Raw genomic sequence first — 110,329 nt, 5'->3', positions numbered from 1 at the left:
GGCAGCTTGGCGATGCGTTCGGCGAACTCGGCCAGATCGAAGTCGCCGGCATAGATATTCGCCTCGCGATAGGCCTTGCGGACCAGGCTGTCGCCGTAGAAGCCGTAGGTGATGCCCGAGGTGTGCGTCATGAGATCGTGCACGGTCATCGCCCGCTTCGGCGGCACCAGCTCGAGCGACTTCGTACCGTCCTCGGCCTTCTTCTCGACGCCGACCTTCACATTGGCGAAGGAGGGAATGTATTTCGAGACGGGATCGTCCAGCTTGATCTTGCCGTCCTCGACCAATTGCATCGCGACCACCGCCGTGATCGCCTTGGTCATCGAGAACAGGCGGAAGATGGTCTTGTCCGTGATCGGGGCCTTGCTGATTACGTCCTGAACGCCGAAGACTTCGTGATAGACCGGCTTGCCATGCTGCTGGATCAGCACGTTTGCACCGGCGATCTTGCCGGTCGCGACCTCGTTCTTGAAGAACTCGGTGATTTTGGCGAGCTTGTCCTGGTTGAAATGCGCGCCGGCCGGAATCTCGTAGGTGCCCTCCGCGCGCGCCAGCGACATCGCGGCAAGCGACATCAATGCTCCGCAGGCGAGCACACGCAGTCCAAATCGTGAAATCATATCCCCTCCCCGAACATGGCGCGCTGGAGTGTACCGACCGGCTCAATCGGCACAAGGGCCGCCGTGTCGCGCGAGCGCCTCGGCATGGAGCCTGGCGCTCGGCTCGGAGAAGCAGCAGAACACGACGCGAGCGACGGTTGGCGCCAAAGCCAGCCCTTCGACCGTCGTGCGCACGGCGATATCGGCCGCCCGGTCGGCAGGAAAGCGATAGATGCCGGTCGAAATCGCGGGAAATGCCACCGAGATCAGCTTGTGCTTCCCGCAAAGCTCCATAGACCGCCGATAGCAGGAGGCGAGCAGATCGTCCTCGCCGAGCGTGCCGCCATTCCAAACCGGACCGACGGTGTGGATCACATGCGCGGCCTTGAGCCGATAGCCCCTGGTGATCTTCGCATCGCCCGTCTTGCAACCGTGGAGCATGCGGCATTCGGCGACGAGCTCGGGCCCGGCTGCCCGGTGGATCGCGCCATCCACGCCGCCCCCGCCAAGGAGCGACGTGTTCGCGGCGTTGACGATGGCGTCAACGCCGAGCGTGGTGATATCGGCGACGATGACCTCGAGCTCCGCGCCGCCAATCCGGCGCGTCAGCCCGGTCACGTGTCAGGCCGCGACGACGACGCCCTTCTCGGAGAAGAGCTGCTGCAATTCGCCCGCCTGGAACATCTCACGGACGATGTCGCAGCCGCCGATGAACTCGCCCTTCACGTAGAGCTGCGGGATGGTCGGCCAGTTCGAATATTCCTTGATGCCGTTGCGCAGCTCGGCGGATTCGAGAACGTTGAGGCCCTTATAGCCGACACCGATATGGTCGAGGATCTGGACCACCTGACCGGAGAAACCGCACTGCGGAAATTGCGGCGTCCCCTTCATGAACAGAACCACGTCGTTCGACTTCACTTCATTGTCGATGAATTCCGCGATGCTCATATCCGTGTCCTTCTGGGGCAGAGCCCTCACCAATTGCTTCGGGCCGGCTCAGCCGATTTAACCCGATACCTACCCATATATGTAGCCCAAACCGTTGTGCATCCAAAGTAAAATGGCGGCGACAGGCCCCTGGCGGCCGTGCCGAGCCCAGCGGGTCCATAGGCTGATGACATCAATATCATCGCCGCAGAGGACTTTCATACCGTAACGGAGCCCCTATCTAGGACGAACCCTGTCCATGGAACCGGGTCATGCGAACAACGTTCTCTTGTCCTGTCTGGAGAAAAACGTGACGAAACAAGCCTCAGCCACGGCCGCCTCCCAGCTTTCGTCACCGTCCTCCCACCAGGACGACCTCGCCCAGCGGCTGGAAGCGGCGTTTCTCAGCGTTCGCAACGAAACCGAACGCCGGGCCGCGCCGCTGTCGCCCGAGGACCAGCAGATCCAGTCGATGCCCGATGCCAGCCCGACCAAATGGCACCGAGCCCATACGACCTGGTTCTGGGAGCAATTCCTGCTCGGCGAGCACGCCCCCGGCTACCGGCCCTTCCACCCCGATTTCGCGTTCCTGTTCAATTCCTACTATGTCAGCGCCGGCCCGCGACATGCCCGCAATCATCGCGGCGACATCACCCGTCCCAGCGCTGACGAGGTCGGCGCCTATCGCAAATACGTCGATGCGGCCGTTAGCAAATTCTTCCGCGAGGCCGGCGCGGACAAGCTCCGCGCAATCGCGCCGCTGGTCGAGGTCGGGCTCAATCACGAGCAGCAGCATCAGGAGCTGATGTTCACCGACATCCTGCATGCCTTTGCGCAGAACCCGATCTATCCGGCGTATGACCCGGACTGGCGCTTCCCGGCCGCATCGCGCGGCGGCGATGACTGGATCACACTGAACGAAGGCATTCACACCGTCGGCCATGTCGACGACGGCTTTCATTTCGACAACGAGAAGCCGGCACACCGCGCCCTGGTCGGTCCGGTCAAGGTCGCCGGCAATCTGGTCACCAATGCCGAGTGGCTCGCCTTCATACAGGATGGCGGCTACCGGACCGCAACCCTGTGGCTGATGGACGGCTTTGCCGCGGCCAGCCAGGAAGATTGGCAAGCCCCCGGCTACTGGCGCGAGGTCGACGGCGCATGGCAGGTCATGACGCTGGCCGGCCTCAGGCCGGTCGATCCGGACGCGCCGGTCTGCCACGTCAGCTATTACGAGGCGGACGCTTTCGCGCGCTGGTCCGGCAAACACCTGCCGACCGAGATGGAATGGGAGGTCGCAGCGCGGACCGGCCAGCTCAACGACGCCTTCGGCATCGTCTGGCAGTGGACCCGCAGCTCCTACGCGCCCTACCCCGGCTATCGCGCGGTCGAGGGCGCGCTCGGCGAGTACAACGGCAAGTTCATGGTCAACCAGCTGGTGCTGCGCGGCTCCTCGCTTGCAACTCCGCAAGGCCACAGCCGTATCACCTATCGCAACTTCTTCTATCCGCACCACCGCTGGCAATTCACCGGACTGCGGCTGGCCGATTACGACTAGACATTCCGACGACAGATGCGCGCCGGACAGCGCGTTCAGGAGAGTATCATGAATGTGCACGCCAGCGCTTTGGCCGAGGCCCATCTTCCCGACGAGCAGACCACCGCTTTCGCCCGCGAGGCCATCGAGGACCTCTCGCGGCAGCCGAAAAAGCTGTCGCCGAAATATTTCTATGACGCGACCGGATCGGAGCTGTTCGAGGCGATCACGAAGCTGCCGGAATATTATCCGACGCGCACCGAGCTGGCGATCCTGAAGGAGCGCGGCAGCGAGATCGCAAAGATCATCCCGGAGCATGCCGCGCTGGTCGAGTTCGGCGCCGGCGCAACCACGAAGGTGCGCCTGCTGCTCGATCATTGCAAATTCGCGGCCTATGTGCCCGTCGACATTTCCGGCGACTTCCTGAAGGCACAGGCGAGCGGCCTGAAGCGGGATTTCCCGACGCTCGGCATCTATCCGGTGGCCGCCGATTTCACCACGCCGTTCGAGCTGCCGAAAGCGGTCGCCTCCATGCCGAAGGTCGGTTTCTTCCCCGGCTCGACCATCGGCAATTTCGAGCCGCAGGAAGCGCAGGCCTTCCTGAGAAGCGCGCGCAAAATCCTCGGCAAAGGCGCGCAGATGATCATCGGCGCCGACCTCGAGAAGGACGAGCGGATCCTCTTCGACGCCTATAACGATGCGGCCGGCGTCACCGCGCGCTTCAACCTCAATGTGCTGGTGCGCATCAACCGCGAGCTCGGCGGCAATTTTGATCTCTCCGCCTTCACCCATCGCGCGATCTACAATCGCGAGCGGCACCGCATCGAGATGCACCTGATCAGCAAGAAGAGCCAGACCGTGCGCCTGCTCGGCACCAGCTTCTCGTTCCGCCCGGGCGAGAGCATCCACACCGAGAACAGCTACAAATACAGCATCGAGCGCTTTGCCGCGCTGGCCCGGGGCGCGGGCTGGCGCGTGCGCGAGAGCTGGACGGATGCGGCGAAGATGTTCTCGGTGCATGCGCTGGAGGTCGCGGGGTAAGAGCCGGGCGTCAATGCTCCTCGGCTTCCTCGGGTGTCGACCCCAGCGATACCGACTCCCACACCGCCACCACGATCAAGATGGCGCTCGTCGCCATTGACAGCCACAGCGGCGGCAGATCGGCTGCGAACCACCACAGCGCCAATAGCAGGATGATGCCCACGCCGTGCGAAAGCTGGAGGAAGCCGCGGACCGAGTGCTTGAATAGGATAGTGCCGAACAAAAACACCAGCGGGCCGCCGATCGTGCTCAGAACCGTGCGGACATCGGAATGGCCGGTCGGATGCTTCAACACCAATTCGTCCGACACCGCCGTCAGGATGATGCCGGCAACGATCGGCAGGTGCAGATAAGTATAGGCGAGCCTGGCCAGGCGCCCGGATTCGGTGGACTTCGAGATCCACTCGGACCCGGCTTCCGCGCCCTTGTGGAAATAGACCCACCACATCGCGATGGCACCGACCAGTGCCGAGACGAAGGCCAGGATGTTGGCCGCGGTCCATTCCAGCGCGGCGAAGGTCGCGCCATTGACGACGACGGCCTCGCCGAGCGCAATGATGACGAAGAGAGCGCAGCGCTCGGCCATGTGGCCGCCTTCGACGGCCCAGGCTTCGACAGAGGAGAAGCCGAGCTTCGGGACCCAGAAGCGGGCCGCGGGCGAGATGTATTCGATCGTCAGGGCGGCGATCCAGAACCACAGCCGTGCCTCGTCATGGGCGAGGCCGCCGAGGATCCAAAAGATGGCGGAGACTGAGAGCCAGACCAGGATGCGGATCGCGTTGTGCCGGACCAGGGTCCTGTGCGCCGGCGTCGCGAACAGCCAGAACGCGGTCCGTCCGACCTGCATGGCCGCGTAGGCAAGGGCGAACCACAGGCCACGCCCCTCGAAGGCGGTCGGGATCGTGGTCGACAGCACGAGGCCGCCCAGCATCATCGAAAACAGCAGCAGGCGGACCGGCGTCAGCTCGGGATTGAGCCAGTTGGTGACCCAGGCGGTGAAGACCCACACCCACCACACCGCGAGAAACAGCACCGCGACATGCACCGCGCCGAGCGGCGTGAAATGGTGCAACAGCGTGTGCGAGACCTGGGTGACGGCAAAGACGAAGACGAGGTCGAAGAACAGCTCGGCATTGGTGACGCGGCTGTGCTGGTTCGGCCTGATGACGCGGAACATCGCGCCGCGCGGATTGTCCGCAGCCATCATCGTCCCCTGTGGCGCTGGTCAGGTCAGGTGCAGCTTCGTCAGGTACCTGGTACGCCGGTCTGCAGCGCCAGCGCGTGCAGCACGCCCCCCATCTGGCCGCGCAGGGACTGGTAGACGATCTGGTGCTGCTGGACGCGCGACTTGCCGCGGAAGGATTCCGAGATCACGGTCGCGGCATAGTGGTCGCCGTCGCCGGCGAGGTCACGGATGGTCACCTCGGCATCGGGGATCGCTGCCTTGATCATCGCCTCGATATCGTGGGCGTCCATGGGCATTCGGGTCTTGCTCCTGTCTCATCATCGAATCGCTGCCGGGGGTCCCCTCCCCGGCAAGGTCAAACTTAGCGTGAACGGCCTTCTACGTCACGCTTTCCGGCACTATATCCCTGATCCCATCAGGACAAAGGCACGACAAAGTGCCGCGCGCGGCAGATTGATCGAAAAGGCGTGAAATCATGAAGCTTCCAGGGCCCGACCACCCGATCACCATCACCCGAAATCCCCGGCGCGTCCGCGTCACGGCGGGCGACATCGTGATCGCCGAGACCAGCAAGGCGCTGACCTTGAAGGAGGCCAGATATCCGGCGGTGCAATATGTCCCACGAGAGGACGCCAACATGGCCCTGTTGGAGCGCACCGAGCGTGTCACTCACTGCCCCTACAAGGGGGACGCGAACTATTACAGCGTCAAGGCGGACGGCAAGACGCTGGACAACGCGATCTGGACCTACGAGACGCCCTTCCCCGCGATGGCCGAGATTTCGGGCCACCTGGCGTTCTATCCGGACAAGGTGAAGATCGAGGAGGTGGGGTAGTTTTGAAAACTGTCATTCCGGGGCGCGTCGCAGACGCGAACTATGGTGCGCGAGTGCGCACCGGAGTTCGATGCTTCGCATCGCCCCGGAAGGACCAGCGGAGCTACGTCCTGAAGATCGTCAGTCCCAATATCAGCAGCACCAGGAAGATCACGACGAAGACGTAGAACAGGAAGCGGGCGATGTCGGCCGACGCGGCCGAGATGCCGGTGAAGCCGAGCACGCCGGCCACGATCGAGACAAGGAGGAAGATCAGCGCCCATTTCAGGATCGTCATCGCCAGCTCCGAACTGCCGCGTCTCACGGCCTATGCTGTTTTTCGGCGAACGCTAACATCGCTGCGAGGAACTGGTTCCTAAAGGTAATCGGGGGCGACCTACCAAACAAACTGCCCTTGCTGAATCGAGTTCCCGGCGGCAGAGTCCAGCCGAGACCAGGATCGGGGCGGCCGCGATGACGATGTCACATTCAGCGACGATCGGCGCAGAGGTGCATGCCGCGCCGCAGAGCAAGGTGCGCAACTTGGCGATTGATCGCGCCCGCACCTTTCTGACCCTGGTGGTGCTGCTGCATCACGCGGTGATCCCCTATACTTATTTCGGTCATACCGATCCGACCTATTTCTTCGGCTTCGACATGATCGTTCTCGCCACCGACAGTTTCTTCATGGCGATGTTCTTCTTCCTGTCGGGGCTGTTCGCCTGGTCTGGCATCGCCCGGAAGGGAGTCCGGGGCTATTTGGCAGATCGCCTGCTCCGGCTTGGCTTACCCTTCGCGATCTGCGCCCTGACGGTCATTCCGCTCGCCTACTACGCGATCTCCCTGCGGCAGCATCCCGAGATCGGCTTTGCGGAATTCTGGTGGAATATGGTCACGAAGGGCCCCTGGCCGAGCGGGCCGATCTGGTTCCTGTGGGTCTTGTTCGCCTTCGACCTGGTGGCCTGCCTGCTGTACCGGCTGTCACCCAATCTGCTCGATCCGATCAATCGCCTCTCGTTGCATGGTCGGCGTCGGCCCGCCGTGTTCTTCGCGGTCATGCTGGCGGTCACCGCCGCATTCTACATTCCCGGGCTGGTCCACTATGGACACAGCAGTTGGTTCGAGTTCGGGCCGTTCTCGGTCCAGCACGGGCGCGTGATGCTGTACGCGACCTATTTCTTTTTCGGTGCCGGCATCGGCGTTGCGCAAATGGATCGCGGGCTGCTCTCTGTCGACGGCCGCATGGCAAAGGTCAGCTGGGACTGGATGGTCCTGGCGATCGTTCCGTATTGCCTCTTGTGGGGGCTGATCTTCATCAAGCGCGAAATACTGGGCAACCCGTCGCCTTTGCCGGACTGGTACGAAGCGCTTTATGCCGTCTGCTTCACTGTCTTCAGCGTGGCCATCATGTTTCTGATCCTGGCCATTTTCCAGAGATTCAAGCAATCAGGCTCAGCCAGGCTGCTCGATCCAATGCAGGGCGACGCGTTCGGCATGTTCCTGGTGCACTATCCGATCGCACTGTGGCTGCAATACTGGCTGTTCGACTACGACCTGCCGGCGATCGTCAAGGCCACGATCGGGTTCGTACTGACTGTCGCGGCGAGCTGGGCGCTGACGCGAGCGTTGCGTCAGATCCCGGGCGCGTCGAAGGTGTTGTGAGGCTCTCTCCACTCGTCATTGCGAGCGCAGCGAAGCAATCCAGAATCCCTCCGCGGAGGTAGTCTGGATTGCTTCGTCGCTTCGCCCCTCGCAATGACGGAGTGTTTGGCAGCGCCTTACGCCGCCTTGCCGCTCATATAGTCCGGCAGCCAGCGCTCAAACGAGGCCCGCAGCGTGTCGATCGTAACCGGCGCCTCGCCCGCGATCGCGATCGCATCGCCGCCGGTGGTGCCGATCCGCACGCAGGGCACCTCGCAGCCGCGCATCTTGGCGAGCACGCGGCCGGCTTCGGTTTCCGGCACGGTGACGAGATAGCGCGCCTGGTCCTCGCCGAACCAATAGGCGTGCGGCACCAGCGCGGTCGGCGCCGCCAGCAGCTTGGCGCCGATGTTGCCCGCCATCGCCATCTCGGCCAGCGCGATCAGGAGGCCGCCGTCGGAAAGGTCATGCACGGCGGTTGCGGTGCCCGCATGGATCATGCCGCGCACGCAATCGCCATTGCGCTTCTCGGCGGCGAGATCGACCGGCGGCGGCGCACCCTCCTCGCGGCCGCAGATGTCGCGCAGATAGACGGACTGGCCGAGCCAACCATGGGTCTCGCCGATCAGCAGGATCGCCTCGCCCTCGGCCTTGAAGGCGAGCGACGCCGACTTGGTGAAATCGTCGAGCAGGCCGACGCCACCGATCGAGGGCGTGGGCAGAATCGCGCGGCCGTTGGTCTCGTTGTAGAGCGAGACGTTGCCGGACACGACCGGGAAGTCCAGCGTGCGGCAGGCTTCCGAGATGCCCTTCAGGCAGCCGACGAACTGGCCCATGATCTCGGGCCTTTCAGGATTGCCGAAGTTGAGATTGTCGGTGATCGCGAGCGGCTTGCCGCCGACCGCGGTGATGTTGCGCCAGGCTTCGGCGACCGCCTGCTTGCCACCCTCAAACGGATCGGCCTCGCAATAGCGCGGCGTGACGTCGACGGTGAGCGCGAGGCCCTTCGGCCCGTCCTGCACGCGCACCACGGCGGCGTCGCCCCCGGGACGCTGCATGGTGTTGCCGAGGATGACGTGATCGTACTGCTCCCAGACCCAGCGCTTAGAGCACATGTCCGGCGTGCCGATCAGCTTCTCCAGCGCAGCACCGAGCCCCATCGGCGCCGGCACGTCGCGGGCATGCACGATTGGCAGCGCAGCCGGGGGGACGTGCGGGCGGTCATAGACCGGCGCCTCGTCGCCGAGCTCCTTGATCGGCAAATCGGCCATGACATCGCCGCCATGCTTGACCACGAAACGCTTGCTCGGCGTGGTGTAGCCGACGACGGCGAAGTCGAGGCCCCACTTCTTGAAGATCGCCTCGGCTTCCTTCTCCTTCTCGGGCTTGAGCACCATGAGCATGCGCTCCTGGCTCTCCGAGAGCATCATCTCGTAGGCGCTCATGCCGGTCTCGCGGGTCGGTACCGCGTCGAGGTCGAGGTCGACGCCGAGGTCGCCCTTGGCGCCCATCTCGACCGCCGAGCAGGTCAGGCCCGCCGCGCCCATGTCCTGGATCGCGATGACGCAGCCCTTCTCCATGATCTCAAGGCAGGCTTCGAGCAGCAGCTTCTCGGCGAAGGGATCGCCGACCTGCACGGTCGGGCGCTTCTCCTCGGACTTGTCGTCGAACTCGGCCGAGGCCATCGAGGCGCCGTGGATGCCGTCGCGGCCGGTCTTGGAGCCGAGATAGACGATTGGCATATTCACGCCGGAGGCCGCCGCATAGAAGATCTTGTCGGCATCGGCGAGACCCACCGCCATGGCATTGACGAGGATGTTGCCGTCGTAGCGGGTGTGGAAGCGCACCTGGCCGCCCACCGTGGGCACGCCGAAGGAATTGCCGTAGCCGCCGACGCCCGCAACGACGCCGGAGACGAGATGCCGCGTCTTCGGGTGCTCGGGCGCGCCGAAGCTCAGCGCATTGAGGCAGGCGATCGGGCGCGCGCCCATGGTGAAGACGTCGCGCAAAATGCCGCCGACGCCGGTGGTCGCGCCCTGATACGGCTCGATATAGCTCGGATGGTTGTGGCTCTCCATCTTGAAGACCACAGCCTGGCCGTCGCCGATGTCGATCACGCCGGCATTCTCGCCGGGGCCCTGGATCACCCAGGGCGCCTTGGTCGGCAGGCCGCGCAGATGGATGCGCGAGGACTTGTACGAACAATGCTCGTTCCACATCGCCGAAAAGATGCCGAGCTCGGTAAAGGTCGGCTCCCGCCCGATCAGCTTCAGGATGCGCTCGTACTCGTCGGGCTTGAGCCCGTGGGCGGCAACCAGTTCGGGGGTGATCTTGGGTTCATTCTTCATGGATTCGAGGCTTTCGGCGGCGGTTTGGCCGTTCTTAGGAACATCGGACGGCTTCGAAAAGCCCTTTATGGCGCATTTTCCCGCTGTCCCACGTTTTGCGCCCGGGGCGCCCGCGGGAACGGGAATTGCACGGCGCGGTCGGATCGGATTTAAGGTCTAAAGACCCGCAATTGAAGGCCTATTTCCTTGCACGAATTGACCAAAGCGCCCCCGCCGCGCCGCCCCGACCTCCATGTCGCGACAGAGGGGGAATTTGTGGGCTGGCGGACCTGGATTCGCGACAGTTTTGAGTCCCATGTCGGCCCGTTCTGGCACCGGATCGAGGCGGACGGCAGCGTCCGCAGCGCCTTTCGCGTCGAGAAGAAGCACCTCAACGGCTCCGGCAACGTCCATGGAGGCTGCTACATGGCTTTCGCCGACTATTCGCTGTTTGCAATCGCGACCCATGTCCTGGACAGCCGGGCGGTGACGACCAATTTCGCCTGTGAATTCCTCGACGCGGCACGCGAGGGCGAGCTGATCGAATGCACCGGCGAGGTCACCCGCGCCGGCGGCTCGCTGATCTTCCTGCGCGGCAAGATGATGTCCGGCGAGCGGCTGCTGCTGACCTTTTCCGGCACGATCAAGCGGATGAAGCGGAAGGCGCTGCCGCAGCCAAACGCATAGCTCGACGCCTTCCCTTTTCGCGCGCCCTCGCCCAGACTTCCCCGCAACCGCTTTGGCGCGGGGGAGCAGAACAAGGTGCCGCAGAGCACATCCGAGGCGGGTCGCGCGACGGCGGCCGCATCAACGCCGTTGCCGTCCATGGCCGCCAAAGGTGCGCGCAGCTGGCGCGATTATGCACTGCTGCTCGCGCTCGCCTGCTGCTGGAGCTCGACCTATCCGCTGGCCAAGCTGGCGCTGGATACCATCCCACCCATCACCTTCATCTCGGCGCGCTCGTTGATCGCGGCCGCCTTCCTGTTCGCGATCTTGTGGATGCGCGGCACCAGGATCCCAACCGACTCGAAAGCCTGGAAGCTGTTCGCGACCCAGCAATTGATCAACTCGACCTTCCCGTTCCTGATCATCACCTGGTCGCAGCAATATGTACCGGCCTCGAACACGGTCGTGCTGGCCTCAACCACCCCGATCTTCGCCTTCCTGATCACCTCGCTGATCACGCGGCACGAGCCGGCGACGCTGCTGAAGCTCACCGGTGCGATCCTCGGCCTTGCCGGGACCGTCGCCATCGTCGGCCTCGATGCGCTGCGCGGCTTCGGCAGCGAGATCGTGGCCGAGATGGCAATCCTGCTCGCCACCATCTCCTTTGCCTGCGACGATCTTCGGCCTCCGCCTGTCCGAATACGACCCGATGGTGGTGGCAGCCGGCTCGCTGCTGTTCGGCGGCCTCGTGCTGCTGCCGCCCTCGCTGCTCATCGACCAGCCCTGGACGCTTCAGCCGACGCCCACTGCGATCATGGCCACCATCGTCATGGGCATCGTGTCGAGCGCGTTAGGCCTGATGCTGTTCTACGTCTGCCTCGGCCGGCTCGGCACGCTGACGACCAACGCCCAAGGCTATTTGCGCATCCCGATCGGCGTCGGGCTCTCCGTGCTGCTGCTCGGCGAGAGCGTGCCGTCGAACCTGGCGCTTGGCCTGCTGCTGGTGATGGCGGGCGTCGCAGCGATGACAGTGCCGGCGGAAAGGTTGAAGCTGCGGTAGGTACAATGAAACTTGGTTGAATCGATGCGAGCCGAGCGCTCGGTTCACCTCTCCCGCTTGCGGGAGAGGTCGGACCGCATCGAAGATGCGATCCGGGTGAGGGTTTTCTCCTCGTGGGGAATCCCTCCGCGGAGACACCCTCTCCCCGGCCTCTCCCGCAAGCGGGAGAGGGAGCCGAGTCCCGCCGCCCGCTCACGTCGACAACTGCTTCTCCGCCATCGACAGCCACTCGGCTTGCGCCTTGCGCAGATATTTCGGCGCGCGGCGCATCTGGATCAGCAGCTCGTTGAAGACGATGCGTGCTTCAGCGGTGCGGCCGACCGTTTGCAACAGCATGCCGTAGCGCACCCGCGCCTCGGCGCCCGGGAAATAACCGGCGAGCGCGTGATATTCCTCGAGCGCCTCGTCGAGACGTCCGATCTCGGCGAGCGCGCGGGCATAGAGCAGATGCGCGTCGGCGGAATCGAAATCCGGCCATTGCTTCTGCAGATCGTCGAGCGTCGCGAGCGCATTGGCCGGGCGGCTGGCGCCAAATTGCGCCTGCGCCTTGCGCAGCGCATAGGCGGGATCATGGCCCATGGGCAGCTTCAGGATGTGATCGTAGTGCGTTTCCGCTTCGGCAAACCGGCCGATATTCGCGCACTCTTCCGCCAGCGCCGCGCGGTTGGCGATGGTGTCGGTGCCGGCCAGCCGGTCCGACAGCTCGCGATAGCGCTTCTCGGGATCGAGGCGATCGGCGACACGCTGGCGCGCCTGCCGCGCACCGGGGCTCGAAAACCATTCGGGGATGAGCTCGACCGCGATATAGGCGATCGCGCCCATCATCGGCACCAGCAGGATGATGAAGGCCCAGGGCCGCAACCGCCCGGTTCGCGAGGCGTGATAGATCAGCGTGATATCGAGCAGCAGAACGACCAAAGCAACGGGCATGTGACATCCGGAAAGCACAACGACGGCGCCGGCCTCCTGATATCGCAATCGAACCGATGAAACAACTTTGAGTTGCCTCAAGCGGCAAAAATCAGCGAACTCGGATCTGCGCCACGACGGTGACCAAGAGTCAGTCGGCGCAAAACCTATGCAGGTTCACGCGCCTCGCGCAGCAATCCACTCGCCAGCGCTCGAAACGCGTCAACGGCCTTGTTCAGCACGCTCTTGGGATCGTCGGCTGCCGCGACCCACAACGCGGCGCTGAGCGCAGCCCCGTTCAGCAACCGTCCCGCCGCTTCGACGTCGACCGGCTTCACGATTCCCTCCTCGATCAGCGCGCGGATCGTCCGCATGGTGATGTCGAGACAGGCGTTCTCGCCGGGCCATTTGGAGGGATCGCCGAGGACGGCCGGTCCATCCAGAAGCATGATGCGCTGGATCTCGGGTTCGAGCGCCATTTCGATATAGGCGCTTCCCTCCGCCAGCAGCCCCAGCCACAGGCTGGGCGCTTGCTCCCGGACGATGCGGAGCCGCTCCGCCATTTCACCGTCGATCTGCTCGACGACGGCCCAGAGCAGCCCCTTCTTGTCTTCGAAATTGTGATACAGCGCGCCCCGCGTCAGACCGACGGCGGCCGTGAGCTCGTCCATTGACGCGTCTGCATAACCCTGCGTGGCAAATGCCGTGCGCGCGGCGCGGATGAGCTTGGCCCGATTTTCCGCCATGGCCGCGGCGCGCTTTCCCTTTGCCATGCCTGGCCCCTCTTGACATACGCCTCGTATGTGAGTGATATCTCACATACGAAACGTATCTGAAATCGTCGTGAGGCGCCACCCGCGGAGCCCCCACGTTCGCCCAGCCCGACCATCGATTGAAAGGTCCTGCCATGCCCCAGCGAGAGGCAATCTTCCCCGCAAACCGCCACGCGCTCTATCAAGTGCACCGGTACTCCGCGGCGATCCGCTCCGGCGACCTGCTGTTCGTGTCGGGGCAGGTCGGCAGCCGCGACGACGGCTCGCCCGAGCCGGTGTTCGAGGACCAGGTGCGGCGCGCATTCGCCAATTTGCGTGCCGTGCTCGCCGCTGGTGGATGCACGTTGGACGATGTCGTCGACGTCACCACGTTCCACACCGATCCGGCGAGCCAGATCGAGACGGTGATGGCCGTTCGCACCGAGGAGATCGGCGGTCCCCCCTATCCGAACTGGACGGCCGTCGGGGTGAATTGGCTTGCCGGCTTCGACTTCGAGATCAAGGTCATCGCCCGTATTCCGGCGCTTTAGCAAGCTTCCTCGGCGGCGTAGCGCGGGCCCCGAGCAAGCGACGCGGCAATTACTTGGGCGTTGTCCGCGAGCATCTTCCAGTATTTCTCGACGTCGAGCATCGTGAGCTGCTGCAACAGCGCGGCGCATCGACTCATCAACCAGCGCTTCAAGCCGATACAAGATAGCCCAGCTGGATGGCGAGCACGTCGTGAAGCCCCGTCTGCACGATCTGGGCTGTTTGAAAGCTGCCGTTGCCGTTTCCATAGAGCACACCGGCAGAACCGCCATTGTCGAGCGCGGCAATATCGAGGCGGCCGTCGCCGTTGATGTCACCGACCGCTATCGAAATCGTAGTTTGATCGCCGTTCGGTGAAGCACCGTTGGACCATTTGGACGCCGACTGGAACGTTCCGTCACCGTTGCCCAGCATGGTGAAGACGCTGCTATTCACGTCGTGCGTCGCGCCGATGATGTCGAGCTTGCCATCGCCATTCAGGTCGGCCAGGATCAGGTCGGTGGTTTCCTCCGACTGATAGGCAATTGAATTCAACGGAATACCGCTGGAGAGCGATATAGCCGTTTGTAAAGTGCCATCGCCGTTGCCCAGCAGCACGCTCATGGAGTGGGGTGTCTTGCCCGGCGCGAAGTTGTTGTCGTCAAATCCCCCGGTGACGACATCGAGCCTGCCGTCACCGTTGACGTCGCCAACTGCAACCGCTTCGGTCATTTCGTGCTCGACGAGGATGTTTCCCGTCGAATAGATCGTGGCCTTCCCAAAACTGCCGTCGCCGTTCCCGAGCAGCATGCTGACGCTCTCGGTCGCGTTGTTGTCCGTCGACGACCCTGCCGCGCCGACGGTCACGATGTCGAGCTTGCCGTCTCCATTGAAATCGCCACTCGCCAGCGCGTAGGTGATCTGCGACCGCGAGGCGTAGACGGTCCCGGTGCTATAGGGCTTGCCGTCCTGGAAGGTGCCGTCGCCGTTTCCAAGGAGCACGCCCAGGCTGCCGTCGGACGATTCAAGGCCCACCCCTGCGGTGGCGATGTCGAGCACACCGTCTCCGTTGAAGTCGGCGATATCGAGCGCGAACGTGTATTCGTGGTTGGGCCCCCATGATGTGCCATCATGATAAGCGGATCCCGAGCCAAAGGTCCCGCCCCCTCGCCCGAGCAGCACCCCGACGCTGGCGCTCGAGTTGGTGCCGAGGCCGGCAAGGCCGGTGGTCACAATTCGGACAAGCCGTCACCATTGAGGTCGGCGATTTCGATCGCGGTCGTGTATTCGAGCGTGCCGTTATAATAGCTCGTCCCGTTGTGATAGAGGGCCGGAGCCTGGAATCCGCCGGCCTCGTCATGAAGCACAACGGCAAGGGAGCCCGGGTCCGCCACGATGTCCGTGAACTCCGCCCCCACCACGAGATCGAGGTGCCTCGGTTCGTCGGCGCCATGGATGGTCACATCGATGACTTGATGCGCAGTGCCGTCCGCGGAGCTGACCGTCAGTTGGTCGTGCCTGACTTCATTGGCGGTCAATGCCTGGACATTGGCCGTGCCGTTGTCGAGCGTATAGCCCCAGACGCCGGTCGTTGGGTCGAACGTGAAGGTCCCATAAGTGCCTGCCAGGGAAGCAGGCACCTGGAACTGACTCTGTCCGTGATCGGGGTCGGTGACGGTCAGCGCGCCATGTGCGGTCTGCACAGCGCTGTCCTCTGTCACCGTTCCGGTCGACGTGCCACTGATCGTGGCGGCATCGTTGACGCCGTCGATATGTACGTGGACATGAGCCTCACTCAACCTGCCGTATCCCAACCGGATCGCGTACACGAAATCGTCGTCGATGACGTCCCCGGCCGCCATGGAGTTGAAATCGGTCGCCCCGAGCGCGGACAGCGAATGGCCGAGATCGAGTTCGATCTGGCCGTGATTGATGCGAATCAGATTGCCGGTATCGGTGGTTTCCCAGGGCGAGGTCTCGTCGGGACCGACGTCCTTTGCCAAAAGCGCCCAATCGAACCGCCAGCCGCCACCGTCGTCGATCGAATAGAGTCTTGCGGCGTGGCTCGCGCGATCATTTGCGAGGACGTCCAGCGACAGGATACCAGTTGTGCCCTGCTCGGCTTGCGCCTGATCCTCGGTCAGTCCGAAAACGTCATTGACGGCGTGATGATCGACGGCGTGAGGGAACTTCCAACGCCAGGCAGAGCCGAAGTGCATGAGGATGTTTCCATGTTGTCGAGTGGTTCACCTCCTCAGCCGCCCTGAATGTACACACAGATTGCGACCACTTTTGTGCACGGCCGCATCCGACAACCCTGATCGACCGGAATTTTTGGTCAGACGCCATCAGTGCGCCGCGGCAGCCGCGGCCTATGAAAAATCAATGATTATGGACGGAAGGAGCGCCGCTACTTGTTGACGTCGTCTGCCAGCATCTTGCGGTACTTCTCGACGTCGCGCGTCACGAGCTTTTGCAGCACTTCGGGCGCGTGCTCGTCGGCATCAGGCGCCACGGTCGAGAGGTCGGCAAAGCGCTTCTTCACCGCCTCGGTCTCCACGGCCGTGCGCGCGGCTGCGTTCAGCTTGGCGATGACGGCCGGCGGCGTGCCCTTGGGCGCGAACAGGCCGTTCCAGCCCTGCGCCTCGAATTCGGGCAGGCCCGCTTCCGCCGAGGTCGGCAGATCCGGCAGCGTGGCGAGCCGAACGGTCGAGCCGACCACGAGGCCCTTCACCAGCTTGTCGTTGATCGCTTGCGAAACCGAGGCGGCCGCATCGCAGACGCCGTCGATCTGGCCGCCGATCGCGTCGGTCAGTGCCGGCGCGGCGCCGCGATAGCCGACCAGCGTCGCATCGATCCCGGCTGATGTGACGAAGCTCTTGCAGATCAGGTAGTTCGAGGAGCCGACGCCGGCATGGCCGAGATTGATCTTGCCCGGATTGGCCTTGGCATAGGCGATGAACTCTTTCAGGTCCTTCGCCGGAAAGTCCTTGCGCAAGGCGATGATGCCGAACGTCTTCGCCACCATGGCGATCGGCACGAAGGAATCAGGGGTGAACGGCAGTTTTGGATAGATCGTGTAGGTCGCGGCATTGGTGCCGGCATTGCCGATCGCAATCGTATAACCATCGGGCTCGGCGCGGGAGGCCCGCGCCAGCGCGGTCGAGCCGCCGGCGCCGGCAACGTTCTCGATCACGATGGTCTGGCCGAGAGCAATCCCCATCTGCTCGGCCACCGCGCGTGCGATCACGTCCGAGGTGCCCCCGGCCGCGAACGGCACGATCATGGTGATCGGACGCTTGGGATAATCCTGCGCGGATGCGTAAGTCGCGACCGAAAATGGGGCGAACGCCAGCGCCGCGACGAGAGCACGCTTTATCACAAACGAGATCACGCGGCTTTTTCCAGATGCTGGGCAAGACCGGCGAACAGGCCGCGGCCATCGGTGCAGCCCATGATGTCTTCGACGTGGTTTTCCGGATGCGGCATCATGCCGAGCACGTTGCCCGCGTCGTTGACGATGCCGGCGATCGAATGCGCCGCACCGTTGATGTTGGCGGCCTCGTCGACCACGCCGTCGGCGGAGCAGTAGCGATAGAGCACCCGCCCCTCGCCTTCGAGCCGCTTGATGGTTTCTTCGTCAGCCTCGTAATTGCCCTCGCCATGAGCGACCGGCACACGGATCACCTGGCCGGCATTGTAGCCGCGCGTGAACGGCGTGTCGGAGCGCTCGACGCGCAGATGCACGTCGCGGCAGATGAATTTCAGCCGCGCATTGCGCATCAGCACGCCCGGCAAGAGGCCGGACTCGCAGAGGATCTGAAAGCCGTTGCAGACGCCGAGCACGAGGCCGCCCTTGGCCGCATAGTCGCGAACCGCATCCATCACCGGTGCGCGCGCCGCAATCGCGCCGCAACGCAGGTAATCGCCGTAGGAGAAGCCGCCGGGCACGACGACGAGATCGGTGCCTGATGGCAGCGAGGTCTCGGCGTGCCAGACCATCGCGGGCTCGCTGCCGGAGATCAGCCTCAACGCGCGCGCCATGTCGCGCTCGCGGTTGATTCCGGGAAAGACGAGGATGGCGGCTTTCATGGCAGGGGTTCCGACGCGGCTGGGAATCGAGGCTGGCCAACGGGGCCAATTCGCGAACAGACATAACCATTTGACGGGGATTTTACCAGTGCTAGCGTGGCGGAGCGCCCTTGTACACAGGCCATAGCCACGCGCCTTTGGTCGCTCGATTTGCCCGGGATTGAAGCCATGAACGTCCCGTCGCTGCCCGCATCCCTCTCCGAACCGGTGTCCGCCGAGGGCGTCGTCGCCGCCGGGGCTTATGTCGACGGCCGCAGAGTGGCCAATATCGCCATCAGCGAGGCCTCGAGCTGGCGGGCCAAGCCCGGCCATGTCGTATGGATCGGACTGCACGAGCCCGACATGGCGCTGCTCGGCGCGGTGCAGAAGCAGTTCGACCTGCACGACCTCGCCATCGAGGACGCCAACCACGCCCATCAGCGGCCCAAGATCGAGCAATATGGCGAGGCCCTGTTCATCGTCGCGCGCACCGCGCAATTGATCGAGGGCCGCATCGCCTTCGGCGAGACCCACATCTTCGTCGGCGAAGGCTATCTGGTCTCGGTGCGCCACGGCGCTTCGACCTCCTACACACCGGTGCGCGAACGCTGCGAGAGCTGCCCGCGGGCGCTCGCGCGCGGCGAGGACTACATCCTCTATGCCATCCTCGATTTCATCGTCGACAATTATTCGCCCGTGCTGGAGAGCATCCACGACGAGATCGAGAGCATCGAGGACGACGTGCTCTCCAAGCCGATCAGCAAGGCGCAGATCGAGCGGCTCTACATGCTGCGCCGCGACCTGTTGCGGCTCAGGACCGCGATCGGCCCGCTGGTGGAGGTCTGCCGCCGGCTGGAGCATGACGAGCTGTCGATGGTGCGGCAGACCATGCAGCCGCTGTTCCGCGACGTCACCGACCACGTCCGCAACATCCAGGAGCGTATCGATTCCATGCGCGAGGTGCTGGCCTTCGCCTTCGAGGCGAGCCTTTTGGTCGGCCAGGCGCAAGAGACGGCGGTTTCCAAGAAGCTCGCATCCTGGCTGGCCATCATCGCCATCCCGACCGCGCTCGCCGGCATCTACGGCATGAACTTCAAGCACATGCCGGAGCTGGAATGGGAGTACGGCTATTTCATGCTGCTCGGCGTCATGCTGACGGCCTGCGGCGCGCTGTACTGGCGCTTTCGGCGTGTCGGGTGGCTGTGAGCCGCACGCTCAGACGAGTTACATACCTGATCTGCCAGCCCACGTGCTCCGCGCCACCTGAAAGTCGTGCAGCATAAGAAGCTGCTCTTCTCGACTGGCGCTCAGCTCAGATCTGATTTCGTCGATCTTGTATTCGACACGACCGAGCGTTTGCTCGATCTGCTTCAGCAGCTCGAAAATCAGCTCTTTGCCGATATCCGCCACTCTGCTCAGGCCTTCATCTCGATCGCATAATTCTCGATTACGGTGTTCGCCAGCAGCTTGTCCGCGGCTTCCTTCAGCGCCGCTTCCGCCTTGGCCTTGTCGGCCCCGGCGAGCTCGATGTCGAACACCTTGCCTTGGCGGACGCTGGCGACGCCGTCGACGCCGAGCGACTTCAGCGCGCCTTCGATGGCCTTGCCTTGCGGATCGAGGATGCCCGTCTTCAGGGTAACGGTGACACGTGCCTTCACGTCGATGATCCTCTTCAGCTCTTCACCAGCACCGGGCCGGTGCCCTGGGGACGCTCGTTTTCCATGAGGATGCCGAGACGCTTTGCAACTTCGGTGTAGGCCTCGAGCAGACCACCGAGATCCCTGCGGAAACGATCCTTGTCGAGCTTCTCGTTCGACTTGATGTCCCACAGCCGGCAGCTGTCCGGCGAGATCTCGTCGGCGACGATGATGCGCATCATCTCGTTCTCGAACAGGCGCCCGCACTCCATCTTGAAGTCAACGAGGCGGATGCCGATGCCGAGGAAGAGGCCGGTGAGGAAGTCGTTGACGCGGATGGCGAGCGCCATGATGTCGTCGATCTCCTGCGGCGTCGCCCAACCGAAAGCGGTGATGTGCTCTTCCGACACCATGGGGTCGTTGAGCTGGTCGTTCTTGTAGTAGAACTCGATGATCGAGCGGGGCAGCTGCGTGCCCTCCTCGATGCCGAGGCGCTGCGACAGCGAGCCGGCGGCGACGTTCCGCACCACCACCTCCAGCGGCACGATCTCGACCTCGCGAATCAACTGCTCGCGCATGTTGAGGCGGCGGATGAAATGGGTCGGCACCCCGATGTCGTTGAGGTGCTGAAACAGGTACTCCGAGATCCGGTTGTTGAGGACACCCTTGCCCTCGATCACCTGATGCTTTTTCGCATTGAACGCGGTGGCGTCGTCCTTGAAGTGCTGGATCAGGGTACCGGGCTCGGGGCCTTCGTAAAGAACCTTTGCCTTGCCTTCATAAATGCGACGCCGACGGCTCATGGGGATGTACCGTGTTTTGTTGAAATCCATGAATTTGGTGTGCTCCGATTGACTAGGATTACGACCCACAGCGGAGCTGCCGTGAACGGCCAGGAACCCATCTAATAACCCGTTGGAAACAGAACGGGAACCAAGCCTCAGGCAACCTATCCGATTGGCTGTCCGAGCACAATCGATCCGGCCGTCCGGCGCCAACTTATACCGTCTTGCCTGCGGCTTAACGGCCCGTTGTTTTGCCGATTCGTGCTATCTATGTAGGCATGCAGCCGGGTCGCCGCAACGGAAGGCTCCCGCGCCATTCAGCTGGAGATTTGGAACAGGCATGAGCGAGTTCGATAAACGCCAGGAAGGCTTCGAGAAGAAGTTCGCCCTCGACGAGGAGCAGAAGTTCAAGGCGGAGGCCCGCCGCAACCGGCTGCTCGGCCTGTGGGCGGCCGAAAAGCTCGGCATCACCGGTGACGCCGCCACCGCTTATGCCAAGGAAGTGGTCGCAGCCGATTTCGAGGAGGCCGGCGACGCCGACGTCCTGCGCAAGCTGACGGCCGATTTCGCCGCCAAGAACGTTGACGTCACCGAACAGGCGATTCGCGCCAAGATGAGCGAGTTGCTGGCGGTGGCCGCGGCCGAGGTGAAGGCGGGGAAGTGAGCCCCGCCCCTTCCGGCACTATTTCAGTGTAATCTGAAAGCTCATAGAGCCGTTGATATGGAAGCCCTCCGCTTGTTGCGGTCCGAATTGCCGGTTGATGTTGGTGTTGACCGACTCCATCCGGCAATCGCGGGCGAGCACCTCGCGCAGGAGATCACATTCGCGCGCCGCCATTTCATAGACCGAGCGGCGCGCGCGTTCGCGCAGCTTCTGCGCCTCGTCGCTGTCCCCGCTCGGACCGGCGACAAAGAAGTTGATCGAGGTCTGCACACGCACCGATCCTTCCTGCCGCAGAGCCGCACCGCCTTGCTCGAAGACACGCTGCGACTGGGCCATCCCGGGGGTGGTCACGACCAACAAACCAATGCATGCCGAGATGAGACGCGGACGGAATTTCATGATGTTACCTGTGGTTGAAGTGGCGCCTCGTTAGTAACTTCCAGAGGTTGCGAACAGGGAAATCCCGGATCGCAAACAACGAGCCACCGCTTCACCACCGGTTAACCGCTTCTCACTCCTCCTTGAAGCCGTACTCCGGCACGTTGCCGCTGGCGCCGTAATATTTGTACGGCAGGAACTTGCCGCTCATGGTGATCTTGACGCGGTCGCCCTTGGGGTTGGCGACACGTTCGAGTGCCATGTCGAAGTCGATCGCCGACATGATGCCGTCGCCGAACTCCTCCTCGATCAGCGCCTTCCAGGCCGGACCGTTCACCATCACCATCTCGTAGAAGCGGTAGATCAGCGGGTCGGTCGGCGGCATCGGCGTGCCGGTGCCGCGCATCGGCACCTCGTTGAGCATCGCAACTTCCGCCTTCGACAGGCCGAACAGCTCGCCGGCATTGGCGGCCTGCGGTTTTGTCAGTTTCATCTGGCCCATAATCGCACCGACGATCAGCACTTCGGAATAGCCGCCGATCTTTTCGCAGATGTGTTTCCAGCTCCAGCCCTTCTCGCGCTTGATGTCGAGCAGCTTCTCGGTGAGGTCTTCGCGCTTCATGTCGGGGTCTCCTTGCTAGGCGCTCAATCCGGGATTTGTCCCCGGCATCCAGGTCTGTCGCGGCTCTTCGCCGGTCGATGCGATCGAAAGGCCGGGCTTGCCGATCTGCACCACCGGCACGTTGCGTGGATCGTGGTTCGGCGCTTCCGCGGCAAAGGTCTTGCTCCGCGTCACCAGGAAATCGATGATGTGGTTGCGCAGCGCGTAGTAGAGCGGATGGCGGTGCAGATCGGTGCGGCCGCGGTCCCGCGGCAGCGGGTTCTCGACCACCTCCGCCAGCACCGCGCCGGGACCGTTGGTCATCAGAAAGATCTTGTCGGCGAGATAGATCGCCTCGTCGACGTCATGGGTGATCATGAATGCGGTCTGCCCGGTCTCCAGGCAAATGCGCCGCACCTCGTCCTGCAGCGTGCCGCGCGTCAGCGCGTCCAGCGCCGAGAACGGCTCGTCCATCAGCATCATCTTCGGCGTGATCGACAGCGCCCGCGCGATGCCGACGCGCTGCTTCATGCCGCCCGACAGCTCCGATGGGCGCTTGTGCTCAGAGCCGGACAGGCCGACGAGATCGATGAATGCCTGCGCATGCGCTCTCACCTTGGCGCGGTCCCAGCTGCGCCATTTCGAGCTGACGGCATAGGCGACGTTGCCGAGCACCGTGCGCCAGGGCAGCAGCGCATGGCTCTGGAAGATCACAGCGCGGTCGAGGCTGGTGCCCGAGATCGCCTGACCGTCGACGATGACCGCGCCCTCGCTCGGCGCGTCGAGCCCGGCGAGGATGTTGAGCACCGTGGTCTTGCCGCAGCCGGAATGGCCGATCACGCAAGCGAACTCGCCCCGCGCCATCGAGAGCCAGAGGTTCTCGAAGATGGTGGTCGTGACGCCGCCCGCGCCGGGATAGCGCTTGGCAATGCCTTCGATCGAGATGAACTTGTCGGTCATCGCCTCTACTCCGGAAACGTGACCATGCGCGTGAAGCGCGCGAGGATCTGGTCGAGCAGCATGCCGACGATCCCGATCAAGAGGATCGCGATGATGACGTTGGTGATCGACAAATTATTCCACTCGTTCCAGACGAAGTAGCCGATGCCGGTGCCGCCAACGAGCATCTCGGCGGCGACGATCACGAGCCAGGCGATGCCGATCGAGATGCGCATGCCGGTCAGGATGGTCGGGGCCGCTGCGGGCAAGATCACCGTGAAGGCGCGCCTGACGGTGCCGACCTCGAGCGTTCGCGCGACATTGATCCATTCCTTGCGCACGGTCGCGACGCCAAACACCGTGTTGAGCAGCATCGGCCAGATCGAGCAGATGAAGATGACGAAGATGGCGGAGACCGAGGAATCCTTGATGGTGTAGAGCGCCAGCGGCATCCAGGCCAATGGCGAGATCGGCTTCAACACCTGGATGAACGGATCGAGCGCCTTGCTCAGCAGCGGCGACATGCCGATCAGGAAGCCGAGCGGGATCGCGACCAGCACGGCCAGCAGATAGCCGGTGCCGACGCGCGCGATCGAATAGGCGAGCTGGATGCCGAGCCCCTTGTCGTTCGGCCCGTTGTCGTAGAACGGCCGCTTCAGATGCTCCCAGAGTTTGGCGCCGACATCGAGCGGCCCGGGCATCGCCGATTTGCCCTGCGTCGCCGTGAGGCCCATCAGCTTGGCGTATTCCGGGCTCATCGTCGTCACCGGCGCGGTGGAGCGCGTGGCGAGATGCCAGATGCCGAGAAAGGCGGCGAGCAGCACGATGGAGACGAGGCCCGCGCGAAGGCGGAGCGAGGATGTCATATTGCCCCCTCTCGTGTCCCGGGCGCGCCGCAGCACGAAGTGACGCGCCGCAGAACCGGGACCCATGGGGCCTGACTGGGCCCCGGCTCAGCGAAGCAGCACTGCGTGCTGCATCGCGTCCGGGACACGAAAGCGGCGGCAGCGCCCATCACGACGCCTTCCGGATCTTGAAGCTCGCGATGTAGTCCTCCGGCTTCGCCGGATCGAAATTCTTGCCCATCACCGCGAACGACTTGTAGGCACTCGCGGGCGGCGTGAGGCCCATCTCGGTCATCAGCTTCTTGGTATCGGTCGCCAGATACACCTGCTCGGCCACCGCCTTGTAGTCGACGTCGCCCTTGATCTGGCCCCAGCGCTTCATCTGCGTCAGCATCCACACCGCGAAGGACTGCCAGGGGAACGGATCGAAATCGACGCGCTTGGGATCGGTCTTCACCCCGCCGAGGCCGTCGGCATAGGTGCCGGTCAGGACCTGCTCCAGCACGGTGACCGGCGCGTTGATGTAGTTGGCAGGCGCGATGGCCTCGGCGATCTGCTTGCGGTTCTCCGCCTTCGACGCATAGGCGGTAGCGTCGACGATCGCCCGCGTCAGCGCCGCAAAACTGTTCGGCGCTGATGTGATGAATTCTTTGCTTGCAGCAAAGCTGCAGCAGGGATGGCCGTCCCAGATCTCCTTGGAGAGCAGGTGCATGAAGCCGACGCCGTCATAGATCGCGCGCTGGCAGATGTTGTCGGGCGCGAGGAAGCCGTCGATGTTGTCGGCACGCAGATTCGCGACCATCTCCGGCGGCGGCACCGAGCGCAGCTGCACGTCGGTGTCGGGATCGAGACCGTGCTCGGCCAGGTAATAGCGCAAGAGGTAATTGTGCATGGAATAGTCGAAGGGGATGGCGAATTTCAGCCCCTTCCAGTCCTTCGGATCGCGCTTGTCCTTGTGCTTGGTCGCCAGCACGATGCCTTGCCCGTTGATGTTCTCGATTGCAGGCACGGCAAAGGGAATGGCGTTGGCGCCAAGGCCGAGCGAGATCGCGATCGGCATCGGCGCCAGCATGTGCGCGGCGTCGTATTCCTTGTTGATGGTCTTGTCGCGGATCACGGCCCAGCCGGCGGTCTTCACCACTTCAACGTTGAGGCCGTGCTTGGCATAGAAGCCCATCGGCGCCGCCATGATGATCGGGGTGGCGCAGGTGATCGGGATGAAGCCGACCTTGAGGTCCTTCTTCTCGGGCGCGCCGGCTTGCGCGAACACCTCGGTCGCCGTCTTCAGCGGGAAGAATTGCGACAGCACGGCGAGCGCCGTCGAGGCGCCGACCGACTTCAGGAAGGCGCGCCGCGCCACGTCCTGCGGAAACATCGCGCGCATCACGGCGGAGGCGACCACGCCCTCGTAACGCTTCTCTTCGCTTGCGACCGGTTCGCAATGCAGCGCCGTCGCCTGCTCGTGCTCTGCCGCGGAACGATGCTGGCCGCAAACACAGCCGGCTCGAAGGTTGCGATCGGGATCAAACGGATTGTCGAACGTGGACATCGGCCCTCCTGCGCGTCAATGCGAAGAGCAATTACGCAAGGAGCATGCCACCGACGAATAAGCGGGCATTGCCTTGATAACGCAGCGTTTTCACCCGCGCTTGGCCGCTACGAAAACTCGTGATAAACGAGATTTCGTAGTTCAATTACGAGATTTCGCAATGGCAACGGCGCCAATGCCCGTCCACGACGACGTGGCCCCCGTCATCGACCCGCGAGTTGCGGCCTTCGAATCCGCGGTCGAGGCGATGCTGCTGGTCGATCCCTATGGCGACCAGATCGTCGATGCCAATCCCGCCGCCTGCACCCTGCTCGGCTACGACCGCGCTTTGCTGCGGCAGACCAGAGCCAGCACGCTCCACGCCGGCGAGCTTGCCGCCCTCACCGTCTTCACCCAGGCCGTGCTGCACAAGGGCGCCTACTGGACCACGGCGCTCAATCCCCGCCACGCGACCGGGCAAGATCTCAAGCTCGAATATGCCGGCTGCCTGCTGCCGCATGACGGCCGCACGCTGCTGCTGCTGACGCTGACCGATCTCGAAGCCCGCCGCCGGCGCAATGTCGATGCCGCCGCCGAAGACCATATGCGCGGCGGCATCGCCACCTGGCAGCGGGTCGAGCGCGTGTTCCAGGACATCGAGCGCGAGAACCAGCTGATCCTGCGCGCCGCCGGCGAAGGCATCTATGGCGTCAACGCCGAAGGCAAGACCACCTTCGTCAATCCCGCGGCCGAGCGCATGCTGGGCTGGACCGCCGAGGAGCTGGTCGGCAAGGAGATCCACCCGATCGTCCACCACACCCATCACGACGGCCGCCACTATCACAATCACGACTGCCCGATCTATGCGGCGTTCCGCGACGGCGCCGTGCACCAGGTCGACGGCGAGGTGTTTTGGCGCAAGGACGGCTCGCCCGCCTGGGTCGAGTACACCTCGACACCGATCCGCGACGGCGGCGTCGTGGTCGGCGCCGTCGTGGTGTTTCGCGACGTCAGCCAGCGCCGCGAGGCCGACGAGAAGCTGCACGCGGCTCTTGCCGAGGTCGACCGCCTGCGCGAGCGGCTCGAGCTGGAGAACGCCTATCTCCAGGAAGAAATCCGCATCGAGACCAATCCGCGCGGCATCATCGGGGGAAGCGAGGCGATCCAGAAGACGCTGCGCCAGGTCAAGCTGGTGGCGCCGACCACCGCGGCGGTGATGATCACCGGCGAATCCGGCACCGGCAAGGAGCTGATCGCGCGCGCCATCCACGAGGATTCCACCCGCAGCGACCGGCCGCTGATCCGCGTCAACTGCGCCGCCATCCCGCGCGAATTGTTCGAGAGCGAGTTCTTCGGCCATGTCCGCGGCGCCTTCACCGGCGCAACGCGCGACCGCATCGGCCGCTTCGAGCTCGCCGACGGCGGCACGCTGTTCCTGGACGAGGTCGGCGAGATTCCGCTCGAGCTGCAAGGCAAGCTGCTGCGCGTGCTGCAGGAAGGCCATTTCGAACGCGTCGGCGAGGCGCGCACCCGCGCGGTCGACGTTCGCGTCATCGCTGCGACCAATCGCGATCTCAAGCAGGAGGTCCAGCGCGGTCGCTTTCGCGAGGACCTCTATTTCCGCCTCAACGTGTTTCCGATCGAGACGGTCCCCTTGCGCGAGCGGCGCGAGGACATCCCCCTGCTCGCCCAGCATTTTCTCACGCGCGAGGGCAAGGCGCTCAAATCGAACTTGCGCCTCTCCGAGGGTGACGCACGGCGGCTCGCCCGCTACGACTGGCCCGGCAATGTCCGCGAGCTGCAGAACGTGATCGAGCGCGCTGCGATCCTGTCGCAGAACGGCCGCCTGCGCATCGATCTGCCTGACGCCTCCGGCGCGCTGGCTCTGGCCGGGGCCGCCCGTCAGAAGGCCGACGCGCGGCCTGCGATCATGACGTCATCCGAAATGCGCGACCACGAGCGCGCCAATATCCTGGCCGCGCTCGAGGCCTGCGCCGGAAAGGTCTTCGGTCCCGGCGGCGCCGCCGAGATGCTCGACATCAAGCCGACCACGCTGGCCTCGCGAATCAAGGCGCTGGGGATCGCGCCTCGTCCGCGGGCGGGCGTGAACGGCTAGAGTATGGCGGGATCAGGTTCGATGCGGGCCACGGGCTCACTTCACCTCTCCCGCTTGCGGGGGAGGTCGGCGCGAAGCGCCGGGTGGGGGCTCTCTCCACACCGGGAACCCCACTGAGGAGATACCCTCTCCCCAACCCTCCCCCGCAAGCGGGGGAGGGAGTGCACTTCCTTCTTGGCAACAAGGCTCGATCTAGTCAGGCTGGATCAAAGCGCGCTCACGCCGCCTTTGTTGTGACGCCCGTCGCAACCGGCAGGCCCTGCTCGATTGGCAGAGAGGGATCGCGCGACCATTCGTTCCAGGAGCCGAAATACATCCGCACGTCCTTCACGCCAGCGTTCTTCAGCGCCAGGAACGTGTTCGAGGCGCGCGCGCCCTTGAAGCAGTAGAGATAGACCGGCGTGGTCTGCGAGATGCCGACGGTGGCGCATTCGGCCAGAATCTCGTCCTTGGACTTGAAGCGCGGGCCTTCGGCGGTCGGCTTCATCATCCGATACCATTCCAGCCACACGGCGCCCGGAATGCGGCCCTTGCGCGGGCAGAAATCCTTGCCGTACGGCGAGGAGCTGTCGCCGATCCATTCGTCGACGTCGCGGACGTCGAGGATCGCGATGCCGGGCTTGCCGACAGCGGCGAGCATGGTCTTGGCATCGATCAGGATCTCACCGGCTTCCGGCACGATCGGGAACGAAGCCGCAGCCGGGGTCGGCACCTCCTTGGTCACCGGCAAGCCCGCGGCCGACCAGGCGTCGAAGCCGCCATGCAGCACCTTCACCTTGGGATAGCCGAGCATGGTGAGCAGGTAATAGCCGCGGCAGGACTGGCCGAAGCCGGAATTCATCGACTGCTCGTAGACCACCGCGGTCTCCTTGCCCGAAAGGCCGGCAGCGCCAAACGCATCAGCGAATTTGGTCTTGAGTTCGGCCATGCCTTCCGGCGTCGAGGTTGCCAGGAACGTAAAGATCTCGTGCACGTTCACGGCGCCCGGCAGGTGCCCGGCCGCGTAAGCATCGGGATTGCGGGTGTCGATCACGACACACGGCTCTAGCTTCAAGAGATCGGCGAGTTCGACGGCAGTGATCAGAACGTCAGTCATGGCAGCCTCTCCGTTGAGGTTGGTGGTCTTCTGGGGTGGACTCGTGAACTCAAGAACTTGGAACTCAGAAATCGGCGAGCATCTTGCGCAGCTGCTTGGTGGCCGGCGTGACGATCGCGACGAAATAGGCCTCGCGCAGGCGCCGCTGCGCGCGGTGGCTTTTGAGGTACCCGCGCGCGCCACAATGCAGCATCGCCGCATGCGCCGCCGCGACGCTGGCCTCGCCCGCGCGAAGCCGCAGCGCGATCACCTTGCGCCAGTAGGTCTCCTCCTCGTTGTAGGGATCGCGTGCCAGCGCCATGGTCTCGGCCTCGAGCTCGGCGGCGAGCTCGCGAAAGTGCACCGGCTGCTGCGGCAGATGGCGGTTGATATGGCCGAGGGGATTGTCGACCTCGTCCATGATGTTGATGCAATCCTTGATCACCCCGAGCGCCATGCCGGCCTGGAGCAGGATGAAGCCGGCGCGGATCTTCTTGACGAAGGGCGCGGCGGGATCGGCGAGGATCAGCTCGTCCGGCACGAAGGCGTCGCGGAACTGCACGCCATAAGTGCCGGTGCCGTCCATCGCGAGGAACGGCTTGCAGGGCGTCAGCGTGATCGCGGGGTCGGAGCAATCGGCCAGGAACATCACGGTGCCGGGCTCGCCGCCTGCGGTGCCCTGCTCGTCCTCGCGCGCGAAGATCGTGCCGAAATAATGGTCGGGGCCGAGATTGGAGACCCAGGGCAACGCACCGCGCACGATGTAGCCGCCTTCGACCTTGCGGCCCTTCAGCTTGAGCTTCTCGATGCCGAAAAAGCTCTTCATGGGATTGGAGAGCCCGGTGCCGCCGAGCACGCGACCGGTCGAGAACGCGTCGCCAAAACGCTTTGCGAGCTTCACATTGGTGGAATTCGCCGCGTACCAGACCAGTGTGTTCTGGCACCACGCCATGAACGCCGTCGCCCCGCAGATCTCGCCGATCGCCGCCATCGCCTGGATCGCGCAGCGCAGATCGGCGGAGCCTTCGTGCGGCACGTGGCTGCCCCACGCCCCGACCGCGCCGAACTTGCGCAGCACCTCGGCCGGATAGACCGAACCGTCGTCGATGCCGGCGGCGAGCGGCGCAAGCTCTTGCCGCGCGATCCGCGCCACCTCGTCCGCAATGGACGGTGCGGGCTGATCCAGAACGTCGGCCCGCGATAAAGCCAGTGAACCCATGATCGTCTCCCCGCACCCTGTCCTGATTGCCGTCTGCTAGATGCCGACCTCGAGATTGACCGGCCGGGTGAAGGTGTTGGCGACCGGCGACCATTTCTTCACATGGGCGACCAGCGCGTTGATCTCGTCCGGCGAGATGCCCTCGCATTCCATGTCGACCTTGACGCGGACGTCGGTGAAGCCGACCGGCTTGTCGGAGGTGTCGCCGGTGCCCCAGACCGCGGTGATGTTGAGATCGCCTTCGAGCTCGAGCTCGAGCTTGTTGACGATCCAGCCGCGGTGCACCGCGTTGGCATGAAGGCCGACGGCAAGGCACGAACCGAGCGCGGCGAGCGAGGCCTCCGACGGATTGGGCGCGGTGTCGTCACCCAGAAGACCCGGCGGCTCATCGACGATGTAGGGCGGCAGGTTGCGGATATAATTGGCGTGGCGGAATTTGCCCTCCGCGACCGTCTTGCACTTCAAGGTCTTGATGACCTTCGGATTTGCCTTGCCGTTGGCAATCAGTTGCTCGAGCCCGTTCTTGTCGATGGGCGCGAGGCACCCCGTCAGCACTGTCTTCTGAACGACGGCAGTCATCAGTCTTCTCCCTGGCAGAAGTGGAAATCGGCAGGATACCGAACGGTCTGTTTCCTTGCATGGAGCGTGCCAGAGATCGCAAAAAACAAAACGCGAGGCTTTGGAGCCGCTTAAGCCTCGATGCCTACGGATTGATCGGCCGGTCCTTGCTCAAACGCGATGCAGACCTGCCAGGCTTTGCGAATCTTTTCAGCGCCAAACAGATGCGGCTTGCTGATGCGGCACGGCTGCGGGTAAGTTCGAGTCCATGGCAAAGACGTCATCGAAGAAGAATTCGCCCCACGCCGCTGCCGGCGAGGACGAATCCGCACGCGGTCGCCTTCTCAACGCGGCGACGCATCTGTTCTGCAAGAACGGCATCAACGCCACGGGCATCGATGCGATCATCGAAGAGGCCGGCACCGCCAAGACCACGCTCTACAAATTGTTCGGCTCCAAGACCAACCTCGTCAACGCCGTGCTGGAGAGCGAAGGCAAGCAATGGCGCGAATGGTTCATCGGCGCCATGGAGCAAGGCGGGGGCGATGCGCAGGCGAAACTCACGCGCATCTTCCCCGCGCTGAAGAGTTGGTTCGCCGAAGAGCGATTCTACGGCTGCCCCTTTATCAACGCCGTCGGCGAGCACGACAAGGACGCCAAGCAGTTCCGCAACATCGCGCTAAAGCACAAGAAGATCGTGCTCGGCCATATCGAGAAGCTCGCCAGCGAGCTCGGCTCAGCCGAGCCCGCAGTGCTGGCGCACCAGCTCGGCCTCATCATCGACGGCGCCATCGTCGCCGCGATGATCTCGCGCGACCCGGGCGTGGCCGATACGGCGGCCCTCACCGCAGGCCCCCTGCTCGGCCAGGCCAAGGCGAAGAAGAAGCGCGCGGCGGAGCAGCTGGAGACGGTCTGATCTCGCCGCGATCTCGCAGTCTCGTAGGGTGGGCAAAGGCGCAAAGCGCCGTGGCCACCATTCGCTCTCAGCTGCGTTGATCGGCATGGTGGGCACGCTCCGCTTTGCCCACCCTACGAGGCTGTCTCAACATTGCCGATCAACATCGGCGGGCACGCTTTGCTGTGCCTGACAAAAGTCAGCGGCTCGCTCGCAACGCGACAAGCTCGACGTCGGCGGCTTGTTTCTCGATAAAGGTCTTCGGGCAATCAGCTGCCGCCAAGTCCAACAGCCTCAACGCCTCTTCCTTGGAGCCGCCCTGCAGTGCGTGCTCAGCAATATAGAAATTCGCCTCGCATACCTGCGCCTTCTTCTTCGTGGGGTCGGCATCGTGCGCCGCGCTGAGCACTTGCTCCGGCGTCATGGTGCCAAGAAAGAGATTGACGATCGGCGCGGGCCATTTCGCCGTGTCCAGCTGCTTTGCAGCCTCGTTCAGCCGGCTCGGTTGGTCACTGCGTTTTGCAACAATTTCGCGCCATACGACCGGATAGGCATCCCTTGGATTGAGCTGGATCGACTGATCGAGGTCGGCCAACGATTTGGTGAATGAAGCACTCTGCCAATAGAGCCTAGCGCGATGAAAGTAGGCGCGCGCATCCTTGGCATCGAGTTGCACGAGTTGATCGTAGTCCGCGATCGCGCGGTCGAAGTCCCCCTTGGTTCTGTACGCATGGCCGCGAGACGATATTGCGTCCTTGTCCTTGGGATTGAGGCGGATCGCCTCATCATAGTCTGCGATAGCGCGGTCAAAATCTCCTTTCGCGTAGTAGGCCACTCCCCGCGCGCGGAGCACTGGACCATCCCCTGAAGAGAGTACAATTGATTCACCAGCGACGAACGCGGAAATGGAGCCATCGTCCTGACCTTGAATCTGAGGCTGTCTGTCGCCGGGGTTTACTTGATCCTGATGTGCCAGCCGGATCGCCTGGTTGTAATCGGCAATGGCCCGGTCATAGTCGCCTTTTCGAGCATAAGCGACGCCGCGGCAGGCGTAGACAGATCGGCTTCGTGGGTTCAGCTCGATGATCCGGTCATAGTCGGCGATAGCGCGGTCGAGTTCGCCGAGCTGAGAAAAGGATTCGGCTCGGAAATAGTGGAAATACTCGTTCCTTGGCTTGATCAGCATTGTTTGATCGAGTTCGGCCAATGCACGCTGTCTGTTGCCCTTGGCGAAGTAGACCCGGCCGCGGCACAATTGGCCTCCGCCGGTTTGCGGGCTTATCTCGACCGCTCGATCACAGTCGGCCATGGCCCGATCCGGATCCCCCTTGCGGACGTAAGCGAGGCCCCGTTCGACGTGCGCTATGACATTGTCCGGATGGATCAGGAGGACCTGATCATAGTCGGCGATGGCGCGGACGAAGTCGCGCCTCGCCGAAAAGACGTGAGCACGTCCTATATATGCATAGGTGTTCTTCGGATCGAGCTCGATCACTTTGGCATAGTCTGACAGCGCGGCCTCGGGCTCTCGCTTTTGGAGAAACGCAGAAGCTCTAGCGAGGCGCGCGTTCAGATTGTCCGGATTGCGTTCGATGATCTGGTCGTAGTCCGCAAGCGCAAGATCGACCTCACCCTTCTGGCGGTAGAACATGGCCCGGCGGAAGCGCGCCATGATCACGCCTTGCGACATGGTCGGCGCCGCCTCGATCATCGCGGTGCAGCCCGCGATGCGGTCATCAACGCTGAAATTCCCGACCGCGTTGCACTTGGCGGTCAAGGGCATTTCCGCGCGGGCGCCTGATATTTCGAGCAAGGCCGTCAGCGCCAAAACACCGAAGCTTGCTGCCGCACAAATGAGTGCGCGGACGATCATTCCAAACATACGGTCCCCAACCCAATTCCGGAGGACCGTCATAGCAACCAAATACGCCTCTGCACAGCCCTCGGTTGCGGCGTGCGCAACAACGGTCCCGCCAGCGCTATGCCGATTCCGCCATCATCCCCTGCAGCCTTGCCAGCTCCGCCTCAAGATCGCGCTCCACATCCACTGCCCGAATGTCGAGCACCCGATAATCCCGCGCCTCGAGCCAGCTCCGCCGCCCCGCGCGGTCCGCCGCGATCGCCTCGCCCTCGCCCGGGTTGACCAGCTCGATTGCGATCCGGTGCGGGAACGAGACGAAGTCCGGGATGTGGCGGCCGACCGGCGTCTGCCGCTTGAATTGGCCGGCGAAGCGGCGGTCACGCGTCAGCGCCTGCCAGAGCAGGCGTTCGGCGTCGGTCGGGTTGCGGCGGAGCAGGCGGGCAAGGCCCCGCACGGTCGAGCCGCTGTCGGAGACGCCGCCGCCCTGTCCGTGCTCGGCCAGCAGCGCGCGCAGGCGCGTTGCTTGCTCGCCGTCGAGCACGCCGCCCTTGGCCGGACCCTTGCGCCCCTCGGCGATCGCCATGATCACGCCGTGCAGGGTGTGCATGTCCTGCTTGGTCGGCTCCATCCGCGTGAAGATGTTGCGCAGGTTCACCAGCATGGTGTCGCGCTTCTCGGCCGGGCGCAGGAACTCGACCTTGTCGAGCTCGCGCACGAGGTTGTCGAAGAACGCCTGCATCTGGTGCTGCGAGGCGCGCTCGGAGCGCTCCGGCATGGCGTGCGGCAATTCGCCTGACGTTGCACGCTTGAACCATTCATAGCCGACCAGCAGCACGGCCTGGGCGAGGTTGAGCGAGGCAAAGCCCGGATTGACCGGGAAGGTGATGATGCGGTTGGAGAGCCCGACTTCCTCGTTGGTCAGCCCCCAGCGCTCGCGGCCGAACAGGATGCCGGCCCGGCCGCCGGTCGCGACGTGACCTGCGATCTCCCTGGCTGCGGCCTCCGGCCCCACCACGGGTTTGGCCTGGTCGTGGGGGCGTGCGGTGGTGGCGAACAAGAGGTCGAGGTCGGCGACCGCCTCTGCCACCGTGCCGAACAATTCGACCTTTTCCAGGATGTGGTCGGCGCCGGCCGCGGCCCGCTGCGCCGCGATATTGGGCCAGCCGTCCCTGGGATTGACGATGCGCAACCGGTCGAGGGCGAAATTGCCCATGGCGCGCGCGGCCATGCCGATGTTCTCGCCGAGCTGCGGCTCGACCAGGATCACGATGGGACCGTCGAGGGAAAGGCCGGCCTTGCTCTTGTCAGTCCCCGACATCTCGCTTCGCTTTCACTCTTCGTCTTCGAGGCCTTGGCAAGGCCGATTCAGGAATTGATTCAAGCGGCGCCCCGGTCCGGGCCCGCCCTCGCGGTCTGTCGTTTGCCTGTCCTGAAAAAATTCTCAAGGGAAATAACGGCTTGGATTCGACTTTTAACTCTCTTCTGAATCCGCAGATCCGGCCCTGCAGCGGGGTGGCTCCCCGCTGCCCGCCTGCGGAAGCTGGATGAGCTAAAAGTGCATAATCCCTTGGCTTTCGCCCGCCGCGTCTGGGTGCTAAGAGGCGGCGGATATTCCCGTGGCGCGCCGAATGCGCCGTTCCCAAGAGGCTTCCCCGATCATGGCAAAAATCAAGGTATCCAATCCCGTCGTCGAGCTCGATGGCGACGAGATGACCCGGATCATCTGGCAGTACATCAAGGACAAGCTGATCAACCCGTTCCTGGATGTGGAGCTGCTCTATTTCGACCTGGGCATGGAATACCGCGACCACACCAACGATCAGGTCACGATCGATGCCGCCGAGGCGATCAAGAAGGTCGGCGTCGGCGTCAAGTGCGCCACCATCACCCCCGATGAAGCCCGGGTGAAGGAGTTCAATCTCAAGCAGATGTGGAAGTCGCCGAACGGCACCATCCGCAACATCCTCGGCGGCGTCATCTTCCGCGAGCCGATCATCTGCAAGAACGTGCCGCGCCTGGTTCCGGGTTGGACCAAGCCGATCATCATCGGCCGCCACGCCTATGGCGACCAGTACCGCGCCACCGACATCAAGTTCCCCGGCAAGGGCACCCTCTCGCTGAAGTTCGTCGGCGAGGACGGCACCGTGATCGAGAAGGAAGTGTTCAAGGCGCCCGGCGCCGGCGTCGCGATGGAGATGTACAATCTCGACGATTCCATCATCGACTTCGCCCGCGCCTCCTTCAATTATGGCCTGCTCCGTAATTACCCGGTGTACCTGTCGACCAAGAACACGATCCTCAAGGTCTATGACGGGCGCTTCAAGGACATCTTCCAGGACATCTTCGACCGCGAGTTCAAGAAGGAATTCGACGCCAAGGGCCTGACCTACGAGCACCGCCTGATCGACGACATGGTCGCCTCGGCGCTGAAATGGTCCGGCGGCTATGTCTGGGCCTGCAAGAACTACGACGGCGACGTACAGTCCGACACGGTCGCGCAGGGCTACGGCTCGCTCGGCCTGATGACCTCGGTGCTGCTCACCCCCGACGGCAAGACCGTCGAGGCCGAAGCGGCCCACGGCACGGTGACCCGCCATTACCGCGAGCACCAGAAGGGCAAGGAGACCTCGACCAACTCGATCGCCTCGATCTTCGCCTGGACCCGTGGCCTCGCCCACCGCGCCAAGCTCGACAACAACCCCGAGCTCGCCAAGTTCGCGAGCACGCTGGAGAAGGTCTGCGTCGACACCGTCGAGGCGGGCTACATGACCAAGGACCTCGCGCTGCTGGTCGGCGCCGACCAGCGCTGGCTCTCGACCACCGGCTTCCTCGACAAGGTCGCCGAGAATCTGACCAAGGAGCTGGCGGCGTAAGCCGCCAACCACGCGTCATTGCGAGCGCAGCGAAGCAATCCAGAAATCCCTCTGCGGGTAAAATCTGGATTGCTTCGTCGCAAGGGCTCCTCGCAATGACGAGGCCCCGCTTTCGGAGGACGTCGACCGCTCAGCGGTCGGTGCCTTCCTTCTCCGCCTGCGCCAGCTCTGCCGCCGCGAGATCGCCGGCATCGGCGAGACGCGCCTTGGCGGTTTCGTGGACGTGATCCGCGAGCGTCGGCATGCGCGCGATCAGGGCGTGGAAATCCTGGGCATCGAGCACGAGCAGCCGCGTCTTGCGCGTCGCTGTCACCGTGCCGCTGCGCTTGGTCTTATGCAGCAGCGCGATCTCGCCGAAGAAGGTGCCGTCGGCAAGGCGCACATGCTGGTTCGGCAACGCGATCTCGACCTCGCCGGCGGTGATGAAATACATCGACGAGGCGACATCGCCCCGCCGCACCAGGATCTCGCCCTGCTCGATGGTGCGCGCCCTGAGCAGGCGCATGATGTCGGCGATCTCCGCGGCGGAGAGGTGCGAGAACAGCGGCACCCGCGCCAGCATGCCCCAGGTGACGACGAAATCGCGCCGCCTCACCTCCTCGGCAAAGGCGCTCGAGATGATCGCGACCGGCAGCGCGATCATGGCAAACCCTGAGATGATGGCGAAGGTCGAGACGAACTTGCCGAGCGGCGTCACCGGCACGACGTCGCCATAGCCGACCGTGCCGAGCGTCACGATCGCCCACCACATCGCCTGCGGAATGGTGCCGAGCTTGTCGGGCTGCACGTCGCGCTCGATGGCGTAGAGCAGCGAGGCGAAGGTCAGGACCGCGCCGATCAGGATGACGATGCAGCCGATCAGCGCGCGCCGCTCGGCATGCACGGCCGCGAGCAGCGAGCGCAACGCCGGCGAATAGCGGATCAGCTTGAAGAACGGCAGCACGCCAAGCGCGGCCAGCGTCGCGTGCCGGCCGGTCGCGAGCACGATAGCGGCAGGCAGGAAGGCCATGAGATCGATGATCCCGAGCGCCGAGAAGGCATAGCCCAGCCGGTCGGACAGCGCCGATCCCTTGCGCTGGGTATGCCCCGCCACGGTCCACAGCCGCGCCGCATATTCCAGCGCGAACACGATCACGCACAGGGCGGCGATGCCGGAGAACAGCATGTCGAACCGCGCGTCGAGCTCCGGCACCGAGGCGAGGACCATCGCAGCGACGTTGAGCACGATGACGGCGATGATGACCTGGATGAAGCGCGACCCGACCGAATAGGCCAAGGGGTCGTGCTCCAGCAAATCGTAGAGGCGATCCCGTAAGTCCGGATCGCGAAGCCCACGTCCTCGCGGAACGAGGCGCATGGCGATTTACGCGCCCGCCATCGCTTTTTCGATCGCGCTCAGGGCCTCGGAGGCCTTGGCGCCATCGGGACCGCCGGCCTGGGCCATATCGGGCCGGCCGCCGCCGCCCTTGCCGCCGAGCGCCTCGGAGCCGATGCGCACCAGGTTGACGGCGTTGAAGCGCGCGGTGAGGTCCGGCGTGACGCCGACCACGATTCCGGCCTTGCCGTCCTCGGTGACGCCGACGATGGCGACGACGCCCGAGCCGAGCTGCTTCTTGCCGTCGTCGGCGAGACTCTTGAGATCCTTCATCTCGATGCCTTCGACCGCACGCGCCATCAGCTTGACGCCGCCAGCCTCGCGCACGCTAGAGGCTGCGCCGTTGCCGGCGGTGCCGCCGCCGCCCATCGCCAGCTTCTTGCGGGTATCGGAGAGCTCGCGCTCGAGCTTCTTGCGCTCCTCCATCAGCGCGGCGATGCGCGCCGGCACGTCGTCGAGCGAGGTGCGCAGCTCGTTCGCCGCGATCTTCGCCAGCGCCATGGTGTCGTTTGCATGCTTTCGCGCGTAGTTGCCCGTCAGCGCCTCGATGCGGCGCACGCCGGAGGCGACCGCGCTTTCGCTCGTGACCGTGATCAGGCCGATATCGCCGGTGCGCTTCACATGGGTGCCGCCGCAGAGCTCGACCGACCAGCCGAGCGCGTTGGCGCCGCGCTCGCGCGCGGTCCTGCCCATCGAGACGACACGGACCTCGTCGCCGTATTTCTCGCCGAACAGCGCGCGCGCCCCGGCCTCGCGGGCTTCATCCACGCCCATGATGCGCGTGGTGACCTCGTCGTTCTCCAGCACCACATCGTTGGCAATGTCCTCGACCCGGGCAAGCTCCTCGGCCGTGATCGGCTTCGGATGCACGAAGTCGAAGCGCAACCGATCCGGCGCGACCATCGAGCCGCGCTGGGCGATGTGATCGCCGAGCACCTGGCGCAGTGCCTCGTGGATGATGTGGGTCGCCGAGTGATGGGCGCGGATGGTCGAGCGGCGTGCGTGATCGACTTCGAGCTGCAACGCCGTGCCGAGCTTCACTTCGCCACTCTCGACCGTGCCGATGTGGACGAAGAGATCGCCGAGCTTCTTCTGCGTATCGGTGACGCGAACCTTGATGCCGCCCTCGCCCGACAGCACGCCGGTGTCGCCGACCTGGCCACCGGACTCCGCATAGAACGGGGTCTGGTTCAGCAGAAGCGCGCCCGTCTCGCCGGCCTTGAGGCTCGTGAACTCGGCTCCGTCCTTGACCAGCGCCGAGACCACGCCCTCGGCGCTCTCGGTCTCGTAGCCCAGGAATTCGGTCGCCCCGAGCTTCTCGCGCAGCGGGAACCAGATCGCCTCGGAGGCCTCCTCGCCCGAGCCCTTCCAGGACTCGCGCGCCTTGGCCTTCTGCCGCTCCATCGCGTCGGTGAACGCCGCCTGGTCGACGCCGATGCCGCGCGACTTCAGCGCGTCCTGCGTCAGGTCGAGCGGGAAGCCGTAGGTGTCGTACAGCGTGAAGGCGACGTCGCCGTCGAACATGTCGCCCCTCTTCAGACCGGCGCTCTTCTCGTCGAGGATGGCAAGGCCGCGCGACAGCGTTTTGCGGAAGCGGGTCTCCTCCAGCCGCAGCGTCTCCTCGATCAGCTTTTCCGCGCGCATCAATTCCGGATAGGCCTGGCCCATCTCGCGCACCAGCGCCCAGACCAGCCGATGCATCAAGGGCTCCTTGGCGCCGAGGAGCTGCGCATGACGCATCGCGCGGCGCATGATCCGGCGCAGCACATAGCCGCGGCCCTCGTTCGAGGGCAGCACGCCGTCGGAGACCAGGAACGCCGAGGATCGGAGATGGTCGGCGATGACGCGGAACGAGGCCGCATTCTGCTCGGTCGGGCCGCTGCCGAGCGCGGACGCGGTGGCGTCGATGAGGTTGCGGAACAGGTCGGTCTCGAACACGCTTTCGACGCCCTGGAGGATGCAGGCCATGCGCTCCAGGCCCATGCCGGTGTCGATCGACGGACGCGGCAGACCGACGCGCTCCTCCTTCGTCACCTGCTCGTATTGCATGAACACGAGATTCCAGAATTCGAGGAAGCGGTCGCCGTCCTCTTCCGGCGAGCCGGGAGGACCGCCCCAGATGTGCTCGCCGCGGTCGATGAAGATCTCCGAGCACGGGCCGCACGGCCCGGTGTCGCCCATCGCCCAGAAATTGTCCGAGGTCGGGATGCGGATGATGCGGTCCTCGGAGAAGCCGGCGATCTTCTTCCACAGACCCGCCGCCTCGTCGTCGGTGTGATAGACCGTGACGAGCAGCTTGTCCTTCTTCAGCCCGAACTCGCTCGTGATCAGCTTCCAGGCGAGCTCGATCGCGCGCTCCTTGAAGTAATCGCCGAACGAGAAATTGCCGAGCATCTCGAAGAAGGTGAGATGGCGCGCCGTGTAGCCGACATTGTCGAGGTCGTTGTGCTTGCCGCCCGCGCGCACGCATTTCTGCGAGGTGGTGGCGCGCTGATAGGGCCGCTTCTCGACGCCGGTGAAGACGTTCTTGAACTGCACCATGCCGGCATTGGTGAACATCAACGTCGGGTCGTTGCGCGGCACGAGCGGCGAGGACGGCACGATCTCGTGGCCGTTCTCGGCAAAGTAGTTCAGAAAGGTCGACCTGATCTCGTTGACGCCGCTCATGTTCATCCAATCGGGTGTGCTTGGGCCCGCTTTTCGCCGTCCAAACCGAAAGATTAAGGCTGATATCTGCGGGCCAAAGCGCTTTTAGACAAGGCCAGCTTCGCTGTCCAGAAACTGTGCAAGGAGATCAGAGGGTTGCCGCAGGCGCGCAATCCCGTTGGATAGGGCGCGCGGACGCGTTGACAGGCTTGGCTCCCCTGTGGTCTCTACCCATCTGTATCGTACGGCCACGTCGGGAGAGACCGGCACCTGGTAGCCGGCGCCGAAGGAGCAACCGCCCCGGAAACTCTCAGGCAAAAGGACCGCGTGGCTTTGACAGCATCTGGAAAGAGGCGCCGACGGGCTTAAGACCCGGACAGCGTCCGCCGACGGGATAATACTCTCAGGCACAGCGACAGATGGGGCTTCGACTGGTGTCCATCGGGGAATCCTCCCCGGGGAACCGCCGAGGGCCCCCTAAGATGCTAGCGCACGACCAAAACTCCCTGAAACGTACCCCCCTCTACGACCTCCATGTGTCCCTGGGCGGCAAGATGGTGCCGTTCGCGGGCTATGACATGCCCGTGCAGTACCCCGCGGGCGTGCTGAAAGAGCACCTCCATACCCGCGCCAAAGCGGGCCTGTTCGACGTTTCCCATATGGGCCAGCTCGCGCTTCGGCCGAAGTCGGGCAAGGTCGAGGACGCCGCCCGCGCGCTGGAGCGGCTGGTGCCGCAGGATATCGTGGCGATCGCCGCGGGGCGGCAGCGCTATGCCCAGTTCACCAACGACGATGGCGGCATTCTCGACGACCTCATGGTCGCCAATTTCGGCGATCACCTGTTCCTGGTCGTCAACGCCGCCTGCAAGGACGCGGACGAGGCGCATCTGCGCGCGAACCTGTCCGACGACTGCGTGATCGAGCAGCTTGCCGACCGCGCGCTAATCGCGCTGCAGGGCCCGAAGGCCGAAGCGGCGCTGGCGAAATTCTGTGCAGAGGCGCCCGGCTTGACATTCATGGACGCCGGCCCGCATGAGGTCGCCGGCATCAACTGCTTCGTCTCGCGCTCTGGCTACACCGGCGAGGACGGCTTCGAGATCTCGGTTCCATCAGGCGATGCCGAACGTCTCGCCAGGATGCTGCTGGAAAATCCCGACGTGCTGCCGATTGGCCTCGGGGCCCGCGACAGCCTGCGGCTGGAAGCCGGGCTGTGCCTCTACGGCCACGACATCGACACCACCACCACGCCGGTCGAAGCCGCCCTGGGATGGTCGGTGCAGAAAAGCCGCCGTACCGGCGGGACGCGCGCCGGGGGCTTTCCCGGCGCTGCGAAGATCCTCGCTCATTTCGACGGCGGCGCATCCCGCCGCCGCGTCGGCCTGCTCGCCCTGGGACGCGCGCCGGTGCGCGAGGGCGCGTTGCTGTTTGCCAATGACGCGGGCGGCGAGCCGATCGGACAAGTCACCTCGGGCGGCTTCGGCCCGAGCCTGAATGCGCCAGTTGCGATGGGCTACGTGCCCACCGCCTCGAGCGCGCTTGGCACAAAACTCTTCGCCGAGGTGCGCGGCCAGCGACTGCCCTTGCAGGTCGCCGCCATGCCCTTCGTGAAAAACACCTACAAACGCTGAGGACGAGACATGACCACGACGCTGTACACTTCCGACCATGAATGGCTCGCCATCGACGGCGATGTCGCCACGGTCGGCATCACCGATTACGCGCAGCAGCAGCTCGGCGACGTCGTGTTCGTCGAATTGCCCAAGGTCGGCCGCGCGCTGAAGAAGGCCGAAGCCGCCGCCGTCGTCGAATCCGTCAAGGCCGCCTCCGACGTCTACGCGCCGATCTCCGGCGAAGTGCTCGAGACCAATGCCGAGCTCGTCGCCGAGCCGGCGCTGGTGAACTCGGATGCGCAAGGCAAGGCCTGGTTCTTCAAGATCAAGATTGCCGACAGAAGCGAGCTCGGCGGCCTCATGGATGAAGCCGCCTACAAGGCGCATACGGCTTAACGACGATGGAGCAAGCGATGACCGCGCACCGCAAGACCAACGGCGACACCGCCAGTTTCGTACGCCGCCACATCGGCCCCTCGGCGCGCGACGTCACCGCTATGCTCGAAACAGTCGGCGCCAAAAGCGTCGATGCACTGATGGCGGAGACGCTGCCGGCCTCGATCCGGCAGGCCGCCCCGCTCGATCTCGGCAGGCCGCTCAGCGAAAGCGAGGCGATCGCGCATATGGCCGAGCTCGCAGGCCAGAACCAGGTCTTCACCTCGCTGATCGGCCAAGGCTATTCCGGCACCATTCTGCCCGCGGTGATCCAGCGCAACATCCTGGAGAATCCGGCCTGGTACACGGCCTATACGCCCTACCAGCCGGAGATCAGCCAGGGCCGGCTGGAAGCGCTGTTCAACTTCCAGACCATGATCTGCGACCTCACCGGGCTCGACGTCGCCAACGCCTCGCTGCTGGATGAGGCGACCGCGGCGGCCGAAGCCATGGCGCTCGCCGAGCGTCACTCGCAGGTCAAGGCCAAGGCCTTCTTCGTCGACAAGGACGTGCATCCGCAGACGCTGGCGGTGATGCGCACCCGCGCCGAGCCGCTGGGGTGGACTCTGGTCGTCGGCGATCCCCTCACCGATCTCGACAAATCGGACGTGCTCGGCGCGCTGCTGCAATATCCGGGCTCTTCCGGCGCGTTGCGCGACCTCAGGCCCGCCATTGCGGCGCTGAAGGCCAAGGGCGCACTCGCGATTCTAGCCGCCGACCTCCTGGCGCTGACGCTGCTCGCCTCGCCCGGCGAGTTAGGGGCCGACATCGCCATCGGCTCGGCGCAGCGCTTCGGCGTGCCGATGGGCTATGGCGGACCGCACGCGGCCTATATGGCGGTGCGCGATGCGCTGAAGCGCTCGCTGCCCGGCCGCATCGTCGGCCTTTCCGTGGATTCGCGCGGGGCGCCGGCCTATCGCCTCGCGCTGCAGACCCGCGAGCAGCACATCCGCCGCGAGAAGGCGACCTCCAACATCTGCACCGCGCAGGTGCTGCTCGCCGTGATCGCCTCGATGTACGCGGTCTATCACGGCCCCGAGGGCCTGGCACAGATCGCGCGCAACGTGCATCGCCGCGCCGCCGTGCTCGCGACCGGCCTCCGCAAGCTCGGCTTTGCGCCTCAAGCCGAGAACTTCTTCGACACGCTCAGCGTCGATGCCGGCGGCAAGCGCGAGGAGATCGTCGCGCGCGCCCTCGCCGAGAAGATCAATCTCGGCCTCAGTGATGCCGCGCTTCGCATCGCGCTCGACGAGACCACGACGCCTGCGACGGTCGAAGCGGTCTGGCGCGCCTTCGGCGGCAAGCTTGCCTATGCCGAGATCGACGCCGAGACGCGCGAGGCGCTGCCGGACGAATTGAAGCGCGGCACGGCCTTCCTGACCCATCCGGTCTTCCACGCGCATCGCTCGGAGACCGAGATGCTGCGCTACATGCGCAAGCTCAGCGATCGCGACCTCGCGCTCGACCGCGCCATGATCCCGCTGGGATCCTGCACCATGAAGCTGAACGCGACCACCGAGATGATGCCGCTGACCTGGCCGGAATTCGGCTCGCTGCATCCGTTCGCCCCGCGCGAGCAGGCGAAGGGATATCACGCGCTGTTCGCGCGGCTGGAGAAGTGGCTGTGCGACATCACCGGCTATGACGCGATCTCGCTGCAGCCGAATTCGGGCGCGCAGGGCGAATATGCCGGGCTGCTCGCGATCCGCGGCTATCATGCATCGCGTGGGCAAAGCCATCGCAAGATCTGCCTGATCCCCTCCTCCGCCCACGGCACCAATCCGGCCTCGGCCGCGATGGTCGGCATGGACGTGGTGGTGGTGTCCTGCGAGAAGAACGGCGACGTCGACGTGAATGATCTTCGCGCCAAGGCGGAGAAGCATGCGAACGACCTCGCCGCTGTCATGATCACCTATCCCTCGACCCACGGCGTGTTCGAGGAGCACATAAGCGAGATCTGCGACATCGTGCATGGCCATGGCGGCCAGGTGTATCTGGACGGCGCCAACCTCAATGCGCAGGTCGGCCTCAGCAGGCCCGGCGATTACGGCGCCGACGTCAGCCATCTCAACCTGCACAAGACCTTCTGCATCCCGCATGGCGGCGGCGGTCCCGGCATGGGCCCGATCGGCGTCAAGGCGCATTTGGCCCCGTTCCTGCCGGGTCATCCGGCCACGAATGCTGACGCTCCGGTCGGCCCCGTCTCGGCCGCGCCGTTCGGCTCGGCCTCGATCCTCACCATCTCCTACATCTACATCCTGATGATGGGCGGCGAAGGATTGAAGCGCGCCACCGAGATCGCGATCCTCAACGCCAATTACATCGCAGCGCGCCTCGATCCCCACTTCCCGGTGCTTTACAAGAACGAGAAGGGCCGCGTCGCGCATGAGTGCATCGTCGATCCGCGTCCGCTGAAGACGACCAGCGGCGTCACCGTCGACGACATCGCCAAGCGCCTGATCGATTACGGCTTCCACGCCCCGACCATGAGCTTCCCGGTGCCGGGCACGCTGATGATCGAGCCGACCGAGTCGGAATCCAAGGCCGAGCTGGATCGTTTTTGCGACGCCATGATCGCGATCCGGAAGGAGATCGCCGAGGTCGAGGCCGGCCGTTTCAAGATCGAAGCCTCGCCCCTGCGCCACGCCCCGCACACCGTGCACGACATCGCCGACGACGATTGGAAGCGCGCCTATACCCGCAGCGAGGGGTGTTTCCCCGACGGCGTCTCGCGCACCGACAAATATTGGTGCCCCGTCGGCCGCGTCGACAACGTCTACGGCGACCGCAATCTGGTGTGCTCCTGCCCGCCGGTCAGCGATTACGCGGAGGCCGCGGAGTAGGATTTGTAGGGTGGGTTAGCCGCGCGGCTGCGCAAAGCGCAGTCCGCGAGGCGTAACCCACCACTTCTGCGTCCGCTGAACCGAATGGTGGTGGATTACGCCTTCGGCTAATCCACCCTACGGCACTGCATGCGCCGCTAAGGCGCAATCAACGACCGGCCTTCGCGATCCCACCGCCACAGCCGTTCGCTGGTGAGCAGCGTGCCGCCCCACCAGCGCTTGATCGGGTTGTGACGGCGAAAATCTTCCCCGCCCGCCAGGACCGCTTCGCCAAACGCCGTCAGCGACAGCCGGCTGCGGCGAAAGGCAGCATCGCGACTTCTCGCGTTGTCAGGATCGAGTGTCGCCAGCTTGCCGTCCAAACCCGCGATCGCTGGCGCCGGGCCGAATGCGAGTCCTTCGAGCAGCGCGCCGAGCTCCCACTGATCGAACACGCGTGTTCCCAGCGCGCCCGGCCGAAACAGCTGATCGTTACGATCGTGTCCGCCTGCAATCCGTTCGAGAAGCCGCGTCTCGGTCGCTCCCAGTCCCGTCGCCAGCGACGGCAGTTCTACAAGCAGCTCTTCCATGGCCCGCTTCAGGAAAGACAGCTTGCCCAGCGGCCTGCCGAGCAGCCCGGCGCAAAGCTCAGGCGTCGGCGCGCGGTAAGCTTCCCAGGCCATGCTGGCGATCTCAAAATCGCTTTCCGCGACATCGAACTGCCGCACGTCACGGCGACGAAGCTCTGCGGGATCTGCTCCGCGCAGATCGAAATCGACGCGTCGTAGTCTCAGTTTCTCCATGATGGATGGTTCGGAACGCAAATAATCGAGGATCCAGATCAGCTGCAACTGACTGTTTGGTTCAGGATCGAACCAAAGCTCGATGACATCGATCCCGTAAGTTTGGCAGACCCAGAGCAACCCACCCGCCCGATCCTGGCGCCTGAGAAGGGGCGATTGATCGACCCTGACGCAATCCGACCAGTGCATCTCGTTTAACGGCCACCTGGCGCCGAGATAATCGATGAGGTGGTCAGGCGTGGGAAGCGGCCCCGAAACGAAGCGATAGATGAACGGGATGACCAAGTCGGCGCGATCGGCGAGGGCAAGACCGACGCCCGCCGAGCTGGTCAGGATCACACGCTTCATCGCCGCCGCACCCCTCACGCAAAACGAAACGGGCACCGAAGACGTCGGCAACTCAACGTCCTCAGTGCCCGCTCCTCGCGAAAAACTACTCGCGTTAAGGCTTACTCGTCCGCCGGCTCCTCGCCGTCGGCGTCGCGCTCCGGCGTGCCGGCCAAAATCTGCTCTGCGATCAGGCCGGAGTTCTGGCGGATCGCGGTCTCGATCTTGGCGGTGATGTCGGGGTTGCCCTTCAGGAACGCCTTGGCGTTCTCGCGGCCCTGGCCGAGGCGCTGGCTGTCATAGGAGAACCAGGCGCCGGACTTCTCGACGATGCCGGCCTTGACGCCGAGATCGAGGATCTCGCCCATCTTGGAGACGCCCTCGCCGTACATGATGTCGAACTCGACCTGCTTGAAGGGCGGGGCCAGCTTGTTCTTGACCACCTTGACGCGCGTGGTGTTGCCGACCACCTCGTCGCGCTCCTTGATCGCGCCGATGCGGCGGATGTCGAGGCGGACGGAGGCGTAGAATTTCAGCGCATTGCCGCCGGTGGTGGTTTCCGGCGAGCCGTACATAACGCCGATCTTCATGCGGATCTGGTTGATGAAGATCACCATCGTGTTGGACTTGTTGATGGAGGCCGTGAGCTTGCGCAGCGCCTGGCTCATCAACCGCGCCTGAAGGCCCGGCAGCGCATCGCCCATCTCGCCTTCGAGCTCGGCTTTCGGCACCAGCGCCGCGACCGAATCGACCACCAGAACGTCGACGGCGCCCGAACGCACCAGGGTGTCGCAAATCTCCAGCGCCTGCTCGCCGGTGTCAGGCTGCGAGATCAGGAGCTCGTCGATGTTGACGCCGAGCTTGCGGGCATAGACCGGATCGAGCGCGTGCTCGGCGTCGATGAATGCGCAGATGCCGCCCTTCTTCTGCGCTTCCGCCACCGTATGCAGCGCCAGCGTGGTCTTGCCGGAGGATTCCGGCCCGTAGATCTCGACGATGCGTCCCTTGGGCAAGCCGCCGATGCCGAGCGCGATATCGAGCCCGAGCGAGCCGGAGGACACCGCCTCGATGTCCATGGAGCGGTCGTTCTTGCCGAGTTTCATTACCGAGCCCTTGCCGAACTGCCGCTCGATCTGGGAGAGCGCGGCGGCCAGAGCTTTACTCTTGTCCATGGAAGATCCTTCGACGATACGCAGGGCAGTTGCGGACATTGGGTCGTGCTCCTTATGGCGAGGATTCGCGTGAGGGACAAACGGTTGCGAGGCAGCTCGGCGACAAAAGCAATGTACCCCATTTGTTCTAGGTTCGCAATATGTTCTTTTGCGGGTTTAGTGCTGCCCGTATTTACCCCCTAGTGCCCTAAGTTGATTTTTTGGAGTGTCCTAATCGGCCAGAGCAAGATTCTGACGGTCCTAATTCCCCTCCGCGGGTATCGGAATCGAAAGGGCTACCTCGCGGTAGCCCCTGCCGATCGCAATAATTGTTTGGGATGAAATACCAGCCTCGGCTTGCCAAGTTTTCCCGAGATATCGAGTTCCGGCCATATCGAAAGTGAATCAATTGTCCTAATTCCAAGTCGCGGGCGTCCTAATTAGGACAGTACCCGGATCTGTCTTCCCGGCTTTGCACACGAACCTACGGAGCTGGTCGAGCCGGCTTCATGAACCATAGCGGGGCGTCCGCGTTGCCCGGGCATGCATCGCCTCTGGTATTTCGTGGCCTTCCTCGCCGTCACCGCAACCTCATTCGGTGCCTTGGTGGCTTTTGACAAGTTCCTGGGATGACCGGAAGCCGCCTCGATTGGCGGCCTCTTTGGTTGAAGTCGACCTCTGGAGTCTGCCAAACCAGCCATGCTGGACCGTCGCGCTGTCCGCTTTTCACTGAGTGCACAACTGTACAGACGCGGATCCATTTCCGGATCCTAATGCATCATCACCGCGCGGACCCTGGCCACTATCGGTGATGAGAACGCTCACCTCGCGCTCCCGCCTCCTCGCACGGAAAGAGCGCCATGTTCAAGCGGCGACGTTTCAAGCAGCAACTGACCCTTCAAGACCGGCTGTCGGCATGGGTGAAGCAGGTCCGCGAGCAGGCGTCCAAGCTTCCGCCCGGGCCGGAGCGGGACGCGCTGCTCAAGAAGGCCCGTCAGGCCGACGTTGCCAATCATCTGAACGATTGGGTCAAATCGCCGGGGCTGCAGCCGCCGAAATAGCTGAGCCTCCGCCGGGTTCCGCGAAGCGAACATGACCGACATCAACGACGCGCGGCCGGCGCGCCGTCATGTTTCCGTAATTCTACGGCACCGAACCTTTTCGCGGTCTCGGGCCTTCTGTGGGGATGGGACCGCAACTTTTGGGGACCTCAAGTCATGACGGATAACAACACGCACCACGACACACTCCGGCGAAAGCCGCTGCTGCAGGCGGCGCACGAGGAGATGGTGAAGTTCGAGCGCAAGGAAAACGAGTTCCGCAAGAAGGACCGTGAAGAGCGCGCCGCCGAGCTCCATCTGCCGCTGAACGAGATCAAGGTCCACTAGGCACTGCCAGGACCGGCGTCCGGAGCGGGGTCGAGGCCCGACCCGCGACGGGGCGCCAGCCGGGGTTTGGGCGGGATCCCCGATCGGCATCGCCGGTCGGGCCGCTGCGACCGCGGATTGCGGACGCACAAGGTATCCAAATACTACCTGCAACCCGTTGATATAACAATGAAATTGCCAGCGTTCCTACTGTGCATGGGGTTGTTTTTCCAGTTTTGAAAGGCAAGGTGCGCCGGCCGTCGATCGGACGGCCCGGCAGCCAGTTCCGTCTGCAGCAGCGCCTGCTACAGCACCGCCAGCAGAACCAGGCCTATCACCAGCACGACGAAGCCAGCCGCCGTCGCGGCGGCGAATGACCGCTCTACGTTGTCCATGATGCCACCCCGTTTCCGGCGCGCCACGTTTCCCCCATGGCTGCGCCGAACGGATAAAATCTTGCCGACGGGTGTGTCCGCAGTGGTGCGGACGGATGTCGAAATTGGGACCGGTACGGGGCCAGTCTGCGGCCTTTCGATCGCGCGCCTGCCGGCGTCCCCCTGTCAGGCTGTCGTAAGCTCAGCCGGCTACGGTCGCCCGGCTATGGTGTTGCAGCCCAGCACCCAGCCTCCAACAACTCTCGGCCCCGCCTGGCTCTGCCCAGGCGGGGCTTTTTCATGCCTGCCGGCCGGCGCGGGGCTCCCGCTCCTCCCGGGTCAGGCGCAGCGAGAAGGCGCGGATCGCGGGCGCCGCCAGGAGCACGACCGGCAGCATCGCGGCCCATGCGATCAGCCAGGACACCATCCAGTGCCGAACGAAGAGCACCGGGCTGCCGGCGGGAAAGCTGGCTACTCCCGATGCGATCAGCGAGGTCAGCCCGGACTGGATGATGCCGAAGACGAAATGCGAGTAGCGGCGGGGAATGCCGAGCATGAGGCGCCCATGGTTGCTTGCCCGCGATCGGTCAAGCAAGGCACATGCCGTTGGTCTCCAGGCGTGGAACCACGCTGCGGGCCGGCCTTGGCCGGAGCCCAGGAACTTTGTTCATGGTCGGAGAACCACGGAGGCTCAGCGCGCCATAGGCCGCGTCAGTCGGCGCTGGGCAGCCGCCGCATGGTGAACTCGATATCCCCGCCGGGCAATTCGCGCCAGGTCTCGACCTCGCTCATATAGCCGGCCTTGGGGTAGCGGGCGAAGAAGGCCTGCGCCCGCTCCCGCGCCGCCGCCCGCGGCAGCGTGAAGGTCTCGCGCAGAAAGCCGTCGCCGGCGGACTGGCCGGGCTTACCGGCCGCCTTGCGCCGGCGCGCCATCCGCTCGGCAAGATCCCGCGGACGATCGGCCATGTCCTGCCTTCCTTGACGCACTACACTCCGGACAATGTAGGACGCGGGCCGGATGAAGAGGAGTCCTCCCGAGGAGCGTTATGCCTCCCCGGAACGGGGTCAGTTGGCGGCCGTACCGCTCTTGGTCTTCTTCGGCGCACTGGTTGCGGCCGACGCCTTCGGCGTCCCCGGCTGCTTCGGCTGTTCGGCGCGCATGCCGCCCCAGGGATCGCTGGACGCCTTGGAATCCGGAATCTTCTTCAACGTTTCCTTGTAGGCCTTCTCACGCTCGGCCTCGACGGCCTTCTCCTCCGGGGACTTGCTCGGGGCATCCTGCATCAAATTGATGTTGGGCATTTGCGCGTAGGCAGGTCCCGCCAGCACGGCCAGCACCGCGGCCAAACGGAAAAGCTTCATCATCCACTCCTTAGATCATCCATGAGACGCGGATCGCCCCGCGCCGGGTCATCCTCGTCAGCCCGGTCACGACCCGGTGGCCGCTAGAGCCGATCCGATCTGCATGATTTGGGCGCATGCAGCCAATCGTCCCAGATCGGGCCGCATTTGGTGCACCCGCTCAGCGCGAGACCGAGCAGGCCCATGCAAACGACGAGGACACAGCGACGCAACATCATCCACCCCTACCCAAGCGAGGCATCATATCGGGCCAAGTCAGGCATTTTCAAGCCGAGGCGGCCGGCGCGAGACCGGATGACTTTGCCTTGCCGATCCGCGCACAATGCGATGAAACATCCGGCAACACAGGAGAGCGCGACAGAATGCAAACGCAGCCAGAAGCCGAGTTCGGCCCCGCCGACGCCAGGCGTATCCTCGGCGAGGTCTTTGCCCCCTGGGTTCAGGATCTCAACCTCGCGGTCGAGCGCATCGAGCATGTACAGCCCGCGGACGACCCGGATTGGCAGCCGGGCGCGCTGCTGCGCATGCCGTTTTCGGAGCGACTGTGCCGCAACGGGGGCGTGGTCTGCGGCCAGGCCCTGATGGCGCTCGCCGACACCGCGATGGTGATCGCGATCCTCGCGGCCAATCGCGGCTACCGTCCCATGACCACGGTCGATCAGACCACGCATTTCATGCGTGCGATCTCCGCGTCCGACGTGCTGGCGGATGCACGCGTGGTGCGGCTCGGGCGCACCATGAGCTTTGGCCGCGTCACGCTGCTCTCGGCCGCCGACGGCAAGCCGGCCGCGATGGTGTCGAGCGCGTTCGCGATGCTGCCGGGGTGAGCGCGCCTGGAGAGCCGCGGTCGTTGGAGCGGTTCGCCGCCCCAACGTCGTAAACAAAATATGAGACGCCGTGCAAGTAGCGCCAGTATTGAGTTTAGTTCAACGTAATTTCTATGCACTATTTCATACTCATCGGCAGGACTGACGCGGATGATTGAGAAGCGCACATCGCAACGTCATCGTGTTTTCAAGGGTGGAAAGATCACCTTTGAAAACAGCGGCATTCCTTGCACGGTGCGAAACATGTCGGCGGGCGGCGCGGCGATCGACCTCGACACTCCCGTCATGTTGCCGCAATCGGTCACGCTCTCGATCGCATGCGACCATTTCGTAAGGCATTGTCGCACAGTTTGGCGCAGCGACAAGCGCGTCGGCCTCGCTTTCGTGCAATAGCGGTCGCGATGTGAACGAAGGTTCGCATCACGCGCACAACAAGGTCATGATCGTTTGAAATGGCGACGGCGGGGCAAGCTCGCGATCGAATGCGCTCGAGCGCAACGGTCTCCTCGACCTTGGGCGCTGTTGCCCGCCGGGCTTGGCGCCGTCGTTGCTGGCGCCGGTCCTGCTAGCGTCGAGGCGGCGTCGGCGCCGGCGATGACCAAGACCATCGTCACAGCAATCCCCCGCCTATGGGATATAAACCAGCCCGCAATCGCGGAATAGCAATGTCCCGGTTTTCCCGACTTCAGCAAATCTTGATCGGCCGGGACTTCGTCGGATCGCAATCGTGCCTATCTGTTGGCCCGCAGGGGACCTTCACGGATGTTGCGGATCATTGCTCATGCGGCGCTGCTCATTGGCGCGCTTGCGCTCGGTGCCTGCGGCTTTGCCGACAGCCGCGCACCGGTGCCGGAGTTTATGCGCATGAAGGAGGCCGAGCAGCCGCCGCCGGAAGCGCCGCCCGACGTCAAGCGCGTGGTGCGCGAGCAGATCGACGTCGTCTTTCTCGCAACGTCCTATCCGCGCGAGGTTCACGTCGCCCCGCCGCATCGTGAGGTGCGAGGACCGGGCTGGACCGCGTGCGTCCGCGCGCAGCTCACCTCGGCGACCGGCACGTCGCTCGGCGCCCAGACCTACATCGTGACGATCAACGGCGGCAAGGTCGTGGACCGCCGGCGCGCCGACGCCGACGACATCTGCGGGACGGAGACCTACGAGCCGATCTTGGGGATCCGCCACGACAAGGTTCCGGGAAAAACCTGTAGATCAGCCGGGAACGATCACCGGCTCCCCTTCTTGTTACCGCCGAGGGCAGTTTCGAGGAGGACATGATGAGGACGTTGACTATTGCGCTGTTGGCTGGCGTGGGTGCTTTGGCCGCCGCCTCGGGGGCGAAGGCTTCCGATATCTATACGAGCAGCGAATACACTAATCCGGATCTCGTGCAGCAGGTGCGACTTGTCTGCGACGATTCCGGCCGCTGCTATCGTACGCGCGGCGGTTCGCGCGTGATCGTGCGCGATTCCTACAATTACATGCCGCGCGAGCGCTATTACGAGCGCCGGACCTATCATCGCGATTGGGATGACGGCCCGCGCGCCGGCGTCGGCATTCGCGCGCCCGGCGTCAGCGTGGGCGTCGGGGTCGACGACCGCTGGTGAGCGATGAAGGCTTGATGGTCGGGACCGGACGAGACCGTTCGCCCGGTCCCGTGACCTCAGGTTTCCAGCGGATCGGCCGGCGTGACGAAGCGCGTCGATGACGGCAGGTGAGCGATGAAGCGGGCGAGCACCATGCCGGCGCACATCGCTATGACGAAGATGACGGCGGAGAGCGAGCCGAATCCGAGCGCGGTCAGCGCCGGCCCGGGGCAGAAGCCCACCAATCCCCAGCCGACACCGAAGATCGCGGGACCTGCGATGATCCTTGGATCGATGTCGCGCCGCGTCGGCAGATAGAATCGATCGGCGAAGAACGGACGCGCGAGCTTCAGGACGCGGCTGAAGCGGACGAAGGTCACCGCCACCGCGCCCGCCATCACCAAGGCGAGGCTCGCATCCCATGTCCCCGCCGCAATGCCGCCGATGTCGAGGAAGTTCAGCACCTTGGCCGGGTTCGACATGCCGGAGAGAATGAGGCCGAGGCCGAAGATCAGCCCGATCGCGAATTGAACGAGAATTGCCATGGCAATCAGCTCCAGTGCCGCATCACGAAGACGGTGGCCATGCCGGCGGCCATGAAGGTCATTGTCGCGACCAGCGAGCGCACCGACAGCCGCGACAAGCCGCAAACGCCGTGGCCGGAGGTGCAGCCGCTGCCCCACACCGAACCGAAACCCGTCAGCAATCCGCCGACGATCAGGACGGCCGGCCCCGCCGCGATCGTCTGCTCCGGCAGACCTCCGGTGACGAGCCGCACCAGCACGGGCGCGGCGGCGAGACCGGCGACGAAGGCGAGGCGCCCGGCGAATTCGCGGTCCTCAAAGGGCGGAAACAGCCGCGCGGCGATGCCGCTGACGCCGGCAATCCGCCCCGTTGCCCACATCAGCAGAACGGCGGCAAGCCCGATCATCGCGCCGCCAACGAGCGAAGCGATCGGTGTAAAAGACGTCGTGACCATGAGCCTCTCCTGAGCGAGAGCGCCCTTGCGCAGGGCGCAAAATACCATGGCCGCGCTATCCCAGCATCTCGGAAAGATGCGCGCATTGAGCCTCGTCAAACCGAAGCGGGACGGCCAAACGATATACTACAGCATCGCGAGCCCGAAAGTCCGCGCAGTGCTGGAGACTCTGTACCGTCTCTTCTGCGCCGGCAAGTCGGACTCTCGCCTGCGCAACACGCGGGGAGCACGGGATGACCGAGGACACCTTCATCGAGGGACCTCTCTACGAAAAACGGAAGAAGGTCTATCCGCAGTCGGTCCATGGCCCCTTCCGCCGCATCAAATGGGTGATCCTCTGCGTCACGCTCGGGATTTATTATCTGCTGCCGTTCGTGCGCTGGAATCGCGGACCCGGCCTGCCCGACCAGGCCGTGCTGATCGACTTCCCGCACCGGCGCTTCTACTTCTTCTTCATCGAGCTATGGCCGCAGGAGGTCTATTATTTCACCGGTCTCCTCATCATCGCGGCGATGATTCTGTTCCTGATGAACGCGGTCGCGGGACGGCTGTGGTGCGGCTACATGTGCCCGCAGACGGTGTGGACCGACCTGTTCTACGCGGTCGAGCGTTGGGTACGAGGGCGACCGGCGCGAGCGCATGCAGGGCGACAAGCGCTACTGGACGTTCGATCACCTTCGCAACGTCGCGCTCAAGCACTTTCTCTGGATCATGATCGCCTGGTGGACCGGCGGCGCCTGGGTGCTCTACTTTTCCGACGCGCCGACGCTGGTGAAGGAGCTCGCGACCTTCCAGGCACCGTTCATCGCCTATCTCTGGATCGGCATGCTCACCGCCACGACCTATGTCTTTGCCGGTCATGCCCGCGAGCAAATGTGCATCTACATGTGCCCGTGGCCACGGATCCAGGCGGCGCTGACCGATGAATGGGCGCTGAACGTCACCTATCGACGCGACCGCGGCGAGCCGCGCATGTCGGTGAAGAAGGCGGATGCCGCGCGCGCCCAGGGCGAACCCGCCGGCGACTGCGTCGACTGCCATCAGTGCATCAATGTCTGCCCGACCGGCGTCGACATCCGGCACGGCATCCAGCTCGGCTGCATCCAGTGCGGCCCTGTGCATCGACACCTGCGACAACGTCATGCGCGAGATCGGCCGGCCCCAGGGCCTGATCGGCTACGACACCGACATCAACATGCAGCGCCGGCGCGAGGCAACGTGCTGCATGAGCGCAACCCCCCTTTTCGTCCAGCTATCGGACGGCGGCGTGCGCAACGACTACACCGTGCGCATCCTCAACAAGGGCGCACAGCGATCGTTTGCGCTCGAGGTCTCCGGTCTGCCGGGCGCGACCATCCGCGTCGCCGGCATCGAGGCGGACCCCGGCGGCAAGCCCATCATCGAGGTCGGGCAGGATCAGACCCGCGAGGTCAGGCTGTCGGTCTAGGTCGGGCCCAGCGACCTGCCGAAGACCTCCCGCGACGTCGAGATCACCATCACCGATACCGCAACGGCGGCCGCGCGAGCGCCCGCGATCATTTCGTGCCGGGCGACTAGTCACCGTTCGGCAGAACAGCTGCGACTGGATGCTGAATGAAACGTTAACGCTACCGCTCGAATTGCAGCGGCGTGCCAACGGTATTTTCCAATCTTTGCGCTAAGCATGACCGGTAGCACGGGCTCAGCTCGCGTGAACGGGGACGACGGGACGTGGTCGACATCACACATCAGGCTGCGATCAATCCGGCATCGGCAAGGGATGTCGCGATGGCGCGCGCGCCTGTGCCGCTTGCCGCCGTCGACGCCGGCCAATGGCGCGCACTGGCGCAGCGGGCGATCGAGCCGAACGGATATTACCTGCCCGCCTGGGAGCTCGCCGTCAGCGCAAGCGCACGCGGTCGCACGGATGCCTCGGCGCTGACCGCATTTGACGATTCTTCGGTCCGGCTGATCGGCCTGATGCCGGTGGTCTCACTCTGGCGCGCCCTGAAGATTCCCGGGCCCGCCCTGGTGAGCGCGCATCCCTATGGCACGCTGTGCAGTCCGCTGCTCGACCGCGACGCTCCGCTCGAGGCCGCCGCGCGTCTGCTGCAGCAGGCGCGCGAGGCCGGCGCGCATGCGCTCGTGCTCACCGACGTCGCGCTCGACGGCGCGGCCATGGCATCGCTCGAGCAGGTGTTGAAGCGCGATGGCCTGAAGCCGAGAATCCTCAGCTCCTACATCCGTGCCAGCCTCGATGCGACGCAGGATGGAGAGACGCTGTTGCGCGAGGCGCTCGGCGCCAAGAAGCTCAAGGAGCTGCGGCGCCAGCGTCATCGTCTCGAGGAGCACGGCCCCGTCGCGTTCGAGATTGCGCGCAGCTCCGACGAGATCGGACGTGCGCTCGAAAGCTTCCTGCAGCTCGAATCCAGCGGCTGGAAGGGCAAGCGCGGCACCGCGCTGGTTCAGCACGCGGGCGATGCGACCTTCATCCGCCGCGCAGTTCCCGCGCTGGCAGAGACCGCGCAGTGCGAGATCGTCACCCTTCGTGCCGGCGCGACACCGATCGCCGCCGGCATCGTGCTGCGCCATGGGGATCGCGCCTTTTTCTTCAAGCTCGGCATCGACGAGCGCTTTGCAAGATATTCGCCGGGCGTGCAGCTCACGCTGGATCTCACCCGCCATCTCTGCGCCGATCCCACCATCGCCAGCGCGGACTCGACGGCGAATGCCGATCACCCCATGATCAACCCGATCTGGCGCGGACGCTTCGCGATTGGCGACGTGCTGATCCCGCTGCGGCGGAACGATCCGGTCGTGGGACTGATCCATGCGGCGCTGACCACGCTTCGCCTCGCCCACGATACGGCGCGGAAGGTGGTTCACATGATTCGGCGAACGCGCCGAATAGCCTAGCCGGCCAGAGTCCACCCCTCGACGGCTTCGCAAATGTTTTGAAACAACTCCTCGATGCTATCTCCCTGAGTTGCGCAGCCCGGCAAAGCAGGAGCCTCGGCCCAATAGCCGCCCTCCTCTGCTTCGTGCACGAATATCTCTATCTCCAAGCGCCTACTCCGCCGCCTGCGCGTTGATCTCCGCCGAGACCTGGCGGATGGCGCGGGCGAGCAGGTTCGGATCCTGCGCGCCGGAGACGGCGTATTTCTGCGCAAAGACATAGGTCGGCACGCCGGAGATGCCCTTGTCGGCGGCTTCCTGCGCATCTGCCGAGACGCGCGCGACGTCCTCATCGGTGGCGAGGCGCTTGCGTACCTCGTCGGCGTCGAGGCCGATGTCGGCGGCCGCCTGCACCAGCACGTTCACATCGGTGAGATCGCCGCCATCGCGGAAGTACAGCTCCATCAGACGCTGCTTCATCTCGGGCGCCTTGCCGATCGCTTCCGCCCAGAGAATCAGGCGGTGGCAGTCGGTCGTGTTGGGCTGGCGCGCCACGAACTCCGGCTTGTAGACGAGGCCCTCCTCGCTCGCGGCCGCGACGACGCGTCCCGCAATGCTCTTATAGGCTTCGACCGAGCCGAACTTCTGGGTGAGATAGGCCTCGCGGCTGATGCCCTCGCGCGGCACCCAGGGATTGAGGAAGAAGGGACGGAAATTGAGCTTGACCGGAACGTCGGGCACCAGCGCCAGCGCGCTCTCGATGCGATGCTTGCCGATATAGCACCAGGGGCAGACCACGTCGGAGACGACGTCGATCTGGAGCGGTTTCAGCGTGCTCATGTCAGGCGCCTCCTTCGGGCACTTCGAGGGTCCGCCCGAACATAAGCCGAACCGGGGGCGGCGCAAGGCGCCCGTCCTGCATGGCTCACGACTTCACCTCTGCGGTTATTGTGACCGGTTCTTCCTGCCCCGATACTTGCGGCCACGATCAAGCCCCTAGGAGAGTGCGATGAGGGCCATTTTCAAGCCGGAAGGCGATCTGTTCCGGGCCACCGAGCATGCCGGCGGTCCGTGGTCGCCGGAGATGTTGCAGGGAAGCGCCACCACCGCGCTGATGACCCGCGAGGTCGAGCGCCTCGCCGCCAAATCCGGCTTTGCGGTGCGGCGCCTGACCTTCGATCTCTGGCGCCCGGCGGGCCTGCGCCTGTTCAGAACGGCCAGCGAGTTGCTGCGCGACGGCCGCAAGGCCAAGACGTTGCAGGTGCGGTTGATGGACGGCGAGACCGAGATCGGCCGCTGCACGGCGCTCTTGACGGCGCCGAGCGGCGAGTCGCCCATCGATCCATTCGCGAGGCCCACCGCCGTTGACAAGGGGCCGGAGGCCGGCAGCCCGCCGCCTGCCTTCGCGCAGAAATGGAGCCGCTATTTCCAGAACGTGTCGGTGCGCCTCATCGAGGGTGCGCTGGAAAAGCCGGGCCCGGCGGCCGCCTGGATGCGGCTCGATGCGCCGCTGGTCGAGCGCGAGCCGAACACGCCGCTGCTCCAGGCAGTGCAGGCCGCCGACTTCTCCAGCGGCGTCGCGCAGATCGTTGACATGCGCCAATGGACCTTCATCAACCCGGAGATCAGCCTCTATTTCTTCCGCCCGCCGGAGGGCGAATGGATCCTGATCCGCGCCGCGACGCGCGTCGGCGCTAATGGCGCGGGCCTCACCACGGCGACACTGAGCGATCGCAACGGTCCGTTCGCGGAGGTGATGCAGGCCATGAGCTTCGAGCGGCGCGAGGCCGCGCAGGCTCAAGCCTCCTGAGCTGCAAGCGCGATCAGGGCGGCCTCGGAGGCCGCATCAACAGGCATGACATCTCGACGCGAAGCTCCTGCAGCGTCACGTCCTGCGGAGTGCCGAGGGTCAGCACGGCACCGATCAGACCAATGCCGATGTCGCCCTTGCGCAGGCGCACCTCGCAGAGTGGCCCTGGAACGAAATTGTCCTCGGTCGCCGCAGGAAGCTGCGGCAGCCGCATCAATTCGCGCCAGGTCGATTGCAGGGCCTCGTCAAGCGGCGCGGCCATGGCCTCATGCCGTGCCCGCACCAGCAGCGCGGCTGCAACCATCGGCCAATTCTCGACGAACGGCTTGAGCTCGTCGGGAGCGAGGAACATGCGCATGTGGTTGAGCGGCCGCTGCATGCGCGCAGGGCCAAGCAGCATGGTCATCAGGCGCGAGGCGGCGCGATTGGCCTGCACCACCTTCCAGCGCCGGTCGGTGACGATCGCCGGGAACGGCTCGTGGCGGCTGAGCAGAAGATCGATGGCACGCCGCGCCTCGGCAAGCTCCGGCGCCGACAGATCGCGCTCGCCATATTGCCGCGCGAAGCCGCCGGCCTCGAGCAGCGCATTGCGATCGCGCAACGTCAGATCGAGCGCGGACGCGAGTTGCAGCAGGATGTCCCGGCTGGCCGCCGCCTTCCCGGTCTCGACATAGCTCAGATGCTTGACCGAGATGCCGGCCTCGAACGCGAGCTCCGCCTGGCTCAATGCACGGCGGGTGCGCCAGCCGCGCAGGAGATCACCGACGGGATTGGCCGGCCGCAATCGCCGGAATGCGCGCGTATCCATCCGCCGATTATGCGAGCGCTGCCCGGTCCTGTAAACGGCGCTAGCGCGGGCGGGCCGCCATCTGCTTCAACCGCTCGGCGGTACGCTCGTCCGCCGGAAAGAACGTCTCCAGCGCCAACTCCGACAGGGTGATGTCGACCGGCGTGCCGAACACCATGGTGGTGGAGAAGAAGCTCAGGACCTCACCACCCAGCCGCAGCTTGAAGGGGATCGCGACGTTGTCCCTCGACAGCGGGGCCGAACGCGCAGGAATCGGATAGCTCTTCAAATCATTGTAGAGCTTGATCAGCTCCGGATCGGCCGTCGCCTCGCACTGCCGGTGCAGCCGCTCCAGGAGATGTCCGCACCATTCGGCGAGATTGACGGTGCGCGGCGCCAGCGCCTCGGGATGGAAGGCGAGCCGCAGCACGTTGACGGGCTGGCCGAGCAGATGCTGCGGGATGCCATCGAGCAGCGGCGCCACCATGCGATTGGCGGAGACCAGGTTCCAGTGCCGGTCCACCGCGAGCGCCGGATTGGGCTCATGCGCTTTCAAGACGAGGTCGATCGCCTGACGGGCTGACTTCAAGGCGGGATCCTCCAGCGGGCGCTGCGGAAAGGCCGGCGCGAAACCGGCGGCGACCAGCAGCACGTTGCGTTCGCGCAAGGGCACGTCGAGCCGCTCGGCGAGCCTGAGCACCATGTCGCGCGACGGCGCGGCACGGCCGGTCTCGACGAAGCTCAAATGCCGCGCCGAGATCTCGGCCTCGCCGGCGAGATCGAGCTGGCTCATGCGGCGGCGCTGCCGCCATTCGCGCAAATGGTCGCCAATATGGACCGGCTGGCTGCGTTCGGTGCGTGCGGTGGATGCATGTGCGTTCATGGTCAAAAACTAGCACGCGGATTTAGGCGCTTCCATTACCACCGAGGTAATCGAATTGGGGGACGAGCGCGCGCATCTTGGGTCGCAACAGGAGATAACCATGATCGCATTGCTGCTCTACCGGACCGTCGCAGACCACGTCTTGCCCTGGGCCATGGCGTTCGCAACGCGGATGCTGGCGCGCAGCCTCAACATGCCGGAGCCCCTGGTGCATTCGGCCGGCGGCTATGTCGTCGCGCAAGTCATCGCCTTCGAGCACGGCGTCGGCAGAAGCCTCTGTCCGCTCCGTCTCGCCCGCCTGCTCCGCGCCTGGTGGCGCGGTCGGCGTTGAGTTCCACCCAGCCCAACCAAGGAGACCTGAGATGATCGATGCATCGACCTTTCTGCGCCGCGCCCTTTTCGCCGACGCCATCTTCAGCGGCGTCGCCGCGCTCGGCTTCACCTTCGGCGCGAGCGCATTCGCTGCGCTGTTCAACCTGCCCGAAGCGCTGCTGCGCGAGACCGGCCTGTTCCTGATCGCCTATACCGCCCTGGTCGGCTGGCTCGCCTCGCGGCCCACGGTAGCGAGATCGCTCGTGCTGCTGGTCGTGATCGGCAATGCGGCCTGGACCGTCGGCAGCATCGCGCTGCTGCTCTCGGGCGCGGTGTCGCCGAATCTCGCCGGCGAGCTCATGGTCGTCGCGCAAGCCATCGCCACCGGCGTGTTCGCCGAGCTGCAATATGTGGGATTGAAGAAGAGCGGGCACGCCGTGACGGCGTGATCCTTTCGTGCCAGCTCCGCGGCGCAGACCGGGGAACGCGAAGGCTTCGTCATATCGGATCTTACCCGGATGCATGCATAACCTCGCGTTCTCGCGGCGGATTTCGCCCGAGCTTTGCTTCGTTGCTTGCGCCCTTCGGTTGCCGGAGGGCGCAGGGAAGGCCGGGCGCCGGCGGCACCCGAGTCCGTGCGCAACAGGAATGCACACGGTGTGGACTACAGGTGATGCCGGTCGCCCGGCCTTCCCTGCGCGGATGGTTTTAACGGTGTCCTTCGTGCTCTCCTCGGGGAGCGTTGCACTATTGCCCCCGTCGCCTCGCGGCTGATCGATGCGCGTACCCGGTCGGGCCGCCGCATCACCGCAAGCCTTGACGCCAGAACCCCGGGCGTCGGGACCACACGACTTCTCCGTCCGCGGACGGCCTTGCCTCAGCATCGAGGGCCCGATGTGCGCGCCCCCGGAGCATCAACAAGACCGCTGTGACCGCGCCGTGTCGTATGCGCATCGCCTGAGACTCACGGTTGCCCGCCCTGCCCTCAAGCAAATCGCGCCGGCGCTACCGCGTCCACCGCACCCCGGCCCGCATCTCGTGACGATCGCGAAGCGCCCCTCTGGCAGGACCAGGATGGCGGACGTATGCCATAAATCCGAAATTCGGAAAAGTGATATATTTCTGCCGGGAGGGGTTGACGGGTTTTGGGGTGTTTTGCCCGACGCCTCGCCGTTCCGTTATTGGGAGGAGCCCCGTGACCAAACAACGACCGGGTAGCGGCAGAACACCAATCCTCATGGGAGCCATCACTCCTCTCTCATGACCGGTATCATCGCAACTTCGTCCGAAGAGGCAGTTGCTTCTACCGTCACTAAGACCCTACCGAGCAGCTTACACGCCCTCGGCAAAAGGACGCAGCTTGTTTCATATGGTAGAAACTTCAAACCTTTCGTGCCATGGTTGTTAGTGGGAGGTAACCACCATGACCGACAGATACGAGTCGCTCGCGCGACGGCGGATGCATCCGAAGCTTCGTGTCTTGGCTAACAGCGATGCGCGAGTGAACGCCGCCAAAGCTGAAATACAGGGCTGCCTCAAGGTGACCTCCACCCTCGCCGCACAGGCTCCGAGCCTCGGAGCCGCAGTTGCACCCGGGCAGATTTCCAAAGGTAAAACCGCGGTCAAAGACCTGAATACCGCCGACCGGCGCGAAAATGTCGAAGTGAATGTTTTCGTCCGGTCGACCGAGCCGGTGAGGCTAGGACCGCATGATCGCGCTCAAGGCCGGCTCGCCGCGATGCGGCTCGGGCTTGAAGAGGTCGAGAACCTCGCCGGCGACGCCAATATCGTCATCATCGAGCCGGCCGAGACTTTAAAGCCGCCGCGGCCGCTCAAGGGCAGCGCGACGACCAGTACCCCGACGGCTCGCGTGGTCGCCAACGAACGCAAGAAGCATGGTGACGGTGCCGGCGTCATCATCGGGGTCATCGACGTCGAGGGATTCGATTGGGCCCATCCCGATTTCCTGGACCAGGCCGGCAAATCGAGATTCGTCAGCATCTGGGATCAGGGCGCGAAAGACGGCACGCCACCGACTGGGTTCGATTACGGCCGCGTCATTACTTCCGCCGACATGGCTCAGGCGGTTACCGAGGCCAAGCAGGTGCATGTGTCACCGCATGATCTCGAGCCGCAGTCGCAGATGGTCGTCGGCTCGCACGGGACGCATGTGGCCAGCATTGCGGCCGGCAATAGCGGCGTTTGCAGCAAGGCCGACATCGCAGCAGTCCTAATTTCGCTTCCGGCCGAAGACCTCGAGCGCAGAACCTCATTCTACGATTCGACGCGGCTGCTCGATGCCGTGATCTACCTGCTTGATCTCGCCGCCGGCCGACCGATCTCGATCAATATCAGCCTCGGAACTAACGGACATGCGCATGACGGCTCAAGCGCACTCGATCGATGGCTCGATGTCCTGCTCGCCGAACCCGGTCGATCGATCTGCATTGCGGCCGGCAATGCGGGCCAGGAACGACCCGAAGCTCCGGACGATCTCGGATACATGCTGGGCCGCATTCACGCCGGCTCGCGCATCGCGGCGCAGGGGCTCGATCACGACCTTGAATGGGAAGTGGTCGGAGACCGTATCAAGGACGCTTCCGAAAACGAGATGGAGCTTTGGTACGAACCGCAAGACCGCTTCGCGATCAGCATCCGTCCGCCGGATGGGCAATGGATCGGACCGATTGCGCCGGGCGAATTTCTGGAGAACTTCCAGCTCGCCGACCGCACCATGCTGAGCATTTACAACGAGCTGCATCATCCCGCGAACGGCGCCAACTACATCGCAGTCTACTTGACGCCCTTCATGGGCGACGTCGTGGTCGGCGTGAAGGCAGGAACCTGGCTCGTGAAGCTCCACGGTCTTGTCGTCCGCGACGGCCGCTTCCACGCCTGGATCGAACGCGACGATCCGGTCGATATCGGCGACGGCGCGCACTACTGGCCGTCGTTCTTCTCGCCGCGATCGAACGTCGATGCCTCCTCGGTGAGCGCGCTTGCTTGCGGCCAGCGCGTCGTCTCGGTGGCGAATCTCCACGAGGCGCGCCGCAGCGCGCATATCACATCGAGCCAGGGGCCGACCCGCGACGGCCGGCCCAAGCCCGACATCGTGGCACCCGGCACAGACATCGTCGCCGCGAACGGTTTCGGCGATCCGGCTGAGCCGTGGATACCCATGACTGGCACCAGCATGGCGAGCCCGTATGTAGCGGGCGTGATCGGATTGATGCTCGCAGTCGAGAAGACCCTCACGGCGGCGCAGATCCTCGGCATCCTGAAAGCGACCGCGCAACCGTTGCCGGGCGGCACGTTCGAATGGGTGAACGATTGCGGCTTCGGGGTGATCATGCCGGAGGCCTGCCTCAGGGAGGCGGGACACGTCACGGCCCGGCTCGACGCGAAGGATCGTTTCAAGGGGCGCGTGTCATGAAGATCACGTTGCTGCCCTCGGAGAAGGGCGATTGCTTGCTGATCGAATCCGGCGACGTCGCGATCCTTGCGGATGGCGGCATGCCCGGCTCTTACGCGGCCGAGGTACGGCCCTTTCTCGGACGCTTCGCTGCGGCCGGTGGCGAGCTCGATCTCGTGTACGTCTCGCATGTCGACCAGGATCACATCGCCGGCGTCCTGCAGCTCCTCGAAGACATGGTCCAGTGGCGCGTGCACAAGCACAAGGTCGCGAACAATCGGCCCTCGACCAAGCCCAAGTTTGACGAGCCGCCGGTTGTCAAGCGCATCTGGCACAATTCCTTCAAGGCGCTGGTTCCGGAGAACGCAGGCGAAATCGGCACCATGCTGGCGGCGCGGGCCAACACTCTGTCGAGTTCAGGCAATCCCGCCGCGATCAAGCTCGCGGCCGCCTACAGCAACATCGCCAACTCCATTCCGGAGGCGATCAAGGTTTCGCGGCGCATTGCGGCCGATCAGCTCGACATCCCCTTGAACGGCGAGTTCAACCACCTGCTAGCCATGGTGCGCGGCAAGAACGCCATCAAGCTCAAACCTGGAAGCAAGCTGTCGATCCGCGTCATCGGGCCATTCGAGAAGGATTTGGAGATACTCCGGGATTATTGGAATGCATGGCTCAAGGACGTGAAAAACGCCAATGCGGTAAGAAGCCTGAAGGAGTGGCTTGAAACTAACCGCGCGGGTCTTCCCGCCGGGACGATCGGCCTGTCAATCGACGACGAGATTGGCCGGCGCGCGAAGGTCACGGAGCCGAATCTCGCCTCGCTCATGTTGCTGCTGGAGGAAACAAAAGCCGGCGGCGGCGTCACGCGCGCCATCATGACCGGCGACGGTCACCACGAGGACATCCTAGCCGGGCTGAAGCATCACGGCCTCCTCCCAGACGGCAAGGGACTTCATGTGGACCTGCTCAAGATCCAGCATCACGGCTCGGAGCACAACTTGGACCGGGATTTCGTCAAGCGTATCACTGCCGATCACTACGTTTTCTGCGCCAACGGCGAGCACGAGAATCCCGATCTGCGGATCATCGAGGTGCTGTTGAAGTCACGCCTCGGAGAGGACGACGAGCTCTCGCCCAATCCCGAGGCCGACCAGTCCTTTACGGTGTGGCTCAATTGCTCGAGCCAATATCTCAAGAAGCAGATCGAAGCCAAGGAGAAAGCTGGCAAGTCGACCACGAAGCTGGAGAAATCGCTCGAGCATTTTCTGCTGGTCGAGGAGGCGCTGGCAGAAGCGAAGGCCGAGAGCGGCGGCAAGCTCAAGGTAAAAACGCTGAAGGCCAATCCGCTTGTGCTGGAGATCTGATCGCTTCGCCGCCGAGCCGATTCCGTCGCGTCACCATACAGTCCATTGCAGGCGCTGCGATTTGGCGGCCGAAGTCTCAGCGAAGGCGTAAGCCACCCGGCGTTCCTCCGCGGCAGGATTCTGGATGCTTCCGCCTTCGCCAAGGCTTCGGCGGACAAGTCGCTTTCGCTCGCAATGACGGAGAGGAGGCGAGACCGTCGTTCTCGGGCTGAGGACGCGGCGAGAGCAGGCCCTTGGCCTTGCGCGAAGCATGTCAGCTCGCGCGGCAGAAGGGCGCGCGACGACCGATGCGAGGCTACGCCCTCGCCCGGCCGACCTTGCCGGCGAAGTGCTTGCCGTTCAGCTTCTTCTTTTTCGCCGTGCTTTTCGCGCCCGCCTTCTTGGCCTTGGCTTCCGCCCGCGCCTTCACCTTGGCGGCTTCCGCCCTCGCCTCGGCACGCAGCTTCTTGCGCTTCTTCTCACAGGAATCGCACTTGCAGCCGATCGGCTTCAGATACGCCTTGAAATAGTCGGTGCCGTAATCGTAGTTGATCTCGTCGCCCGGCTCGATGTTCTTGATGGCGCGGATATAGACCTTGCGCTCGCGCGGCCGGACGTCGGATTCCGCATTGGGGCGACAGGAATGGTTGATATAGCGCGCGAGGTTCTTGCGCACCGATCCATCGATGGTCCAGCGCCCGTTGAGCTCGAACAGATATTTGTTCTCGATCTCGTCATGCTCGGGAATCCGCGAGTCCAGGATCGGTCCGAAATAGCGGATGATCCGGGTTCCCTTCTTGATCGGCTTGGTGGCGAAGAGGCCGAGCCCGGTCTTGGAGCGGCCGACGCGATAAGGTTTGTTCGAGGTGGCTGGCATGATCGAGAAAATGAGAACGCGAACGAGGCAGGAGGAGCCCAAGCGAAGCCGCTCTTGTAGAACGATTCCGTGCTGCTGTCAGGTATATCCCAACGCTGTTTGAACCTTGCCCACAATCAAGACGTCTGATGGGAGGAAGTTCCCAGTCTATAAAAGCCTCTCATGAATCGTCTCACCATTATGGGCTTCGCCATCCTGACGACTTGCATAGGCCTGAGCAGCGCCGCCGCCCAATCCGTGAGCAGCAGCTACACCTCGACAGCTGCGAAGGATTGCCGGCAGATCGGCAAGCCCAGCGCGCTCGACGGCGGCAGCATGCGGGTTTGTCCGGGCAAGGACGGCCTGAGCGTGCTGATCGCCGAGGACGATCTTCGCGAGATCGTCTCGGTCGGGCGCAGCCGCAAGGCGGCAAGCCAGGAACCCGCGGCAAACGTCTGGTTCGCGCCGTTCAATTCATCCGAGACAACCATCGAATGGCGCGCGGCCGGTGCAAAGCCGTTTGCGATCATCCAGCGCTGGCATATCGCCGACAATTCCGATCCCGACAAGCAGGGGCGGCCGAACACAAAGGCCATGCTGGTCGTGACCCGGCTGCCGCCGGGTCCGGTCTGCCACGTCGCCTATGTCGATGCGATCGCCAACCCGAACGCCAACGAGCTCGCGCGCAAGGCCGCCGACGATCTCGCCCGCGGCTTTGCTTGCGGCAAGGACGAGGTCAAGATCATCGGCACACGCGGCCGCGCCGTCGAGCTCGCCACGATGCGCTAGCCTTCGCGGTTCAACAGCTTGGAAGCTTCGGCGTCACTGGCGCCGTCAGCATGGCCTCGAGCAGCCGCTCGGCGGTTGTCCCCTCCGGCAGCCGTGCGAGGATGTCCTTCAGCCGTCCGTCGAGCAGCAGCATGGTGAAGCCGTGCACCAGGGACCAAGCGCGCGCGATCGCGGCGCCCTGGTTCAGCGTCAGCGCATCGCCGCTGATCTGCTCCTGCCGCATCATGCCGACCGCATTGGCAAGTCCGGCGAAAGACGCCTCGGCGGCCTCGTGCAGCGACGGCCTTGAATAATCCAGTCGCTCGGTGCGGAACATGATGCCGTACATGCCGGGATGGGCCTGCGCATAGGCGACGTAGGCTTTCGGCCGCGCCAGCGCGGCTTCGAGCGGCGTGGTGGCGGCATCGCACGATGCGGCCATTGCCACGTTGAACTGGCGGAAGCCGACCGCCGCAAGCTCGCTGAGGAGGCCGGTCAGGTCGCCGAAATGATGGGTCGGTGCGGCATGCGAGACGCCGGCCTCGCGGGCCACCGCGCGCAACGTCAGGCCGGCGAGCCCGTCGCGCTCCAGCACCCGTTCGGCGGCCTGGAGCAGCGCCTCGCGGAGCGCGCCGTGATGATACGGCGTCTCGGTCTTGGCGCTTCTCGCGCCGCGCGGGGTGCGCGATGCCGCCGTCGAGGTGGTTTTTCTCGGGGCACGCGGGCTTCGCGCCGCGTCGCCCTTGGTGTCGGTCTTGGCCATTTGCAAGCTATATGACGCAATATTGACAGTGTAAAGATTTCGCTTGACGAAAGCTGCGATCGGGCCTATTTGATCTTTACGATGTAAAGATAGGGGAGGATTCGCCGTGCAGCATGACGCCATCGCCGAGCGCCGCAACAATATCGCGCCGATCCCGTTCGAGGCCGACGCCCCCTTCCTGAAGATCGTCGGCGAATTGCCGCGCGAGCTGAACGGCACGCTCTATCGCAACGGTCCCAATCCGCAGTTCGATTCGCCCGGCGCGCACTGGTTCGTCGGCGACGGGATGCTGCACGCCTTTCATCTCGAGAACGGCCGCGCCAGCTACCGCAACCGCTGGGTCCGCACGCCGAAATGGCTCGCCGAGCACGATGCCGGCCGCGCGCTGTTCGGCGGCTTCGGCCGCAAGCTGCCGGATGCGCCGGCAAACCTCACCGATGGCGGCGTCGCCAACACCAACATCATCTTCCACGCCGGCAAGCTGCTGGCGCTGGAAGAAGCGCATCTGCCGACGGAGATCGAGCCGGGCACGCTGGCGACGCGCGGCTATCACAACTACCAGGGCCGCGTCGCCGGCAGTTTCACCGCGCATCCCAAGATCGATCCCGTCACCGGCGAGCTGGTGTTCTTCGGCTACAACGCGGCGGGCCCGCTGACGCCTGCCCTCTCCTACGGATCGATCGACGCAACGGGCAAGGCGACGCGCTTCGAGCGGTTCGAGGCGCCCTATGCCAGCATGGTGCACGATTTCATCGTCACCGCGAACCATGTGCTGTTCCCGATCCTGCCGATCACCGGCAGCATGGAACGCGCGATGAGCGGACGGCCGCCCTATGCCTGGGAGCCGGACAAGGGCGCCTATGTCGGGGTGATGAAGCGCAGCGGCATGGCCAAGGACATCGTCTGGTTTCGTGCCGAAGCCTGCTACGTCTTCCATGTCATGAATGCGTGGGAAGACGAGAGCCGCATCGTCGCCGACGTCATGCAGTTCGAGGAAGCGCCGCTGTTTCCGCATCCGGACGGCCGCCCCACCGATCCCGATAAAGCGCGCGCCCGCCATTGCCGCTGGACCTTCGATCTCGCTGGCAATACCGACCGCTTCCAGCAGACGTACCTGGACGATCTCACCGGGGAATTCCCGCGCATCGACGATCGCCGCGCCGGGCTGAAGAGCCGTCACGGCTGGTACGCCTGCGCCAATCCGAAGCTGCCGATGTTCGGCGCGCTCGCAGGCATCGTCCACGTCGACGGCAACGGCAGGCGGCTCGGCCAATACCTGCTGCCGGCCGGCGACACCATCTCCGAGCCTGTTTTCGTCGAGCGATCCAGGGATGCCGCCGAAGGCGACGGCTGGCTGCTCGCGGTGGTCTGGCGCGCGCGGGAAAATCGCAGCGATCTCGCCGTGTTCAATGCCACCGATATCGAGGCCGGCCCTGCCGCCTTGGTGCAGCTCGGCCACCGCGTCCCCGACGGCTTCCATGGAAATTGGGTCGGCGCGGCGTAGTCCCCTCGTCATTCCGCGGGCGCGACTTGGCGCGAACCCGGGCGGACGAAAAGGAGTTTTCCATGTTCATGCCCTCGATCACCGCAGGCGCTGTTGTCCTCCTCGCCCTGACCGGCACCGCACTCGCGTTCCAGATGATCCGGCTGCGGCGAAGCCGCCATACCGTTTTCAACGGCGGCATCCTGCTCTGCCTCGCTCTGTTGGCTGCCGCTGTACTGCCGCTCCTGCCTTGGACCGAATTGGCGGAGGAGGCATTGGACCAAGCTGTTGCTGCGCTTCGCGTGTTGGAGGTCACCTACGTCATTTTGACATTGTAAAGATTTTGCTTGACCCGGCATCGCCGGCGCACTACTTATCTTTACATTGTAAAGATTGATCCGACCGAGGCGGCCCATGGCGATTTTCCTGATCCTCGCGCCCTACGGCGTCTTCGCCTTCCTGATGCTGGTGACGTCGGCCGTGCTCAGCGTGTTTGCGGCCTCGGTGATCTGCCTCGCCACCATCGCGATCGACGTCGCGCGCGGGCGCTCGGTGAAGATCCTGGCCGCGGGCTCCGCGCTCGTGTTCGCCGCAATCGGCCTTTACCTCGCGCTGATCGACCCCGCGCTCGGCACCCTCGGGGTCAAGCTGTCGGTCGATGTCGGAATCTTCGTCATCTCGCTCGGCTCCATGCTGCTCCGCCATCCCTTCACGTTGCAATATGCGCTTGAAGCGGTGCCGGCCGAGACCGCGGCGATGCCTGGCTTCCTCCGCGCCAATTACATCATCACGGGTGCCTGGACCGCGGCCGCGCTGTTGATGGCGGCCGCCAATCTCGTGCTGCTCTACGTCCCCGGCCTGCCGCTCTGGACCAGCCTCGCGGTCGCCTTTGCCGCCCGCAACAGTGCGCTCTACTTCACAAAGTGGTATCCCGAGTATCGCCAGATCAAGTACGGTACGCCCGCCCGCGCCCTCCCAGACGCCCGCTGAACAGGATCGACGATGAAGGACGTATTCGCCCGCCTCGCCTCCGACTTCCTCTCCGCCATCATCTTCCTGGCCATCTACCTCATCACCGACAACATCATCCTGGCGACATCGGTGGCGATCGCCGCTGCAATCGCGCAGGTGATCTACGCCCGCCTCAAGGGGCAGGCGCTCAACTACATGACCTATGCGAGCCTCGCGCTCGTCGTCGGGCTGGGCGCGATCACGCTCCTGACCCACGATCCGCGCTTCATGCTGGCCAAACCCTCGATCGCGCATTTCGCGATCGGCCTCATCATGCTCAAGCGCGGCTGGATGCTGCGCTACATGCCGCCGCTCGTCGTGGAAACCGTTCCGGAATATGTGACGGCCGCGGGCTATGCCTGGGCGGCGCTGATGTTCGTGATCGGCGGCGGGATGATCGTGGTCGCCTCCACCGGCGACCTGAAGCTGTGGGCGTTCTACATCACGGTGGTCGCCGGCGGCGCCAAGATCCTGGCCTTTGCCGTGCAGTATGTGGTTCTCAGGCTCATCGTCACCAGCCGCAAGCGCGCCGCCGCCCGCGCCTGATTGCCACATCGCAGGGTTAGGCAGGACCTGCGAGTTGCGCTATAGGCTCGCTCGGGACGGCCGCGGATCGTCGCGGACCGCCGGGATTTGTTCGGGAGACGGGAATGGCCGTAGACGGCAACTGGAATCTGACCATGACGACGCCGATGGGTGAACAGCAGGCCACGCTGAACCTGAAGGCTGCGGGCGGCACGCTCACGGGTACGCTCGGCGCGCAAGGTAATACCACCGAGATTTTCGACGGCACCGCCTCCGGCGACAACGTCTCCTGGAAGGCCTCGATCGACAAGCCGATGCCGCTCACGCTCGAATTCACCGGCACGGTCTCCGGCGACAGCATCAGCGGCGAGATGGGCATCGGCCCGATGGGCAGCTTCCCGTTCACAGGCGCGCGGGCGTAACGCACGCTGCGCCGATGCGTGCGCTCCGGCTCATCGCGGCGATCGTCCTGTCTGTTGCAGCACAGGCCGCGCGCGCGGATGACAGCGAACCGGCGTGGCGCGCAAGCGCGCTCGCTTTGGTGCCGGCAGGTTATGTTGCCGGCACCGCTTATCGAACCGAAGGGTCGACCGGTTATCTCGCGATCTATCCCGCACTGTCCAACGATCCGAAGTCACCGGCAAGCGTCTTTGCGGCGCGCCAGGCTCTGGTCGTCACGCTGACGGCGGATGCGACGCGGGCGACGTCAGCCGAGCTGAAGCCGCGCACCGGGCCGGATGTCGACAACGACGACAATGATTTCGCCAAGCTGCACGCCGAGCTCGCCGCCAAGCGCTCGACGCTGCCTGCTGGCACCGAGCCCTGCGATCTCGGCGCCTGGTCGATCGACAAGGATCCTCATGGCCTCAACGTGCGTGCCGAACCTTCAGTGAAGGCGCGCGTGCTCGGCACGCTACCGCCGCCCTATCGGCTGAAGCTCGGCGGCGCCGAGAACACGCCCGAGGGCGGCTGGCTCACCGAATTCCGCATCATCGGCTTCAGGGACGGCTGGTTCCTGATCGAAGGCGCAAAGCCGCCGGGCAAGGACTATGAGGACGAGAAGCGATACCCGCGTAGCGCGCCAAAGCCCTATGCCGGGCGCGGCTGGGTCGCCTCGAACAAGGTCGGCGTGGCCTATGCCAATGGCGGCACGCGCATGGGCGGGCTGTTCCAGGCGCCCTTCGTCGATGCCAAATGGATGCCGGCCCAGCGCGAGCTCGGCGGTACGCTCGACACCGACGGCAGCCCGAAGCGGCTTCTTGCCTGCAGCGGTTATTGGGGCCTCGTCGAGAGCCACGACAGCGTGCGCGGCTGGTGGCGCGCGCTGTGCTCCAACCAGGTCACGAATTGCAGCTGACACGCATCGAGACTTCGCCGCCAGCTCAAATCGTCATACGCGGGCTTGACCCGCGTATGCATCTTCTTCGAAGCGCGATGGATGGCCGGGTCAAGCCCAGCCATGACGGTCTCAGCCCAAATTCAACTCCTTGAAGAAGTCGTTACCCTTGTCGTCGATGATGATGAACGCCGGGAAATCGACAACCTCGATGCGCCAGATCGCTTCCATGCCGAGCTCGGGATATTCGAGCACCTCGACCTTCTTGATGCAGTGCTCGGCGAGGTTCGCCGCGGCGCCGCCGATCGAGCCGAGATAGAAGCCGCCGTACTTCTTGCAGGCCTCGCGCACGGCCGGCGCGCGGTTGCCCTTGGCCACCATCACCATCGAGCCGCCGGCGGCCTGGAACTGGTCGACGAAGGAATCCATGCGGCCCGCAGTGGTTGGACCGAACGCGCCGGAGGCGTAGCCTTCGGGCGTCTTGGCGGGACCGGCGTAGTAGACCGGATGATTCTTGAAGTAGTCCGGCAGCGGCTCGCCCTTCTCCAGCCGCTCGCGCAGCTTGGCATGCGCGCTGTCGCGCGCGACGATCATGGTGCCGGTCATCGAGACCCGCGTCTTGATCGGGTATTTCGAGAACGTCGCCAGAATGTCCTTCATCGGCTGGTTGAGATCGATCTTGACGACCTCGCCGCCGAGCGACTCTTCGACTTGAGGCAGGTACTGCGCAGGATTGTGCTCGAGCTCCTCGAGATAGACGCCGTCCTTCGTGATCTTGCCCAGCACCTGGCGGTCGGCCGAGCAGGACACGCCAAGCCCGATCGGGAGCGAGGCGCCGTGGCGCGGCATGCGGATCACGCGGACGTCGTGGCAGAAATATTTCCCGCCGAACTGCGCGCCGACGCCGAGCGATTGCGTCATCTTGTGGATTTCCTTCTCCATCTCGAGGTCGCGGAAGGCGTTGCCGTCAGGCGAGCCGTGCGTCGGCAACGCATCGAGATAGCGGGCGGAGGCAAGCTTCACCGTCTTCATGCACAGCTCGGCCGAGGTGCCGCCGATCACGATGGCGAGGTGATAGGGCGGGCACGCGGCGGTGCCGAGCGTCAGGATCTTCTCCTTGAGGAACGCGAGCAGCCGGTCCTTGGTCAGCACCGAGGGCGTGGCCTGGAACAGAAAGCTCTTGTTGGCGGAGCCGCCGCCCTTGGCCATGAACATGAACTTGTAGGCGTCATCACCCTCGGCGTAGATCTCGCACTGCGCCGGCATGTTGTTGGCGGTGTTCTTCTCCTCGTACATCGAGAGCGGCGCGACCTGCGAGTAGCGCAGATTGCGGCGCAGATACGCATCGCGCGCGCCTTCGGACAGCGCCGCTTCGTCGTCGCCGTCGGTGATGACGTTGCAGCCCTTCTTGCCCATGATGATCGCGGTGCCGGTGTCCTGGCACATCGGCAGCACGCCGCCCGCCGCGATATTGGCGTTCTTCAAGAAATCCAGCGCGACGAACTTGTCGTTCGGGCTGGCCTCGCTGTCCTCCAGGATCGAGCGGAGCTGCTTCAGATGGCCGGGGCGCAGATAATGGTTGATGTCGCCAAAGGCTGCCTCCGACAGCGCCCGCAGCGCCTCGCGCGACACCACCAGCATGTCCTTGCCGAGCACCTTCTCGACCCTGACGCCCTCGGACGAAATCTTCTTGTAGGGCGTCTCGTCCTTGCCCAGCGGGAACAGCGGGGTGTGCTTGTAGGGCGGAACGGGCTTGGACTGGTCGGGAAAGGCGGTGGGAGCGTTCATGGGGCAAATCTCGGGGTTTTGGGGCCCTGGCGGGCCTCTCAGCATAGAAGCGTTCTAAGCCGATTTTGGGCGGAAAGGGAAGGGAACGGCGCGCATGGGAGGGGCCGCCCGGGCCTTGGGAAGGCACTGACGCAGCACGTGGAAAGGCCGCCCCCCACCCTTGCGATTCGCGTCGGCCGACGCTTGAATGCGCGCCCTAAGGGGCTTTTCATCATGACATTGAACTTGAACGTCCGCGGCGCGATCCTGGTCGCCGCCGCCATCACCGGCCTTGTGGCTCTCGCTTCGCCTGCCCGCGCCGATCGCTGCGACGACAGCGCCAAGGAGCTGGCGAACCAGATCGATCGCCTCAAGGTGAATTTCCGCGCCGCCAACACAGTCTACCTCACGCATCCGGCGGCCAAGGAGCTGTCCGTGGGCTGCCGCGGCGACAAATATTCCATCGAGCTCTATGCCAAGGGCGACCGCAAGCCGAAGCCGGAGTTCTATGCCCTGGTCGGCTCGATGGCGGCGATCGTCTTCACCGTGACCAAGGACGACACCACGACGGGCGCGACGCGCTGCCTGAAGCGGATGGGTCTGCTCCGTGGCGACAAGGTCAACATGCGCTACCGCCGGCTCAACATGGAATGCACCCGCACCAAGACGGAAGCGTCGATCGCGATCACGCGCGGCAAGGACGAATAGGCGGAGCTCCTTCCGTTTCGCTACGGACATGTGTCTCATCCGCGCGGTGCAAACCGAGACGACGAGGCCCCTCCCAGTCATTGCGAGGAGCCCTTGCGACGAAGCAATCCAGACTGTCTCCGCGGAGAGATCTCTGGATTGCTTCGCTCCGCTCGCAATGACGGAGTACGTGGTCAGCTGCGTCGCGCCCGCATAGAGGGCCCACACCGCACCAATTCCCTCGCATTTTAACGATTGGCTTGAAGGAAATTTCGCTCCTCGCAGGGCAGGCTCAATTGTTTCCATGTGTGAGGATTTGCGGATGAAGGTTTCCACCGTTGCGCCCCCGCCGATCGCGATCGTGGTGCCGAACTACGACACGACCAAGCCGCAGGACGATCAGAGCAAGGTCAAGGACGAGGATCCGACCTTCAAGCCGCAGCCGCCGGCGCCGCTGCCGCCGGGTCAGGGCACGCGGATCGATCAGCTCGCCTGATCAGGGCTTGCCAAGCCGAAGCGCCCGATCCAGTCGATCGGGCTTTTGGCGTGTCCGGCCGCATCTTTGCCGGATAGCTGGATCAAGATCGCGCGCCGTTCACCTAGGATCTGCGCATGATCGCACGGCTGCTGTTGCAGAACACGGTGTTCGTCGTCGGCATGGGCGCGCTGCTGTTCGCGTGCGCCGGGACGCTGCATTGGCCGTCGGCCTGGGCCTTCCTCGTCACCTCCGCCCTCCTCGGCCCGCTCTGCGGCTGGTGGCTCTACCGGATCGATCCGGCGCTGCTTGCTGAACGCCTGCGGCCGGTCCTGCAAAAGGATCAGCCCGCCGCCGACAAGATGTTCATTGCCCTCTTCGTCGTCGCCATGCTGGCCTGGCTTGCCGTGATGGGGCTCGACCGCCGCGTTCGATCCTCCGACATTCCGACCGCGTTGCAGGTGCTCGGCCTCGGACTGTTCCTGGCCTCGACACTGTTCATCATGTGGGTCTTCCGCGAGAACTCGTTCGCCGCGCCCGTGGTGAAGCTGCAAACCGAGCGCGCGCAGCACGTGATCTCGACCGGTCCCTACGCCTATGTCCGCCACCCCATGTACAGCGGCATGGTCCTGTTCTTCACCGGCGTGCCGTTGCTGCTGGGGTCGTGGTGGGGACTTGCGATGATGCCGCTCTTCATCGCCCTGTTCGCGTTCCGCATCCCGATCGAGGAGCGCACGCTGCGCGAGGGCCTGCCCGGCTATACCGATTATACGGCGCGGGTGCGCTATCGTCTCATCCCCGGCCTCTGGTGAACGCGCCTGGCGTCCTCCACCAAACCGGCTATTGATCCAGCTCGCGATAGCGGCGGAAGATACCCTGCTCGTTGAAGGGAATGCGGCGCTCGCTTGCGAGATAGGCCTTGATGTTGGGCCGTGCGGCGATGCGGTCGTGCAGGCCGACGAGGCCCGGGACATCCTTCTCGAACGCCTTCATGCGTTTGGGGAAGGCATAACGCAGGCCCTCGACGATCTGGAACAGCGAGAGGTCGACATAGGTCGGGCGACGGCCGGTGACAAAGGTACCTCCGCTCCCGACGAGAAGCTGCTCGAAATAGCCGAGATATTTCGGCACCCGCTCCTCCCAGAACTCGGCCGTACGCTTCTTCGCCGGCGCCTTCTGGTCCTCATAATAGAGCGAGGGCCCGAGCGGATGATGGGTGTCGTGGATCTCCACGACGAAGTCGGTGATCGTGAGCTGGAGCTGGTGCACCCAGAGCCTGCCGGCTTCCGTCTTGGGCGCGAGCCCATGGCGGGCGCCGAGATAGAGCAGGATGTTGGCGGTCTGGCCGATGACGAGCTTGCCCGCTTTCAGGAATGGCGGCGCAAAGGGCGGCGTGCCCCTCTGCGCGTCCAGCATCTTCATCATCGCAGCCGTCCCGCGCGGCCCGCGCGCAACATCGACGTAAGCGGCACCCGCCTCCTCCAGGGCCAATCGCACATATTCGCCGCGGCCCTGGATCTCGGGCCAGTAGTACAGCTCGTATTTCATGAGAGAGGTCCGTAAGCATGAAGGCGACCGGACCAATGTAGCATGCGGCCGGAGGTTCCGTCAGCGTGAGGGCGGAACGGCGGCACCAGTCCGTCATTGCGAGGAGCGAAGCGACGAAGCAATCCAGACTGCCTTCGCGGAAAGGTTCTGGATTGCTTCGCTGCGCTCGCAATGACGGGTGGAGAGAGTTACGCCTCTCTCAATTCGCAGCGAAGCAGTACAGCAGACCGTCGCCGCCGGTGCTCTTCAGATCGGCCTGCGAGCAGCCGCCGTCGGGACCGCGCGAGGTGTGGGAGCTGTTCCATGACTTCGAAGGCTCATCATCGCGCAGGCCCTGCCGATCGGAATGACCGACGACCGCGGCGCCTTGCGTGCTCGATGTCCAGTTCTTGCAGGTCTTGTCGTCGCCCGCGGCGAAGGCGGTGCCGTCGGGCTGCGATCCCGTGAGGATGTCATGCCGGTTCGGCGTGTCGCCACGGCCGTTGATGACCTCACCCTTCTCGCTGAGCGCGGTCTGCTTGGTGAGATTGTTCGCCCCGTGCAGCTCGGCCACGTCCTTGGCGATCACCGTGCCCTTGGCGTTCTGCCACGGTCCCTTGCCGATGCGATCCCTGGCGTTGATGGCCGGCTTGCCGTCGGCGGCCTGCGTCGAGAGATAGGCGCGCCAGGTCTTTGTGCCGGCGCCAGCGGCCTGTGCAAGCTTCTGGCAGTGCGCGTCGGCTCCTTCGAGGCCGCCGAGATCGGCGCCCTTGCCGGGGCCGTTCGAGGTCACGAAGAAGGTCATGTCGGCCAACTGCGCTTGCGCCGAGGGCGCCGCCAGCAAGGACATGGCGAACGCAAGGCCCCCAATCGTCACTCTCTCGATGCGGATCATGTTGTCCTCCCGTTGTGCTTGTCGTTAACCGCCTCATGTCAACCCGACACGCGGCCGGTTATTCCGATCCGGCGAGGCGAGACGCCCAAAGAAAAAGGCGCCGTGCGGAACGCACGACGCCCTGGTTTCTCATGTGGCAGGCGATCAGTTGGTCTGCTGGATCGCCGACAATTCCCAGCCTGTGCCCGGCCGGCGGGCGAAGGTCCAGATCTCGGTCGCCTCGCCCGGCTGCTCGCTGCCGGCGACGATTGCGCCGGTGTTGCGATCCACCGTCTTGTCGGTGAGCGCGAAGCGCAGCGCCACCGTGGCGTAGTCGGTCTCGCCTTCGCGCCAGGCTTCCGCGAGGTCGCCCTGCAGCAGCTTCACATTCGTGACCTTGTTGACCACGTTGCGGGCGCGGTTCTGGGCGAGGTCCTGCTCGAAATAGGAGACCATTTCGGGCGTCGCGAGCGTGTGCAGCTTGGCCACGTCCTCGTTCGACCAGGCGGCCTGGATGTCGCCGAGCAGACGCTCGAACGCCTCATAGTCATCCGGCTTGATCTCCAGTGGCGCGTTGTTGGCGCCGAAGCCGAAGCCGCCGAGGCCGCCAGCTAGACCGCTGCGATAGTTCGCCTGCGGTCCGGGCGCTGCGCCGGCCTCAGCATTGGCGTAAGCCGCCCGCGGGGCGTGACGCCGCTGCCACCAGGACATCGCCAGCCGCACCACGAGCACCACCAGCGCGATCTGGATGATCAGGCCGATGATCGAGGACAGGCCGCCGAGGCCGCCGAACAGGCCGCCGCCGAACAGCATGCCGAGCAGGCCTGCGCCGAGGAAGCCGGCCGCGAGGCCGCCCATGAAGCCGCCGGCGCGGCCGAACAGCCCACCGCGCGCGGGTGCTGACGCAGCCGAGTTCATGCCCGCACCCGGCTGGGTGTAGGTGCGGTTGAATTGCGAGGCCGAGCCCGGCGCCGTCGTGGTGGGGGGCGGAGCGGAATAGGTGCGCGAGCCGCGTGACCCCGACGAGGAGCCGCCGCCAACGCGCGCGTCGGCGGACGAGATCGCCAGCGCGGTCGGCAGCGCAAGCGCCAACACGACGGCGATCGCCTTGAAGAGAGTGCGGGATCGTTGCGAGAAAGTCATGTGCGTTTCCCAAATCCCCGGCATGGGGACGTGTCCCTAAGATGGTCAGACTTCCCGAAAAGTGAAGCCGGTTTCGGAACCCATGGCTGCGGCCCTCAGTCGCGGGGATGTGGCAAAAGCCCATATTTGGCGGGGGTTTGGCCGGGGTGCAGGGGGAACCGTGGTCTCTGGTTACCGGCGGCTACGCGACCGGAATTCCGCTTTCTCGGCGTCATTGCGAGGAGCCCTTGCGACGAAGCAATCCAGCCGCTTTCCGCAGAGACAGTCTGGATTGCTTCGCTTTCGCTCGCAATGACGGAGAGCGTGTTGACAGCCCCCTCACCCCTGCTTCGTCATCGTCTCCTTCACCGCCGCCACCAGCTGGCTCAGTGTGAACGGCTTTGGCAGGAAGTCGAACTGCTGGCCTTCCGGCAGGCTCTTCTCGAAGGCATCCTCGGCATAGCCGGAGACGAAGATGAACTTGATGTCGGGGTTCTTCTCGCGCATGGCCTTGAGCAGCGTGGGCCCGTCCATCTCCGGCATCACGACGTCGGAAACGACGAGATCGATCGCGCCACTCTGCTCATCCAGCACCTCCATGGCCTCGACGCCGTTCTCGGCCTCGACCACGGTGTAGCCGCGCGAGCGCAGGCCGCGGGCATTGAGCGCGCGCAGGCCCTCCTCGTCCTCGACCAGCAGGATGGTGCCCTGCCCGGTGAGGTCGGTGCGCGGCTTGGTCTCTGCCGCCGCGGCGGGGGCGATCTCCTTCGCAGCGCCGTTGGTCGCGCCGATTGCGGCTGCGGGCTGCTCGACCTCCGGTTCGGCGATGTGGCGCGGCAGGAAGATGTGGAACGAGGTGCCCTGCCCCGGCTCGGAATCGACGTAGATGAAGCCGCCGGTCTGCTTGACGATGCCGTAGACGGTGGAGAGCCCGAGGCCGGTGCCCTTGCCGACCTCCTTGGTCGAGAAGAACGGCTCGAAGATCTTGTCGCGGATGTCGGCGGGGATGCCGGTGCCGGTGTCGGCGACCTCGATCCGCACATAATCCGCGGCCGGCATGCCCTTGTAGGCGAGCTTGCCCGCATCCTCGCTGGTGACGTTGGCGGTGCGGATGATCAGCTTGCCGCCGTCGGGCATGGCGTCGCGCGCGTTCACTGCAAGATTGACGATCACCTGCTCGAACTGGGAGACGTCGACCTTCACCGGCCAGAGGTCGCGACCGTGCACGAGGTCCAGCTTGACCTTCTCGCCGATCAGCCGGCGCAGCAGCATGGTGAGATCGGACAGCGCGTCGCCGAGATCGAGCACCTGCGGCCGCAGCGTCTGCCGGCGCGAGAACGCCAGCAGCTGCCGCACCAGCGTGGCGGCGCGCGTTGCGTTCTGCTTGATCTGCATGATGTCCTGGAACGACGGGTCGGTCGGCTTGTGAGCGTTCAGCAGGAAGTCGTTCGCCATCATGATGGCGGACAGCACGTTGTTGAAGTCGTGGGCGATGCCGCCGGCGAGCTGGCCGACCGTCTCCATCTTCTGCGACTGGTTGATCTGGTTCTCCAGCGCGCGCCGCTCGGTGGTCTCGAGCATGTGCACGATGGCGGCTTCCGCCTCGGTCTCGGCCGCATCGACCGGGGTCACGAAGAACTGGCCCCAGCGTTCCCTGGCTCCTTCCAGCGCCACCTCGACCGGTGCGATATCGGCCTTGCCTTCGGCGGCCTGGTTGATGGCCGCGATCAAGAGGTGGCGGTCGCGGGAATTGACGGCGCGGAAGATCGACTTCGAGGAGGTGTCCAGCCCCAGCGCCTGACTGAGCTTGGCGTAGCGCGCATTGGCGCGCACCACGTTGCCGGCGCGATCGACGGTCGCGATCGCCATCGGCGTGTGGTCGAAGAAGCGCATGAACCGCACTTCGGCGGCACGATCAGGGTCGCTGCGCTCGTCGCGGGCGCGGCTGATCACGAGCGTGCGCGAGGGCCCCGGCGCGCCGTCGGCACCGAAGGCGAGCTTGTGATAGAGCCGCACCGGCATGGTCTTGCCGGTGCGCATGCGCAGGTCGATGTCGAACACCTCGGTCTTCACCTCGCCCGGCACCGCCACGATCGAGGTCAAGAGCGAAGCGCCGTCGCCGGAGACGATGTCGGTGAGTTTCAGGCCGCCCGAGCCGATCTCGGCGAGATCGTAGTCGAGCCAGTTCGCCAGCGTCGCGTTGACATAGGCGAGCTCGCCGGCCGGATTGACCGAGAAGAAGCCGCACGGGGCGTGATCGAGATATTCGATCGCGTGCTGGAGCTCCTGGAACACGTCCTCCTGGCGCTCGCGATCGCGCGTGATGTCGGCGATCGACCATACCGCGTATTTCGCCTCGCGCTTGCCGGTGCCGAGCGGGCGCACGCGCATGCGCAGCCAGCGGCCCTGGTTGCCGTCATGGCCGGAGATGCGCACCTCTTCCTGCTGCCGCTTGCCCTCGCGGGCGGCCTTGAGTAGGCGGAACACCGCTTCCGAGACGTCGGGGTTGCCGATGAAGACGCGCTCGACGGGGCGCACGTCCTGCGGGCCGCTGGCGCCGGTCAGCGTCAGATAGGCAGCATTGGAATAGACCACGTGTCCGCGCGCATCGGTGACCGCGAGCCCGTCGAAGGCGTGATCGGAGATGCGGCCGATGATGGGATCGTCGAGATTGCGGTCGGCGAAGCGAATGATGCCGGCGGCGAAGGCGAACAGGTTGAACAGGCCGACCATCGCCAGCACGGCGAGGATGCCGAGGATATAGGGCTGCGCCTGCGCGCGCCCGAGCGTCATCAGCCCGACAGCCACGGCGACGAGGCCGGCGGCCACCAGCAGCACCAGCGCAATGCTGCCCGAGCGCGGCGACGGCTCGTGCGCCGCAACGGGCTCGCGTGTGAGGTCGTGGTCGGTCTCGGCGGTCATTCTCGAGCTGGCGCAGCCTGTCGGCAGAGAATCAACGCGCCACGGGGCGCATGGGGTCCTCCCTGCCTGAATCGGACCCTGAGGTGCAAGGGCAGCAGCGGCGAAAGGTACGCTGATTCCCAGATTACAGCCATTTCCGGTACTTTTCGGGCATCTTATCCCCGTCCGGCACTGAATCCACGCTTCAGGCGCATGACGTAACCGATGACTTCGGCGACGGCATGGTAGTGCTCGGTCGGGATTTCCTGGTCGATGTCCACGGTCGCATAGAGCGCGCGGGCCAGCGGCACGTTCTCCACGATCGGAATGTCGTGCTCGCGCGCGATCTCCCGGATCTTGAAGGCGAGGTTGTCGACGCCCTTGGCGACGCAGATCGGCGCGGTCATGCCGCGCTCGTAGGACAGCGCCACCGAATAGTGGGTCGGGTTGGTGATGATCACGGACGCCTTGGGAACCGCCGCCATCATGCGCTTCTTGGCGCGCTGCTGCCGCAATTGCCGGATCTTGCCCTTGATGTGGGGATCGCCTTCGGACTGCTTGAACTCTTCCTTGATCTCCTGGAGCGACATCTTCTGCCGCTGGAACCAGCTGCGGTACTGGAAAAAATAGTCGGCGATGGCGACGATCGCGAGCGCGGCGACCACCGCGCCGAGCAGATGGATGGTCATGCTGGTGCTGGCGCCCAGCATGGCGGCCGGATCGAGCCTGACCATCGCCTCCATACGATGCCGCTCCGGCCACAGGATCATGGTCATGACCACGCTGAGAGCGACCAGCTTGCCGATGCCTTTGAGAAAATTGGCGGCCGCCTGCTTGCCGAAGATGCGTTTGAAGCCGGCGCCGGGCGAAATCTTGTTGAATTTGGGCTTTAGGGACTCAGCCGACCAAACCAGCCGGTGCTGCAGCATGTTGCCGGCGATGGCCGCCAGCACCAGCATCAACAGGGGCACGCCGACCGCGGCAAGCACGGCGAGCTCGATCTGCTGCGTCAGCGCGAGCAGGGCCTTGCCGTCGGTCTTGATCATCCAGGAATTGGCAAGCAGGTTGCGCATCGGCGTCAGCAGCCCGCTGCCGACCGAGCCCGAGAAGGTGGAGACGACGAGCGTGCCGCCCGCCATCATGAACCAGGTATTGATCTCCTGGCTCTTGGCGACGTCGCCGCGTTCGAGCGCATCGTCGAGGCGCTTTTGCGTCGGGTCTTCTGTTTGACTTTCGGGATCATTGTCTTCGGCCATCGATCCCTCTTATTTCAGCGGCATCATCTGGTGCATGACACCGATGAAATAGTCGAGAAAGGTGCCCATCATCGCGGTGAGCACCACGGCGAGCACCAGGAAGCCCGCAAAGATCGACAGCGGCACGCCGACGAAATAGACCTGCATCTGCGGCATCAGCCGCGCCAGCACCCCTAATCCGATGTTGAAAACGAGGCCGAACACCAGAAACGGCCCGGAGAGCTGCAAGCCGAGGCGGAACGCGGCTGCGAAGGCACGCGTTGCGAGCGAGGCGACGTCGCCGCTCGACACGGTCTCGCCCGGCGAGAAGATCGTGTAGCTGTCGTTCAGCGCCGCAATGACGAGATGATGGCTGTCGGTGGCGAACAGCAGCGTCACGCCCAGCATGGTCAGGAAATTGCCGACCAGCACGCCCTGCTGGCCCTGCGTCGGATCGACCGAGGTGACGAAACCGAGCCCCATCTGCTGCGCGATCACGGATCCCGCAACCTGGAGCGCCGACAACGTCACGCGGGCGGTCGCGCCCAGGACGATGCCGATCGCGATTTCATGCAGCATTAGCACCAGCAGCGGCGCCAGAGAGCCCATGTCGACCTGATAGGCGTTGCGATGCAGCGGCAGGATGATGAGCGTGAGCAGCAGCGCGATCGACAGCTTGATCCGCGTCGGGATGTTGGTCTCGCCGAGGCCGGGCAACAGCATCACCATCGCGCCGACCCGGGCGAAGGCGAGCATGAAGGAAGCGGCGAGCGCCGGCAGCAGCGAGACGTCGATGCGCATGGTTCACGCATTGTGCCTCAGCCACCGATGATTCGCGACGAGATCCGCAACATGTGGGCGTGGAGCGAGTCGGCCATGAACGGCAGCGCCAATAGCATCGTGGCGAAGATGGCGAGGATCTTCGGTACGTAGATCAGCGTCTGCTCCTGGATCTGCGTCAGCGCCTGGAACAGCGACACGATCACGCCGACCACGAGGCCGACCACCATCAGCGGCGACGACACGATCACGATGGTCCAGATCGCATCGCGCGCGACGTCGAGGGTCTCGGGTCCGGTCATTTGCACAATTCCCTATTTAGACTTCATCCCCGCCACTGCGGCGGGGAACGAACGCCCTCCCCCCGTCATTGCGAGCGTAGCGAAGCAATCCAGACTGCCGCCGCGGAGAGATACTGGATTGCTTCGCTGCGCTCGCAATGACGTCTGGGGCGAGCGCCAGCGCAAAAATCAAATCGGCATCTTCATGATGTCTTCATAGGCCGCGATGACGCGGTCGCGGACCGAGACCAGCGTGGACACCGCGACATCGGTGTCGGCGACCGCCGTCACCACGTCCATCACGTTGGCCTTGCCGGCGGCCATTGCCACCGTCTGCGCGTCGGACTTACGGCCGGATTCCACGACGCTGCCGACGGCGTCCTTCAGCAGCGCGGCGAAGGATTGCCCGTTCGGTTCGCTGCCCTTGCCGGCGCCGCTGTTCTCCAGCACGCGGGCGAGGTTGGCGTAAGCATTGGCGGCGATTGTCGGCGATGCCATGGCTCAAATGTCCTGTTCAGCTCTTGAGGATGTCGAGCGTGCGCTGGATCATCCGGCGCGTCGCACTGATGATGTTGAGGTTGGCTTCATAGGACCGCTGCGCGTCGCGCATGTCGGTCATCTCGACCACCGAATTCACGTTGGGATATTTGACGTTGCCGCTGGCATCCGCCGCCGGATTGTTCGGCTCGTATCTGACGCGGAAGGCGGACCGGTCGGGCTTGATCCTGCCGAGGGTGACGACCTGCGCGTCGAGGGTGCGGTCGAGCGCGGATGAGAAGGTCGGCACCTTGCGCCGGTAGGGATCGCCGCCGGCGGTCTGCGCCGTCGAATCCGCATTCGCGATGTTCTCCGAGATCACCCGCATGCGGCCGGCCTGCGCGCGCAGGCCCGAGGTCGCGATTGCCATGGAGCGGGCGAAGTCGCTGCTGTCATTTGCCATGATCCGCCTCCTTTAGGGCCTAACCTTTGCCGATCGCGGTCTTGAGCAGGCGAAGGCTCTTCGAATAGAGCGAGGTCGCCGCCGCGTAGTCCATCTGGTTGCTGGCGGCCTTCATCATCTCCTCCTCGAGATTGACGGCGTTGCCGGCAGGGCGGGTCTCGAAACCCGCATTCTTGTTCTGGTCGAAGGCGGAAGCCGCCCCCGACGGCGTCAGGTGCGAGGCGCTGGTCCGAGCCAGGGCCAAAGGCCCCATGGACCCCGTGACGGCGCCGGCCTTGTCGAACTTGGGCTCGACCAGGTCGCGCGGCCGGAATTTCGGCGTGTCGGAATTGGAGACGTTCTCGGACAGGACGCGCTGGCGCTCCTGATGCCATTGCATCTTGGTGCGAAGCGCCGACAGCACCGGAAGGTCGTTGATGGACATCGTCGCGGCTCCCTCCGCCCCGGACGGACCCCAGGGACCGCCGCTAGGCAGAATTTGCCGCCTGTATGGTTAACAGCTGGTTAAGGACGGCTCGCCATGCATGTTCCCGGCCGACGCCGATTCCTGTGCCCCGCGATTCGACGGCGCGAAAAGTGGCATTAACCCAACCGCTTGGCGAGACGTGCACAGGGCAAGAAGTCGTTTTGGATCGGGCGATTCATGGGTTATTAAGAGTTGGGGACGGCAAAACTTGCCGTGGAACGTTAAGAAATCGCAGTTTGGGGCATCGTCCGCCGGTGGTCGGCTCGACTGACCATGGGCACGAGAAAAGCGCCATTTGTCGGGGACAAGTATGCAAGGCAGCCCTATCACCTTCATCGTCGCGTTCATCGTCGTTCTGGCGTTGATCGGGGTCGCTGCATGGCTGGTTCGCCGATTCGCCGGAAGCCGCATCGGCGCCAACACCCAGCGCGGCCGGATGCCCCGCCTCGCCGTGATCGATGCCGCCGCGGTCGACGGCCGGCGCCGGCTGGTGCTGGTCCGGCGCGACAATGTCGAGCATCTGCTGATGATCGGCGGCCCGACCGACATTGTCGTCGAGCCCAACATCGTTCGCGCCGCGCCCAGCCGCGACCAGATTCCGCAACGTCCGAATGTCGCCGAACCGCCGCGCCTTGCGCCCCTGCCCGATGCCGGCGGCTGGGCCGACGACGCGCCGCGGCCCGAACTGCTCGATCATCCCGAACCGCAACTGCCGGAGCCGCCGCCGCGGCCCGCGCGGCCATCCTTCGCCGACGAAGTGCGCCGACCTGCGCCTGCACTGGCCGAACGCCGCAGCGAGCCGGCCCTGGGCGGCTTTACGCCGGAGCCGATCGCGCCACGTCCCGAGCGCGAACCGCGGCCCGAGCCGCTGCCGCCGCGCATCGCCCGCGGCGAGCCGCCGCTGATGCCGCGTCCGCCGCGCGGCACTGAGCAGATGAAGATGCCGCCGGTGCGGTCCGAGCGCCCCGCTGCGCCACCGCCACCTCCGCCCGTGCCGCAGGCCGCGCCCGTTCCGCCGCCGGCGGCGGCTGCTGCGCCCTCGAGCGCCGAGCAGAATCTCGCCGAAATGGCGCAGCGGCTCGAGGCTGCCCTGCGCCGCCCGGCCGGGGAAACGGTCGCGCCTCCGGTTGCGCCCGAGCCACCGCCCGCTCCGGCGCGCGCCGCTCGCAGCGAGCCGCCGGCACCGCCCGCCGCGCCGGCAAAGCCGGCTGCGGAAAAGACCAGCTTTGAAAATCTCGAAGACGAGATGGCCTCCCTGCTCGGCCGTCCGAAGCCGTCTTCGTGAGGTTGCCGGCCCTCCCGCGTAGAGTTCTTTTCCTTTCTGTCCTGGTCGGCGCGGCTTCGCTCGCGATGCCGGCGCACGCCCAGGACATCAGCATCAATCTCGGCGGCGGCGCCGGTGGTGGCGGCGTCACCGAGCGCGCGATCCAGCTGATCGCGCTGCTCACGGTGCTCTCGATCGCGCCATCGATCCTAATCATGATGACGTCGTTCACCCGCATCGTGGTGGTGCTGTCGCTGCTGCGCACCGCGATGGGCACCGCGACCGCCCCGCCGAACTCGGTGATCATCGCGCTCGCGATGTTCCTCACCTTCTTCGTGATGGGCCCGGTGCTGCAGAAATCCTATGACGAGGGCATCCGCCCGCTCGTCGCCAACCAGCTCGGCGTCGAGGATGCGCTCCAGCGCGCCTCCGTGCCCTTGCGCGGCTTCATGCAGAAGAACGTGCGCGAGAAGGACCTGAAGCTGTTCCTGGATCTCTCCGGCGAGGCGCCGCCGGCCACGCCCGACGATCTCGCACTCCGCATTCTCGTTCCCGCCTTCATGATCTCCGAGCTGAAGCGCGCCTTCGAGATCGGCTTCTTGTTGTTCCTGCCCTTCCTGATCATCGACCTCGTCGTCGCCTCCGTGCTGATGTCGATGGGCATGATGATGCTGCCGCCGGCGACGATCTCTCTGCCGTTCAAGCTGATCTTCTTCGTGCTGGTCGACGGCTGGTCGCTGGTGGCGGGGAGCCTGGTGCAGAGTTACGGAGGAGGATGAACAGAGGACGACGTAAGCGATGCATCCCCTTCGCTCTCAACGATGGCCCGCGACCTCTCCCCGTCATTGCGAGGAGCCCTTGCGACGAAGCAATCCAGACCGTCTCCACGGGAAGAGTCTGGATTGCTTCGCTCCGCTCGCAATGACGGAGGATGTGGCGGCACCGAATTCTATCGCGTCATCTTGATCTGCCGCACGACCGGGATCGTGGGCAACGAGCCGGTGTGGTCGCTCGTATCTTTGGCCTGCGGCGCGCCGGGTGCGCGCGCCGTGGCGTCGGGGAAGCGCTGCTTCATCTCGCGCAGGAAGCCGTCGAGCGTGTCGACGCTGGCGGCGAGCTTGGCGATCTCGGCGAATTCGGCGCTCGACGCTGCAGCCGGCTTGCTCGCAATGTCGAAGGCGAGACGGTCGGCGCTCTCGCTCATCAGCGGCGCGTATTTCTCGCGGAAGCGCGACAGGCCGATCGAGTCGTCGGCGAGGGCGTAGCCGACGGCGGCGCGGATGATGTCGCTCTTCTCAACCGCATTGAGCGGCTTGAAGTCGCGGAAGCGATCTCCGTAATAGAGCTCGATCTGCTCGGCAGACTCGCGCCAGCGCCGCGCCGCCCAGAAGATGTCGGAGCGCAGCCGGAGCACTTCCCGCCCGGCGACGTTGGACACGATGTCGAGCGCGAGATCGTGACGGCCGACGTCGCTCTGCGCACGCGCCTCCAGCAGCAGGCGCTGCTGCCTGAGCTCGCCGGAGAGATCGCTGATGCGGCTTGCGCGCAGCGCGGTGATGGCCATGTCGGGCTTGCGGTTGGCGAGGTAGATCATGGCAAGGCGCGCGGCGACCTGGGCGCGCGCGGCGCCTTCGAGGCGATGATCGACCTGGTATTGCAAGAGCTCGGCGGCCTGGTCGAGCAGATCGATCGAGGCGAGACGGTCGGCGAGACGGCGGATCAGCTCGTCGCCGGGGCGGCCGATCGGCGTCAGCTCGCGGAATTCGTAAAACATCCCGAGCGCCTCGACCGGCGGCAGCTCGTCGCCCTTCGGCCCGAGGAAGATCTGCGTGAACAATTCGGAGGCAAGATCCTGCGCCTGACGCGAGGCTTCGGCGTTCGGCTGGAGCCTGGTCGCGGTGCGCGCGGCGGTGAGCGCATCGCGGTAGCGCCCGTTCTCGGCATAGAGGCGCGACAGCATCTGCAGCGTCTTGACCTCGATCGCATCGCCGCGCCAGGTCATCGACAGCGTCTCGAGCTCGCGCAGCGCCTCTTCCTTGCCGATCTCGTCGCGCTTCTGACGCAGCGCGACCTCGAGCTGCTTGGCCTCGGCCGCAGCCGGACGGTCACTCGAGGCGACCGCGAGCTTGTAATCGTCGAGAGCATCCTTGTCGTGGCCAAGCGCCTCGGCGAGCCGGCCGCGCAGCACGGCGAAGGCCGGCGCAGCCTCGGGCGGGACACCGACCACCTCGAGCTCGCTGCGGCGCTTGGAGGCGCCGGCATAGTCCTTCACCTCGAGGGATGCGCGCATCGCGTCCATCGTCACGATGCGCTGGATGTCGAGCGGCAGCGAGGCGATGGCGAATTCGACGTTCTTGAACTTCTCGCGCGCATCGGCCCATTTGCCCTGGCGCGCATAGGCGAGCGCCTTCCAAAGCTGGGAATCGTGGCTGTTGCCGATCGCTGGATTGGCGAGATCCTTCAGGCCCTGCGCCGGCCGGCCGATCAGGATGTTGGCGATCGCATGCATGATCAGCGCGCCGCTCTCCTCCTTGTTGAGGGGATCGCTCAGCATCACGTCGGTCACGGCCTTGGCCTCGTGATACATGGCGCGCGACATGTAGAATTGCGCAAGATCGAGCCGCGGCAGCGAACGCAGCGCCGGCTCGACCGCCGAGATCGCCGTCATCAGCTCGCTCTGTCGCGCCATGAAGTTTTCCGATTGGCCCTTGCGCCAGCCTTCGGGACTGAAGATCGGGCGCACGGCGGTCGGCGCCCGCTCGGCCGAGATGTCGACCGGCGACAGCGTCAAGCCGCCCTTCTTGCCGAGAATCACCTTGTCGGAGCCGACCTCGACGCCAACCTCGTCGGAGTTCGGCCGGATCGCGATGCCGTGCGCGGATTCCAGCAGCGAGAGATCGACGAGGTCCTGCCGCTTAATGAAGCCGCGCACCGGCCGCTGCGCGGTGACGACATAGAGCGTGTCGCCGGCATCGGGATCGATGAGCTTGTGCAGCAGGCCCGGATTGGCGAAGGGGATCGCGATGTTGGCGAGCGCGGGATCGGTGATGTTGCGCGACATCATCAGCGGCAGCGGCGTCGCCTGGATCTTGTCGGCGAGCGTCAGCATCCAGTTGGTCTCCTTGCCGACCTCCTCGCTCGTCAGCGAATAGACCAGCGGACGGGTGAGACGGATGCGTACCGCCTGCCCCTTGTCGAGCGGGATGCGGCCGACTTCGCCGATCATCGCGCCGCCCTTGGTGCGGATCGCCTCGACATCGACGGGCTTCGGCGTATCGAACACCAGCCACACGGTGTCGCCGCGGCGGAACGCCGCCGCCGGCGTTGCGACCTGAAGCGGGAACGTCACGCGCAAGCCGTCGCTGTCGCGGCGTGCATCGACGCTGGCAATCGCGGGTGCAACCGGCGCCTCGGCCGGCGCAGCCTTGGCGGCATCCTTGGCGCCATCCTTGACCGGTTCCTTCGCGATCTCCCTGGGCGCTTCGACGGGCGCAGCCGCCGCCGGCTTCGCAGCTTCCTTGGGCGCCTCCAGAGGTTGCGCCGCTTCGGCCGCGGGAGGCGCCGCCGGTTTCGCCGCTTCGGCGGCCGGCAACGCGGCCGGTGCTTCCACCTTCACCTCGGGTTTGATGTCGATCTTGGCTTCGCGCGCGATCGTCTCGGAGCTCGGCGGCGGGATCTCGCGATGGGCGTCCTTCTTCTCGGCGGTGGGCTTTTCCGGTGCCGGCGCAGCGGCAGCCGCCGGCCCGCGACCGGCCGGCTTCATCTGCGCGATCGTCGCCTCGGCCGTTGCCGCCGACTTGCCTTTGTCGGGCTGGAAGGAGACGTCGACGACGTAGTTCCTCTCGTCGCGGAACGAATGCACGTCGGAATCGCCGATCAGCGCGATCTCGACATTGGTCTGGTCGATATCGGACTTCTGCTTGATCGAGGCGACGTTCGGCGGCGCGGCGAGGACCGCGTCCGCCAGGTCGAAATTGAGATTGGCGTTGAAGACGAGCGTCAGCTTCTGCTCGTTGAGCACGGAGGAGATGCCGACCCCGTCGGGCATCTCGAACACGAAGCGCACGAAAGTCGGCTGCACCGAGGCGCGCACGCGGATCGGCGGACGCTTCCTGGACTCCGCGGCGGCACGCTGGGCGCGCAGCGCACGCTCGGCCGCGCGTGCCCGCTCGGCAAGCTCCTTGACCACGTCCATGGGCAGGCTCGGCGGTGGCCCCTTCCAGCCCTCGGGCAACAGGTCGATGAAGGTGCGCTCGCCGGCGTTCATGGTGTTGACGGTGACGCGACGCGCCAGTGAGAGGCGGATGGCGCCGCCGTCAGGGTCGCGGCGGGCGGAGTTGACGTAATCGGGCGCGCCTTCCGGAATGCGCTCGACGGGAACATCGACGGGCCGGTCGAAGCGGATGACGAGGATCGAGCCCGCGGTCGTCACCTCGGAGGAAACGTCCTCGCCGAGCTTGATGACGAGACGGGCAAAGCCGCCACCGGCTGAAAACGTCGCCTCGCCCCTGATCGGATCCGCCGCCCGGCCGGGCGCCGCAAGGCCAAGCAGGAGACAGGCTGCCAGCAAGGCCGCCACGCGGGCGTGACGCGACAAGCCCCGCGCCGATGCGCGGGCTCGCGACACAAATCCAGCGGCAGCCTCTCGCGCCATTGGCGGCATTTCTTCCGGTTCGGCGGTCATGCCGGCACTGGCGCCGGCTCGTGCCGTCAACTCTAAGGTTTTGCCAATTAAGGACTTCTTAAGTATGAGCCCTCAATTCGGCTTTTGCGTCGGCTTGCCGTCGATCTTGGGCAATTCGCCGGCCGAGGCGGACTGATCGCCGCCGCCATTGGCGCGGCGGGCCATCTCGACGGTCAGCCGCTCGGCGGCCTCCGACGACATCAGGCCCAGGATGTCCGACATCTTGCGTGGCGCGATCGCCGAGGCGATCTCGATCAATACGCCCATTTCGAGCCGGTCGAACACCCGCGCGGCGTCCTTGGGCTTCATCCCCTCGTACATGGTCACGAGGCCCTTCATGCGCTGGGCCTCGGCGGCCTTCTGCTCGGCCTGGGTCGCGGAGATGCGGGTTTCCACCGCCTTCATCTCCTCGACCTTGGTCTCGATGCGCTTCTCGGCGGACTTGAGCAGGCTTTCGCGAATGTCGATCTCGCGCTGGCGCGCCTCGATCTCCTGCCGCCGCGCCTGCAACCGTTCCAGGATCGCGCGCTCCGCGGCCGAGACCTGCGGCTGCCCATCGTCGATCTTGACAACGGTGCCACCCTCCATCTTGGTCTCGGGCGCTGCCGGCTTGGGAGCTTCCTTCGGCGCACCATGGGTCGAGCCGGTGATGTCGGGATCGTCGCGGCCGGTCGGAAAATTCAAGTTCTCTTCCGCCCAGGATTTCTTGCCCAGGTTCGGCTTGTAGTCGAACACATAGCCGCCGTTGATCGCGAGGCCCGCCACCTTCAACGTGGCGAGGCCTGCGACGGCGACCAGGACGACGGGAATGACGCGGATGTTACGAAAAGACTTCATACCCAGGCTTCATGCGGCAAGGCCGTTGGATCGTCGGCGCTCTGAGAAGGCTTCGGCGGCGGCCGCCACCGCCTTCGCGGTCGACGGCTTGGCCGCCGGCGCGGCGACTGTCTCCGGATTGGTGACGGGACGCGCGGCGACCGCGATCTTGGACAGGCGCCGCACCACGTTGTCAGCCTCGCCGAGCTGCTTGTAAAGCTGATCCGACATCTGCGTCGCGGCGGCGAGCTGGCTGCCGAGGTTCTCGTTGACGTCGCGCACGGCGAGCTTCAGCCCGCCGATCGCGCGCTCGGCGATCTCGGTCGCGGTGATCAGCTCGGCGATGACGGCTTTCAGCGAATGCTCGTCCGCCTTCAGCCGCGTCAGGCGCTTGTTGAGCATGACGCAGTAGACGATCGTGAGCATCAGCAGGATAGCCACCAGCGTCTCGATCGCCATTCCCAGGGAGTGGTTCATGGGGCCTCCATCATCTTGTTCTGCTCGTCCACCTTCTCGAACATCGCAAGTGTCGTACTTGGCTTGCGCAAGGGTTTCGTCACGCGGATCGCGACGCGGTCGCCGACCCTTCCCATCCGCCCCTCGGTCAGCGTGACGTCGCCACAACGCACGGTGACGTTGGCGTCGGCGCGCATGTCGAGCGGCAGCGTGTCGCCGACCTTGAGCCGCATCAGCTGCTTGAGCGGAATGTCGGCCTCGTAGAGCACGGCGTCGACCGCGATCTCGGCCTGCACGATCTCGGTGGCGAAATGGCCCTCCCAGACCGGGTCGCGGCCGAACTTTTCGCCCATGAACATCTGGAGCAGGACGCCCCGGATCGGCTCGATGGTCGCGTAAGGCAGCAGCAGCTCGATGTTGCCGCCGCGGTCTTCCATGTCGATGCGCAGGCGCACCAGGATCGCGGCGTTGGCGGGACGGCTGATCGCGGCGAAACGCGGATTGGTCTCGAGCCGGTCGATCGTGAAGGTCACCGGCGACAGCGGCCGGAACGCCTGCTCGGCGTCGGCCAGTACCACCTCGACCAGGCGCTTGACCAGCTCGGTCTCGATCGTGGTGTAGGGCCGGCCCTCGATGCGCAGCTGGCTTGTGCCGCGGCGGCCGCCGAGCAACACGTCGATCATCGAATAGATCAGGTTGGAATCGACCGTCGCCATGCCGAAGTTCTCCCACTCCTCGGCCTTGAAGACAGTGAGGACGGCGGGCAGCGGGATCGAGTTCATGTAGTCGCCGAAGCGCACCGAGGTGATGCGGTCGAGCGAGACTTCGACGTTATCGGAGGTGAAATTGCGCAAGGAGGTCGTCATCAACCGCACCAGGCGGTCGAAGACGATTTCGAGCATCGGCAAACGCTCGTAGGAGACCATCGCCGAATCGATGATCGCGCGAATGCCGGAATGGTCGTCGAGCGTGACGTCGCCGACGGTGAAGCCGAGGAGATTGTCGATCTCCTCCTGCGACAGCACCCGCTCGCCGGAGTTCTTGCCGCTTCCGAGATCGCGGCTGCCGTCCTCGACCATGGCCGCCCATTGCAGGGCCATGGTCTCCGACAGCTCGTTTTCGGCGGCGGCCTTGGCGGCCTCCGCGGGATCCTCGGAATCGAGCGATGCCTCCCATTGGGCGGCAATCGCATCCTGGTCCATTTGCTCGTTGCCGGCCATGACGCTAGTCCGTCACCTTCCTTGGCGCCATCACTGGACCACGACTTCCTTGAACAGCACCGCGCTGACCTGGATCGGGGCGACGGCTGCATTGACGCGCTTGGTCAGCTCCTCCTTGAGGCGGAAGATGCCGGCCGAACCGTTGAGGTCGGACGGGCGCAGCTCGCGCACATAGGTCTGAAAGATGTCGGTGACGCGCGGCATCGTCGGCTTGATCGCCTCGATCTGCTTCTCTTCCTTCAGCTCCAGCACGATCTTCAGCCGCAGATATTGCACGCGCTCGCCGGGCGAACCGGCGAGGTTGACCATGAGGTCGGGAACGTCGACGTAGGCGGGCGGCTTCGGCGGCGGCGCGGCCTCGGCATGATGCTCGTTCTCGCCATGACGGAAGAAGAAGAACCAGGTCGCAGCACCGCCGCCGAGCACGGCGAGCACACCGACGACCATGATGATGAGCTTGAGCTTGTTCTTCGGCGGAGCGGCTTCCGCGCCCTCGGCGGCTGCGCCGCCTTCCTCATTCTCTGCCATGGTTGCCGCGCCCGTACATCTCTCAAAGGGAGTCGAAAGAGCGAAGCCTCCTGGCAGACAACGACGCGATACGAATGCCCCAAGCGCAATGCGCTCCTCTGATGCGCAAACGCTACGGTAATAATGGTTAACGGAATCTTTCGATTGGGCCCCCGCTAGGAAAAATCTGCCGGGCAAACATGGCTAACAGGACCTTTCTGCCGCCCGTCCGCGCCGGTCAAAAACAAACAAGATATTGAAAGAAAACATCTTTTCTGGTTGGCACGGCTTTCGCTGAGAGAGGCCCGAGACCTCACGGTTTGGGAGAGCCAGACGGTCTCGGTCACGGGGTCCGCCAAGGCGCTTGGGAGAGCGAAATGGCAGATCTACTCAGGGGAGATTTCCGATGCAGAACGCGCGTCTGATCGGTTTGTCACGGCAGATGACGTTGGAACGGCAGATGGATGTCATCGCCAACAACGTCGCCAATGCCAACACCAACGGCTTCAAGTCCGACCATTCGCTATTCGAGGAATATCTGAACTCGAACGCGCGTGAGGACAATTTCATCGGCCGCGACCGCCAGGTCTCCTATGTCCAGGACCGCGGCACCTTCCGCAACATCAGCCAGGGGCCGATGGAGCCGACCAACAATCCGCTCGACATGGCGATCAACGGCGGCGCCTATTTCGCGGTTCAGACCAATGGCGGCGAATACTATACCCGCGACGGCAAGTTCTCGCTCAACAGCACCGGCCAGCTCGTCACCGCAGACGGCAATCTCGTGCTCGGCAATGCCGGCCCGATCACCTTCCAGCCGACCGACCACGACATCAACGTGGCGCCCGACGGCACCGTCACGGTGCTCGAGGGCACAGCGCGGACCGACTCGATCCGCGGCAAGATCCGCATGGTGTCGTTCGACGACCCGGCCAAGCTGACCAAGCTCGGCGCCAATCTCTATGCCGCCGGCTCGGCAAACCAGCTGCCCGACACCAAGTCCACCCTGCAGCAGGGCTACATCGAGAAGTCGAACGTGAATGCGGTCGGCGAGATGACCCGCATGGTCGAAGTGATGCGCAGCTATGCCGCGGTCGCCAACCTGCTGCAGCAGCAGAGCGACCTCCACAAAGCGGCGATCGAGAAGCTCGCCGACGTTCCGGCCTGATTGAAGGAGAACTGAGATGCAGGCGCTTCACACCGCAGCGACCGGAATGGCGGCGCAGGAACTCAACGTTCAGGTGATCTCCAACAATATCGCCAACCTCCGCACCACCGGCTTCAAGAAGCAGACGGCGGCATTCCAAGACCTGATCTACGAGCACGTCCGCCGCGTCGGCGCCCAGTCGTCGGACCAGGGCACCATCCTGCCGGTCGGCGTCGACATCGGCGGCGGCGTCAAGACCGTCGGCACGCCGCGCAGCATGACGCAGGGCACGCTGTCGCAGACCGGCAACGACCTCGATCTCGCCATCTCGGGCGAGGGCTTCTTCAAGATCCTGATGCCCGACGGCAGCTTCCAGTACACCCGCGACGGCACCTTCCAGATGGACAATCAGGGCCGCGTCGTCACCGCGCAGGGCAACCCGGTGCAGCCCACCATCACCATCCCCAACAACGCCTCGGGCATCTCCGTCAGCGAGCAGGGCCAGGTCTCGGTGACGCTGCCGGGCTCGTCAACCTCCTCGATCGTCGGGCAGATCGGCATCACGCGCTTCATCAACAAGGCGGGCCTGCAGCCGGTCGGCAACAACCAGTTCACCGAGACCCCGTCGTCCGGCGCACCGCAGGATGGCACCGCGAACACCGAGGGTTACGGCAAGCTCACGCAAGGAAGCCTCGAGCAGGCCAATGTCGACGTCGTCTCGGAAATGAGCGATCTGATCGCCGCCCAGCGCGCTTACGAGATGAACGCCAAGGTGATCAGTGCCGCCGACCAGATGATGCAATCGACCACGGCGCTGTTCCGCTGAGGTGATGACGATGATCCGCGCCACCCTCGCCGCCCTCTCGACCCTTCTCGCGCTGGCCTTGCCGGCAGCGGCCGCCGACGATTTCATCGCCGCGCCGACGCTGCGCGCAAGCGTCACGGTCACCTCGGACGTGGTGCGGATCGGCGACCTCATCGACAACGCCGGATCGGCCGCGCTGATCCCGGTCTACCGCTCGCCCGATCTCGGCACCACCGGTACCCTGACGGTCGGCCAGGTGCTGTCGGTGCTGCGGGCCAAGCAGGTGATCGGCGTCATGACCGGAGACATCAAGGAGGTCCAGGTCACCCGCCTCGCCCGCACGCTCGCGAGCAAGGATATCGAGAACGCCGTCGCCGCCGCGCTCGAGCGCCGCTTCGGCCTCGGAGACGCCGCCAACATCACCATCACGTTCGACCGTACCGTCGCCGAGATGCGGCTGGACGCCTCCAACAGCGGCGCACTGCAGCCGGTCGCAACCCGCTATGATGCCCGCAGCGGCCGTTTCGACATCGCCTTCGAGATCGCCAACGACGGCAATGCCGCGCCGACCAAGCTGCGCTTCACCGGCACCGCGGTCGAGACGGTGGAAGTGGCCGTGCTGACCCGCGACATCGACCGCGCCGAGCTTCTGAAATCCTCCGACCTGTCGTTGGAGCGCCGGCCGAAGGCCGAGGTCGCCGGCGAGCCTGCCTCGCGCGACCGCAGCATCGGCATGCAGCTGCGCCGAGGAATGCGCGCGGGCACGCCGATCCGCGCCGCCGACCTCGTCAGGCCCGACTTCGTGGTGCGCGATCAGGCCGTCACCATCATCTACCAGGTGCCCGGGCTCTATCTCACCACGCGCGGCAAGGCGATCGAGAGCGGCGCCGAGGGCGACACCGTCAGCGTGCTCAATCTGCAGTCCAAGCGCACGCTGACCGGCGTCGTCACCGGCCGAGGCCAGGTGACCGTCCAGGGCGCCAGCCAGTCCGCGCCGATGGCGCCGGCGGTCGAGCAGACCTCGTCGGTCAAGCGCGACAACGTGCCGGCGGCCGCTGCCCTGGCGCAGAGCCTGATCCAGACGCCCGCGCCAGCAGCCGAGATCGCCCAAGCCCGGATTCCGCAAGTTCGCCTCTCGCAGGCTCCAGCCAAGTCAGAGTAGATTCATGTCCACGTTCAGTTCGGCCTCCCGCCTTCGTCGCATCGCGATCTCTGCCCTGCTGCTGGCGACTTGCACCTTGGCGAGCGGCTGCTCCTCGATCGACCGCCTGTCGCAGATCGGCGAGCAGCCGAAGCTGTCGGCCATCGACAATCCGACGACGCAGCCCGGTTACAAGCCGGTGCAGATGCCGATGCCCAAGCCCGAGGTCGCCTCCTACAATCCGAACTCGCTGTGGCGCAACGGCAGCCGCGCCTTCTTCAAGGACCAGCGCGCCCGCCAGGTCGGCGATCTCTTGACCGTGACCGTGAACATCACCGACAAGGCCAACATCGAGAACGACACCTCGCGCAGCCGCACCAACAAGGAAGATTCGGGAATCACCAACTTCATCGGCGCCCAAACGATCACCCAGGCCAACAAGATCCTGCCGGGCCGGGTCCTCACCGCCGACTCGACCTCCTCGAGCGAGGGCAAGGGCAGCGTCGATCGCAAGGAAGCCCTGCAGACCAACGTCGCTGCGGTGGTGACCCAGGTGCTGCCGAACGGCAATTTGGTCGTCGAAGGCAAGCAGGAGATCCGCGTCAACTTCGAAATTCGCGAGCTGATCGTCGCCGGCATCGTGCGGCCTGAGGACATCCAGAGCGACAACACCATCGACTCCACCAAGATCGCCCAGGCCCGCATCGCCTATGGCGGCCGCGGTCAGATCACCGACGTGCAGCAGCCGCGCTACGGCCAGCAGGTCATGGACGTGCTGCTCCCCTTCTAACCTTCTCCCGAGCTCCCACATCGTGCTCGCGAGACCTAGGCGCGAACGACGATGTACGACGCGGCCTCCGGTAGCTCCCCTGCCGGAGGCCGCATGTATTTTTAGCGCGTGCGCCATAGCGCGTCGCGAGCCAGGCCGCGTAATAGGAACGACGTCGCTGCCTCAATCTCCGTCGTTGCGAGCGCAGCGAAGCAATCCAGACTGGGGCCGCGAAGATATTCTGGATTGCTTCGCTACGCTCGCAATGACGTGGGTGAGGGCACAGTATTCCAGCCCTCCATTGTCATTGTCCGCGAAGGCGGACGATCCAGTACTCCGGGACATTCGTGGTTTGTGCTGATGCAGCGCGGCGTCCTGGCTTCCCCGCCTTCGCGGGGAATGACTACGGAGAGTACCAATGCCCCCTCACGTAAACTCCGCCTCCACGACGCCGAGCGCGTCCAGCTCCATCCGCACCTTGTCGCCGGCCTTCAGCCACAGCGTCTTCACCAGGCTGCCGGTGAGCACGAGCTGCCCGGCGTGCAGCCCCTTGCCCTCGGCGGCGAGATGGTTGGCGAGCCAGGCGAGTGCGTTATGGGGATGGCCGAGCACGTCGGCGCCGGTGCCGTGGCTGACCTCCTCGCCGTTGACGAAGGCGCGGCCTTTGACCGCCTTGAGGTCCGGCACCGACGAGCGCGGGACCGACGGGCCCAGCACGCAGCCGGCGGCGAAGAAATCGTCGGCAATCAAGGTCGGCGCGCCCATCGTCTGCCATTTCACGTAGCGGTCGTCGACGATCTCGATCGCGGGATGATAGGCCTCGACCGCCTCGCCGACCCATTCGGCCGTGAACGGCGCCTCGCCGACAGCAAGGTCCCGCTTCAGCCGCACCGCGATCTCGCATTCGACGCCGACCCGGACATAATTGGAGGCGGCGAGCTTGGCGCCGCTGTCATGGACGCCCTTCTGGAACACGCCGCCGCCGCAGGGGTGCGGGATGCCGATATAGTCCTGCATCACCTGGCTGGTGCAGCCGATCTTGTAGCCGATGAGCGGGCCGACATGCGGCAGGAGCAGATCGTGCAGGGTGCGCTGGACCTGATAGCCCTCGGCTTCGTCCGCAGGAGGCCGCTCCAGCGCCGCGAGCGGGGCATGGTTGCGGCGCGCCAGCGCGATCGCCTTTGCGGCTTCGAGAATCTTGTCCATCGGCGCCGCCTCCCACGCTACGCAGTCGAAAGGCGGCACTTCAGCATCCCCGGTCCGGCCTGACAAGCGCGGGTCACCCCTTGACGAGGCCGAGCCGGATCAGGCTCTCGGCGGTCGCAAGGATCGCTTCCTCATTGGAGCGCGCCTGCCAGCCGAGCAGCGACTTGGCCTTGGCGCTAGTGGAATGCCTGACCTTTCCGAGCATCGGCACGACCGCGCGCAGCAGCGGAATCCGGCTCGCAGCCCGCCGCACCAGCCAATCCGGAGCCTGGAGCCGCGGAACCCGGCGCGCCCGCGGCCCGAGTTCCCGCCGCAGCAGGCGGGCGATGTCGAGGATCGACATCGTCTCGCCGGAGACCGCGATGAAACGCTCGCCTTTCGCCTCCGGCGCAATCATCGCCCGCAGGTGCAGCTCGGCGACGTCGCGGACGTCGACCACGCCGAAATAGACCCGCGGCACGGCCGGCATGGCACCGTCGAGCAGCGACCTGACGATCTCGATCGAGCCGGAAAAGTCCGGCCCCAGCACAGGCCCGAAAATCGCAGCGGGGTTGATCACCGACAGCTCCAGCCCATCCCCCTCGCGCGCGACGAAGTCCCAGGCGGCTCGCTCGGCCAGCGTCTTGGACTTGACGTAGGGTTGGCCGTCGACACCGGCGAGATTGGTCCATTCGGTCTCGTCGAACGGCTTGTCGCGCGGCGGATGGCCGTAAGCAATCGCGCCGAGCGACGAGGTAATGACGACCCTTTTGACGCCGGCCGCGCGGGCGGTCCGGAGCACGCGGAGCGTTCCGTTGCGGGCCGGAATGATCATCTCGTTCTCGTCCGTCGGCACGGTGGTCGAGAGCGGGGACGCCACGTGGAGTACGTAGTCGCAGCCCGCGACCGCCGCCTGCCAGCCGTCGTCCCGAGTCAGATCGGCGGTGACGAAGGTCACGCTCTCGGGCGCCGCCGCCCCGCCCTCGCGCAGCATGGCGAGCACATCGGCCTGACGCTCCGGCCGGCGCACCGTCGTCCGCACGGCATGGCCGGCGGCCAGAAGTTGCAGGACGACATGGATGCCGACGAAGCCCGACCCGCCGGTGACCAGAACAGTGCTCATGACCCACATTCCCTCGTTGCACGGGCCGGCAAATTGGTTCGAAGGCCCCTGCTCAACAGCCTCTTGCCCGCGTTTAAGGAAATATTGAGCTGGTCGAGGCTTTATGGGGATACAAGTCTTGAGACGTCGCCGCAGGCCTGATTGCAGCGATGCGTGATGCAGCTGGATCAGCGTCTCAACTTCAGAGTCGATCTCGTTGATGCGACTCGCAGAATCTCCCGCATCTGAAGTGAAGGCTGTTTCTCATCCGAACTCACGTGAGCTCGGAGCAATCCAGTCTAGCCCGTTGATCGCGATTCACTTTTCGCGATCGCGCTATCGCGATGGTGGGGCGCGACGGCAAGCCGCGGGCAATATGCCGAGCACGACGCCAAATGGCGCCCCCGCCTCCAAAAACAAAGAGCCGCATCTCTGCGGCTCGGACCTTATTCGTCGCGATAAACCTTCTCGCGTTTCTCGTGGCGCTCCTGCGCTTCCACCGAGAGCGTCGCGATGGGCCGAGCCTCGAGCCGCTTCAACGAGATCGGCTCGCCGGTTTCCTCGCAATAGCCGTAGGTGTTGTCCTCGATGCGCTGGAGCGCGGCATCGATCTTGGCGATCAATTTGCGCTGGCGGTCGCGGGCGCGGAGTTCGATGGCACGGTCGGTTTCGGACGAGGCCCGATCGGCGAGATCGGGGTGGTTCACGTTCTCCTCCTGCAGAGCTTGCAGGGTGAGCTTGGATTCTTTGAGGATCTCATCCTTCCAGGCGAGGAGCTTCAAACGGAAGTACTCCTTCTGCCGGTCGTTCATGAAAGGCTCTTTGTCGGTCGGTCGGTAGTTTTTCAACTTTTCCAAGGGAGGCCTATCTTCTTAAGCAACGACTCGCGGACGGACCGGGGGTCCGTTGAGCCGGGCCTTATATAGTGGCCTCCCGTGACAGACAATATTTCCCTCACCACCCGGCCCTCGCCTCCAAGCCCTTGCACAGGAAGGTTTATCCTTGAGGGCTTGGAGGCGGCTGGCGGCCTTAATAGCCGACCGTGAAGCGCAACTTCAGGTGGGCTGGCCGTTCGATCTCGTCGGCAAGCGCAATGGCGTAGTCGGCGAAGGTGATCCAGCTCTTGCCGTTCGCATCTGCGAGAAGCTGGTCGGTCCCGAGCCGGAACTTACCGGTGCGCTCTCCCTCCACGAACAGCGCCGAGGGCGAGATGAAAGTCCAGTTCAGGTCCTTTTCCTGCCGTAGCAGGTCAAGGAAGGTCGAGCCCGCCTCCGCTTCGGCCTTGTATTGGGCCGGAAAATTGGGAGTCGTGACCAGCTTCACGCCCGGGGCAACCTCGAGGCTGCCGGCGCCGCCCACCACGAGGTAACGACCCACCTTGGACTCCTTCGCCGCACCGATCAGCTTGAGCGGATCACTGGCCAGGAAGTGCACGGAACTCACGGCGACGTCGTGACCGGCCCACAGCTTGGCGAGGCCCGCCTGGTCGAGCACATCCCCCTTGGTCGGCGTGACGTTCGGCAGGACAGCGATCTTCTCGGGGTTGCGGGCGATGGCCGTGACCGTGTGGCCGCGGCGGGACAGTTCCTTGGTGATCTCCGACCCCGCCCGGCCCGAGGCGCCGGCGACTGCGATTTTCATGGAAGGCTCCTTTGCTTCTATGGTAACTAATGGAGACTAGATACCGCAAAGAATGCTGGTGTTAAGAGAGCACTTTGTGCTTACCTGATTACGCTGAGGTAACTGATCGCATACAACCGGCACACGGACCCCAAGCAACGGTATGGATTTCCGAGGACCGACGATGAAACCCGACGTCTACGCAGCGAACTGCCCCACCCGCCAAATCCTCGATCGCGTCGGCGACAAATGGGCGGTGCTGATCCTCTTGCTCCTGCGCGAGGAGCCGATGCGCTTCAATCAGTTGCGCCGCACGATTGAAGGCATCTCGCAGAAGATGCTGAGCCAGGTTCTCAAGTCGCTCGAGCGCGACGGCCTGATCCGGCGCCGTGCCATAGCAACCGTGCCGGTGACGGTGGAATATTCGATCACCCAGCTCGGCCTGACGCTGGCGGCGGCGGTGGATCCCTTGCGCGATTGGGCCGAGCAGAATCTGAAGGACGTGCTCGCCGCCCAGCGCCGCTATGATGCCCAGCTGAAGGAGGAAGCGGCGTAAGACAGCCTGCGTGACTACGCCTGCCCGGCCTTGGCCAGTTCGACCTCGACCCGCAGCTCGATCTCGGAGAGCACCGCATCGAGACCGGCATCGCCTGAGGACGATTTCAGGTTGGCCGCCGCATCACGCAGCCGCATCACGGTCGAGGCGTCGAGATTGCCGGACAACAGGCCCATCTTGAGATCGTCGAGCACGTCCAGCGCAGTCCTGCCGCGTGCGACCGAGCGCTTGCGGCGCTCGACGGGGTCCTCCTCGACACCCTGCAATGCCAGCAGCGCATCGATGTTGGCAGCCGCCTTCGGTGCGGCAGCGCTCCGCGTCTCCTGCGCCGATGAGGTGTCGGGCAGCACGAAGCTGCCGGAGCCCGTCCGCCTGGCCTGGCTGGCCGGCGTGCCAAGCGTGGTGCCGTTCGGTCCGTAGATGCGCATCGGAAAGAATCCGGGTGATCGATGCCTCACCTTCGCTGCCTTATGGTTAACGCTGCGTAAACAGCCCGGCAAAATCTGCCGACAGGCGGCAGTTTCGCTCCTCAGGGCGAACCAGTGCTGACACCGGTCGAAACAGATTTATTCAACCTATTCAGCCACCTACCTCACCGCCCCACGTTGGCACGGCGCTCGCAAGGAAAGCGCCGGACCAGCTCGTCATGGGAGTGTCGTGCAAGTCCTGTCCGATTTGAGGGGCCCCTGAGGGCCTTGGGGAGCAGAGATGCCAGGCGTTCGTTGGGTGAGGATTGTTGGGTTGGCCTGCGCCGCGCTGTCGACGCTGGCGCTGTCGGTCACGTCTGCGGCGGCGACCTCACGCATCAAGGACCTCGCCAATATCGAGGGCGTGCGGCAGAACCAGCTCATCGGCTACGGCCTTGTCGTCGGCCTCAACGGCACCGGCGACACGCTCAACAACATCCCCTTCACCAAGCAGTCGCTGCAGGCGATGCTCGAGCGCATGGGCGTCAACATCCGCGGCGCCACCATCCGCACCGGCAACGTCGCCGCCGTGATGGTCACGGGCAACCTGCCGGCCTTCGCCACCCAGGGCACGCGCATGGACGTCACCGTGTCCGCGCTCGGCGATGCCAAGAATCTCCAGGGCGGCACCCTGCTGGTCACACCCCTGCTCGGCGCCGACGGCAATGTCTATGCGGTGGCGCAGGGCTCGCTCGCGATCTCCGGCTTCCAGGCCGAGGGCGAGGCAGCCAAGATCGTGCGCGGCGTCCCGACCGTGGGGCGCATCGCCAACGGCGCCATCATCGAGCGTGAGATCGAGTTCGCGCTCAACCGGCTGCCGAACGTCCGCCTGGCGCTGCGCAACCCCGACTTCACCACCGCCAAGCGCATCGCGGCCGCGATCAATGACTATCTCGGCGTCAAGACCGCCGAACCGATCGATCCTTCGACGGTGCAGCTGTCGATCCCGCCCGAGTTCAAGGGCAACGTCGTCGCTTTCCTCACCGAAATCGAGCAGCTCCAGGTCGACCCCGATCTCGCCGCCAAGATCATCATCGACGAACGCAGCGGCATCATCGTGATGGGCCGCGACGTCCGCGTCGCCACCGTCGCGGTGGCGCAGGGCAACCTCACGGTCACGATCTCCGAGAGCCCGCAGGTGAGCCAGCCCAATCCGCTGTCGCGCGGCCGCACCGTGGTCGCGCCGCGCAGCAGCGTCACCGTCACCGAGGACGGCAAGAAGCTGGCGCTCGTCAAGGACGGCGTCTCGCTCCAGCAGCTCGTCGATGGCCTCAACGGCCTCGGCATCGGCCCCCGCGACATGATCAGCATCCTCCAGGCGATCAAGGCCGCCGGTGCCATCGAAGCCGATATCGAGGTGATGTGATGCAGACCAGCGCGACCAACACCCCTCGCCTCGTCACCACTTCGGCCTTTTCGGTCGAGAGCCGCAACGGCCGGCCGGACTTCGAGCTCGCCGCCGCGCTGCAAAAGGTCTCGCCGCAGCAACAGGCCAAGGCCCAGAAGACCGCCACGGACTTCGAGGCAATGTTCCTCAACAACATGTTCGCGCAGATGACCTCGGGCCTGAAGGGCGAAGGCCCATTCGGCGATACGCCCGGCACGGGCGTATGGCGCTCGATGCTGACCGAGGAATATTCCAAGAATTTCGCCCAGGCCGGCGGCGTCGGCATCGCCAGCGACGTCTACCGTACCCTCATCCTGCAGCAGGCGAAAACGATCCGCACGGCATAAGGTCAAACGAGATGAACCATTTCAACGCCTCACGTCAGCCGATGCAGGCCCGGCGTCCGGGCCACGCGCCCGTCAGCAGCGAGGCGCGCAAGCTCGCCGAAGACCTGATGGATGCGATGAGCGCGCTGCTCGGATTGATCGAGCGCGAGACCGAGCTCGTCCGCGCCGGCAAGGTCCGTGAGGCGATGATGACGCTCGAGGGCAAGAAGCAGGAATTGTCGCGCAGCTACGTCAGCGCAGTCGGCCAGCTGAAGGCAAACCAGGACCAGCTCGCGAAGTCCGCGCCGGAGCTGCTCTCGACGCTGCATCGCCACCACGATGCGTTCCGCGCGATGCTTCAGGTCAATCTCACCGTGCTCGCGACCGCGCACGCGGTTTCCGAAAGCGTCGTGCGCGGCGTCAACGCCGAGATCCAGAAGCGCAACGTGCCGAACACCTATACGGCCGCCGGGCGCCGCGCAGCGCCAGGTCCGCGCCATATCACTCCGCTGGCGGTCAGCCGCTCGCTCTGAGCAGCACAAGAACAACCGACAATTTTAAGAAAAACCGCGCGGCCATGGCGTCGCGCGGTTAGGCACGTTTCCTTACCGGGTGTTCAGTCCTGGTGTTCCATGCTTGCGTGATTAGAGGGGTTGGGATTTGACTCACGTAAGGCAACCAGGAGGCTGCCATGAGTACAGATTTCAGCATCAGGCCGGTGGGGATCCCGGCCCCCATTCAGATCGTGACGACGTCGAGCGCGGCGGCGAACGAGGCCGTACAGACCGATCTTCCGGTGAGCCAGACGGTCGCCGCAGCCGATACCGGCGCGCCCGTACGAAATGATCTGCCGAACCACGAGAACATCTCGCGCCAGGTCGTGTTCGACCAGGCGGCCGCGTCCTTCGTCTTTCAGGTCGTCAACGACAAGACCGACACGGTGGTGAACCAGTTCCCTGACGAGGCGATGCTGCGCCGGCGTGCCTATTTCCACGCACTGGACATGAAGTCCGAGCCCTCGCGTCCGCTCAGCACGGATCTCAGCGCCTGACGATCACGAGATCGATGCCGAAGCTTCTGCTCTGCGTCTGACCGTCAACGGTCAGCGCGGATTTCGCATGCCGAGACAGGACCACTTTGCCGTGATCGGCTCCTGCCGACATTTGCGAGTTCGCCGATGTGCTCGTGATGGCGACCATCACGAATTCCGTCACGGCCGTCCAGAGAGGCCTGCCGCGATATTGCGGTTGATCTCGATCAGCGGACGGAAGTGATCGAATTGCGGGCTCATCTGCAGCGCGGCGGTCTGGCTCAGCACGAACACGCTGATGTTGGCGATCTTCTGCCGTACGTCGATCGGCTGCGGATTGCTGTCGCGCATCGCCTCGCTCAGGAAGATGGTCCAGAGCTTGCGGTTGAACATCAGGGCCTGCATGGTCTGCTCGCTGAGCGGATCGGCGTTGTTCACCGCGTCCTGGAGCTTGTTGGCGGCCTTGAGCAGAGTCTGCGCCTCGATGTCGCGAGGAGATGCGGTGGTGGTTGCAACACGCGCATAAGCCGAGGCAGCGGAATTCGACATCAATCACACCCTGGAGGTTACCTAGCGCGTTGTACGCGCTTAAGGATTTCTTTCCCAACCCTAGGCAGCACCGCTTAAGATTTGCTTACGTACCGTGCTTGGAAGTACTCCGCAGAATTACGGGGCACGGAGTCCTTCGTCAGCGCAACGCTAGATCCACGCATGCACGATGTAAACTCGCTTGGCGTGATGCGCGTCGATCTCGGCTAATCTCGTCTTAGCGATCTTCCTCAAAAGAACGGCGGAGCGTTGGCTCCGCCGCGTAATCTCGAATAGCGAAGTTGCGCTGCGGAATTAGCGGAGCAGCTGCAGCACGCTCTGTTGCGACTGGTTGGCCAGCGACAGCGCGGAGACCGCGATCGACTGGCGCGTCGACAGCGCTTGGCTGTTGGCCGCTTCCTCGTTGGTGTCGGCGAGCGTCAGGTTGGATGAGCCGGTCTGCAGCACGTTGATCAGGTTCTTGGAGAAGTCCTGACGCACCTGCACGATCGACAGGTTCGAACCGAGGCTCGAGCCTTCCGAGCGCAGCGTGCTCGAGGCCGCATTCAGGCTCGCCAACACCCTGTTGGTGGCGCCGTTGTCGATGAAGTCGACGCCGTTGACGAGGTTGCTGAGGCCGAGCCCGGCGGCGTTGAACACCACGCCGTTGATGCTGAGCGTCGAGCTGCCGGTCTCGTTGAAGACGAGCTTGAGCGTGTCGCCGTTGAGCAGGTTGACGCCGTTGAAGGAGGAGTCCTGCGAGGTCGTGTCGATCTGGGCCAGGATGTTGTTGAACTGATTGACCAGGTTGGAGCGTGCGGTCTGCGCAACGGGATCCTGGATCGGCGGCTGCGCCGTGGTGAAGGACAGGACACCGGTGATGGTGCCGCCGACGACGCCCCCCGCGGTGCTCGAACCGAGTGTCGAGGAGGCGTATTCATTGACGGTGGTCACCGTCAGCACGCCATTGGCGTCGATCGTCGCGGTCAGGTGGTTGGCCTGAAGCTGGGCGTTGAGCTGATCCAGCGTCTTGACCGTGCCGTTGGTGCCGTCGCCGAAGGTGACGTTGACCGGCGTACCGCCGTTGAAGGAGGTGAAGGTCAGGGTCTTGCCGCTGATGCCGCCGACGCCGGAGGTGCGGGCCGCGGTGAAGGCGGTCGCCGTTCCGGTGTTGCCGCTGAGCCCGAACGCGCTCAGCGCGTTGCCGGTGCCGGTGATGGAGAGGTCGGCATTGATGCCGGTGGAGATCGCGAGCTGGCCGCTGCTGTTGACCGACGACGGGATCTGGCCTGCCGTGGTCGAGAGGGTCGCCGCGCCGTTGAAGATGCTGGCGGTCTTCACGCCGGTCGCAAGATCGATCGAATTGAGCAGATCGGTGAGCGTCGCGCTCTGGAGATAGACCGTCGAGTTGCCGTTGCCGTCGGTGACGACGTTGCCGCTGACGCCGTAGCCGGTGGCCACGCTTGCCGCCGATTGCGGCGTCTGCGCGTTCTTGAAGGTGATGGTGTGGCCGTCGATGTTCAGCGTCGAGCCGTCCTGGACGAGAGTGCCGAGCGAGCCGGCGGTCGTCGACCGGTTCGCAGTCACGGTCGCATTGCCTGCTCCGGTTGCCGTGGTCAGGCCGAGCTTGTTGAGGAAGTCGGCCTTGCCTGTCAGGCTTAAATCGGCGCCGGTCGAGCTCTTCAGCGTGACCTGGCCGCCGCCTGAGATGGAGGATGGCGTCTGGATCGTACCGACCGTCGCGCCGCTCGTCGCGATGGTGGCCGCGCTGGCACTGATGGTTGCAGTCTTGACGCCGCTGGCGAGGTCGATCGCGGTGAGGACGTCGTTGATGGTCGCGGCGGGCGCAGTCGGCGTTCCCTCGTAGATGATCGAATTGCCGTTACCGTCGGTGGCGATGTGGCCGCTGGCGTCGAGACCCCAGCCGGTCGGCTGCGTGCTCGGAGCAACGCCGGTGCGGAAGGTGATGGTCTTGCCGTTGACCGTGATGGTGTCGCCGTCGGCGGGCGCAGCGCCAAAGGTGGTGGACGCGGTGGTGCCGACCAGCGTGGCGGTGCCGCTGAGCACGGTGGTGCCGTCGGCCGCGGTCGCGGCAAATCCGAGCGTCGTGCCGGCGTTCGAGCCCAGCGAGGCGCCGAGTGCGGCGGTTCCGGTGACCGGGGTTACGCCGCCGGCCGCGCCGGTATAGAGCACGTTGCTTTTGGCGGTCGCGCTCGCATAGGAGGTCGTGCCGCGCAGGTCGGCCGGCGTCGCGCCCGGAATCGTGGTGGAAACGTTCGACTTGGTGGAATAGCCGACGGTGGTTTGCAGCGCCTGGTTGGCGATCGACTTGGCGCTGTCGATCAGCTTCTGCAGCGAGGTGATGCCGGTGTTGGCCGCCTGAAGCACCTGGACACCGTTGTTGATGCCGTCGAGCAGGTTGCTGATGTCGCTCGCTCGGTTGTCCAGCCCCTGCGCCGTGAAGAAGTTGGTGGGATTGTCGAGCGCCGTGTTGACCTTCTTGCCGGTCGACAGCCGCTCCTGCGTCGTGGCCAGCAAGTCGGCCGTCGACTGCAGCGACAACAGGTTCTGGCGAACTGACGCCGAGAGAACGATGTTGGACATTGGCGAGTCTTCCTCTTGAACCGGATACGAATCGGCCGCGCGGAACTGGAAAGCCGGCCTTTTGTCCAGTTTTAGGAGGTGTCCTTTAAAGTATGGTTAACGCCGGTTTAAGGGATAGGGTTAACCGCCGATGAACGCCCCTGCCCGCCCTTGGACGCAAGAAAAAGCGGCGGGGCAAGAGGCCCCGCCGCTCCATTTTATTCAGTAATTTCAGCTGCTTGCTAGCGGAGCAGCTGGAGCACGCTCTGCTGCGAGGTGTTGGCCAGCGACAGCGCGGAGACCGCGATCGACTGGCGGGTCGACAACGCCTGGCTGTTGGCGGCCTCGACGTTGGTGTCGGCGAGCGTCAGGTTGGACGAGCCGGTTTGCAGTACGTTGATCAGGTTCTTGTTGAAGTCCTGGCGGATCTGCACCACCGAGAGGTTCGAGCCGAGGCTCGAGGCTTCCGAGCGCAGCGTGCTCGAGGCGGCGTTGAGATTCGTCAGAACCCGGTTGGCCGCGGCGTTGTCGATGAAGTCGACGCCGACGGTCAGCGAGGCAAGGCCCAGACCCTTGGAGTTGTAGGTCACGCCGGTGATGTTCAGGCTTGACTTGCCGGTCTCGTCGAACACCAGCTTAAGCTGATCGCCATTGAGCAGGTTCACGCCGTTGAACGAGGAGTCCTGCGAGGTGGTGTCGATCTGGTTCAGGATGTTGTTGTACTGAGACACCAGATTGGCACGCGCCGTCTGGGCAACCCCATCCTGGACCGGAGTGGAAGCCGTCGAGAAGGTCAGCGCCGAGGTCAGCGTGCCGCCGATGGCACCGCCGGCTGCGGTCGAACCGAGCGTCGAAGAGGCGTAGTCGTTGGAGGCCGTGATCGTCAGCAGGCCGTTGGCGTCGATCGTCGCGGACAGGTTGTTGGCCTGCAGCTTGGTGTTGAGCTGATCGAGCGTCTTGACCGTGCCGTTGGTGCCGTCGCCGAAGGTGACGTTGACCGCCGTGCCGCCGTTGAAGGAGGTGAAGGTCAAGGTCTTGCCGGCGATGCCGCCGATCCCGGAGGTGCGCGCCGCGGTGAAGGCGGTGGCGTTGCCGGTGTTACCGGCGAGGCCGAACACGTTGAGTGCGTTGCCGGTGCCGGTGATCGACAGGTCGGCATTGACGCCGGTCGAGATCTTGAGCTGGCCGGACGTGTTAATGGTCGAGTTCGACTGGCCGGTCGCCGTGGCCAGCGTCGCGGTGCCGTTGGCGCCGATCGTCGCGGTCTGCACGCCGGTGGCAAGGTCGATCGCCTTCAGCACGTCGTTGACCGTGCCGGCCTGCAGATAAACCGTCGAGTTGCCGTTGCCGTCGGTGAGGACGTTGCCGCTGACGCCATAGCCGCTCGGAATGCTCGGCGCACCGGTCGAGCCCGGGATCGGCGCGTTCTTGAAGGTGATGACGTGACCGTCGACGTTCAGCGTCGAACCGTCGGTGATCGTTGCACCCAGCGAAGCCGCGCTCGTGGTGCGGTTGACGTTGACGGTGGCGTTGCCGCCGCCCACAGAGTTCGTCAGGGTGAGGGCCTTGAGCAGGTCGGCCTTGCCGGTGACGGTCAGATCCGCACCTGTCGAGCTCCTCAGCGTGACGGCGCCGCCCACAACGGTCGAGGCGGTCTGGCCGACGCTCGTGGCGATCGTCGCAGCACCGGAGCTGATGGCAACTGTCTTGACGCCGCTGGCGAGATCGATCGCGGTGAACAGATCGTCGACGGTTGCAAGCGTTGCCGGCGTGCCGGTGCTACCGAGATAGACGGTGGTGTTGCCGCTGCCGTCGGTGACGAGAT

General features: G+C 64.7%; 112 protein-coding genes, 3 pseudogenes and 1 riboswitch (1 of these 116 cut by a window edge). Of the genes and pseudogenes, 50 read left to right on the top strand and 65 right to left on the bottom strand.

The features are described 5' to 3' along the window. The 3 genes in view from HZZ16_RS21675 to grxD are tightly spaced (at most 42 nt apart) and all read right to left on the bottom strand, a layout consistent with a single transcriptional unit that may run on beyond the window. Positions 1-620, bottom strand: partial view of a serine hydrolase domain-containing protein gene (locus HZZ16_RS21675; protein WP_197951487.1) — the 5' end (the start) only. Its footprint begins 667 nt before the window's first position; 620 of the gene's 1,287 nt are visible here — the first part of the coding sequence; its start codon is at positions 618-620; the stop codon falls past the left edge of the window. Positions 621-662: 42 nt separating this feature from the next. Then, on the bottom strand, positions 663-1,217 hold the full coding sequence (locus HZZ16_RS21670; protein ID WP_197951485.1) for an O-acetyl-ADP-ribose deacetylase: 555 nt from the start codon (positions 1,215-1,217) through the stop codon (positions 663-665). Positions 1,218-1,220: 3 nt separating this feature from the next. After that, positions 1,221-1,547, bottom strand: a complete 327-nt coding sequence (gene grxD / locus HZZ16_RS21665; protein ID WP_018647423.1) for a Grx4 family monothiol glutaredoxin — start codon at positions 1,545-1,547, stop codon at positions 1,221-1,223. Between the two features lie 238 nt (positions 1,548-1,785). Between grxD and egtB the strand changes: the two genes are divergently transcribed. Continuing rightward, positions 1,786-3,084, top strand: coding sequence for an ergothioneine biosynthesis protein EgtB (gene egtB / locus HZZ16_RS21660; protein ID WP_197951483.1), 1,299 nt, complete (start codon positions 1,786-1,788; stop codon positions 3,082-3,084). 48 nt (positions 3,085-3,132) lie between these two features. Next, complete coding sequence (gene egtD, locus HZZ16_RS21655) at positions 3,133-4,104, top strand: L-histidine N(alpha)-methyltransferase (protein ID WP_197951481.1); 972 nt, start codon at positions 3,133-3,135, stop codon at positions 4,102-4,104. 10 nt (positions 4,105-4,114) lie between these two features. Here the strand turns inward: egtD and HZZ16_RS21650 are convergent, their stop codons facing one another. Together HZZ16_RS21650 and HZZ16_RS21645 are read right to left on the bottom strand one after the other, a co-directional pair. Beyond that, the gene (locus tag HZZ16_RS21650) at positions 4,115-5,308 is read right to left on the bottom strand and encodes a low temperature requirement protein A (protein WP_197951479.1); all 1,194 of its coding nucleotides are present in this window, start codon (positions 5,306-5,308) and stop codon (positions 4,115-4,117) included. Between the two features lie 41 nt (positions 5,309-5,349). Continuing rightward, positions 5,350-5,586 carry a BolA family protein gene (locus HZZ16_RS21645; RefSeq protein ID WP_011088461.1) on the bottom strand — a complete coding sequence of 79 codons (237 nt, stop codon included), beginning with the start codon at positions 5,584-5,586 and terminating at the stop codon, positions 5,350-5,352. A gap of 179 nt (positions 5,587-5,765) precedes the next feature. On the opposite strand from HZZ16_RS21645, the gene HZZ16_RS21640 reads away from it, so the two are divergent. Then, a complete protein-coding gene (locus HZZ16_RS21640; protein WP_197951477.1) occupies positions 5,766-6,125 on the top strand; it encodes a DUF427 domain-containing protein in 360 nt (119 codons plus the stop codon). 103 nt (positions 6,126-6,228) lie between these two features. On the opposite strand, the gene HZZ16_RS21635 is transcribed toward HZZ16_RS21640, so the two are convergent. Then, positions 6,229-6,402: a DUF1328 domain-containing protein gene (locus HZZ16_RS21635; protein ID WP_197951474.1), complete on the bottom strand. Its 174-nt coding sequence runs from the start codon at positions 6,400-6,402 to the stop codon at positions 6,229-6,231. 176 nt (positions 6,403-6,578) lie between these two features. Between HZZ16_RS21635 and HZZ16_RS21630 the strand changes: the two genes are divergently transcribed. Then, complete coding sequence (locus HZZ16_RS21630) at positions 6,579-7,766, top strand: acyltransferase family protein (RefSeq protein WP_197951472.1); 1,188 nt, start codon at positions 6,579-6,581, stop codon at positions 7,764-7,766. A gap of 116 nt (positions 7,767-7,882) precedes the next feature. Here the strand turns inward: HZZ16_RS21630 and purL are convergent, their stop codons facing one another. Further along, positions 7,883-10,093: a phosphoribosylformylglycinamidine synthase subunit PurL gene (purL, locus tag HZZ16_RS21625; protein ID WP_197951470.1), complete on the bottom strand. Its 2,211-nt coding sequence runs from the start codon at positions 10,091-10,093 to the stop codon at positions 7,883-7,885. A gap of 186 nt (positions 10,094-10,279) precedes the next feature. On the opposite strand from purL, the gene HZZ16_RS21620 reads away from it, so the two are divergent. Both HZZ16_RS21620 and HZZ16_RS21615 read left to right on the top strand, forming a co-directional pair. Beyond that, complete coding sequence (locus tag HZZ16_RS21620; protein WP_025037294.1) at positions 10,280-10,759, top strand: PaaI family thioesterase; 480 nt, start codon at positions 10,280-10,282, stop codon at positions 10,757-10,759. Positions 10,760-10,834: 75 nt separating this feature from the next. Beyond that, positions 10,835-11,798: pseudogene (locus HZZ16_RS21615) on the top strand (DMT family transporter). A gap of 192 nt (positions 11,799-11,990) precedes the next feature. On the opposite strand, the gene HZZ16_RS21610 reads toward HZZ16_RS21615, so the two are convergent. Further along, positions 11,991-12,728: a tetratricopeptide repeat protein gene (locus HZZ16_RS21610; RefSeq protein ID WP_197951468.1), complete on the bottom strand. Its 738-nt coding sequence runs from the start codon at positions 12,726-12,728 to the stop codon at positions 11,991-11,993. 146 nt (positions 12,729-12,874) lie between these two features. Beyond that, positions 12,875-13,480 carry a TetR/AcrR family transcriptional regulator gene (locus tag HZZ16_RS21605; RefSeq protein ID WP_197951466.1) on the bottom strand — a complete coding sequence of 202 codons (606 nt, stop codon included), beginning with the start codon at positions 13,478-13,480 and terminating at the stop codon, positions 12,875-12,877. 134 nt (positions 13,481-13,614) lie between these two features. On the opposite strand from HZZ16_RS21605, the gene HZZ16_RS21600 reads away from it, so the two are divergent. After that, positions 13,615-14,010 (top strand): RidA family protein, encoded by a 396-nt coding sequence (locus HZZ16_RS21600; RefSeq protein WP_197951464.1) that lies wholly within the window; start codon positions 13,615-13,617, stop codon positions 14,008-14,010. Here the strand turns inward: HZZ16_RS21600 and HZZ16_RS21595 are convergent. The 5 genes from HZZ16_RS21595 to purQ form a co-directional block, all read right to left on the bottom strand. Further along, positions 14,007-14,147 carry a hypothetical protein gene (locus tag HZZ16_RS21595; protein WP_197951462.1) on the bottom strand — a complete coding sequence of 47 codons (141 nt, stop codon included), beginning with the start codon at positions 14,145-14,147 and terminating at the stop codon, positions 14,007-14,009. The two genes, HZZ16_RS21600 and HZZ16_RS21595, sit on opposite strands and share 4 nt — an antisense overlap. Positions 14,148-14,158: 11 nt before the next feature. Beyond that, a complete protein-coding gene (locus tag HZZ16_RS21590) occupies positions 14,159-15,220 on the bottom strand; it encodes an FG-GAP repeat domain-containing protein (RefSeq protein WP_197951460.1) in 1,062 nt (353 codons plus the stop codon). Then, complete coding sequence (locus tag HZZ16_RS21585) at positions 15,217-16,206, bottom strand: VCBS domain-containing protein (protein ID WP_197951458.1); 990 nt, start codon at positions 16,204-16,206, stop codon at positions 15,217-15,219. The genes HZZ16_RS21590 and HZZ16_RS21585 overlap by 4 nt, the downstream gene beginning before the upstream one ends. Before the next feature lie 191 nt (positions 16,207-16,397). Then, a complete protein-coding gene (locus HZZ16_RS21580) occupies positions 16,398-17,381 on the bottom strand; it encodes a tripartite tricarboxylate transporter substrate binding protein BugD (RefSeq protein ID WP_197951456.1) in 984 nt (327 codons plus the stop codon). Next, positions 17,378-18,079, bottom strand: coding sequence for a phosphoribosylformylglycinamidine synthase subunit PurQ (purQ, locus tag HZZ16_RS21575; protein WP_197951454.1), 702 nt, complete (start codon positions 18,077-18,079; stop codon positions 17,378-17,380). Before purQ ends, HZZ16_RS21580 begins: the two co-directional genes overlap by 4 nt. Positions 18,080-18,247: 168 nt before the next feature. Between purQ and HZZ16_RS21570 the strand changes: the two genes are divergently transcribed. Beyond that, complete coding sequence (locus HZZ16_RS21570; RefSeq protein WP_197951452.1) at positions 18,248-19,264, top strand: magnesium and cobalt transport protein CorA; 1,017 nt, start codon at positions 18,248-18,250, stop codon at positions 19,262-19,264. A gap of 18 nt (positions 19,265-19,282) precedes the next feature. Here HZZ16_RS21570 and HZZ16_RS21565 read toward each other — a convergent pair whose 3' ends face one another. The 3 genes from HZZ16_RS21565 to purC are packed head-to-tail and all read right to left on the bottom strand — an operon-like array spanning position 19,283 to position 20,498. Next, a complete protein-coding gene (locus HZZ16_RS21565; RefSeq protein WP_197951450.1) occupies positions 19,283-19,468 on the bottom strand; it encodes a hypothetical protein in 186 nt (61 codons plus the stop codon). Positions 19,469-19,473: 5 nt separating this feature from the next. After that, the gene (purS, locus tag HZZ16_RS21560) at positions 19,474-19,716 is read right to left on the bottom strand and encodes a phosphoribosylformylglycinamidine synthase subunit PurS (RefSeq protein WP_036012950.1); all 243 of its coding nucleotides are present in this window, start codon (positions 19,714-19,716) and stop codon (positions 19,474-19,476) included. Between the two features lie 14 nt (positions 19,717-19,730). Next, positions 19,731-20,498 carry a phosphoribosylaminoimidazolesuccinocarboxamide synthase gene (purC, locus tag HZZ16_RS21555; protein ID WP_172782948.1) on the bottom strand — a complete coding sequence of 256 codons (768 nt, stop codon included), beginning with the start codon at positions 20,496-20,498 and terminating at the stop codon, positions 19,731-19,733. 322 nt (positions 20,499-20,820) lie between these two features. On the opposite strand from purC, the gene HZZ16_RS21550 reads away from it, so the two are divergent. Beyond that, the gene (locus HZZ16_RS21550; protein ID WP_197951448.1) at positions 20,821-21,144 is read left to right on the top strand and encodes a DUF1476 domain-containing protein; all 324 of its coding nucleotides are present in this window, start codon (positions 20,821-20,823) and stop codon (positions 21,142-21,144) included. Positions 21,145-21,162: 18 nt separating this feature from the next. Here HZZ16_RS21550 and HZZ16_RS21545 read toward each other — a convergent pair whose 3' ends face one another. From HZZ16_RS21545 to HZZ16_RS21525, 5 genes are all read right to left on the bottom strand, one after another. Then, the gene (locus HZZ16_RS21545; protein ID WP_246510304.1) at positions 21,163-21,543 is read right to left on the bottom strand and encodes a hypothetical protein; all 381 of its coding nucleotides are present in this window, start codon (positions 21,541-21,543) and stop codon (positions 21,163-21,165) included. A gap of 112 nt (positions 21,544-21,655) precedes the next feature. Continuing rightward, on the bottom strand, positions 21,656-22,144 hold the full coding sequence (gene cynS / locus HZZ16_RS21540; protein ID WP_049820198.1) for a cyanase: 489 nt from the start codon (positions 22,142-22,144) through the stop codon (positions 21,656-21,658). A 15-nt stretch (positions 22,145-22,159) separates the two neighbouring features. Then, positions 22,160-23,083, bottom strand: a complete 924-nt coding sequence (locus HZZ16_RS21535; protein WP_197951446.1) for an ABC transporter ATP-binding protein — start codon at positions 23,081-23,083, stop codon at positions 22,160-22,162. A 5-nt stretch (positions 23,084-23,088) separates the two neighbouring features. Then, positions 23,089-23,928, bottom strand: a complete 840-nt coding sequence (ntrB, locus tag HZZ16_RS21530; protein ID WP_197951444.1) for a nitrate ABC transporter permease — start codon at positions 23,926-23,928, stop codon at positions 23,089-23,091. 148 nt (positions 23,929-24,076) lie between these two features. Further along, positions 24,077-25,456, bottom strand: coding sequence for a CmpA/NrtA family ABC transporter substrate-binding protein (locus HZZ16_RS21525; protein ID WP_197951442.1), 1,380 nt, complete (start codon positions 25,454-25,456; stop codon positions 24,077-24,079). A 160-nt stretch (positions 25,457-25,616) separates the two neighbouring features. Here HZZ16_RS21525 and HZZ16_RS21520 point away from each other — a divergent pair, with 160 nt between their 5' ends. After that, on the top strand, positions 25,617-27,551 hold the full coding sequence (locus tag HZZ16_RS21520) for a sigma 54-interacting transcriptional regulator (protein ID WP_197951440.1): 1,935 nt from the start codon (positions 25,617-25,619) through the stop codon (positions 27,549-27,551). Between the two features lie 217 nt (positions 27,552-27,768). On the opposite strand, the gene HZZ16_RS21515 is transcribed toward HZZ16_RS21520, so the two are convergent. The 3 genes from HZZ16_RS21515 to HZZ16_RS21505 all read right to left on the bottom strand — a co-directional run bounded on the left by HZZ16_RS21515 (position 27,769) and on the right by HZZ16_RS21505 (position 30,424). After that, positions 27,769-28,647 carry a sulfurtransferase gene (locus HZZ16_RS21515; protein WP_197951438.1) on the bottom strand — a complete coding sequence of 293 codons (879 nt, stop codon included), beginning with the start codon at positions 28,645-28,647 and terminating at the stop codon, positions 27,769-27,771. 64 nt (positions 28,648-28,711) lie between these two features. Next, positions 28,712-29,845, bottom strand: coding sequence for an acyl-CoA dehydrogenase family protein (locus tag HZZ16_RS21510; protein WP_197951436.1), 1,134 nt, complete (start codon positions 29,843-29,845; stop codon positions 28,712-28,714). Positions 29,846-29,881: 36 nt separating this feature from the next. Beyond that, positions 29,882-30,424: an OsmC family protein gene (locus HZZ16_RS21505; RefSeq protein WP_027576569.1), complete on the bottom strand. Its 543-nt coding sequence runs from the start codon at positions 30,422-30,424 to the stop codon at positions 29,882-29,884. 247 nt (positions 30,425-30,671) lie between these two features. Here HZZ16_RS21505 and HZZ16_RS21500 point away from each other — a divergent pair, with 247 nt between their 5' ends. After that, a complete protein-coding gene (locus tag HZZ16_RS21500) occupies positions 30,672-31,319 on the top strand; it encodes a TetR/AcrR family transcriptional regulator (RefSeq protein ID WP_197951434.1) in 648 nt (215 codons plus the stop codon). Between the two features lie 178 nt (positions 31,320-31,497). On the opposite strand, the gene HZZ16_RS21495 is transcribed toward HZZ16_RS21500, so the two are convergent. Further along, positions 31,498-33,180, bottom strand: coding sequence for a tetratricopeptide repeat protein (locus tag HZZ16_RS21495; RefSeq protein WP_246510302.1), 1,683 nt, complete (start codon positions 33,178-33,180; stop codon positions 31,498-31,500). Between the two features lie 97 nt (positions 33,181-33,277). Continuing rightward, positions 33,278-34,477 carry a TrmJ/YjtD family RNA methyltransferase gene (locus HZZ16_RS21490; protein ID WP_197951431.1) on the bottom strand — a complete coding sequence of 400 codons (1,200 nt, stop codon included), beginning with the start codon at positions 34,475-34,477 and terminating at the stop codon, positions 33,278-33,280. 340 nt (positions 34,478-34,817) lie between these two features. Between HZZ16_RS21490 and HZZ16_RS21485 the strand changes: the two genes are divergently transcribed. Next, complete coding sequence (locus HZZ16_RS21485; RefSeq protein WP_197951429.1) at positions 34,818-36,032, top strand: NADP-dependent isocitrate dehydrogenase; 1,215 nt, start codon at positions 34,818-34,820, stop codon at positions 36,030-36,032. Positions 36,033-36,162: 130 nt separating this feature from the next. Here the strand turns inward: HZZ16_RS21485 and HZZ16_RS21480 are convergent, their stop codons facing one another. After that, the gene (locus tag HZZ16_RS21480; protein WP_197951427.1) at positions 36,163-37,389 is read right to left on the bottom strand and encodes a cyclic nucleotide-gated ion channel; all 1,227 of its coding nucleotides are present in this window, start codon (positions 37,387-37,389) and stop codon (positions 36,163-36,165) included. 6 nt (positions 37,390-37,395) lie between these two features. Further along, positions 37,396-40,074, bottom strand: coding sequence for an alanine--tRNA ligase (alaS, locus tag HZZ16_RS21475; protein WP_197951425.1), 2,679 nt, complete (start codon positions 40,072-40,074; stop codon positions 37,396-37,398). Positions 40,075-40,297: 223 nt separating this feature from the next. Then, positions 40,298-40,388: riboswitch (glycine riboswitch) on the top strand. Between the two features lie 147 nt (positions 40,389-40,535). Here alaS and gcvT point away from each other — a divergent pair. Genes gcvT through gcvP form a run of 3 tightly spaced genes read left to right on the top strand, consistent with a single transcriptional unit; the run spans position 40,536 to position 44,941 of the window. After that, entirely contained in the window at positions 40,536-41,681 is a 1,146-nt protein-coding gene (gene gcvT, locus HZZ16_RS21470) for a glycine cleavage system aminomethyltransferase GcvT (protein WP_197951423.1), read from the top strand. A 9-nt stretch (positions 41,682-41,690) separates the two neighbouring features. Then, on the top strand, positions 41,691-42,059 hold the full coding sequence (gcvH, locus tag HZZ16_RS21465) for a glycine cleavage system protein GcvH (protein WP_197951420.1): 369 nt from the start codon (positions 41,691-41,693) through the stop codon (positions 42,057-42,059). 17 nt (positions 42,060-42,076) lie between these two features. Beyond that, entirely contained in the window at positions 42,077-44,941 is a 2,865-nt protein-coding gene (gene gcvP / locus HZZ16_RS21460) for an aminomethyl-transferring glycine dehydrogenase (protein ID WP_197951418.1), read from the top strand. 137 nt (positions 44,942-45,078) lie between these two features. On the opposite strand, the gene HZZ16_RS21455 is transcribed toward gcvP, so the two are convergent. After that, complete coding sequence (locus HZZ16_RS21455; protein ID WP_197951416.1) at positions 45,079-46,071, bottom strand: hypothetical protein; 993 nt, start codon at positions 46,069-46,071, stop codon at positions 45,079-45,081. A gap of 101 nt (positions 46,072-46,172) precedes the next feature. Beyond that, on the bottom strand, positions 46,173-47,261 hold the full coding sequence (recA, locus tag HZZ16_RS21450) for a recombinase RecA (protein WP_027577058.1): 1,089 nt from the start codon (positions 47,259-47,261) through the stop codon (positions 46,173-46,175). 800 nt (positions 47,262-48,061) lie between these two features. Here recA and HZZ16_RS21445 point away from each other — a divergent pair. After that, positions 48,062-48,262, top strand: coding sequence for a hypothetical protein (locus HZZ16_RS21445; RefSeq protein WP_197951414.1), 201 nt, complete (start codon positions 48,062-48,064; stop codon positions 48,260-48,262). A gap of 156 nt (positions 48,263-48,418) precedes the next feature. After that, complete coding sequence (locus HZZ16_RS21440) at positions 48,419-48,589, top strand: hypothetical protein (protein WP_197951412.1); 171 nt, start codon at positions 48,419-48,421, stop codon at positions 48,587-48,589. A gap of 651 nt (positions 48,590-49,240) precedes the next feature. On the opposite strand, the gene HZZ16_RS21435 is transcribed toward HZZ16_RS21440, so the two are convergent. The 3 genes from HZZ16_RS21435 to HZZ16_RS21425 all read right to left on the bottom strand — a co-directional run bounded on the left by HZZ16_RS21435 (position 49,241) and on the right by HZZ16_RS21425 (position 50,304). Then, positions 49,241-49,498, bottom strand: a complete 258-nt coding sequence (locus HZZ16_RS21435) for a DUF2798 domain-containing protein (RefSeq protein WP_197951410.1) — start codon at positions 49,496-49,498, stop codon at positions 49,241-49,243. 155 nt (positions 49,499-49,653) lie between these two features. After that, positions 49,654-49,908, bottom strand: coding sequence for a hypothetical protein (locus HZZ16_RS21430; RefSeq protein ID WP_197951408.1), 255 nt, complete (start codon positions 49,906-49,908; stop codon positions 49,654-49,656). A gap of 99 nt (positions 49,909-50,007) precedes the next feature. Next, positions 50,008-50,304 carry a hypothetical protein gene (locus tag HZZ16_RS21425; protein ID WP_197951406.1) on the bottom strand — a complete coding sequence of 99 codons (297 nt, stop codon included), beginning with the start codon at positions 50,302-50,304 and terminating at the stop codon, positions 50,008-50,010. A gap of 362 nt (positions 50,305-50,666) precedes the next feature. Between HZZ16_RS21425 and HZZ16_RS21420 the strand changes: the two genes are divergently transcribed. The 4 genes from HZZ16_RS21420 (at position 50,667) to HZZ16_RS21405 (ending at position 52,732) form a co-directional block, all read left to right on the top strand. Continuing rightward, entirely contained in the window at positions 50,667-51,131 is a 465-nt protein-coding gene (locus tag HZZ16_RS21420) for a PaaI family thioesterase (protein WP_197951404.1), read from the top strand. 150 nt (positions 51,132-51,281) lie between these two features. Beyond that, on the top strand, positions 51,282-51,524 hold the full coding sequence (locus HZZ16_RS21415) for a PilZ domain-containing protein (protein WP_036013011.1): 243 nt from the start codon (positions 51,282-51,284) through the stop codon (positions 51,522-51,524). Between the two features lie 369 nt (positions 51,525-51,893). Continuing rightward, a complete protein-coding gene (locus HZZ16_RS21410) occupies positions 51,894-52,403 on the top strand; it encodes a hypothetical protein (RefSeq protein ID WP_246510300.1) in 510 nt (169 codons plus the stop codon). Further along, positions 52,400-52,732 (top strand): hypothetical protein, encoded by a 333-nt coding sequence (locus HZZ16_RS21405; protein ID WP_197951402.1) that lies wholly within the window; start codon positions 52,400-52,402, stop codon positions 52,730-52,732. Before HZZ16_RS21410 ends, HZZ16_RS21405 begins: the two co-directional genes overlap by 4 nt. A 56-nt stretch (positions 52,733-52,788) precedes the next feature. Here HZZ16_RS21405 and HZZ16_RS21400 read toward each other — a convergent pair whose 3' ends face one another. Continuing rightward, positions 52,789-53,256, bottom strand: a complete 468-nt coding sequence (locus HZZ16_RS21400; RefSeq protein WP_197951400.1) for a DUF6691 family protein — start codon at positions 53,254-53,256, stop codon at positions 52,789-52,791. Positions 53,257-53,261: 5 nt separating this feature from the next. Beyond that, entirely contained in the window at positions 53,262-53,690 is a 429-nt protein-coding gene (locus HZZ16_RS21395; protein WP_197951398.1) for a YeeE/YedE family protein, read from the bottom strand. A gap of 49 nt (positions 53,691-53,739) precedes the next feature. Here HZZ16_RS21395 and HZZ16_RS37280 point away from each other — a divergent pair. The 3 genes and pseudogenes from HZZ16_RS37280 to HZZ16_RS21385 all read left to right on the top strand — a co-directional run. Beyond that, a pseudogene (locus tag HZZ16_RS37280) lies at positions 53,740-53,880 on the top strand (ArsR/SmtB family transcription factor); the annotation flags it as partial. 43 nt (positions 53,881-53,923) lie between these two features. Then, a pseudogene (gene ccoG / locus HZZ16_RS21390) lies at positions 53,924-55,247 on the top strand (cytochrome c oxidase accessory protein CcoG). A 153-nt stretch (positions 55,248-55,400) separates the two neighbouring features. Next, positions 55,401-56,585 (top strand): GNAT family N-acetyltransferase, encoded by a 1,185-nt coding sequence (locus HZZ16_RS21385; protein WP_197951396.1) that lies wholly within the window; start codon positions 55,401-55,403, stop codon positions 56,583-56,585. A gap of 153 nt (positions 56,586-56,738) precedes the next feature. Here the strand turns inward: HZZ16_RS21385 and HZZ16_RS21380 are convergent, their stop codons facing one another. Next, a complete protein-coding gene (locus HZZ16_RS21380; RefSeq protein ID WP_197951394.1) occupies positions 56,739-57,404 on the bottom strand; it encodes a DsbA family oxidoreductase in 666 nt (221 codons plus the stop codon). A 169-nt stretch (positions 57,405-57,573) separates the two neighbouring features. Here HZZ16_RS21380 and HZZ16_RS21375 point away from each other — a divergent pair, with 169 nt between their 5' ends. Further along, entirely contained in the window at positions 57,574-58,374 is an 801-nt protein-coding gene (locus HZZ16_RS21375; protein WP_197951392.1) for a thioesterase family protein, read from the top strand. A 13-nt stretch (positions 58,375-58,387) separates the two neighbouring features. Here HZZ16_RS21375 and HZZ16_RS21370 read toward each other — a convergent pair whose 3' ends face one another. Then, positions 58,388-59,182 (bottom strand): helix-turn-helix domain-containing protein, encoded by a 795-nt coding sequence (locus HZZ16_RS21370; protein WP_246510298.1) that lies wholly within the window; start codon positions 59,180-59,182, stop codon positions 58,388-58,390. A 40-nt stretch (positions 59,183-59,222) separates the two neighbouring features. Then, complete coding sequence (locus HZZ16_RS21365) at positions 59,223-60,044, bottom strand: helix-turn-helix domain-containing protein (protein ID WP_197951390.1); 822 nt, start codon at positions 60,042-60,044, stop codon at positions 59,223-59,225. Positions 60,045-60,144: 100 nt separating this feature from the next. Here HZZ16_RS21365 and HZZ16_RS21360 point away from each other — a divergent pair, with 100 nt between their 5' ends. The 4 genes from HZZ16_RS21360 to HZZ16_RS21345 all read left to right on the top strand — a co-directional run bounded on the left by HZZ16_RS21360 (position 60,145) and on the right by HZZ16_RS21345 (position 65,135). Further along, complete coding sequence (locus tag HZZ16_RS21360; RefSeq protein ID WP_197951388.1) at positions 60,145-60,375, top strand: hypothetical protein; 231 nt, start codon at positions 60,145-60,147, stop codon at positions 60,373-60,375. A gap of 31 nt (positions 60,376-60,406) precedes the next feature. Further along, positions 60,407-60,805: a hypothetical protein gene (locus HZZ16_RS21355; protein ID WP_197951386.1), complete on the top strand. Its 399-nt coding sequence runs from the start codon at positions 60,407-60,409 to the stop codon at positions 60,803-60,805. 1,214 nt (positions 60,806-62,019) lie between these two features. Further along, positions 62,020-63,789: a S8 family serine peptidase gene (locus tag HZZ16_RS21350; protein ID WP_311974223.1), complete on the top strand. Its 1,770-nt coding sequence runs from the start codon at positions 62,020-62,022 to the stop codon at positions 63,787-63,789. Next, positions 63,786-65,135: an MBL fold metallo-hydrolase gene (locus tag HZZ16_RS21345; protein WP_197951382.1), complete on the top strand. Its 1,350-nt coding sequence runs from the start codon at positions 63,786-63,788 to the stop codon at positions 65,133-65,135. Before HZZ16_RS21350 ends, HZZ16_RS21345 begins: the two co-directional genes overlap by 4 nt. Before the next feature lie 295 nt (positions 65,136-65,430). Here HZZ16_RS21345 and HZZ16_RS21340 read toward each other — a convergent pair whose 3' ends face one another. Next, on the bottom strand, positions 65,431-65,991 hold the full coding sequence (locus HZZ16_RS21340) for an SET domain-containing protein (protein ID WP_197951380.1): 561 nt from the start codon (positions 65,989-65,991) through the stop codon (positions 65,431-65,433). A 162-nt stretch (positions 65,992-66,153) separates the two neighbouring features. Here HZZ16_RS21340 and HZZ16_RS21335 point away from each other — a divergent pair, with 162 nt between their 5' ends. After that, the gene (locus tag HZZ16_RS21335; protein ID WP_197951378.1) at positions 66,154-66,759 is read left to right on the top strand and encodes a hypothetical protein; all 606 of its coding nucleotides are present in this window, start codon (positions 66,154-66,156) and stop codon (positions 66,757-66,759) included. A 10-nt stretch (positions 66,760-66,769) separates the two neighbouring features. Here HZZ16_RS21335 and HZZ16_RS21330 read toward each other — a convergent pair whose 3' ends face one another. After that, positions 66,770-67,501: a TetR/AcrR family transcriptional regulator gene (locus HZZ16_RS21330; RefSeq protein ID WP_197951376.1), complete on the bottom strand. Its 732-nt coding sequence runs from the start codon at positions 67,499-67,501 to the stop codon at positions 66,770-66,772. Between the two features lie 106 nt (positions 67,502-67,607). On the opposite strand from HZZ16_RS21330, the gene HZZ16_RS21325 reads away from it, so the two are divergent. From HZZ16_RS21325 to HZZ16_RS21300, 6 genes are all read left to right on the top strand, one after another. Further along, positions 67,608-69,005: a carotenoid oxygenase family protein gene (locus HZZ16_RS21325; RefSeq protein WP_197951374.1), complete on the top strand. Its 1,398-nt coding sequence runs from the start codon at positions 67,608-67,610 to the stop codon at positions 69,003-69,005. Positions 69,006-69,067: 62 nt separating this feature from the next. Further along, positions 69,068-69,322, top strand: coding sequence for a hypothetical protein (locus tag HZZ16_RS21320; protein WP_197951372.1), 255 nt, complete (start codon positions 69,068-69,070; stop codon positions 69,320-69,322). A 76-nt stretch (positions 69,323-69,398) separates the two neighbouring features. Beyond that, a complete protein-coding gene (locus HZZ16_RS21315) occupies positions 69,399-69,974 on the top strand; it encodes a hypothetical protein (protein WP_197951370.1) in 576 nt (191 codons plus the stop codon). A gap of 12 nt (positions 69,975-69,986) precedes the next feature. Then, positions 69,987-70,541 carry an inner membrane-spanning protein YciB gene (locus tag HZZ16_RS21310; protein WP_197951368.1) on the top strand — a complete coding sequence of 185 codons (555 nt, stop codon included), beginning with the start codon at positions 69,987-69,989 and terminating at the stop codon, positions 70,539-70,541. 104 nt (positions 70,542-70,645) lie between these two features. After that, positions 70,646-70,942, top strand: a complete 297-nt coding sequence (locus tag HZZ16_RS21305) for a hypothetical protein (RefSeq protein WP_197951365.1) — start codon at positions 70,646-70,648, stop codon at positions 70,940-70,942. A 14-nt stretch (positions 70,943-70,956) separates the two neighbouring features. After that, positions 70,957-71,877 (top strand): SH3 domain-containing protein, encoded by a 921-nt coding sequence (locus HZZ16_RS21300; RefSeq protein WP_197951363.1) that lies wholly within the window; start codon positions 70,957-70,959, stop codon positions 71,875-71,877. Positions 71,878-71,988: 111 nt separating this feature from the next. On the opposite strand, the gene HZZ16_RS21295 is transcribed toward HZZ16_RS21300, so the two are convergent. After that, positions 71,989-73,644, bottom strand: coding sequence for a fumarate hydratase (locus HZZ16_RS21295; RefSeq protein WP_197951360.1), 1,656 nt, complete (start codon positions 73,642-73,644; stop codon positions 71,989-71,991). Positions 73,645-73,857: 213 nt separating this feature from the next. On the opposite strand from HZZ16_RS21295, the gene HZZ16_RS21290 reads away from it, so the two are divergent. From HZZ16_RS21290 to HZZ16_RS21280, 3 genes are all read left to right on the top strand, one after another. After that, positions 73,858-74,331, top strand: a complete 474-nt coding sequence (locus HZZ16_RS21290) for a hypothetical protein (protein ID WP_197951358.1) — start codon at positions 73,858-73,860, stop codon at positions 74,329-74,331. Positions 74,332-74,632: 301 nt separating this feature from the next. After that, complete coding sequence (locus tag HZZ16_RS21285; protein WP_197951356.1) at positions 74,633-74,806, top strand: hypothetical protein; 174 nt, start codon at positions 74,633-74,635, stop codon at positions 74,804-74,806. A gap of 116 nt (positions 74,807-74,922) precedes the next feature. Beyond that, a complete protein-coding gene (locus HZZ16_RS21280; RefSeq protein ID WP_197951354.1) occupies positions 74,923-75,597 on the top strand; it encodes a methyltransferase family protein in 675 nt (224 codons plus the stop codon). Between the two features lie 28 nt (positions 75,598-75,625). Here HZZ16_RS21280 and HZZ16_RS21275 read toward each other — a convergent pair whose 3' ends face one another. The 10 genes from HZZ16_RS21275 to flgB form a co-directional block, all read right to left on the bottom strand. After that, positions 75,626-76,333, bottom strand: a complete 708-nt coding sequence (locus HZZ16_RS21275; protein WP_197951352.1) for a glutathione S-transferase — start codon at positions 76,331-76,333, stop codon at positions 75,626-75,628. 199 nt (positions 76,334-76,532) lie between these two features. Next, the gene (locus HZZ16_RS21270; RefSeq protein WP_197951350.1) at positions 76,533-77,207 is read right to left on the bottom strand and encodes a lectin; all 675 of its coding nucleotides are present in this window, start codon (positions 77,205-77,207) and stop codon (positions 76,533-76,535) included. Between the two features lie 144 nt (positions 77,208-77,351). Further along, on the bottom strand, positions 77,352-78,353 hold the full coding sequence (locus HZZ16_RS21265) for a Tim44 domain-containing protein (RefSeq protein WP_197951348.1): 1,002 nt from the start codon (positions 78,351-78,353) through the stop codon (positions 77,352-77,354). A 294-nt stretch (positions 78,354-78,647) separates the two neighbouring features. Next, the gene (gene cckA, locus HZZ16_RS21260) at positions 78,648-81,230 is read right to left on the bottom strand and encodes a cell cycle histidine kinase CckA (RefSeq protein ID WP_197951346.1); all 2,583 of its coding nucleotides are present in this window, start codon (positions 81,228-81,230) and stop codon (positions 78,648-78,650) included. A gap of 155 nt (positions 81,231-81,385) precedes the next feature. Continuing rightward, the gene (gene flhB / locus HZZ16_RS21255) at positions 81,386-82,465 is read right to left on the bottom strand and encodes a flagellar biosynthesis protein FlhB (RefSeq protein WP_197951344.1); all 1,080 of its coding nucleotides are present in this window, start codon (positions 82,463-82,465) and stop codon (positions 81,386-81,388) included. Positions 82,466-82,474: 9 nt separating this feature from the next. Further along, positions 82,475-83,245, bottom strand: a complete 771-nt coding sequence (gene fliR / locus HZZ16_RS21250) for a flagellar biosynthetic protein FliR (RefSeq protein WP_027575944.1) — start codon at positions 83,243-83,245, stop codon at positions 82,475-82,477. A 17-nt stretch (positions 83,246-83,262) separates the two neighbouring features. Further along, the gene (fliQ, locus tag HZZ16_RS21245; protein ID WP_011088555.1) at positions 83,263-83,526 is read right to left on the bottom strand and encodes a flagellar biosynthesis protein FliQ; all 264 of its coding nucleotides are present in this window, start codon (positions 83,524-83,526) and stop codon (positions 83,263-83,265) included. A gap of 168 nt (positions 83,527-83,694) precedes the next feature. Continuing rightward, positions 83,695-84,003, bottom strand: coding sequence for a flagellar hook-basal body complex protein FliE (gene fliE, locus HZZ16_RS21240; RefSeq protein WP_197951342.1), 309 nt, complete (start codon positions 84,001-84,003; stop codon positions 83,695-83,697). 16 nt (positions 84,004-84,019) lie between these two features. Then, positions 84,020-84,445 carry a flagellar basal body rod protein FlgC gene (gene flgC, locus HZZ16_RS21235; RefSeq protein WP_197951340.1) on the bottom strand — a complete coding sequence of 142 codons (426 nt, stop codon included), beginning with the start codon at positions 84,443-84,445 and terminating at the stop codon, positions 84,020-84,022. 19 nt (positions 84,446-84,464) lie between these two features. Continuing rightward, the gene (gene flgB / locus HZZ16_RS21230) at positions 84,465-84,869 is read right to left on the bottom strand and encodes a flagellar basal body rod protein FlgB (RefSeq protein ID WP_197951338.1); all 405 of its coding nucleotides are present in this window, start codon (positions 84,867-84,869) and stop codon (positions 84,465-84,467) included. A gap of 352 nt (positions 84,870-85,221) precedes the next feature. On the opposite strand from flgB, the gene HZZ16_RS21225 reads away from it, so the two are divergent. Next, a complete protein-coding gene (locus HZZ16_RS21225; RefSeq protein WP_197951336.1) occupies positions 85,222-86,196 on the top strand; it encodes a flagellar biosynthetic protein FliO in 975 nt (324 codons plus the stop codon). Beyond that, positions 86,193-86,954, top strand: a complete 762-nt coding sequence (gene fliP, locus HZZ16_RS21220) for a flagellar type III secretion system pore protein FliP (RefSeq protein ID WP_197951334.1) — start codon at positions 86,193-86,195, stop codon at positions 86,952-86,954. Before HZZ16_RS21225 ends, fliP begins: the two co-directional genes overlap by 4 nt. Positions 86,955-87,124: 170 nt before the next feature. Here fliP and HZZ16_RS21215 read toward each other — a convergent pair whose 3' ends face one another. From HZZ16_RS21215 to fliL, 5 genes are all read right to left on the bottom strand, one after another. After that, entirely contained in the window at positions 87,125-90,829 is a 3,705-nt protein-coding gene (locus tag HZZ16_RS21215) for a tetratricopeptide repeat protein (RefSeq protein WP_197951654.1), read from the bottom strand. 102 nt (positions 90,830-90,931) lie between these two features. Continuing rightward, positions 90,932-91,696, bottom strand: coding sequence for a MotE family protein (locus tag HZZ16_RS21210; protein WP_197951332.1), 765 nt, complete (start codon positions 91,694-91,696; stop codon positions 90,932-90,934). A 9-nt stretch (positions 91,697-91,705) separates the two neighbouring features. Continuing rightward, entirely contained in the window at positions 91,706-92,152 is a 447-nt protein-coding gene (locus HZZ16_RS21205) for a DUF6468 domain-containing protein (RefSeq protein ID WP_197951330.1), read from the bottom strand. Further along, a complete protein-coding gene (fliM, locus tag HZZ16_RS21200) occupies positions 92,149-93,351 on the bottom strand; it encodes a flagellar motor switch protein FliM (RefSeq protein ID WP_018321852.1) in 1,203 nt (400 codons plus the stop codon). Before fliM ends, HZZ16_RS21205 begins: the two co-directional genes overlap by 4 nt. 30 nt (positions 93,352-93,381) lie before the next feature. Beyond that, positions 93,382-93,879, bottom strand: coding sequence for a flagellar basal body-associated protein FliL (gene fliL / locus HZZ16_RS21195; protein WP_197951328.1), 498 nt, complete (start codon positions 93,877-93,879; stop codon positions 93,382-93,384). A 385-nt stretch (positions 93,880-94,264) separates the two neighbouring features. Between fliL and flgF the strand changes: the two genes are divergently transcribed. From flgF to flgH, 4 genes are read left to right on the top strand one after another with little or no spacing between them, the layout of a single operon-like run. Then, positions 94,265-95,026, top strand: coding sequence for a flagellar basal-body rod protein FlgF (gene flgF / locus HZZ16_RS21190; protein ID WP_197951326.1), 762 nt, complete (start codon positions 94,265-94,267; stop codon positions 95,024-95,026). A gap of 16 nt (positions 95,027-95,042) precedes the next feature. Beyond that, entirely contained in the window at positions 95,043-95,831 is a 789-nt protein-coding gene (gene flgG, locus HZZ16_RS21185; protein ID WP_197951324.1) for a flagellar basal-body rod protein FlgG, read from the top strand. Positions 95,832-95,841: 10 nt separating this feature from the next. Beyond that, the gene (gene flgA, locus HZZ16_RS21180; RefSeq protein WP_197951322.1) at positions 95,842-96,972 is read left to right on the top strand and encodes a flagellar basal body P-ring formation chaperone FlgA; all 1,131 of its coding nucleotides are present in this window, start codon (positions 95,842-95,844) and stop codon (positions 96,970-96,972) included. A gap of 4 nt (positions 96,973-96,976) precedes the next feature. After that, a complete protein-coding gene (gene flgH, locus HZZ16_RS21175) occupies positions 96,977-97,741 on the top strand; it encodes a flagellar basal body L-ring protein FlgH (RefSeq protein WP_197951320.1) in 765 nt (254 codons plus the stop codon). Between the two features lie 405 nt (positions 97,742-98,146). Here flgH and HZZ16_RS21170 read toward each other — a convergent pair whose 3' ends face one another. The 4 genes from HZZ16_RS21170 to HZZ16_RS21155 all read right to left on the bottom strand — a co-directional run bounded on the left by HZZ16_RS21170 (position 98,147) and on the right by HZZ16_RS21155 (position 101,648). Beyond that, positions 98,147-98,926 (bottom strand): 2-keto-4-pentenoate hydratase, encoded by a 780-nt coding sequence (locus tag HZZ16_RS21170; protein WP_197951318.1) that lies wholly within the window; start codon positions 98,924-98,926, stop codon positions 98,147-98,149. A gap of 73 nt (positions 98,927-98,999) precedes the next feature. Beyond that, a complete protein-coding gene (locus tag HZZ16_RS21165; protein ID WP_197951315.1) occupies positions 99,000-100,028 on the bottom strand; it encodes an SDR family oxidoreductase in 1,029 nt (342 codons plus the stop codon). A 425-nt stretch (positions 100,029-100,453) separates the two neighbouring features. Further along, positions 100,454-100,819, bottom strand: a complete 366-nt coding sequence (gene dksA, locus HZZ16_RS21160; RefSeq protein ID WP_085966600.1) for an RNA polymerase-binding protein DksA — start codon at positions 100,817-100,819, stop codon at positions 100,454-100,456. 217 nt (positions 100,820-101,036) lie between these two features. After that, on the bottom strand, positions 101,037-101,648 hold the full coding sequence (locus HZZ16_RS21155) for an NAD(P)-dependent oxidoreductase (RefSeq protein WP_197951313.1): 612 nt from the start codon (positions 101,646-101,648) through the stop codon (positions 101,037-101,039). A gap of 163 nt (positions 101,649-101,811) precedes the next feature. Between HZZ16_RS21155 and HZZ16_RS21150 the strand changes: the two genes are divergently transcribed. Continuing rightward, entirely contained in the window at positions 101,812-102,183 is a 372-nt protein-coding gene (locus HZZ16_RS21150) for a winged helix-turn-helix transcriptional regulator (protein ID WP_025037390.1), read from the top strand. Positions 102,184-102,197: 14 nt separating this feature from the next. Here the strand turns inward: HZZ16_RS21150 and HZZ16_RS21145 are convergent, their stop codons facing one another. Next, positions 102,198-102,611: a flagellar assembly protein FliX gene (locus tag HZZ16_RS21145; protein WP_197951311.1), complete on the bottom strand. Its 414-nt coding sequence runs from the start codon at positions 102,609-102,611 to the stop codon at positions 102,198-102,200. 280 nt (positions 102,612-102,891) lie between these two features. Between HZZ16_RS21145 and HZZ16_RS21140 the strand changes: the two genes are divergently transcribed. From HZZ16_RS21140 to HZZ16_RS21125, 4 genes are all read left to right on the top strand, one after another. Beyond that, the gene (locus HZZ16_RS21140) at positions 102,892-104,016 is read left to right on the top strand and encodes a flagellar basal body P-ring protein FlgI (protein ID WP_197951309.1); all 1,125 of its coding nucleotides are present in this window, start codon (positions 102,892-102,894) and stop codon (positions 104,014-104,016) included. After that, positions 104,016-104,384, top strand: a complete 369-nt coding sequence (gene flgJ / locus HZZ16_RS21135) for a flagellar assembly peptidoglycan hydrolase FlgJ (RefSeq protein WP_197951307.1) — start codon at positions 104,016-104,018, stop codon at positions 104,382-104,384. The genes HZZ16_RS21140 and flgJ overlap by 1 nt, the downstream gene beginning before the upstream one ends. A gap of 11 nt (positions 104,385-104,395) precedes the next feature. Beyond that, on the top strand, positions 104,396-104,896 hold the full coding sequence (locus HZZ16_RS21130) for a hypothetical protein (RefSeq protein ID WP_197951305.1): 501 nt from the start codon (positions 104,396-104,398) through the stop codon (positions 104,894-104,896). A 158-nt stretch (positions 104,897-105,054) separates the two neighbouring features. After that, on the top strand, positions 105,055-105,414 hold the full coding sequence (locus tag HZZ16_RS21125; protein ID WP_197951303.1) for a hypothetical protein: 360 nt from the start codon (positions 105,055-105,057) through the stop codon (positions 105,412-105,414). A 159-nt stretch (positions 105,415-105,573) separates the two neighbouring features. Here the strand turns inward: HZZ16_RS21125 and flaF are convergent, their stop codons facing one another. The 3 genes from flaF to HZZ16_RS21110 all read right to left on the bottom strand — a co-directional run. Then, positions 105,574-105,942: a flagellar biosynthesis regulator FlaF gene (gene flaF / locus HZZ16_RS21120; RefSeq protein WP_018642830.1), complete on the bottom strand. Its 369-nt coding sequence runs from the start codon at positions 105,940-105,942 to the stop codon at positions 105,574-105,576. Positions 105,943-106,236: 294 nt separating this feature from the next. Then, positions 106,237-108,525 (bottom strand): DUF1522 domain-containing protein, encoded by a 2,289-nt coding sequence (locus HZZ16_RS21115; protein WP_197951300.1) that lies wholly within the window; start codon positions 108,523-108,525, stop codon positions 106,237-106,239. Between the two features lie 221 nt (positions 108,526-108,746). Then, positions 108,747-110,329 (bottom strand): DUF1522 domain-containing protein (locus tag HZZ16_RS21110; RefSeq protein ID WP_197951298.1); only part of this gene is annotated, 1,583 nt, incomplete at its 5' end.

Source organism: Bradyrhizobium glycinis, assembly GCF_016031655.1.
Classification (GTDB): Bacteria; Pseudomonadota; Alphaproteobacteria; order Rhizobiales; family Xanthobacteraceae; genus Bradyrhizobium; species Bradyrhizobium glycinis.
The sequence above is the reverse complement of the archived record's forward strand: the minus strand, read 5'-3'. Positions and strand labels throughout refer to the sequence as shown.

Coding starts and splice junctions, on each gene's coding strand:
- HZZ16_RS21290 (WP_197951358.1), top strand. CDS start 73,858: ATGACATTGAACTTGAACGTCCGCGGCGCGATCCTGGTCGCCGCCGCC.
- HZZ16_RS21340 (WP_197951380.1), bottom strand. CDS start 65,991: ATGCCAGCCACCTCGAACAAACCTTATCGCGTCGGCCGCTCCAAGACC.
- flhB (WP_197951344.1), bottom strand. CDS start 82,465: ATGGCCGAAGACAATGATCCCGAAAGTCAAACAGAAGACCCGACGCAA.
- HZZ16_RS21305 (WP_197951365.1), top strand. CDS start 70,646: ATGGCCGTAGACGGCAACTGGAATCTGACCATGACGACGCCGATGGGT.
- HZZ16_RS21430 (WP_197951408.1), bottom strand. CDS start 49,908: ATGGCCGATCGTCCGCGGGATCTTGCCGAGCGGATGGCGCGCCGGCGC.
- HZZ16_RS21215 (WP_197951654.1), bottom strand. CDS start 90,829: ATGGCGCGAGAGGCTGCCGCTGGATTTGTGTCGCGAGCCCGCGCATCG.
- purQ (WP_197951454.1), bottom strand. CDS start 18,079: ATGAAAGCCGCCATCCTCGTCTTTCCCGGAATCAACCGCGAGCGCGAC.
- HZZ16_RS21410 (WP_246510300.1), top strand. CDS start 51,894: ATGTTGCGGATCATTGCTCATGCGGCGCTGCTCATTGGCGCGCTTGCG.
- HZZ16_RS21205 (WP_197951330.1), bottom strand. CDS start 92,152: ATGAACCACTCCCTGGGAATGGCGATCGAGACGCTGGTGGCTATCCTG.
- HZZ16_RS21295 (WP_197951360.1), bottom strand. CDS start 73,644: ATGAACGCTCCCACCGCCTTTCCCGACCAGTCCAAGCCCGTTCCGCCC.
- egtB (WP_197951483.1), top strand. CDS start 1,786: ATGGAACCGGGTCATGCGAACAACGTTCTCTTGTCCTGTCTGGAGAAA.
- HZZ16_RS21360 (WP_197951388.1), top strand. CDS start 60,145: ATGATCGCATTGCTGCTCTACCGGACCGTCGCAGACCACGTCTTGCCC.
- recA (WP_027577058.1), bottom strand. CDS start 47,261: ATGTCCGCAACTGCCCTGCGTATCGTCGAAGGATCTTCCATGGACAAG.
- HZZ16_RS21345 (WP_197951382.1), top strand. CDS start 63,786: ATGAAGATCACGTTGCTGCCCTCGGAGAAGGGCGATTGCTTGCTGATC.
- HZZ16_RS21585 (WP_197951458.1), bottom strand. CDS start 16,206: ATGCACTTCGGCTCTGCCTGGCGTTGGAAGTTCCCTCACGCCGTCGAT.
- HZZ16_RS21650 (WP_197951479.1), bottom strand. CDS start 5,308: ATGGCTGCGGACAATCCGCGCGGCGCGATGTTCCGCGTCATCAGGCCG.
- HZZ16_RS21400 (WP_197951400.1), bottom strand. CDS start 53,256: ATGGCAATTCTCGTTCAATTCGCGATCGGGCTGATCTTCGGCCTCGGC.
- HZZ16_RS21480 (WP_197951427.1), bottom strand. CDS start 37,389: ATGCGCCTCGTTCCGCGAGGACGTGGGCTTCGCGATCCGGACTTACGG.
- HZZ16_RS21545 (WP_246510304.1), bottom strand. CDS start 21,543: ATGAAATTCCGTCCGCGTCTCATCTCGGCATGCATTGGTTTGTTGGTC.
- HZZ16_RS21320 (WP_197951372.1), top strand. CDS start 69,068: ATGTTCATGCCCTCGATCACCGCAGGCGCTGTTGTCCTCCTCGCCCTG.
- HZZ16_RS21170 (WP_197951318.1), bottom strand. CDS start 98,926: ATGGACAAGATTCTCGAAGCCGCAAAGGCGATCGCGCTGGCGCGCCGC.
- HZZ16_RS21535 (WP_197951446.1), bottom strand. CDS start 23,083: ATGACCGACAAGTTCATCTCGATCGAAGGCATTGCCAAGCGCTATCCC.
- HZZ16_RS21640 (WP_197951477.1), top strand. CDS start 5,766: ATGAAGCTTCCAGGGCCCGACCACCCGATCACCATCACCCGAAATCCC.
- HZZ16_RS21440 (WP_197951412.1), top strand. CDS start 48,419: ATGACGGATAACAACACGCACCACGACACACTCCGGCGAAAGCCGCTG.
- HZZ16_RS21445 (WP_197951414.1), top strand. CDS start 48,062: ATGTTCAAGCGGCGACGTTTCAAGCAGCAACTGACCCTTCAAGACCGG.
- HZZ16_RS21515 (WP_197951438.1), bottom strand. CDS start 28,647: ATGACTGACGTTCTGATCACTGCCGTCGAACTCGCCGATCTCTTGAAG.
- HZZ16_RS21520 (WP_197951440.1), top strand. CDS start 25,617: ATGGCAACGGCGCCAATGCCCGTCCACGACGACGTGGCCCCCGTCATC.
- HZZ16_RS21595 (WP_197951462.1), bottom strand. CDS start 14,147: ATGAGTCGATGCGCCGCGCTGTTGCAGCAGCTCACGATGCTCGACGTC.
- ntrB (WP_197951444.1), bottom strand. CDS start 23,928: ATGACATCCTCGCTCCGCCTTCGCGCGGGCCTCGTCTCCATCGTGCTG.
- HZZ16_RS21130 (WP_197951305.1), top strand. CDS start 104,396: ATGAACCATTTCAACGCCTCACGTCAGCCGATGCAGGCCCGGCGTCCG.
- HZZ16_RS21285 (WP_197951356.1), top strand. CDS start 74,633: ATGAAGGTTTCCACCGTTGCGCCCCCGCCGATCGCGATCGTGGTGCCG.
- HZZ16_RS21500 (WP_197951434.1), top strand. CDS start 30,672: ATGGCAAAGACGTCATCGAAGAAGAATTCGCCCCACGCCGCTGCCGGC.
- HZZ16_RS21370 (WP_246510298.1), bottom strand. CDS start 59,182: ATGGATACGCGCGCATTCCGGCGATTGCGGCCGGCCAATCCCGTCGGT.
- flgB (WP_197951338.1), bottom strand. CDS start 84,869: ATGTCCATCAACGACCTTCCGGTGCTGTCGGCGCTTCGCACCAAGATG.
- egtD (WP_197951481.1), top strand. CDS start 3,133: ATGAATGTGCACGCCAGCGCTTTGGCCGAGGCCCATCTTCCCGACGAG.
- HZZ16_RS21605 (WP_197951466.1), bottom strand. CDS start 13,480: ATGGCAAAGGGAAAGCGCGCCGCGGCCATGGCGGAAAATCGGGCCAAG.
- gcvH (WP_197951420.1), top strand. CDS start 41,691: ATGACCACGACGCTGTACACTTCCGACCATGAATGGCTCGCCATCGAC.
- HZZ16_RS21315 (WP_197951370.1), top strand. CDS start 69,399: ATGGCGATTTTCCTGATCCTCGCGCCCTACGGCGTCTTCGCCTTCCTG.
- HZZ16_RS21380 (WP_197951394.1), bottom strand. CDS start 57,404: ATGAGCACGCTGAAACCGCTCCAGATCGACGTCGTCTCCGACGTGGTC.
- HZZ16_RS21150 (WP_025037390.1), top strand. CDS start 101,812: ATGAAACCCGACGTCTACGCAGCGAACTGCCCCACCCGCCAAATCCTC.
- HZZ16_RS21525 (WP_197951442.1), bottom strand. CDS start 25,456: ATGTCCACGTTCGACAATCCGTTTGATCCCGATCGCAACCTTCGAGCC.
- HZZ16_RS21485 (WP_197951429.1), top strand. CDS start 34,818: ATGGCAAAAATCAAGGTATCCAATCCCGTCGTCGAGCTCGATGGCGAC.
- HZZ16_RS21490 (WP_197951431.1), bottom strand. CDS start 34,477: ATGTCGGGGACTGACAAGAGCAAGGCCGGCCTTTCCCTCGACGGTCCC.
- HZZ16_RS21265 (WP_197951348.1), bottom strand. CDS start 78,353: ATGCCGGGGATTTGGGAAACGCACATGACTTTCTCGCAACGATCCCGC.
- cckA (WP_197951346.1), bottom strand. CDS start 81,230: ATGACCGCCGAGACCGACCACGACCTCACACGCGAGCCCGTTGCGGCG.
- HZZ16_RS21505 (WP_027576569.1), bottom strand. CDS start 30,424: ATGACTGCCGTCGTTCAGAAGACAGTGCTGACGGGGTGCCTCGCGCCC.
- HZZ16_RS21630 (WP_197951472.1), top strand. CDS start 6,579: ATGACGATGTCACATTCAGCGACGATCGGCGCAGAGGTGCATGCCGCG.
- HZZ16_RS21155 (WP_197951313.1), bottom strand. CDS start 101,648: ATGAAAATCGCAGTCGCCGGCGCCTCGGGCCGGGCGGGGTCGGAGATC.
- HZZ16_RS21375 (WP_197951392.1), top strand. CDS start 57,574: ATGAGGGCCATTTTCAAGCCGGAAGGCGATCTGTTCCGGGCCACCGAG.
- HZZ16_RS21435 (WP_197951410.1), bottom strand. CDS start 49,498: ATGCTCGGCATTCCCCGCCGCTACTCGCATTTCGTCTTCGGCATCATC.
- HZZ16_RS21610 (WP_197951468.1), bottom strand. CDS start 12,728: ATGCCCGTTGCTTTGGTCGTTCTGCTGCTCGATATCACGCTGATCTAT.
- HZZ16_RS21310 (WP_197951368.1), top strand. CDS start 69,987: ATGAAGGACGTATTCGCCCGCCTCGCCTCCGACTTCCTCTCCGCCATC.
- HZZ16_RS21405 (WP_197951402.1), top strand. CDS start 52,400: ATGATGAGGACGTTGACTATTGCGCTGTTGGCTGGCGTGGGTGCTTTG.
- fliM (WP_018321852.1), bottom strand. CDS start 93,351: ATGGCCGGCAACGAGCAAATGGACCAGGATGCGATTGCCGCCCAATGG.
- HZZ16_RS21395 (WP_197951398.1), bottom strand. CDS start 53,690: ATGGTCACGACGTCTTTTACACCGATCGCTTCGCTCGTTGGCGGCGCG.
- HZZ16_RS21300 (WP_197951363.1), top strand. CDS start 70,957: ATGCGTGCGCTCCGGCTCATCGCGGCGATCGTCCTGTCTGTTGCAGCA.
- HZZ16_RS21425 (WP_197951406.1), bottom strand. CDS start 50,304: ATGAAGCTTTTCCGTTTGGCCGCGGTGCTGGCCGTGCTGGCGGGACCT.
- flaF (WP_018642830.1), bottom strand. CDS start 105,942: ATGTCGAATTCCGCTGCCTCGGCTTATGCGCGTGTTGCAACCACCACC.
- HZZ16_RS21415 (WP_036013011.1), top strand. CDS start 51,282: ATGATTGAGAAGCGCACATCGCAACGTCATCGTGTTTTCAAGGGTGGA.
- HZZ16_RS21570 (WP_197951452.1), top strand. CDS start 18,248: ATGAACGTCCCGTCGCTGCCCGCATCCCTCTCCGAACCGGTGTCCGCC.
- flgF (WP_197951326.1), top strand. CDS start 94,265: ATGCAGAACGCGCGTCTGATCGGTTTGTCACGGCAGATGACGTTGGAA.
- flgJ (WP_197951307.1), top strand. CDS start 104,016: ATGCAGACCAGCGCGACCAACACCCCTCGCCTCGTCACCACTTCGGCC.
- flgA (WP_197951322.1), top strand. CDS start 95,842: ATGATCCGCGCCACCCTCGCCGCCCTCTCGACCCTTCTCGCGCTGGCC.
- fliR (WP_027575944.1), bottom strand. CDS start 83,245: ATGCGCATCGACGTCTCGCTGCTGCCGGCGCTCGCCGCTTCCTTCATG.
- HZZ16_RS21645 (WP_011088461.1), bottom strand. CDS start 5,586: ATGCCCATGGACGCCCACGATATCGAGGCGATGATCAAGGCAGCGATC.
- HZZ16_RS21635 (WP_197951474.1), bottom strand. CDS start 6,402: ATGACGATCCTGAAATGGGCGCTGATCTTCCTCCTTGTCTCGATCGTG.
- HZZ16_RS21140 (WP_197951309.1), top strand. CDS start 102,892: ATGCCAGGCGTTCGTTGGGTGAGGATTGTTGGGTTGGCCTGCGCCGCG.
- HZZ16_RS21225 (WP_197951336.1), top strand. CDS start 85,222: ATGCAAGGCAGCCCTATCACCTTCATCGTCGCGTTCATCGTCGTTCTG.
- HZZ16_RS21115 (WP_197951300.1), bottom strand. CDS start 108,525: ATGTCCAACATCGTTCTCTCGGCGTCAGTTCGCCAGAACCTGTTGTCG.
- cynS (WP_049820198.1), bottom strand. CDS start 22,144: ATGAAGCGCGAAGACCTCACCGAGAAGCTGCTCGACATCAAGCGCGAG.
- gcvP (WP_197951418.1), top strand. CDS start 42,077: ATGACCGCGCACCGCAAGACCAACGGCGACACCGCCAGTTTCGTACGC.
- HZZ16_RS21600 (WP_197951464.1), top strand. CDS start 13,615: ATGCCCCAGCGAGAGGCAATCTTCCCCGCAAACCGCCACGCGCTCTAT.
- gcvT (WP_197951423.1), top strand. CDS start 40,536: ATGCTAGCGCACGACCAAAACTCCCTGAAACGTACCCCCCTCTACGAC.
- flgC (WP_197951340.1), bottom strand. CDS start 84,445: ATGGCAAATGACAGCAGCGACTTCGCCCGCTCCATGGCAATCGCGACC.
- HZZ16_RS21355 (WP_197951386.1), top strand. CDS start 60,407: ATGATCGATGCATCGACCTTTCTGCGCCGCGCCCTTTTCGCCGACGCC.
- HZZ16_RS21495 (WP_246510302.1), bottom strand. CDS start 33,180: ATGTTTGGAATGATCGTCCGCGCACTCATTTGTGCGGCAGCAAGCTTC.
- HZZ16_RS21330 (WP_197951376.1), bottom strand. CDS start 67,501: ATGGCCAAGACCGACACCAAGGGCGACGCGGCGCGAAGCCCGCGTGCC.
- HZZ16_RS21365 (WP_197951390.1), bottom strand. CDS start 60,044: ATGAACGCACATGCATCCACCGCACGCACCGAACGCAGCCAGCCGGTC.
- HZZ16_RS21145 (WP_197951311.1), bottom strand. CDS start 102,611: ATGCGCATCTACGGACCGAACGGCACCACGCTTGGCACGCCGGCCAGC.
- alaS (WP_197951425.1), bottom strand. CDS start 40,074: ATGAGCGGCGTCAACGAGATCAGGTCGACCTTTCTGAACTACTTTGCC.
- HZZ16_RS21275 (WP_197951352.1), bottom strand. CDS start 76,333: ATGAAATACGAGCTGTACTACTGGCCCGAGATCCAGGGCCGCGGCGAA.
- purL (WP_197951470.1), bottom strand. CDS start 10,093: ATGAAGAATGAACCCAAGATCACCCCCGAACTGGTTGCCGCCCACGGG.
- HZZ16_RS21420 (WP_197951404.1), top strand. CDS start 50,667: ATGCAAACGCAGCCAGAAGCCGAGTTCGGCCCCGCCGACGCCAGGCGT.
- HZZ16_RS21270 (WP_197951350.1), bottom strand. CDS start 77,207: ATGATCCGCATCGAGAGAGTGACGATTGGGGGCCTTGCGTTCGCCATG.
- grxD (WP_018647423.1), bottom strand. CDS start 1,547: ATGAGCATCGCGGAATTCATCGACAATGAAGTGAAGTCGAACGACGTG.
- HZZ16_RS21335 (WP_197951378.1), top strand. CDS start 66,154: ATGAATCGTCTCACCATTATGGGCTTCGCCATCCTGACGACTTGCATA.
- flgH (WP_197951320.1), top strand. CDS start 96,977: ATGTCCACGTTCAGTTCGGCCTCCCGCCTTCGTCGCATCGCGATCTCT.
- HZZ16_RS21165 (WP_197951315.1), bottom strand. CDS start 100,028: ATGAGCACTGTTCTGGTCACCGGCGGGTCGGGCTTCGTCGGCATCCAT.
- HZZ16_RS21210 (WP_197951332.1), bottom strand. CDS start 91,696: ATGAAGTCTTTTCGTAACATCCGCGTCATTCCCGTCGTCCTGGTCGCC.
- fliQ (WP_011088555.1), bottom strand. CDS start 83,526: ATGACCGGACCCGAGACCCTCGACGTCGCGCGCGATGCGATCTGGACC.
- fliL (WP_197951328.1), bottom strand. CDS start 93,879: ATGGCAGAGAATGAGGAAGGCGGCGCAGCCGCCGAGGGCGCGGAAGCC.
- HZZ16_RS21510 (WP_197951436.1), bottom strand. CDS start 29,845: ATGGGTTCACTGGCTTTATCGCGGGCCGACGTTCTGGATCAGCCCGCA.
- fliE (WP_197951342.1), bottom strand. CDS start 84,003: ATGGCATCGCCGACAATCGCCGCCAATGCTTACGCCAACCTCGCCCGC.
- HZZ16_RS21550 (WP_197951448.1), top strand. CDS start 20,821: ATGAGCGAGTTCGATAAACGCCAGGAAGGCTTCGAGAAGAAGTTCGCC.
- HZZ16_RS21455 (WP_197951416.1), bottom strand. CDS start 46,071: ATGAAGCGTGTGATCCTGACCAGCTCGGCGGGCGTCGGTCTTGCCCTC.
- HZZ16_RS21280 (WP_197951354.1), top strand. CDS start 74,923: ATGATCGCACGGCTGCTGTTGCAGAACACGGTGTTCGTCGTCGGCATG.
- HZZ16_RS21125 (WP_197951303.1), top strand. CDS start 105,055: ATGAGTACAGATTTCAGCATCAGGCCGGTGGGGATCCCGGCCCCCATT.
- purC (WP_172782948.1), bottom strand. CDS start 20,498: ATGAGCCGTCGGCGTCGCATTTATGAAGGCAAGGCAAAGGTTCTTTAC.
- flgG (WP_197951324.1), top strand. CDS start 95,043: ATGCAGGCGCTTCACACCGCAGCGACCGGAATGGCGGCGCAGGAACTC.
- dksA (WP_085966600.1), bottom strand. CDS start 100,819: ATGAACGACCGGCAGAAGGAGTACTTCCGTTTGAAGCTCCTCGCCTGG.